The following is an 85768-nucleotide window of genomic DNA, read 5'->3' as shown; positions in this document are numbered from 1 at the left end:
TTCGAGCTGGGATCGGAGAACAACGAGGTCTCGGCGGAGATCAATGGCACCTCGAGCAATGCGACCTCGATCGAGGTGGTGGTCAGTGGCGAAGGTGTGGACGAAACGTTCACGGTGACGCCGGGCGATAACGGTGACTGGTCGGTGTCGGACGAGGATCTGGACGGTCTGGACTTCCAGGACGGCGAGACCTACGAGGTGACGGCGACCGCGTCGGATGGTGACGGCAACACGGCGGAGGCGACGGCCACGGGTGCGTTCGATCTGCCAAGCGTTGACCAGCTCGAGGTGGATCTGAGCGACTTCGGCGGCCTTCAGACTTTCGATTCGGGCACCATCGGCGAAGGATCGAGCAAGGCCGAAGCGAATCTTTCGGAATACGTCACGGCTTCTGGGTCGGTGGGCTCTGAATCGTTGACCCCCTCATTGAGCTACGCGCTGAAGGCCGAAGAAGGCGTTTCCGGCCTTACAAGTGGCGGTGAGTCGGTTTATCTGTCCGTCCAGGACGGTGTCGTGACCGGTCAACTCTCGGACGAAACGGTCGTATTCGAGATCCGAATCGACGGTGGCACTCTGGAGATGGAGCAGTTCCTGCCGATTGACCATCCGGATACGGATAATCCGGACGATATCGTCTCGTTGTCCGGTCTGATCGACCTTGCAGTGACCGCGACGGTGGAAGATGGATCGGGGAATACCGCGACCGCATCCACGACCGAGGCACTCGGCCAACTGCTTGAGATTGTCGATGATGGTCCGAGTGACTTCGCCCCGGATCAGGCTGCCCTTGAAGATGGGCATACGGGCTCTCTGAATTTCGCCGAAAACGCCGGAGGAGATAGCGTCGGAGATGTTGTGTTTTCCTTTGACGACGGTGAGCTGGCCAAGGATCGGGACGGAAACCAGTTGTATGTCGGTGGTGAAGCATTGTCGCTTTACAAGGGTGACGATCCGACCTCTATGGAAGCGCGTACAGAGGAAGGGACAGTCGGATTCCGTATCGACCTCGATGCCGAGAACGACCAGTACACCATTAGTGATGTGAATGATGTCTATACGTTGAACCTCTTTGGGGTGGACCTGGTCGGCTTTAACGGAGGAAACGATCCGCTGTACTCGTTGAGTTCGACCACCGAGGGCGCCTCTGAAGGCGTTCTGATTTCGACGGAGAGCGGGTCGAATCTGAACACTAGTGGGTCTCAGGATCGGGGTCTTGGCGTTAATAGTGCAAATAGTTTTGAAGCGGGCGAAATGGCTCGGTTCAACTTTGTCGACGGTCTCGAGCAGACGGATGACTCGGCTGATTGGGACCGTAACCTGTCTGTGACTGAATTTACCCAGACTATTAGTACCAGCCAAGGGAATAATGGTACGCACCATCTCGAGATTCGTGCCTTCTCCAATGTGAGCAACCTCTCTGATAAGGGGGAAGGTGATCTGATCGGCCACGGTGAACCCGTGGCTCTTGAGCCCTCCGATGTCGAGATCAGGGATGCAGATGGTGAGTCGGTCGACTTCACGACAGACGGTTCCAGCACGGTTGATGTTGATGTGAGTGCCGATGGATATTCTCTCTTCATCACCGGACTGGAAGATGGGTGGACATACTCGATCAACTCGAGTGAATCGTTCCAGGCGCTCGAGATCGAGGCTGCTGAAGGGACGGACAATTTCAATCTCAACGGATTTGAGTTCAGCAGTATCGAGCAGGCGACTGGCAGCGGGATTCACTTGCCGATCGAAGGTGTTGACGGGGATGGTGATGGTATCGAGAGCGCCCTAACCGCCTGGTTTATGTCCACAGACGGTAGCGGCGAGATCGTGGTCGCGGATTCCGAGGGAGAGACGATTGCCGCATCCGACTCGGAGGATAGCGAGCTGGTAGGCACTGACGGAAATGACATCCTCATCGGCGGGCTTGGCGATGACCTGCTGGACGGTGGCGCCGGAGATGACATGCTCATCGGGGGTGGCGGAAACAACATGCTTACTGGCGGCGATGGCAACGATACGTTTATCTGGGTCGATGGATATCAGGGGGATGCGGGTTCACCGACAGAAGACGTGGTAACGGACTTCAGCAATGGTGAGAATGTGCTCGACCTGAGGGACCTTCTGCAGGATGAGGAGGGGAGCGAAACCAATATTGCCGATTACGTGATCGCTCAGGAAGATGCGGAAAACACCGATAACACCGTGTTGTACATCAACTCGCAAGGTGAGCTCGATGGCAGCTCTGATAATGCGGATCAGATCATCGTGCTGGAAGGTGTACAGCACAGTGATGACTTGATCAGCAACATGCTCGAGCAAGGGCAGCTGAAAATCGACCAGTAAGCGGTCGTGTTGGGAGCCCCGCCGGTCTGGATCGGCGGGGCTTTTTCGTGTCTGGGGGTGTAGTCTGGGAAGCGGAGTCGAAAACGGCCGGAGGGGCCGCGCATGTATGTGAGACGGGATACGGAAGGCAGGATCGACCAGGTGAGCCGCGAGGCGAATGCCGCTTGCACGGAGTTCGTGGCAGCGGATGCGCCGGAGATGGTGGCGTTTCTCGGCGGGGATGTCGGCGAGCCCGCGCCGGCCGCGTTGCAGGCCTCCGACCTGGAGCTGATTCGCGTGCTGGAGGACCTGGTCGAGGTGCTCACGGACAAGGGCGTGATCCGGTTTACGGATCTCCCGGAGGCGGCACAGAAGAAGCTGTTGGGGCGCAAGGATCTTCGTGCCTCGGCGCAACGTCTGAACCTGGTGGAAGACGATGAGGGCTTGCTTTAGACCGGCCGGGAAGTAGATGGGGCGCGATAGAGTCGAGTGTGTCCGTGGTGGCACAATCGGGTGATCCGCGACAGCTGGATTGAAAAGTTACAGGTGAGCGTTCGTATGGGCCGGTCTGCAGGATTGGCGTAGGAGGGGGAGAATGGCTGTGAATGCTGTGGTAGCTACTGTTCAGGCGTTGACCGGGACGGTGATAGCCCGGGACGCCGAGGGCAACTCGAGAGTGCTTGGCGTGGGCGATCCGGTGTATGCGGGCGAAGAAGTGATCCCGCTGCGCGGCGCGTCGGTGGAACTGGAAGGGATGGACGGTGCCGGCGTTTCTCTCAGCGAGGGCCAGCAGGCCCTGATGGGCGAGGCCCTGGCGGAGAGCGGGCGGGCCGATAATCCGGAGATCCCGACGGCGGAAGAAGTGATTGCCGCCCTCGACCGCGGTGAGTCACTGGACGCGCTGATCGCACCTCCCGCAGCCGGCCTGGAGGGCGGTGAGGGCGAGGGGGCCGGGTTTGTACGCGTCGCGCGCATTAGCGAGCCTGTGGAGCCGATTAACTACACCTTCCCGGTGAACGCTTTCGATCGGCCGGATGCCTTGGGCGAGACGGTAGCCGTCCCCGGGGGCGAAGCGGTCGAGACGGGCATTCCGCCCGGTACGCCACCGACCGATCCATCGGTAGATCCCCCTCCGGTGGAACCGCCGCCTGTCGACCCGCCGCCCGTGGATCCGCCCCCTGTTGCGAACCCGACGCTTGCGGTATCCGTTTCGGTGACAGCGGGGTACGGCTACGAAGATGCGAATGACGCCGCTGCGGGTGACGTGGTTTTCGATGTGTCACACGTCCTGAATCTGGACGGGTTGGACCCATCACTGGCCGGGGCGATCGCCTACAGCATCGTGGGTGGGGATACAGCCTACCTGGCGCTGGCCCAGGACGGATCGGGTAACTGGGTGGTGGTTCTGACCGAGGCCGGAGCCGCTGCGATTCGCGCCGGCCTGGTGGATGGCAATCAGCTGAATGTAACGATCGAGGGCACGGTGGTCCTGTCCGGGATGGACGATCTCGTGGATACCGGTAGTGGCGTGGCTCCCGTGCCCGAGCCGAGTGGCGAAGAGCCGCCGGAACCGGTTCCGGATCTGCTGGCTTCTGCCCACACGGTTGGCGGCAGTGACGTTCAGGGCACGATGGCGAATGCGAACAACCTGAAGGAGACCGGCTCGCAGAGTGCAGCCGTCTCGCATCAGGATGGATTTTTCGCGATCGACCATCAGGGGGCTTCGGATGACCCCAACGCGATCGAGTTCGGCGAGGCCCTGCTCTTTACGCTGGTCAGCCCGGCCGATACGGCCGTGTTCCAGATCCAGGGCGCCATTAACGGCGGTTCCTATCACCTGTACGACGCCGAGGGTGTCCGGATCGGTGATGCCCGTGATCTGGCAAGCGATGTGAACGAGAACGGCTTCCTGGAGCTCGGTGGCGAGACGTTCTCCTTTATTGCATTCCAGGGTGGGAGCACGGGTCCTGGAGCCAGTGGGGACGAAAGCGCGTTCGCGGTGAAGCCAGTCGACCTTTCGGTGCAGGTGGGTCAGGGCGAGGATGCGGAGTTCTATCCCGCGGGTGGCGAAGAGGCGCTTGCCGCGGAAGTGGTCGATGCCCTCGGTGAAGCCGATGACTTCGGGGCGAATTTCCTGACGGTCGATTCGGATCAGGAGATCTTTGTCGTGTCGCAGGGTGGTGAAGGCAGCATGGAGGATCCAGCACGCTTCGTGATCCAGGGCTTCAGCCTGGAGAGCAACGATCCCGGTGCCCAGATCACGCTCGGTGAGCTCCTGTCCAGCGCGAGCCAGGAGACGATCGACCAGTACCTGATGGCGGAAGCGCAGGGCGAGGATACCGTGCTGCACATCAGCTCGGGCGGCATGCTGGGGAGTGACACGGGCGGTGCCGATTACGCCATCACGCTGGAAGGGATCAGCATGAATGGCTTCGACTCGTCGTACGACTTTATCCAAACCCTGATCGAAAACGGGCATCTCTCCATCGATCAGTAGCGGTCCCTACCATCGGGATCAAGGGCCCGGCGCCGCGATGCGGCCCGGGCCTTTTTCTTTTCCGGAATGGAATCTCCGAGCAAGTGAAGTCCGGATTAGAAACGAGGATCAGCCAGTGGCGGGGCTCATTCGGGGACGTGCATGGACCGTTCCGGGCCACTTTGAGTCAGGCCTTCTTGGGAATGTCACCCTCCTGAGGCCCCTTACCCCTGCACAGTCATCCCGGCCGGAGCGAAGCGAAGAGCCGGGATCTCCCCCGTCGGGGCAACCCCAAGCGCGGAGATCCCGGATAACCGCTACGCGGTTTCCGGGATGACGAAACAGGGGGCCGCTGGAGACGCGAGCTCGACCCTGGCCCGCACGGTCCTTGGGCCTAGCTGACTCTCGTTGCTAATCGGGAGGAGGGTTCGTGCTGGGCGAGTAGCGGACAGTCGTTCCGGCCTGGGGCCGGTCGGACAGTTGGCTCCGTGCACGGGTGACCATGCAGACGCCTGCGATCCGGCACGATGCCCTAACGCGTCGGCTCCCGGACCGCGCTACCCGTGATGGCATCGATGCCGGCATCCATCAGTGGATCGATGTCGTCGCTGCTGTCACAGCCTTCGGCGATCACAAGGATCCCGATGGAGTGCGCCAGGGTGCAAAGCCCGCGTATGAGGGCCTGGGTCTCGCTGGAGCGATGCACGCCGTGGGTCAGGGAAGCCTGCAGTTTGACGTAATGGAGGCCAAAGGTGGTCAGGTCGTGCGCCTGAAAGGCTTCCGGTCCCGCGTGCTCGAGCCCCACGGTGAACCCCGTCAGGCGCGCGATGCGGCAGAGATCGCGCAGTTCCGCAGGGTGTGCGAGTGCACCACGAGCCGGGAACTCGACCCACAGGCGTCCCGCCGCTCGGGGGTCCAGTTGCAACCGGGCCTCGAGGGCCTGACGGAAGTGGGTGTCACGCAGGCTGTCCACCGAGAGGTTGATGGCCAGGCGTTCGTCGGGCGATTGCAGCCGGGACAAGGCCCGTTCCAGGACGGCGTCGTCGAGCCGGCGGATCAGATCGAGGCGCACCGCCCAGGGCATGAAATAGCCCGCGGGTCGCAGTTCGCCGTCGAGTAACAGGCGCATCGGCGCTTCGTGATGCATCAGCTGTTGGTCGGCATCGATCACTGGAAACCGACCCAGCTCCACCCCGTGCTGGTCAAGCGCGTCGGTGATGGCCGCCCGCCATTGATGCTGATCCGAATAGGGAAGGGCGGCATGGGGCTCGTGGGCGACTGCATCGCCGGGCTCCAGTTCCGCCCGCGCCAAAGCGAGATCCGCTCGCGCAAGAACCTCCCCGGTGGTGTCTTCGGGATGGTAGAGCGTCGCGGCAACATGAAGCGTCAGGGCGTCGGGTGCGTCGTCGCCGAGCGTATCCCGAACGCCGCCCAGAAGGGACTGCGCGAAGCGGTGACTGTCCGCGATACTGTCACCAAAGACCGCGATGTCGGAGCCGTTGAGCCGTCCGGCGGCACCATACTCGGTATGGGCGACGGCCTGTTCCATGACCTTCGCGATTCGCGCGAGCAGCGCATCGAGGTTCTGGTGGCCGACGATCTGGTTGATCGTGGCCAGGTCGTGGATGCGGAGCACCACGAGGCTGCCGGAGGAGCCGGCATGTCGGTTATCCAGCGTGGCCTGCAGGCGGGCGAGAAAGGGCTCCCGGGCCAGCAGGCCCGTCACGTCATCGTGCTGCAGTCGGGTCTTCAGGCGTTCCAGTCGTCTCGACTCTTCAACGAGCATGGCGCGGACATGCTCGGTCAGTTGGTTCATCGCGCGTACCAGGGCGCGGAATTCCCATGTGCGCGGTTCCGGGGTGGTGATGAAGCGGCGTGCACCTACCGCTTCGGCCTGCTCCACGACTTGCCGGAGGGGCTGGATGAGTCGTCCGAGCAGGAACGACCCCAGTAGACCGATGACCAGGAGCCCCACCGTGAAGATTGCAGTCAATCGAAGGGTGCCGGCCCAGAGTTCTTCGTATGCGTAATTGGTCTGGCTCTCGACGATCAGCGTGCCAAAGGACGACCAGCCGTCGGACACCTGTGCCACTCCGGGGCGGACATCGAAGTTCAGGGTGTCGATGAACCACATCGGGACACCCCGAGGCGCTTCGGGATTGCGTCGTTCCAGCATGAGATCGCCCGTGGGATCCTCGAGCCGGATATGGCGGTAGTGGCCGGTATCGAACTGGGAGGCAATCTGCAATTCAACGGTCGTATCGTCCTTGGGCAGCTGGGACAGCGACAGTGCCAGCGAGGCTGCATTGTCGATGTTCTTGGTCAGGAGCTGCTGGGCCAGGTAGTTGCGCGCCGAAAGGGTGCTCGCCACGATGCTTACCAGCAGTGCGAGCAACATGATGATTGCGATGGCAACCCAGAGTTGTTTTCTCAGTGTCATGGCTGCGCCCTTGTTTATGGGGTCGGGGTGATCGGTTGGTTGAGGTCCAGGCCATACTCATCCAGTTGGTCCAGGACTCGGCGCCACCTGGACAGGCGGGCGGTGGGGTCGCCTGCGGACTGGGTGGTTCCATCGGGCCACAGGCCCTGGCTATTGAACGAGAAAATAGGCGTGAGATCGTCGCGCTGCGAGGCGCGTTCGACGCGGGTGATCAGGTTGTCTAGCACTTCGGGCTCGCCGCGGGGGTCCGTGAAGTACCCGAGCACCATGTGCGCCTGACTGATGTTGCTGCCCGGCCCACCCATACGCGCCCGCACGTAGAAAAGGCGAAGGCGCTCATCCGGAATTCCCAGTTTGCGCAGACTCACGTACTTGGCAATGCTGAAGTCTTCGCAGTCGGCGGCGCCCTTGTCCATGGCTTCCAGCGGGGTCGCCCAGAAATCCTCCTGGCCCCAGGTGATCTGGTCATCCTGGTAGCGAAGCATGCGATTGAAAAACTCGTTCACCCGCGCGACTTGCACCCGTTCGTCTTCGCCGGCTAATTCCTCGAGCAGGTTGCGCCACTGCCGGACCCGTTCGGCGGCCTCGGGACCGTAGCGGATGGCCGCGACCTCTTCGAGTTGCGCCAGGTCATCAAGCCCCGCTTGTGGGGTGCCCAAGACCCATGCCGACATCGCCAGAACCAGAGCAAAGGCCAGGTGCTTGATTACGAGCGGCGAATTGCGGGCACGAGAGCGGAGCACGTTGGCGTGCCCTCCGGTGGCTGAGAATGGCGCTGTTAGGCAAATGATGGGCCACGTAAGCCGGGAAAGCCAGAAACAGACGGGCTACACGAGTTGAAGGTGGTGGTCCGCGGGGCTTTCAGGCGTTTGCCAAGCGTTAGGTGGGATCTTTGCTTCTGTTTGCGCAGCGAAAGAGCAGCCCATAGCCTGAAGACTTTTTTGCAAGTAGTTTGTTCGAGTAGTGAAGCGCGTTTGCCCGCGAACCAATGGGTGAACTTTCAAGTGACATGTGGGGGGGACACATCATGGTGAATGGATTTGGGTTTACGGCCGGCAAGGGAACCTTGCTGGCACTGACAGCAGCCGTAGCGATGGTCGTCGGCGGGACAGCACAGGCCGAGCCGCCAGAACCGCTGCGGGACGCCGCGATGGAAGCGGTGCTTTCCAACCCGGACGTACAGTCACGCTGGCACGCATTTCGTGCGGCGGGCGAGGAGCAGACCGGGGCGCGTGGCCGGTTTATGCCCGAGATCGATCTGAACGCCCGTGCTGGGTACCAGAGCCAGCGGTCCAATAACGACAACTTCAACAACTTCTCGCGCAACCCGCGCGGGGTAGACATCACGCTGACGCAGATGCTGTATGACGGCTTCGAAACGGCCAGCGAGGTTGGGCGTCTGGGCGAGATCCAGCGCGTGCGCTACTTCGAGCTGCGTGAATCGACCGAGGAGACCGCGCTGGAAGCGGTGCGGGCCTTTGCGGATGTGCAACGCCAGCGCGCCCTGGTTGAGCTTGCGCAGGAAAACTACGACGCCCACAAGGACGTCTACGATCAAATCGTGGATCAGACCGATCGGGGTGTTGGCCGGGGTGTGGATCTCGAACAGGCCTCTGGCCGTTTGGCCCTGGCGGAGTCGAATCTGCTGACCGAGCGGCAAAACCTTCACGACGTCAACGCGCGTTACTACCGCGTGGTCGGGCAGATGCCTGCAGACGAACGTGTGGATCTCGTGGGGACGTTCTCCGACGAGCCGATTCCAGCCACGGCGCAGGAGGCCCTGACCGAGGCGATCACCAACAACCCGGCGATGTTCGCCTCGCTGCGCAACATGGAGGCCGCCCAGCAGCAGCGCAATGTCGCACGCTCTGCGTTCCATCCGCGGGTCGATCTTCAGCTGCGTCACGCCTATGAAAACGACATCCTGGAGCGCGATGATACCCGTATTCGCGACACTTCCGCGTTGGTCGTGATGTCCTTTAACCTCTTCCGCGGCGGGGCGGATCAGGCGCGTGTTCGCCAGTTCACCGAAGAATTCAATCAGGCGCGCGATCAGCAGGAAGGGGTGTGCCGCAATGTGCGCCAGACGGTTTCCGTGGCGTATAACGATATCCGTTCGCTCGAGAGTCAGCTGCGTTTTCTGCGTCAGCATCGGGACTCTTCCGATCGTGTTCGCACGGCATATCGTCAGCAGTTCGGCATCGGGCAGCGAAGCCTGCTGGATCTGCTGGATACCGAGAACGAATACTTCGAGGCGAGTCGTGCTCACGTAAATGCGCAGCATGACATGGAGATCGCCAAGGCTCGTGCCCTGAACGGGCTGGGTCGCCTGCTGGAGTACCTGGATGTGTCACGTGGCGACATGCCGACTGCGGAGGACCTCGGCCTCGTGGACGAGGCTGCGCGGATCGATCCAGAAGCGGTCTGTCCGGCCGACGCCCCGCAGATGACGGAAACGCGTCATGAGAGCATCTTCCGCTAGGAGGCGGATGGTCTCGCGGGTTTGAAGAAAGGGTCAGTCTTCGGGCTGGCCCTTTTTAATGGTGGCGTCTGGACCTAGCAGCACGTTGAACCGCCCCGGGTGTCGCGGAGAGCTCTTGTCATGCGTGGACCTGATCCGGGGAAGTCAAAGGCCGGGCAGCCAGAACGCTAACAGCTTGATGTGTGCCAGCGGGGCTCATTCACGGAGTCTGATTAACTAACTGAAAAAATGGAGCCGGCGACAGGAGTCGAACCTGCGACCCTCTGATTACAAATCAGATGCTCTACCAACTGAGCTACACCGGCCTGGTGCCAGGGGCGCATCATTGGATGCTTCCCTGGGGTTTGGGCCTGGCGGCAGGCCCGAGAAAATTTGGTGCCGGGAGCGAGAATCGAACTCGCACTCTGTTGCCAGAACCGGATTTTGAATCCGGCGCGTCTACCAGTTCCGCCATCCCGGCTTGTGGGGCCGTAGTGTAGCGCAGGTTCTCTGCGGCACAAACGGGGCAGAGCGATCTTCCGCACTCCGCGCCGCGTCGAGTGGTGCGTGGTAGGATCGCGCGCCATGCGTGTTGCCGATTTCGATTACGAGCTCCCGCCGGAGCTGATTGCACAGTATCCGCTACCGGACCGGGCGGGTTCGCGTCTGTTGGTCCTGGAGGAAGAGCGCCCGCGGGACGCGCGCTTTGCAGAGATCGAGGATCTTCTGCGGCCGGGTGACCTGCTGGTGCTGAACGATACCCGGGTGATTCCGGCGCGTGTCTTCGGGCGCAAGGAGAGCGGGGGACAGGTGGAGGTTCTGGTCGAACGAATCGAGTCGCCCGGCCAAGTGCTGGCGATGGTCCGCGCCAGCCGGGCGCCGAAGGTCGGGGCCCGGCTACGCCTGGCGGATGCCTTTACCGTCGAAGTGACCGGCCGCGAGGGCCCGTTCTTCCGCCTGGCCCTGGTTGATGCCGACGATGTGCTCGCGTTGTTGCGCGAGCATGGACACATCCCCCTGCCGCCCTATATCGAGCGCGCCGACGAGGCGCATGATGCCGATCGCTACCAGACCGTGTTCGCGGCGCGCGAGGGTGCGGTTGCTGCCCCCACGGCAGGCCTGCATTTCGATGATGCCCTGCTGGGGCGCCTGCGCTCGGCGGGGGTGGAGACCGCGACGGTGACCCTGCACGTCGGGGCGGGGACCTTCCAGCCGGTGAAGGTCGAGGACACTTCGGCGCATGAGATGCATGCGGAGTGGTTGGAGGTGTCCCCCGAGGCCTGCGCGGCGGTAGCGGCCTGCAAGGCGCGTGGCGGGCGTGTGGTCGCGGTCGGTACGACCTGCGTGCGCTCGCTGGAGACCGCGGCCGCTGGGGGGGAACTGGCGCCGTTCCAGGGCGAGACGCGGCTATTCATCCAGCCGGGGGATCGATTTCGGGTGGTGGACCGGATGGTGACCAATTTTCATTTGCCGCAGAGCACGCTGTTGATGCTGGTGGCGGCATTTGCCGGCTATCGCCGGATCCTGGATGCGTATGCCCACGCGGTGGCGCAGCGCTACCGGTTTTTCAGTTACGGCGACGCGATGTGGCTGGCGCCGGGGCAGGGCGATGATCTGCCCCCGAGTATGACCACCGCCGCGGGAGAGTCCGATGGAGTTTGAGAATCTGGCCGCCGATGGCGCGGCGCGCCGCGGCCGTCTGCACTTCCCGCGCGGGACGGTGGAGACCCCGGCCTTCATGCCGGTGGGAACCTACGGCACGGTCAAGGCGATGACGCCGGAGGAGCTGCGTGAGCTGGGCGCAGAGATCATTCTCGGTAACACCTTCCACCTGATGCTGCGCCCGGGCACGGAGGTGATCCGGGCGCATGGCGATCTGCACGATTTCATGCACTGGGAGGGCCCGATCCTGACCGATTCCGGCGGATTCCAGGTCTTCTCGCTTGCGGAGATGCGCAAGATCAGCGAGGAAGGTGTGCGTTTCCAGTCACCGGTGGATGGCTCGAAGGTGCTGATGACGCCGGAGTCCTCGATGCAGGTGCAGCGCGAGCTGGGCTCGGACATCGTGATGATCTTTGACGAGTGCACGCCATACCCGGCCACCGCGGACGAGGCGCGCCAGTCGATGGAGCTGTCACTGCGCTGGGCAGCACGTTCGCGCACGGCACACGGTGACAACCCGGCGGCGTTGTTCGGCATCGTGCAGGGCGGGATGTACCCGGACCTGCGGCGGGAGTCGGCCGAGGGGCTACAGGCGATCGGCTTTGACGGTTACGCGATCGGCGGGCTGTCGGTGGGCGAACCGGAGGACGAGCGCCTGCAGACGCTGGATGCCACCCTGCCGCTGCTGCCGCAGGATCGTCCGCGTTACTTGATGGGGGTGGGCCGGCCGGAGGACATCGTCGAGGCCGTGCGACGCGGCGTGGACATGTTCGACTGCGTGATGCCGACCCGCAACGCCCGCAACGGGTTCCTCTATACCCGCGAGGGCGTGCTGCGCATTCGCAATGCGCGCTTCCGCGACGATGTCGGCCCGGTCGATCCGGAATGCGGGTGCTACACCTGTCGTCACTATTCGCGGGCGTATCTGAAGCACCTGGACAAGTGCAACGAGATCCTCGGTTCGCGCCTGGCGACGACCCACAACCTCCATTACTACCAGGATTTGATGCGCGGATTGCGCGAGGCGATCGCGGCCGGCGCGCTGAGCGAGTTCGTGGCCGATTTCTACGGCCGACGCGGCATGGCGATCCCGCCTGTGCCATAATCCGCGCGGTATTTTTTTCGCTCGCCGGGTGTGGCCCGAGCTCCCCGGTGGCGTCCGAATCTGAACCGAAGACGGAGTGTTTCGATGGACTTTCTGATTTCTGCAGCGCATGCCCAGGAAGGTGGAGCGGCCGGCGGCGGCATGATCGAGTTCCTGATCATGATCGTTATTTTCTTTGCGATCATGTACTTCCTGATCATCCGCCCGCAGAGCAAGCGCGCCAAGGAGCACCGCTCCATGGTCGAGGCCCTGTCCAAGGGCGACGAGATCGTCACCAACGGCGGTGTGGCCGGCAAGATTACCGAAGTCAGCGACGACTTCATCAAGGTCGACATTGCCGACGGCGTGAACGTGGCGGTACAGAAGCAGTCGGTCGCCTCCGTGATGCCCAAGGGCACGCTGAAAGATCTCTAAACGCCCTCCAGGGTTTTTGATATGCGCAATTCCTATCCGGCGTGGCTGTACGCCCTGATCGTCGTGGTCGTTCTGGGCGCGGGGCTGTATGCCGCGCCCAACCTGTTCCCGGAAGACCCGTCGGTGCAGATCGGCAATCCGGTCACCGGCGAGATCGACGGGAACATCCGTGACCTGATGGGCACCATCCTGGGTGCCCAGGGCGTGACGCCGAAACAGGTGGAGGAGCAGGACGACGGGCAGCTACTCCTGCGCTTCGAGACCAGCGACGAGCAGTCGCTCGCCGCGGAGATCCTGCGCAATGCCCTGGATGACAACCACACCGTCGCCCTGAATCTGGCCCCGGCGACGCCGAACTGGCTGCGCGCGATCAACGGTCAGCCGATGGCACTGGGTCTGGACCTGCGCGGCGGGGTGCACTTCCTGATGGAGGTGGATCTGGATGCCGTGATCGGAACGGCGATGGAACGCTACTCCAACGAGCTGCGCGGCAGGATGCGCGACGAGCGTCTGACGTTCGACACGATCGAGCGCAGTTCCAGTGACCTGACCGTCATGTTCGCGGACGAGGAAAACCTCGCGGCAGCCGAGAGCTGGCTGACCCGTGAATATCGCGGCGAGCTGGAATGGGAGATCCGCGGTAGCGGCGACACCACCCGCATGGTGGGCACCCTGAGCGATGACCACCTGACCGAGCTGCGCCGTCAGGCCCTGCAGCAGAACATCTCTACCCTGCGCTCGCGCGTGGATGAGCTGGGCGTGGCCGAGCCGATCATTGCCCAGCAGGGCGAGCACCGGATCGTGGTTCAGCTCCCCGGCGTGCAGGACACTGCGCGGGCCAAGGAAGTGCTCGGCGCGACCGCCACGCTGGAGTTCCGCCTGGTCTCCGAGGCCGGTGACCCGATGGAGGCCGCTGAATCTGGCCGCGCACCGTCCGGGACGCGTCTGTACCGCGAGCGTGACGGGACCCCGGTGCTGCTGCAGCGCCAGGTGATGCTCACCGGTGACTATATTACCGACGCCTCTTCCGGGATTGCCCAGGATAGTGGCGGCCCGGCCGTGTTCATCAATCTCGATGGCCAGGGGGCGCGCATCTTCTCGCGGGTGACCTCGGATAACGTGGGCCGCCTGATGGCGTCGGTGTTCATCGAGACGACCACCGAGACGGTGGAGGAAGACGGCGAGCAGGTCATGCGTACCTCGCGCAGCGAGGAGGTCATCAACGTTGCGCGCATCAACGAGCCGCTGGGCCGACGCTTCCAGATCTCGGGTCTGGATACCACGCGTGAGGCGCGCAACCTCGCGCTGCTGCTGCGCGCCGGTGCGCTGGCCGCGCCGATGTCGATTGTCGAGGAACGCACGGTGGGTCCGAGCCTGGGCCAGGAGAACATCGATCGCGGCATGCAGTCGGTGGTGATCGGATTCATCCTCGTGATGATCTTCATGATCCTCTACTACCGCGCCTTTGGACTGATCGCGAACGTGGCGCTGGCACTGAACCTGATCTTCATCGTCTCGGTTTTGTCGATGCTGCAGGCGACCCTGACCCTGCCGGGGATTGCGGGGATCGTGCTGACCGTCGGCATGGCGGTGGACGCCAACGTGCTGATCTTTGAGCGCATACGCGAGGAGATCCGCAACGGACTGTCACCCCAGGCGGCCATTTCGTCGGGCTATGACCGAGCGTTCACCACCATCGCGGATGCCAACGTGACCACGCTGATCGCGGCGCTGGTGCTGTTCCTGTTCGGTACCGGGCCGATCAAGGGCTTTGCCATCACGTTGTCGATCGGGATCATCGCGTCGATGTTCACCGCGATCATCGTGACCCGCGCAATCGTCAATCTGACCTACGGGCGCCAGCGTCGGCTGACGCGCCTGGCCATCTGAGCGCGGAGAAAACTATGCTTCCGCATCTGAATTTCGCTGAATCGAACATCGATTTCCTCGGCAAGCGCAAGATCACGATCGCGATCTCGCTGGTCCTGATCATTATCTCGGTGGCGCTGCTGGCCACCCGCGGGCTGAACTTCGGGATCGACTTCACCGGGGGGACCCTGGTGGAAGTGGGCTACCCCGAAGCGGTGGAGCTGGATACGATCCGCGAGACCCTGTCGGCGGGCGGCTATGCGGGGGCGCAGGTGCAGACCTTCGGCACCTCGCGCGATGTCCTGATTCGCCTGCCGCCAAGCGAAGACGACGACAACCCGGCGATGTTGTCCAACCGGGTGTTGAATGCTCTTCGGGATGGCGGGCCGGACGATCCGGATCTTCGTCGGGTGGAGTTCGTCGGTCCGGCCGTCGGCGAGGAGCTGCGCGAGCAGGGCGGTCTGGCGATGATCTATGCGCTGGCCGGCATCCTGATCTATGTGGCAGTGCGTTTCGAGTGGCGCTTCTCCATTGGATCGGTGCTGGCGCTGGTGCACGACGTGCTGATCACGCTGGGGATCTTCTCGCTGCTGCAGATGGAGTTCGACCTGGGGGTGCTCGCCGCCGTGCTGGCGGTGATTGGCTACTCGCTGAATGACACCATCGTGGTGTACGACCGAATACGCGAGAACTTCCGTGTGCTGCGCAAGCAGAGCACGGAACAGGTGATGAACAATGCGGTGAACAAGACCCTGGCGCGGACCATCGTGACCAGCATGACCACCCTGCTGGTGTTGCTCTCGCTCGCCTTCCTGGGTGGGGCGGCCCTGCAGAACTTCTCGATTGCGCTGATCATCGGGGTGGTCGTGGGGACGTACTCGTCCATCTTCATCGCGGCGACCGCGGCGTTGATGCTGGGTGTCGACCGTCAGGTCCTGCTGCCGGTGAAGAAGGAAGGGGCGGAAGAGGATCAGACGCCCTGACCCGGTTCACGCCTGTCCGAATCACCCTGTCCTAGCCATGTAGGACAGGGGGCATAAAAATGCCCGGGGCCGCAAGGCTGCCGGGCATTTTTCGTTGCGACAATGGTCCCTGGGATCAGAAGGCGAGGGCTTCCTTGATGATGCGCTCGACCAGTTCGTTCACGGCGCGCAGGCTTTCCTTCGAGTCCGTGTCGCCGACCTCGGGAACCGGCGTGTAGCCCATGTAGATTGTGCCCGGTTCCTCGGAGAGCTCGTAGACCGTGATGATGTAGGGGCAGAAGAGCATGTTGTGCGGATCGGCCTCCATGGTCGCGCGCGAGTAGGTGGCGCTGCAGAAGTCGACCGATTGCCCGTTGAGGTAGATGCCTTCGCCGCTTTCCTGTCCACCGGTGCGGTCCAGCATGTTGGCGATGTAGCCGACGTTGTTGATGACCAGGCCTTCAGCGGCGATGGCCTCTTCGACCATCTCGAAGTAGAAGTCGTATTCGCCTTCGGTCGTGAAGATGACGCGTTCGTCGGTCTCCATGAACGTCTCATAGGCGCTGGCGGTGCCGCCAACGGCGAGACCGAGGCCCAGGCCGATCGCCAGGGCGGAGTGGCGCAGGGTGCGCGAAATACCGGTGAGTGTTTTCATGGTTCCTTCCTCTATTGTGATTCCAGGCCTGGCCAGGATGGGGTTGTATGCGCGCCGTCAGCGGTGGATCCGGCGACGACGGGCGTGCTCTGATCGCGGTCAGTTGAAGAAATGACCGGCAAAGCGGGTTCGGGGCGCCCAGTACGGGTTGTCCAGATGCTCGATGCGAACCTGACCCCGTGCGCTGGGCGCATGCACGAAGCGGCCGTCTCCCACGTAGACCCCGACGTGGTCGATTTGATTCCCGTTAATGGCGAAGAACACCACGTCACCCGGGGTGGGCGGTCCCTCGCGCCGGGTCGCGGCGCGGGCCTGGTCGCGTGTCGTGCGCGGGACGGCGCGCCCGGCCTCGCGGTAGGCCCGCTGGACGAGGGCCGAGCAGTCCAGCCCGGTGGCATCGGTGCCCGCCGTACTGGTACGGGGTATCGAGGTGACCGAGGGCGGTCAGCACGACTTCGGAGCGTTCCAGGCCAGCCTCGGGCGTGGGGCTCATTGGGCCGTCCGCAAGGCCTTCGGGTGTGGCAACGGGCGCGGTGTCCCCTCCGCGGGGTTCGGGGCCCGCACTGCAGGCCGCAAGCAGCAGAAGCCCGGGGCCGGCCAGGGCAAGCGGCAGCCGTCGGCGCCAGGTGTCAGAAAAGATCGCGTTCGGCATAGCTGTCGGGGACGCTGAAGAGTGCGGCGCTGAGGGCGTCGGTGGAGATGCCGGCAAGCCGCGTGGTCACGCCGCCCTTTTCGCTGACCTGCAGCGGGATGCCGTCGACGCGCGGCAGCAAGGAGGCACCCATCTGCGAGGCCATCGGCCCGCCGGCCTCAAGGGCGCTCAGGGACAGCTCGTACAGGCGATCCATCAAGGCGCCCAGGGTCGCGAAATCCGCGCTGCCCAGACCCAGGGTATCCGGCTCCGTTACGCAGACCGTGCTTTGCACCTGGCCGTCGATCAGCACCTCGTAATCGTCGCAGACGAAGTCCCCGATTTCGCGTTGTTCGCCGGTGGCGCGGGTGTCGATCTCGGCATCGAAACCTTCCGCCCCGATGCCCAGCTGCTCCTCGAGCTGCTGGCGCACCTCGGGCGGGAGCTGCTCCATTTGCCGGCGCAGGTCGCTGACCATGTCGGTCATGGCGCGCATCTGCTGGTCCATCACCTCGCGAGTCAGCGGGGTGTAGGTCTGTTCCGTGTCGTCCACGACCGTCAGCTGATCGGTTCTGGCGTCGAAGAGCATGTAGCCGGAGGTGCCGCTGATGGATTCGTTGAGCTCCATGCGCACGATGTCGCCGCGCACCAGGATCTGGCTCTCCAGTCCTTCGTCGTCGACGTAGTGCAGCAGGGCATCGGCCTGGGCGGTGGAGCCGATGGCCAGCAATCCGCCGACAGCAATGGGCGTGAGGGTGCGGCGGATTCGGTCGAGCGCACCGGGGCGGTGATGATGCATGGGGGCTCCTGCGGTTTCCTGGTCGGGTTCCGGGCTCGAGGGCGAGCGTGCCAGTTCCTGTGTCTCGAAGTTGACGGAGTATCCGGGGTCTGTCTATCGCTGATTGTACGCGGTCGCTCAGCTTGCGACGGGTTGCAGCAATTGGCGGGCGAGCGCGTCCGGATCCAGCGGTGCCTCCGGGGCCACCTCGATGCGGCCCTCCTCGGGGGCGGGCCATTCCTGCTGCGGCTGTTGCTGTTCCATCACCTCGACGCCGGCATCTGAGGCATCACGGCCCGCACGGGTGCGGGCCTCGAGTCGTTCGCGCAGCACTTCGTCCCGGGCGCGACAGGCAACCACCGCAAAGCCGGCCGCCTGCTCCAGTGCCAGACGCTGGAACGGGGCGCGCTGGTCCTGGGTCAGGAAGGTGGCGTCGACCACCACGGTCAGGCCGAGCGCTAGCAGGCGTTGGGCGCGCTCGCGCAGATGGCCGTAGATCTGGGCCCGGGCGTCGGCACTGTAGGAGACGGCGTCGGACAGGCGTTTGCGTTCGATATCCGAGCGCAGGCGCACGGCGCCCAGGGCTTCGATGATCTGTGTGCTGATCACGGTCTTGCCGCTGCCGGAGACGCCATGCATCAGGATCAGGCGGGGGGATCCAGGTTCGGTCAGGCGCTCCGCGAGCGCTAGATAGCGGCCCATCTCCGCCTGGTGGGCCGCCTGTTCGTCGGAAGGGAGCTGCGCCTCGGCCCCGTGAATGCCCTGGACCTTGGCCCGGATCAGCGCACGGTAGACCTGGTACAACGGCAGGAGCGCGAGACCGTCGAAGTCTTCGCGCCCGTCCAGGTAGGCATTGAGTAGCCGCCAGGCGTGGGCGCGCGACTGACGGGCCAGAAGATCCATGGTGGTAAAGGCGATCTCGGAGATCACGTCGATCCAGCGCAGGGCGGGGTCAAACTCGATCGCGTCAAAGGCGACCGGCACTTCCTCGCCGTTCTCGTCATCGACATAAACCAGGTTGCCCAGGTGCAGGTCGCCATGGCCATGGCGCACGAAGCCCTCGTCATGCCGAGCTTCAAGTGTAGCCTTCAATCGACTGATTTCCGATCGCGTCCACTGTTCCAGCCGTTCCAGGCGTGCCCGGTCCGACGCACCACGAACGGTCTCGTTCAGGGCCGGAAAGTTGTCCAGCATCGGTTGGGTGGCGGCCTCTGCGGTGCCGTACTCGGACTGCGCATCGGTGCGTTCGGTGCGTTCGTGGAAGGCGGCGATGTAGTGCCCCAGTGCATCCATGGCGGCGGCGGGCAGTTGGCCCTTGTCCAGAAGGTGGTCCAGCTGCCGTTTGCGGTCGAACCGGCGCATATGCACGGCGTAGTCGAGGATGGGGCCCTCGCCGTTGATGACGGGGTGGGCATCGTCGCCATTGAGGGTGGCAACCTCCAGGTAGATCTGGGGTGCCAGACGGCGATTGACCTCCAGCTCGGTCTCGCAGTAGTGCTGGCGAGCATCGAGGGTGGAAAAGTCGAGGAAACCGAGGTTCAGCGGCTTCTTGAACTTGTAGGCGTCCTCACCCGCGAGGATGACCGTGGAGATGTGGGTTTCGATGGTGCGCACGGTGTTGGCATCCGGCACCGGGGCGGGAAATCCGCGGTCCGCGACCAGTTGGTGCAGGCGCTTGTGGTGCTGTTCCAGTTCGGTCATCGGGGCTCCGCAGTAGGCCATGGGGGTGTTGGGCATCGGGAGCCGGGTCTTTTTCCCGGAATCGCCGGCCATGCACCCGTTTTCGCTTACGCATCAGGTTACCATTGCTGCCGTTTCGGTCACCTCGCCCATCACACGCCATGCCGCGAAAAGCCACTACACGTTCCCGCAAGCGAAGCGCGCCCCGAAGGGGCCGACTCCGGCGCCTGTTCGGTGCGGGCAGCTGGACCCTGGCGGGGCTGCTGCTCGCCGGCCTTACGGTGGGTGGCATCTATGTGCATCAACTGGACCGCGAGATTCGTGAACGGTTCGAGGGGCAGCGTTGGGCGCTGCCGGCGCGGGTGTATGCGCGGCCCCTGGAGCTCTATGCGGGGCGGCCGTTGACCACGGATGCGCTGGAGACCGAGCTGCGCACCCTGAATTATCGCCAGACCCCGGATGGCGCCGGGCCCGGCGAGTTCCGCATCGAAGGCAGTAGCGCGCGCCTGACCACCCGGCCGTTCACCTTTGGCGACGGTCGGGAGCCGGCGCATTCGGTGCGGGTGCGCCTGTCCGAGGGCCGCGTGGAGTCGGTCGCCGAGCAGTCCAGTGGGCGCAATGTGGACCTGATGCGAGTGGAGCCGCTGCTGATCGGGAGTATCTATCCGACCCACGGGGAGGACCGTATCCTGGTCGATATCGACGAGGTCCCGCGCGAGCTGATCGGGGCCTTGCTGGCGATCGAGGACCGCCGCTTCATGTCCCATCGGGGGGTGGACCCGGTCGGCATCGGGCGGGCCGCGGTCGCGAACCTGCGGGCCGGACGCACGGTGCAGGGTGGCAGCACCCTGACCCAGCAGCTGGTGAAGAATTTCTACCTGACCCGTGACCAGACGCTGACCCGCAAGCTGAACGAAGCGGTGATGGCTCTGCTGCTGGAGCACCGGTATGACAAGCGGGAGATCCTCGAGGCCTACCTGAACGAGGTCTTCCTGGGGCAGACCGGTGAGCGGGCGATCCACGGCTTCGGTCAGGCTGCGCAGTTCTACTATCAGCGCCCGTTGAACGAGTTGCGGCTGGACCAGCTGGCGCTGCTCGTGGGGCTGGCGCGCGGGGCCAGTTACTACGACCCCCGACGTTATCCGCAGCGTGCCACGCAACGCCGGGACCGGGTGCTGGAGGCGATGGCCGAGACCGGGCTGGCCGAACGCGACCGGGTGGACCGGGCGCTGGCGACGGCGCTGGATGTTTCCCCGGTCATGCCGGAAGGACGCAGCCGCTTTCCGGCGTTCCTGGATCTGGTGCGCCGGGAGCTGCGTACGGATTACGCGGACGAGGACCTGCGCAGCGAGGGCCTGCGGATCTTCACCACCATGGACCCGGTCGTCCAGATGCGCCTCGAGGAACGGCTGGTACGCGGCGTGGACGACCTGGTCCGGCGTCGCGGGGGCGGGACCGTCCTGGACGATTTGCAGGCCGCGGCCGTCGTGACCGACCCGCAGGCTGGGGAGGTGCTGGCGGTGGTCGGGGATCGGAACCCGCGTTATCCCGGCTATAACCGGGCGGTGGAGGCCCAGCGGCAGGTCGGTTCGGTGATCAAGCCGTTCGTGTACCTCGCGGCCCTGACCAACCCGAACCGATACACCCTGGCGACGCTCCTCGACGACAGCCCGCTGACCCTGCAGCTGCCGCATGGCGAGCCCTGGACACCGCGCAACTTCGACCGCGAACACCGGGGGCCGGTGACCGCGTGGGAGGCCCTGGTGCAGTCCTACAACATCGCTACGGTGCGTCTGGCCGAAGATATTGGGATCTCGCAAGTGGTCAGCTTGCTGCAGACGCTGGGTCTGCAGCGCACGCCGGCCCCGTTGCCGTCGCTGGCGCTGGGTGCGATCGAGCTCTCGCCACTGGAGGTGGCCGGGCTCTATCAGGCCCTGGCGAACGGTGGCTATGCGACCGAAACCCGGGTGATCCGCGACGTGCTGGATCAGGACGACGAGATGCTCTCGCACTACGGGCTGTCCCTGCAGGGCGCGGTGTCGGATGGTGCGGTGCGTTTGCTGACCCACGCGCTGCATGACGTGACCCGGGAAGGTACTGGGAGCCGGATCAATGCGCGCCTGAACGGTGAGGTCGTGGCCGGGAAGACCGGGACCACCAACAACTTTCGCGACAGCTGGTTTGCGGGTTTTGATGATCGCCACGTGGCGGTGGTCTGGCTGGGTATGGACGATAACCGTCCTACCGGTCTGACCGGTGGCGTGTCCGCCGCGCCGGTGTGGGCGGAGATCATGGCGGGGATCGGGGTGCAATCCCTGCGCCTGGAGGGCCACCCCGGCATCGACTATCAGGGGGTCGATCTTGCCTCCGGGTTGCGTGTGGAAAGCGATGACCACGCCTGCGAGTCGGTGAAGAGGCTGCCGTTCTGGCAGAATTCGAGCCCCGAGACACGCGCCGAGTGTGATCTGCGCAGTGATTCCAGCCCGCAAGGCTGGTTCGAGAGGCTATTCCGGTGAAGATGTTCAGTACCGCACGATCCCCGTTTCGCGTCGCGCTGCCCGCCGGTTCGGCATGGCGCCCGGCGCAGTGGCTGGGTGCTGTTGCGCTGGCCGCGCTGCTCGCCGCCTGTGCGACGCCGGCGCCCCGGGATGCGAGTGCCCCGGTGCCCGACGACGGGGATATCACCGGCGAGGATGCAGCGCCCAGCGAAGATCGGGCCGAACCCCGTGAGCCGGAACGCGCGGCGACACCCGCCGCGGCCCTGAACCTGGCCCAGCAGGCCGAGTCCGCGCGCCAGGCCGGGGACACCGCGCGCGCGGAGCAGCGTCTGGAGCGCGCCTTGCGGATTGCGCCGCGGGATGCCGGGCTGTGGCACCAGATGGCCGCGCTGCGCATGGAACAGGGGCGCTATCAGCAGGCCGAGCGGCTGGCCGGTCGTTCGTTGCAGATGGTGGACGGTGCGGACCGCGAACTGGCCCTGCAGAATTGGCGACTGATCCTGAAGGCCCGCGAAGCGCAGGGCGACGCGGCCGGGGCCGACGAGGCCCGCGAGGCGATCCGCCGCCTGGAAGCCGACATTGTCTGACTCGTCGAACGCGGTAACGGTGGAGTCGGCGGCGGTACGGGCCCTGAGCCCGGGCGGGGACCTGGCCACTGCGGTCGCAGGCTTCCGTCCGCGCGAGCCGCAGCAACGCATGGCCGTGGCGGTCGAAGAGGCGCTGGCGACTGCGCCCACCGCCCTGCTGGTCGAGGCGGCGACCGGCGTCGGCAAGACCTTCGCATATCTCGTGCCGATCCTGCAGTCGCGTCGGCGTGCCCTGATCTCCACCGGAACCAAGACCCTGCAGGATCAGCTCTTCGATCGCGACCTGCCGGTGGTCTGCGAGGCCCTGGGATACCGCCCGCGGGCTGCGCTGCTGAAGGGCCGCGCCAACTATCTGTGCCACTACCGCCTGGAACTGGCCGCGGCCGAGGCCGGGGGTGCGACCGGCAGCCCCGTGCGCCGCGAGCAGTTGCCGGTCATCGAGGCCCTGCAGCGGTTTGCGCGTACAAGCCCTACCGGCGACCTGGGGCAGGCCGGGATCCTCGCGGAGGACTCCAGGTTGTGGCCGCAGGTCACCTCGACCGTGGACAACTGCCTGGGAGGGGAATGCCCGAGCTACAACGACTGCTTCGTGGTGCAGGCCCGCAAACGGGCACAGGAGGCCGACGTGGTGGTGGTCAATCATCACCTGCTGCTCGCGGATATGGCCCTGAAAGAAGAGGGCTTCGGCGAACTCCTGCCGGAGGTCGACGCGGTGATTGTCGACGAGGCTCATCAGCTGCCGGATATCGCCGGGTCGTTTTTTGGCATTGCGGTCGGCACGCGCGCGTTGCGCGAACTGGCACGGGACACCCGGCGCGAGCAGGAACAGCATGCCCCGGAGATGCTGGATATCCGCCAGCGCATCGCGGAGCTGGAGGCGAGTGTGGCCGAGCTGCTGGATGCCTCGCGCACCTGGGAGGGCCGCTCCAGCTGGGATACGGTCAGTCCCGGCGGCGAGCTCGATCCGTTGCTGGATCGGCTGGATACGAATCTCGGTTTTGTCGGCGACGCGCTGGAGGCCGCGGCCGCACGGGCACCAGGCCTGGAGCAGCTGCGCGGGCGCAGCGCCCTGTTGCTGGAACGCCTGCGCGACTGGCGCGAGGAGACCCCGGACACGGTGGCCTGGGCGGAGCGTTTCAGCCAGAGCCTGATCCTGCACCGGACACCGCTGGATGCGGCACGGCCGCTGGCACAGCGGCGCGCCGCGCGGCCGGCGGCGTGGATTTTTACCTCGGCCACCCTGGCGGTGGGCGAGGACTTCGGCCATGCGGCGCGCCGACTCGGCCTGCCGGCCGATGTCGTAAGCGAACGCCTGGACAGCCCGTTCGATTTCCCCAATCAGGCCTGCCTGGTCCACCCACAGCCGCCGCTGCCCAATCCGAACGACCCGGGCTATACCCGTACCTGCATCGCCTGGGCCTGGCCGCTGCTGCGCGACAACCCGGGCGGCGGATTCTTCCTGTTTACCAGCCATCGCGCATTGCAGGAAGCGGCGGCGATCCTGCGTGCAGAGTTGCCGGCTGATCGCGAACTGCTGGTGCAGGGCGAGCAGCCGCGGGGCGACCTGCTGGCGCGTTTTCGCGAGTCGGGCAATGCGTGGCTGCTGGGGGCGCACAGTTTCTGGGAAGGCGTCGACATCCGCGGCGAGGCACTGTCGGTGGTGATCATTGATCGTTTGCCGTTTGCCGCGCCCAATGACCCGGTGCTGCAGGCGCGCGCGTCCGCGCTGGAGGCGGAGGGGCGTTCCCCGTTCATGGAATTCACCCTGCCGCAGGCCGTGCTGGCGCTGAAACAGGGCGCGGGGCGGCTGATTCGGGACGCCGAGGATGCGGGCATCCTCGCCTTGTGTGATCCGCGGCTAACCGGGAAATCCTACGGCCGGCGCTTTCTGGCCAGCCTGCCGGCGTTTCACCGTACGCGGGAGCCGGCCGCCGCGCTGCGTTTTCTCGAGCAGGCCCGGGGACGCAACACATGCGCTTGATCGCACTGGAGACCGCTTCCGAACAGTGTTCGGCAGCCCTTTATCTTGATGGCGAGATCCATTGTGTGCGCGAGCGCGCGGCGCGCCGGCATGGCGAGCTGATCCTGGGGCAGATCGAGCAATTGCTGCGCGAGGCGGACGTGCCGCGCAGCAGTCTGGATGGCGTGGCCGTCGGACGGGGGCCGGGGGCGTTTACCGGTGTACGCCTGGGGCTGGGCGTGGCGCAAGGGATTGCCTTCGCCCTGGACCGTCCGGTGGTTCCGGTCTCCACGTTGCAGGCGCTGGCCCAACAGGCGCTGCGCGATGATCGCCGGCCGGCGGCCGTGCTTGCGGCGCTGGATGCTCGCATGGGGGAGGTGTACTGGAGCCTTTGTCCGGTTCAGGGCGAGCGCGTGGGCCTTGGGCCGGAGCAGGTGGCCGCACCGGAGAGCCTGGTCGTGGCCTGGCCGGTGGGCGAGCGCTATGGTCTGGGGTCGGCCTTCGCCACCTTCCCCGATCTGGCCGCCGCGCAGGGGCTGGCGAGCGAGGCGGTGGACGCCGACGCGTTGCCCGATGCGCAAGAGGTTGCGCTGCTGGCAGTGGATGCCTGGGAGCGTGGCGAGGCGGTGGCGCCTGAAGACGCGCAGCCGGTCTATGTGCGTGACGATGTTGCCCGGCCGGCATCCCCCCGATGAGTCAGGAGCCCGAGATGAACGCGACACCCTACCCCTGGCACCCGCCCCTGACCGCGATGATCAAGGCATGCCCGGAAGATTTCCGGGTTGAGGAATTGCCGGCAACGACGCCCGAAGATGAGGGGGAACATGTCTGGCTGGAGATCGAGAAGCGCCTGCTGAACAGCGAGGACGTGGCGGTCTGGTTGGCGCGCGAGTCGGGTGCAGGCCGGGGCAAGGTCAGCTACGCCGGGCGCAAGGACCGCCAGGCGGTGACGCGCCAGTGGTTCAGCGTGCAATGCCCGCCGGAGTCCGAGCCGGATTGGACGGCCCGGGCCGAGGCCTGGAATGCCGCCCAGGAAGGCGGGGAGGCGGCGGGCCGGATGCGGGTGCTGCAGATCGCCCGCCATGCGCGCAAGTTGCGTACTGGGCACCTGGCGGGCAATCGCTTCGAGATCCGTCTGGGTGATGTGCAGGGCGATCGCGCGGCCGCGGAACAGATCCTCGAGGCGATCCGTAGCGGGGGGATTCCCAACTACTTCGGGGCGCAACGCTTTGGCCGCGACAACCTGGCCAAGGCGCGCGCCTGGCTGGGGGGCGGTCGCGCGCCGCGCAGCCGCAACCAGCGCAGTCTGCTCTTGTCCGCCGCCCGTTCCGCGATCTTCAACGCGGTACTGGCCGAGCGGGTCCGCCGCGGCGACTGGGACCGGTTGCTGCCGGGCGACGTGGCCAATCTCGAAGGCTCGGGCAGCGTGTTTCCGGTGGCGGAGGTGGATGCCGAGCTGGAGGCGCGCGCTGCCCGGCTGGATCTTCATCCGACGGGGCCGCTGTGGGGCAAGGGTGCGATGCAGACGGAAGGCGAGGTTGAGGCACTGGAGACAGCGATGGCCGCTGGCGAGCCGGCGTTGGCGGAAGGACTGGCCAAGGCGGACGTGAAGGCGGCGCGGCGCGCGCTGCGCATGGTGCCAGGCGCCGTGGAGTGGCGCTGGGAGGGGCATGACCTGTGGCTGACGCTGGAGCTGGGGGCCGGGGAGTATGCGACCGGTGTGCTTGAGGCGATCTGCGTCCCGCGGGCGGCGGATCGCGCCTGAGTCGGCGTCAGGCGGAGTTCTTGAGCTTGCGTTCGGCGCGTTCGGCGCGCTGCTCGGCTTCCACGCGGTCGGTGATGTCTTTCTGGATACCGATGTAGTAGGTGAGTCGGTCTTCGTCGTTGAACACCGGGGTCAGCGACAGCTCGTTCCAGAACAGGCTGCCGTCCTTGCGGTAGTTGCGCAGGGTCACACGGCAGGGCCGGTTTTCGTCGATGGCCGCACGAATCTCCTGGCGCACGCCCTGGTCGGTATCCTCCCCCTGCAGGAAGCGGCAGTCGCGGTAGAGGATCTCCTCGGAGCGATAGCCGGTCAGTTCCTCGAAGGCACGATTCACGTAGATCAGGATATTGTCGTCGCCCTCGCGCTCGGCGATCACGATGCCGTCATTGGAGGCATCCACGGCGAGGGCAAGCAGTTCGGCATCTATGGTTCGCGTCATATATGGCGTTTCGGTCGGGTCTGGGGGTCGTGCGCGCGGAGGGGCGTTTTGCTCGCGCCCCTCTCGGCTTTCATGGCACGAAAATAGCACGTTCCGGTGCGGTTGTGCTCAAGGATGGAGGCTGTGGTGGGCGCCCCGGCATGGTCCCGGCCACAAAAAAGGCCGCCCGGGGGCGGCCTCTTCCGATGGGCCCGGGACTCGGGCCCGATGGTCCCGGAATGCCTACATTTCCTGGGTCACGGTGAAGGCGCCGCGCACGTCACCCTCGCGGAAGCCGGTCGCCTGGTCGTCGGGGTAGAGACGTTCCAGCGCGTGCTTGACGTCGCCACTGACGTCGGAGCCGTGGCAGGTCAGGCAGGCGCCGCCGGTCGGGATGGCCGCCATGAAGCGGAATTTCGGGTCACCATCATCGGATTCGACCACGCCAAAGCGCGGCGGCAGATCCGTGGCTGGAGTGCCAGCCGCATGCTGGGCCTCGAAACCCTGCAGGGTCAGGCGTTCCCAGCGGTCGGGGGCGTTGTCCTGGTTGCGCAGCTTCAGGCTGGTTCTCCCGATCTCGATGCCGGTTTCCGCCGAGATGTCACGCGCAATGGCGGGGGCGCGCTCGTTGCACACCTGGATCGCCTCGGTGGGGCCGCCGGACTGCATGGCGGACATCAGTTCGCCCTGGAGCGTGCTGGCAAATTTCTGAATGGCGTCACGATTGGCAGCGATGCGCTCTTGCAGGTCGTCCTGAGAGAGCTGCGGCATGCTGTCTGCGCCCGCTTGGCCGCTGGCGGCAGAGAAGGCGATCAGGCCGAGGGCCAGGGGGGCAAGCTTCCAGTTCTTCATGGCAAATACCTCGTAGTGCAGAGTCCGTTGCGTCCTGTGTCTGTACAAGACCTGTACAAAGCATGGACCGATCGTGGATAAAGTGCAAGGTCGGTGTTCACCAAATGATAGATGAATCCGGGTCAGGATTCCGGGGTCCGCCTTGCGGGTCTGGATCCAGTCTAAGCATCCAAATCGCAAAATGCGAATATATCGAAAGGCGTATGTGAGGGCGCCGTTTGTCGCGTGGAAGATGGTCTCTGGATGCGGGTTTCAGCGGCCGGGATCCGGGCTCCGGGAGCGCTTGAGGAGGACATAGACGGCACCGGTGCCGCCGTCGGTCGGCCGCGCGGAGCAGAACGCAAGGACATCGTCGCGCTGGCGCAGCCAGTGGTCGGTCAGCCCTTTGAGTACCGGGCCCTTGTGGCGTGAGCGCAGGCCCTTGCCGTGCACGATGCGTACGCACAGCGCGCCGCCCCGGCGGGCATCGTCAAGGAACAGGCCAATGGCGCGGCGCGCCTCGTCGGCGAACAGGCCGTGCAGGTCGATCTCGTCCTGTACGCGGTAGTGTCCGCCCCGCAGCTTGCGGAAGACGCGCGGGCTGATGCCGGGGCGGGCAAAGCGGAGTTCATCGCCCGGTTGCAGATCGGCGGCGTTAAGCGGATCGCTGAGCCAGTCGGCATGAGCGCGCGCCTCGTCGGCCTCTCGCTGGCGTGCCCGGGCTGCGGGAGGCGGGGGACGGACATCGGCCTGATCACTGTGCAGCCGTCGCACGTTGCCAACGGCCTGCAGGAATTCGTCGAAATCGTTGGGATCATCCCCGGAGTTCATGGCAGGATACTCGCACTTTTCGGGGGGCGGGCGCGATCGAGTCGATTCGAGAGCGTCTCCCTGGACGGTTTCCAGTATATTGAACGCCCTCCCAACGGCCCTGTTCCTGCATGCGCATTCTGGTTAGCAACGACGATGGAATTCACGCCCCGGGCATCCAGTGCCTGGCGACGCATCTGCGGCGGATTGCCGAGGTGCACGTGGTGGCCCCGGACCGGGATCGCAGCGGTGCCAGCAACAGCCTGACGCTGGTGCGGCCGCTGCGGGCGCGTCACCTCCAGAGCGGTGATGTACAGGTCGACGGGACCCCGACGGACTGCGTGCACCTGGCGATCACGGGGTTGTTGCAGCAGGAGCCGGATGTGGTCATCTCCGGCATCAATGCCGGTGCGAACATGGGCGACGACGTGCTGTATTCCGGCACGGTGGCAGCTGCGATGGAAGGACGCTTTCTGGGGCTTCCGTCGATTGCGGTGTCGCTGGTGGGTCCGGATCTGCAGCACTACGACGCTGCGGCAAGCGTAGTGGTTGAATTGCTGGACCGCATCAACCGCGTGCCGCTGCCGGCGGCCACCATCCTGAATGTGAATGTGCCCGATCTGCCGCGCTCTGAGATCCGTGGTGTGCAGGCCACGCGCCTGGGGCATCGCCATCGGGCGGAGCCGATGATCGCGGACGAGGACCCCCGCGGGCGCCCGATCTACTGGGTCGGGCCGGCCGGGTCGGAACAGGATGCCGGCCCGGGTACCGACTTCCACGCGGTGCGCGAGGGCTACGTCTCGGTGACGCCGATCCAGGTGGACCTCACGCGCTTTGACGCCATCGACACGGTGGGACGCTGGCTGGACGACTCGCTCCCGGAGGCTGGACATGGTTCCTGACGCCACCGGCGCCGGTTTGACCTCGCAGCGTGCCCGTGACCGACTGGTCCGGTTGCTGGAGGGGCAGGGCATCCGCGACCCGCGAGTACTGGAGGCGATCCGTTCGATTCCGCGCCACCTGTTTGTTGAGGAGGCGCTGAGCCATCGCGCCTACGAAAACACGGCGTTGCCGATCGGACATCGCCAGACCATCTCCCAGCCCTTTATCGTCGCGCGCATGACCGAGGCACTGCTCGAGGGCGAGCGCCCCCGGACGGTCCTGGAGATCGGGACCGGCTCCGGCTATCAGGCGGCGGTCCTGGCGCAGATCGTGGATCGGGTGTTCTCGGTGGAGCGCATTCAGGCGCTCAGCCGGAACGCCCGTGAACTGTTGAGCCGTCTGGGCATCAACAACGTCAATCTTCGGCACAGTGACGGGGCCGACGGCTGGCCGGACAAGGCGCCGTTCGACGGCATCATCCTGACCGCAGCGCCGAAGGAGGTCCCCGAGGCATTGCTGACCCAGCTGGCGCTGGGCGGGCGCCTGGTCGCGCCGGTGGAAGGCCCGGATGGGCGTCAGCAGCTGGTGCGCTATACCCGGACGGAAGAGGCCTATGTGCGCGATATCCTGGATGCGGTGATGTTCGTGCCGATGCTTCCGGGGGCCGAGCAATGACGGCGGACCGTGCAGGTCGAGGCATTTGTGGCTGAACTGGTCGCGGTGGTACGGCATCGATGAAGCTCTTCGAGCCGCTCTACGACCGGGTGATGGCCTGGTCCCGCCATCGTCATGCGCCGCGTTACCTGGCTGGGCTCTCGTTTGCCGAGTCTTCGTTCTTTCCCATCCCTCCGGACGTGATGCTTGCGCCGATGGCGGCGGCGCAGCCGCGTTCCGCCTGGCGGCTGGCCGCGCTGACCACCCTGTTTTCCGCGCTTGGCGGTTTGCTCGGGTACCTGATCGGGTGGCTGGCGTTCGAGTGGATCGGGCCCTGGCTGCATCAGGTCGGGTACGGCGAGGAGTTAAGCCAGGCCGAGGCCTGGTTTGACACCTGGGGAGTCTGGGTCGTCCTGGTCGCCGGCTTTTCACCGATCCCCTACAAGCTGTTCACCGTGACCGCCGGGGCGCTTTCGATGGCCCTGTTGCCGTTCTTGATCGCGTCGCTGGTGGGGCGCGGGCTGCGTTTCTTCCTGGTCGCGTTGTTCATGGCCTGGGCCGGGCCGCGTGCGGAGCGCCATCTGCGACCGTATATGGAGCGTCTGGGCTGGGCGGCCATTATCCTGCTGGCCGTGGCCATGGCGATCTATCTGGTAATGGACTGACATGCGCCGGCGCCTGGTTCAGGGATTGGTGACGGGGTTGGTGCTGGTCCTGGTTACGAGTGTCCTGGCCGGTTGTGCGGCGCGTGCGCCCAGCGGGGCCTCAATGCCGGACACCCACGTGGTGCAGCGCAACGAGACGCTGTATCGCATTGCCCAGCGCTACGGCTTGGAATGGCGCGATCTGGCCCGACGCAATGCCATCGGTGCCCCTTATGTCATCCATCCCGGTCAGCGCCTGCGGCTGCGAGGTGCGGCGCGCTCGTCGCCGCCCAGCGCGCCACAGGCCTCTTCAGCGCCGAGCACGCGGCAACCATCCTCGGGCGCCTCTGGCCGCGACAGCGGTGGCGGAACCTCGTCCGGCTCTACCTCAAGCTCGTCGACTTCGAGTCCGCCGCCCTCCGATCCGGGTGGCTGGCAATGGCCAGCGGCGGGCGAGGTGCTGCGCGGATTCTCCAGCAGCGGCACGCGCCGAGGGCTTGCGATCGGCGGCGAACGGGGGGATCACGTACGGGCAACGCGGGCCGGGGAAGTGGTCTATGCAGGTGGAGGCCTGGTGGGGTATGGTCGATTGATCATCCTCAAGCACGACGCGCGGTTCCTCAGTGCCTACGGGCACAACGATGAATTGCTGGTGAGCGAGGGTGACCAGGTGCAGGCGGGCGACACCATCGCGCGTCTGGGGTCATCGGGGGCCGAGCGCCCGATGTTGCACTTCGAGATCCGGGTGGACGGGACGCCGGTAGACCCGGCGCGATACCTCCCGGACCGCTGACTCGATCGAGAGCAGGACACTACATGGCCAAGACCCGGCAACCGGCCGCTCCGGAACTGCACAACGACAACCAGACCCACGATCCGGATCCGGAGGAGGCGACCCAGGTGCCCGAGGATCTGGCCCATCCGGTCGAAAAGATCGAGGAATCCGAAGATCCGGAAGACGTCTCGGAGGCGGTGCTACCCGACGTCACCGCCGGCTTGAAACCGGAAGAAGGCGCTCCGGTCCGGCCGAAAACCCTGCGCGACGCCCGTCCCGCGGAACTGGATGCGATCCAGATCTACCTGCGCGATATCGAATACCGCCCGCTGCTGACCCCCGAGGAAGAGCGCAAGTACGCGCGTCTGGCGCGCGAGGGAGATGAGAGTGGCCGCCGGCGCATGATCGAGTGCAATCTTCGGTTGGTGGTCAAGATCGCCCGTCGCTACCTGAACCGGGGTCTGCCGCTGCTTGACCTGATCGAGGAGGGCAATCTCGGCCTCATGCACTCGGTGGAAAAATTCGACCCGGAGCGCGGCTTTCGTTTTTCCACCTACGCCACCTGGTGGATCCGCCAGACCATCGAACGGGCCCTGATGAATCAGGGGCGGACCATCCGCATTCCGGTGCATGTGAGCAAGGAGTTGCGCATGCACGCGCGGATTGCGCGCAACCTGACGCAGGAACTGGGCCGCGACCCCACCGAGGAAGAGCTGGCGGAGCGCCTGGGCCGGCCGGTGGCGGAGATCCAGAAGCTGCGCGCGATGTCCGAACCCTCCACCTCGATGGATTTGCCGTCGGGCCCGGACGGCGATCGCTCGCTGGCCGATATCCTTGCCGACGTGAATGCGCCCGAGCCCTCCACTTTGCTGGAGGATCAGGATCTTCATCATCTGGTGGATGCCTGGCTGGAAGAACTGGACTACAAACAGCGCGAGGTGCTGGTGCGCCGGTTCGGGCTGCACGGTTTCGAGCGCTCGACCCTGGAGCAGGTCGGGGCGGAGATCGGCGTGACCCGGGAGCGGGTGCGGCAGATTCAGATGGATGCGCTGAAGCGGCTGCGGAAGCTGCTGGAGTCGCGTGGAATGAAGGGTGACGAGGTCCTGCCGAGTTCCTGAGAGGGTTGCCGGGGCGGGTCGCTTATCCGTTGATGATCAGGGCAGCGGCGACGTCGCGGCCCTCGGCCATGATCAGGTTGTACGTGCGGCAGGCGGCCGCGGTGTCCATGATCTCCACCCCCAGGCCCTGCGAGCGCAGATGACGCCAGACCGCGCGGTCCGGGAATTGCTGGACCGTACCGGTGCCGATTAGCAGGACCTCGGGCGGCGCGTCCAGTATTGCTTGCAGGTGATCCACGCCCAGTTGTTCGACCGAGTCGACTGGCCAGTCGGTGCGCAGTTCGTGCGGGCGCACGATCAGGCTGCGGCTGTGCGCAATCTGGTTGATTCCGACGCGCCCCGACTCATAGCCGGTCACGATGTAGGAGTCTTCGCTGGTGACTTCGGAAAACAGCATCCCTTTACGCTACTCCGAGCCCGCGAAAGGCTCAAGATTCCATCCCCGTCCGGCGGGGTGTCCGAACCTCGGTTCGTTGACAGCCGGGGGCCCGGGTTATACTTTGGCGCGCTTTCCGGTGCGGCATCCGGAGGGGCCGTTTTGGCCCTGCAAAGCGATCCCCAAGGCCCCAACCAGGACCCAGAATCCGTGACCGACGTCTTTCCCCGTATCGAGCGCCTCCCGCCCTACGTCTTCAACATCGTGAACCAGTTGAAGGCCGAGGCCCGCGCCCGCGGCGAGGACATCATCGACTTCGGCATGGGCAACCCGGACCAGCCGACGCCGCAGCACATCGTGGACAAGCTGTGCGAGGCGGCGCAACGCGGCGATACCCACCGCTATTCCGTATCCAAGGGCATCCCGCGGCTGCGCCGCGCGATCACGCGCTGGTACAAGACCCGGTTCGACGTCGATCTGGACCCGGAGACCGAGGCGATCGTGACCATTGGTTCCAAGGAAGGCCTGGCGCACCTTGCGCTGGCGACCCTGGGGCCGGGCGATGCGGTGCTGGTGCCGAATCCGGCCTATCCGATTCATCCCTATGGTTGTGTGATTGCCGGCGCGGATGTGCGCCATGTGCCGTTGACGCCGGATGTCGACTTCTTCGCCGAGCTGGAGCGGGCGATCCAGGACTCCTGGCCGAAGCCGAAGATGCTGATCCTCAACTTCCCGGCGAATCCGACCACCCAGTGCGTGGATCGGGAGTTCTTCGAGCGGGTCGTGGCGATCTGCAAGGAACATGGCATCTGGATCGTGCACGACCTGGCCTATGCCGAGATCAGTTTTGACGGCTACAAGGCGCCTTCGATCTTCGAGGTGCCGGGGGCGAAGGACATTGCGGTGGAGTTCTACACCCTGTCCAAGACCTACAACATGCCGGGCTGGCGCGTCGGCTTCATGTGCGGTAACCCGACCCTGGTCGCGGCGCTGGCGCGGATCAAGTCGTACCTCGACTACGGCACCTTCACCCCCATCCAGGTCGCCGCGATCGCTGCGCTGGAAGGCCCGCAGGACTGCGTGGAGGAGATTCGCGAGCTCTACCGGGTGCGCCGTGATGTCCTCTGCGAGGGGCTGAACAAGCTCGGCTGGCAGGTCGAGAAGCCGAAGGCAACCATGTTCGTCTGGGCGCCGATCCCCGAGCCCTACCGCGAGATGGGCTCGCTGGAGTTTGCCAAGAAAATGCTGAGCGACGCCAAGGTGGCGGTCTCGCCGGGGGTGGGTTTCGGTAACTACGGAGACGACCACGTGCGCTTCAGCCTGATCGAGAACGAACAGCGTACGCGTCAGGCCCTGCGCGGGATCAAGGCGATGTTCCGCGCGGACTCCATCCTGGCCGACGCCTCCGAGGAAAATCCGGGTTCGGGCAGCTAGTTCGAGCGCCGCAGACCCTCAACGCAATGAACACGGGGCGCCGCTGGCGCCCGACGTCAAGGACAGCAAGGCTATGACGCCGGTAAAGATCGGAATTCTGGGACTGGGAACCGTCGGCTGCGGGACGATCAACGTGCTCGCGCGCAACGGCACCGAGATCGCCCGCCGCGCGGGTCGCGACATTCAGGTCGTGGCGGCTGCCGCGCGCGACATCCAGCGCGAGCGCGAATGCGATTGCTCGCAGATCCGCCTGACCACCGATCCGGCCGAGGTCGTCAACGATCCGGAGGTCGAGGTTGTCGTCGAACTGATGGGCGGGACGGATCTCGCCCTGAGCCTGGTACTGGCCGCGATTGACGCGGGCAAGCACGTGGTCACCGCCAACAAGGCCCTGATCGCGCTGCATGGCAACGCGATCTTCGAGCGCGCCCAGGAGAAGGGCGTGATGGTGGCCTTCGAGGCGGCAGTCGCCGGTGGCATTCCGATTATCAAGGCGATCCGCGAGGGTCTCGCCGGCAACCAGATCGAGTGGCTGGCCGGGATCATCAACGGTACCGGAAACTTCATCCTCAGCGAGATGCGCGACAAGGGTCGCGACTTCGAGGACGTGCTGGCCGAGGCCCAGGCACTGGGCTACGCCGAGGCCGATCCGACCTTTGACGTGGAGGGGATCGACGCCGCGCACAAACTGGCTATCCTGGCCTCGATCGCCTTCGGCATCCCGCTCCAGTTCGACCGCGTCGCGGTGGAGGGGATCAGCGATATCACCCGCGAGGATGTCGGCTTCGCCGCGGAACTGGGCTATCGCATCAAGCACCTCGGGATCGCCCGGAGGACGCTGAAGGGCTACGAGCTGCGGGTGCATCCGACGCTGATCCCGGAGCGCCGGCTGATCGCGAACGTCGACGGCGTGATGAACGCCGTGCTGGTGCATGCCGACGCCGTCGGCCCGACGCTTTATTACGGCGCCGGGGCCGGGGCCGAGGCGACCGCCTCCGCAGTGGTCGCCGATCTGGTCGACGTTGTGCGCGCCCTGACCACCGATCCGGAGAACCGCGTGCCGCATCTGGCGTTCCAGCCGGATGCCCTGTCGGACAAGCCGGTGCTGGATCTTGCCGAGGTGGAGACCTCCTTCTACCTGCGCCTGCGCACCCAGGACCGCCCCGGCGTACTGGCCGACATTACCCGGATCCTGGGCGAGCACGGCATCAGCATCGAGGCGATCCTGCAGCGCGAGCCGGACCCGGAGCGCGGCGAGGCCACGATCATCATGCTGACGCACAAGGTCCGCGAGGGTGCGATGAACGAGGCGATTGCCGCGATCGAGGCCCTGGATCATCTGTTGACCCCGATTACCCGTATCCGCATGGAAGGACTGGCGCGCTAGTTGGCGCTCTATCCCTTTCGCAACGACGAAGAGAACACCATGGCCTTTGGACATCGCTATACCGGACTGATCGAGCGCTACCGTGACCGCCTGCCGGTACACGACGACACGCGCATCATCTCGCTGGGCGAGGGCAACACGCCCTTGATCCGTCTGAACAACATCCCGCGCGAGCTCACGCGCGAGGTCGAGATCTACGTCAAGTTCGAGGGGCTGAACCCGACCGGGTCGTTCAAGGACCGGGGGATGACCATGGCCGTGACCAAGGCCATCGAGGAGGGCTCGCGGGCGATTGTCTGCGCCTCCACCGGCAACACCTCGGCGGCCGCCGCTGCGTATGCGGCGCGTGCGGGCATTACCGCGTTCGTGGTGATCCCGGACGGCAAGATCGCCCTGGGCAAGCTCGCCCAGGCGATGATGCACGGCGCCACGGTGATCCAGATCGAGGGCAACTTCGACGACGGCATGCGTCTGGTCAAGGAGGTTGCCTCCAATACGCCGGTGACGCTGGTGAACTCGGTGAACCCGTATCGCCTGCAGGGCCAGAAGACGGCCGCCTTCGAGATCGTCGAGGAACTGGGCCGTGCCCCGGACTACCACTGCCTGCCGGTGGGCAACGCGGGGAACATCACCGCGCACTGGATCGGGTACAGCGAGATGGCGGCCAAGAGCAGCGACGACGTGACCGAAGCCTGTTCCTATTGCAAGGGCCACTGCAAGTATGCCGGTGGCGGCATGGTGGGTAACCGTCCGCACATGGTCGGCTATCAGGCGGCGGGATCCGCACCCTTCATGCGGGGGGCGATGGTCGATAACCCGGACACCGTGGCGACCGCGATCCGTATCGGCCATCCGCAGTCCTGGGACATGGCGTGGAAGGTCCGCGAGGAATCCGGCGGTTGGTTCGACGAGTGCCAGGACGACGAGATTCTGGCTGCGCAGAAGCTCCTGGCGGAAAAGGAAGGCGTGTTCTGCGAGCCGGCTTCTGCCGCGTCGCTGGCGGGTGCGCTACGCGACATCCGCGAGGGCAAGATCCAGGAAGGCTCCACTGTGGTGTGCACCCTCACGGGCAACGGCCTGAAGGACCCGGATACGGCCATCGCCCAGAGCGTGATTCAGCCAGCCAAGGTCCCGGCGGAGCTGGACGCGGTCTCCCGCGCGATCCGCGACAACCTGGTTTGAGGCACCCCGCCATCGCGCGTGACGCGATGGCGAAGAGCGAATCTGGGTCGGGTCAGGGCTTGCTGCGCAGGTCCAGGTCGAAGAGGGTGTCGCCGCCGAGGCGGAAGATACGGCAAGGCGGGCGCAACGCCTGATCCAGCGAATCGATCTCCGGCAGGGTTACACCCGGACGCCCAGAGCCGATCAGCATGGGTGCGATGGTCAGGTGCAGCCGGTCCAGAGTGTCGGCCTCGAGAAAGCGCGAGACCGTCTGGCCGCCGCCTTCGACCAGCAGGCGATGCAGGCCCATCTCCGCGAGTTGGCCGCGGATCCTGGCGGGGTCGAAGCGGTCGTCGGCCCCGGTGGGCATCTCCAGGCATTCGACATGCTCGGGCAGGCCGCAGGGTCCATACCCGGCTGCGTGCAGGACAATGGTCCGGACCTCGGCATTGCGAAAGACATGGGCATCAGCGGGAATGCGGCCATCGGGGTCCAGGATCACGCGGACCGGGTTGGGGCCCTCGGTCTTGCGCACGGTCAGGCGAGGGTCGTCGGCCACGACCGTGCCGGCGCCGACGATCACGGCATCGACCAGGGCCCGCAGGCGATGCAGGCGCTCGATATCCTCGGGGCCGGTGACGTAGTGCGACTTGCCGCTCGCGGTGGCAATGCGCCCGTCCAGGCTCTGGCCGAGCTGGGCCACGGTGATGCTGGGGGCCTCGACGATCGGGCCGTAGAGATCCAGCAGCTCGTGGGCACCCGGTGCCAGGGGGCCGGGCAGGGGGCAGCACCCGGGATCGGCCCGCTGTGCCAGCAGCCAGCGCCAGGCCTGCTCCTCGGTTACCGGATAGGCCGTCATGCCGCAATCCCCGGGGTTACGGGACCGCAAGTAGCGAGTTGGGGTAGGCTAACGCCGTCTTCGACCTGCCTGGCCAAGCCGGGAGCCGCCTCCGGGGAATTCGCGGTTTGCGGGCTGGTCATAAACAAAACTCCGTATGGAAGCACCCGATGCACAACGCCGATCGCGGGATCTTTGATCTTCGCCGGGGCCATCCGGTCCTGGTGAGTGGTTCGCAGTCGAGTGTACTCGTTGCGGCCGTCGAGGGGCTGACCCCTGTGTTGCTGGATCGCCTGACCCACATGACCGGGTCCGCGCCTCGACTGATTCTAACCGCGCACCGCGCCTCTGCAATGGGCTGGTCCCAGCCGCTGCAGGAAGGCTGGGAAGGTGTCGCCCTGGAATTCGCTCCGAATACCGATCCCGAGGCCCTGTTTACACTGGCCAGCGCCCCGGAGGCCTCGAACGAGACCACCCACCCGTACGCCGCGATTGGGCAGCCCACGGTGGTTCGTGCGCTTCCCGCAGAGGTCGCGGCCCTGGAGCTTGTGCGTGCGGGGCGTCTGTTGCCGGCGGTGGTGGCCGCGCCGGTCCCCGAGCCGGTGCCGGAGGCCATTCGCACGGCGCTGGCGGACGGCATGTTCCTCGACGTCGACGAGCAGGAGGCGCGCGCGGTGGCCAAGCACCCGCGCCTGGAACTGGCCTATGTCAGCGAGGCCCCGGTGCCGCTGGCGGATGCGCCGGTCACCCGATTCATGCTGTTCCGCGAGGGCAACGGGATCCTGGAGCACGTCGCGGTACTGATAGGGGAGCCCCGTGACTGGCCGGATGCGGTTCCGGTCCGGCTGCACTCGGCCTGTCTGACCGGGGATCTGTTCGGCAGCCTCCGCTGCGACTGCGGTGATCAGCTGCGCCAGGGCGTGAAAACCATCAATGACTCGGGCGGCGGCGTCCTGTTGTATCTCGCGCAGGAGGGTCGTGGTATTGGACTCGCCAACAAGTTGCGCGCCTATACCATGCAGACGGCCGGACTGGATACCATCGATTCCGATTGCCAGCTGGGTTTCGAGGCCGATGGCCGGCGCTACGACGCGGCGGTGGAGATGCTGGAGTTCCTCGGCATCGACAGCGTGCGGCTATTGACCAACAATCCCGGAAAAATGGATGCCCTGCGTGCCGGTGGCATCGACGTGGTGGCACGCGAGCCGGTGCATGGCAAGCTGAATCCGCACAACTTGCGCTACCTCAGCACCAAGGCCGACCGTGGCGGCCACTGGCTCCAGGAGCTGCTGGCCTCGGAGGCCGAGCGCGGCTGACGCACCTCGCTCCCTCTCAGGGCGCGAGATGCATCAGGTCGAACCGCGCGGCGTCGCGGATCGTCGCGGCCAGGGTGCGAGCGTAGTGCTCCACTAATTGCTGTCCCAACTCGGCGGTTGCGCCGCGGGCATCCCCGACGACACCGGTCGGGTGGAGGTCACCCGCCATCCAGGCGAAGGCGGCGCGCCCTTCGGGTTCCAGGACTTCCAGCTTTTCTGCTAGCGCCGCGCCCAGTGAAGGCGCGTCCAGGGCCGATTCCATGCGCACGTGCTCCGGAGCGAGGAACCGCATCATCGCGGTCTCGATCAAGCCGCCGTGCAGGCCGTGGCGAAGCTCGTCGGGCGCGATGCGGGACGCGTCCGGCGGGGGCTGGGTGAAGTAGTGATGCTTGACCACAAGCATGCCGTGGGCGCGGCGCAACTCCAGGGCCGCGAGGTCGCAGATCGCGGTATTGCCGCCATGACTGTTGACGAGCAGCAGGCGCCGCAGGCCGCTGCGGGACACGCTGTCGCCGATGTCCCGCAGGGTGGCCAATGCGGTTTCGGGCTGCAGGCTCAGGGTGCCCGGGAAGCCGGTATGTTCGGTACTGGTGGCGATCGCCACCGGCGGCAGGACCGCGAGCGGAAGGTCCTCCGGAATGGTCTCGCAGGCGGCCTGCAGCAGGCCCAGCCCGATGCGGTAGTCGGTATCCAGCGGCAGGTGGGGGCCGTGTTGTTCGATGGCCGAGAGGGGCAGGATCGCGACCGCATCGCGGGCGGCGAGCGCGGCGATCCCGTCGCTCGTGTGGTGTTGCCACCAGGGGAGGTTGTCGGCGTTCATAGGCTCAGCCTTGCCGCTCGCACTGGTTCCGTCAAGGCGCCCCCATCAAGCATCGTGTCGGCGGGCGTACAGGTCGCCCGAACCCAGGTTTTCGCCGTGTCGCTCCAGCCAGGCAAGGATCGCTGCGGCGGATTGCCAGTCGGCGAAGTGATACTGGCGGCGTTCGCCGCGGATCAGGTTGTATTCGTACGTGCCCAGTTCCGCCAGCTGGTCGAGGCAGTCGCGGGTGACGTCCAGCGCGCCGGCCACGAACTCGAAGGACAGGGCGGAGATGGGGTGGCTCAGGCCGCGCAGAACCTCGGCCTCCATGCCCTCCACATCGATCTTGCAGAATGCTGGAGGCCCGTATTCGGCGATGAGCTGGTCGAGGGTGACCATGGGCACCGCGATCTCTTCGTCCCAGCGTACGTGTTCAAAGCTGCGGTTGCGGGTGCGCAGTGATCGCACCCAGGGACGCGAGGCGGAGGAGACGGTCGGGTGGCGTCGGCTGACCTGCAGCTGTGCGGTACCAGGACGTGGCCCGGCCACCTCGCGCCGAATCGAGATGCCCGGGCGCCCGCGCACCGCGCGGCGCAGCCAGGGCAGGAGCTGCGGTTGCGGTTCCAGTGCGACGACACGCGCGCCAAGATCGGCGAAGGCGCGGGTGCGGTCGCCGACATGGGCTCCGATGTCGAACACCAGATCCCCGGACTGAATAAACGGGGCATACATATGCTGTAGTCCGCGCTGGCGTCCGGGGCGGCGATAGATGATCAGAGATCGCAGGACACCGATGGTCTGATCCAGCCAGGCCAGGTGGCGTGGGTTTTGCGGGGGTGTGCTCATCCTTTCAGGCTAACCGAGCGGAGGTCTCGGGGGAACGCTGGAGGCGCCGCAGGGTCTTCTGGATAGTTTGGCCGTGCCGGTACCCGGTCTCCGGGTTCGTGGAAGAGTGGGCGTTGGAAAATGGTCCCGCGCGTAGTGGGTTCGCAACGAGGAGTACTGCATGCAGGCGGGTTTTCGGGTGGGGACATGGGTGGGCGCGGTTGGCCTGCTGGCGACCTTGTTGGCGGGTACCGTGAAGGCGGGCAGTGATTGTCCGGCTCCGGGGGCGTGGTCCACGCCGGCGGGCGAGCCGCTGGATGCCGCCGAGCTGTATGCCGACCTTGCCACCCGCGAGGTGGTGTTGCTGGGCGAGCGCCACGACCGGATGGATCATCATCGCTGGCAGTTGGGCACGCTTTCTGCGCTGCATGGTCAGCGCCCGGACATGGTGATCGGGCTGGAGATGCTGCCCCGCTCCAGGCAGCCGGTGCTGGATGCCTGGGTCGCGGGCGAGCTGGACCCGGAGGCATTCCTGGAGAAGAGCGGTTGGTACGAGCACTGGGGTTTCGACCCGGAGTTGTACTGGCCGATCCTGCACTTTGCCCGGATTCATGACGTGCCGCTGCTGGCGCTGAACCTGGAACGGGAGTATATCCAGCGTCTGGGTCACGAGGGCTGGGATACCGTGGATGCCGATACGCGCGATGGGGTGTCGGCCCCGGCCGCGGCGAGCCAGGGCTACCGTGACTATCTTGAGGCCGTGCTGGAACGTCACCCAGCGGGCATGGGACCGGATTCGGAACGGTTTATCGCGACGCAGTTGGCGTGGGATCGGATGATGGCCGGCGGGATTGCGGCGCGCATCAAGGCGGGCGGCGATACGCCGCCACTGGTGGTCGCGATCATTGGCTCCGGGCACCTGGAATACGGCTATGGGGTGCCGCATCAACTTGCGGATCTGGGCGTGACCGAGGCCGCGGTGTTGTTGCCGCGCGAGCCCGGCGGTTGTGCGGACAGCGATCCGGCGCTTGCGGACGCCGTCTTCGGTGTGCCACACGACGAGCGTTTTGAACGTTCGAGTTTGATGCTGGGCGTGCACCTGGAGTCCGATGACGCGCCGGGGATTCGCATCCTGCGCGTGCAGGAGGGGTCAGTCGGTGAGGCGGCCGGCCTGGAGGCTGGAGATCGGGTTTTGCGGGCAGGCGAACAGACCATCCGCGCCGCTGGCGATCTGCAACGCGTGGTGCAAGCGACGCCACCGGGCATGTGGCTGCCACTGCAGATCGAGCGTGAGGGCAAGCGGCTAGAGCGCGTGGCACGCTTTCCGCGCGAGGACTGACGCATGCGCCCGGGGTTGTGGGTGTGCAGTGTTGCCTTGTGGCTGGCCAGTGGAGCGGCTTCGGCCGACACGCCATACGATGGTGTGACACTGGAGGTGGAACTGGATCCCAGCCAGGCGCGGCTGGAGGGGCGGTTCGAGGCGGATCCGGCCCGGATCGATCCGGCCTCGCTGCGCCGGTTCCGACTGGATCCGGGCATTGCCGTGGATGCGGTGACGCTTGGCGGGCAGGTAGTCGAGTTCGACCGCAGCGAGGATGGTTGGCTGGAACTGGCGCGCGAGCCGGGTGCGGATGACGGGCCTTTGGCGATCCGCTATGGGGCGCGTCTTGCGGCACCGGACCAGGCACGTCCCGGGAGCGGATATCTGGGCCCGGACGGCGGGTATCTGCCGCCGGGCGCCGACTGGTATCCGCGCCGTCCCGATGCCGAGCCCCACGCTGTGCGGATCGAATTGAAGAGCCTTGGTGGCCATCTCGGGGTGGCTTCCGGCTCCCGCGTGGCCGAGGAGCGCCGGGGGGACGAATACCATGCCACGTTCGAGCACCCCGCTGGTCGCGCCCTGGCGATCGCTACCGGCCCCTGGGAGTCGGCCGAGCGACGGGTTGGAGATGTGGAGGTACGCACCCTGTTTCCGGTCGGCCTCGAGGAGCGATTCGGGGAGACCTATCGCGAGCAGGCGGCCAAATACCTGCAGCGCTTCAATGACGAGATCGGCCCGTACCCGTTTGCGACCTTCACGATCGCCGCGAGTCCGCAGCCCGTGGGGCTGGCGTTTTCCGGCTTTACGTTGTTGGGGGAGCGTGTGATTCCGCTGCCATTCATTCCGCACACCTCGCTGGGCCACGAGGTCCTGCACGCCTGGTGGGGAACCGGGGTGTACGTGGATTATTCCGCAGGCAACTGGTCGGAAGGGCTGACGACCTACATGGCCGACTATCAGTTCAAGCGTGACCGCGGCGAAGGGCGGGACGAACGGGGCCAGTGGCTGCGAGATTACGCGGCCTTGCCGGCCGGGGAAGATCGCGCGCACGGGAGCTTCCGGGGTGGAAATTCCGGGGCGGCTCGCATCGCCGGCTATCACCGCGGCGCGATGCTGTGGCGAATGCTGGAGGATCGAATCGGGCGCGAGGCGCTGCTGTCGGGTGCGCGGGCCATGTACGACGAATGGCGCTTTCGTGAGGCGGACTGGGACGCCGTGATCGGGGCGTTCGACGGAACGACGGATGAAGACCTGCGGCCCTTCTTTTCCCAGTGGGTAGAGCGCGCTGGCGCGCCTGCGCTGGAACTGACGGGACTGCGCCGCGAGGCGCGGGGAGAGGGCTGGCGAGTACAGGGCCGGCTGCAACAACGCGACGAGCAGGCCCCTTGGGAGCTGTATGTGCCGCTGGAGCTGGAAACCGAGAACGGCCGCGAGACGCATTGGGTCGAGCTGAATGCGGCAGAGAAGGGGATTTCGCTGGAGACCTCCAGCCGACCCCTGGCCATTGCCATCGACCCTGACTGGCGAATGTTCCGCCATCTGGCAGCGGACGAGTCGCCCGCCATCCTGCGTCAGGGGGCGCTGGACCCGGAAGCCCGGGTGGTGGCGCTGGAGGATGCGGAACCCTCCGAGGTCGCCCCCTGGCTGGGTCGAGTGCCGGGCTCCGCGGACGACGCAGGAGGCATGCGGATCGTGCTGGGCTCGCATTCCTCCGTGGCCGGCTGGCTGGGGCGGCATGACTTGCCGAGCGACCCGGTAGCACTGGCGAATGCAGGCGAGATCGGTCCGGGTGCGCGGGCCTGGGCCGTACCGGATTCCCGGTTGGTTGTGATCAGTGGGGCGGACGCGGATACACGGCGCGAGGTATTGGCCGCATTGCGGCATCGATCCCACTACAGTTACCTGTTGCCCGGCGCGAACGGCGAATGGCAGACCGGCCTCTGGTCCCAGCCGGGAATATGGCAGGAGTTTGATGATGACGAATGAATTTCTGCTGGATCCACGCCTGGAGGCCGATACCTGGGCTGTGGCCGAGTGGCCACTCTCGCGGCTGCGGTTGATGGATCATCACGACTATGCCTGGTTCATCCTGGTGCCGCGTCGCGCCGATGTGCGCGAACTGCATCAACTGGCCCCCGAGGATGCCATCCAGCTGGCTCGCGAGTCCGGTGCATTGGCGCGGGCGATGGAGCAGGCCTTCGCTCCGAAGGCGCTGAACGTGGCCAAGCTTGGCAATATCGTGGAGCAGCTGCACCTGCATCATGTAGCGCGCCGCGAGGGGGACCCGGCGTGGCCCGGCCCCGTGTGGGGTGCCCCGAAATCGCGCGGGCTGGAAACGCAAGAGGCCGAGGACCGCATTGCGCGGGTCCTCGGCCTCGTCGGAGACGTCGGCGGCTAGGCCGGCGTCAGACGGTCGTGGCTAGCCTCAGAAGCGGTAGCCGACGTTCATCCCGAAGGTCCAGGGATCGATCTTGACCGTGCCCAGGTCGGCGGTGCCCAGCGACACGTCGGTTTCGATGTCGATCCAGCGAACCTCGGCGTTGACGAACCAGTTTTCGTCCACGGCGAAGTCGATCCCGGCCTGCACCGCGGCTCCCCAGGAATCATCCAGGTCGATGTCCTGCCCCGTCACGTCAGCCGTATCTTCGTCGAAGAAGTGGGTGTAGTTAATGCCGGCGCCGACGTAGGGTCGAACGGCCGTTCCGGTGTTGAAGTGGTACTGGAGGCTCAGGGTCGGCGGCAGGTGGCGTGTGGAGCCAACGTTGCCCAACCCGTCAATCGAAATGTCATGCTTGAACGGGATGGCAACCAGCAGCTCCAGCCCGAGGTTGTCGGTCATCATGTAGGTGATGTTGCCGGAGGGACGGGTGTTGGAGCCGACGTCTACAGAAGCATTGCCCAAGCCAGGAAGATTGCCGTTGTCGGACTTGGGGGCCACGTGGGTCAGGCCGCCGCGCAGCAGCCAGTCGCCAGCGGAGACATCGGCGTTGGCAGCGGTCGCGTGGGCCGGGATCATGGCCGCGGGGGCCAGCAGTCCGGCCAGGGTCAGAGCGCGCAGGGTGGTGGAACGTTGCATGTCGAGCCTCCGAATCGGTGTATGTTCGCAGGCACTATCCCGCCATCGGTATTAGCGGTTGTTGATGCAGATCATGGTTGTGGCGGGTGAGCGGTCAGAAAGGCAGGCGCTGGCCTTCGAAGTCGTGGAAGCTGCCGGACTGGTCGGCCCCCAGATGGTCCAGGACACCGAGCAGACGTTCGCTTGCGTATTCGGGGCTGAGGACCTCCGGGGCGCGTGACCGGTACGGCTCCGACAGACGGGTGTCGCAGGTGCCAGGCTGAAGTGCAATCACCAGCGCATGGCGATGGCTGAAGCGTAGTTCCAGGGCCGTGGTCCGCACGATCTGGTTGAGCGCGGCCTTGGAGGCGCGATAACTCACCCAGCCGCCCAGGTGGTTGTCCTCAATGGAGCCGACCCGGGCCGAGAGGGTGGCCAGGATGCCCTTGCGGCCCCGCGGGAGCAGGGATGCCAGGTGCTTGAACAGTAATGCCGGGCCAATGGCGTTGATGGCGAAGGCATGGGCCATGATCGTCGGGTCGAGATCGCGCAGGCGCTTCTCCGGCCCGTGGCCGTCGATGGTCAGGATCCCGGTGGCGTCGAGGATCATGTCCCACTCGGGTGCCTGGTCTCGCAGCCAGGCGGCGGCGTGTTCGATGCTGGCCTCGTCGAGCAGGTCCACGGGCGGGGTGCTTTGGCGTCCGAGGCCGACCACGCGTTCGCAGTTCGGGTCGTTCTCCAGGTGATCGACAAACGCGGCACCGAGGCCGCCCGTGGCGCCGATGACCACAGCGCGATAGGGTATCTGCAGGGATTCCATGCAGCGTAGGACCATTACGCTTGCGATTGATTCCGGGGCGGCGCCTCGGTTAGGGAGCGCATGAATTTTCTCCACACCCTGGGTCATGCGGCACGCAACCTCGCTCCGATCGTGATCGTGGTGGCGGTGTTCCAGGCGCTGGTGCTGCGCACGGTGCCGGATGGCCTGCTGTCGATGGTGGTGGGCCTGGCCATCGTGGTGTTCGGCGTGGCCTTGTTCCTGCAGGGCCTGGAGATGGGGATCTTCCCCATCGGCAAGAACCTGTCCAACGCACTGGCGCGGCGTGGATCGTTGCTGTTGCTGATGGCCTTCGGCTTTACGCTCGGGTTTGCGACGGTGATCGCGGAGCCGGCACTGATCGCGGTGGCGGAGCAGGCGGAGGTGATCAGCGAGGGCCGTATCGAGGGCATGGTGCTGCGGCTGATTGTCGCGCTTTCGGTAGGGGCCGTGGTGGCGCTGGGGATCCTGCGCACGGTGCTCGGACATCCGCTGCACTGGTACATTCTGACCGGCTATGTGCTGGTGGTGCTGGTGACCTTCTTCGCCCCCGAGGAGATCGTGGGCCTGGCTTACGACTCGGGCGGGGTGACCACGAACATCGTGACGGTGCCGCTCGTGGCGGCACTGGGCCTGGGGCTGGCGGCCTCCATAAGCGGGCGTAACCCACTGCGCGACGGCTTCGGGCTGGTGGCGCTGGCGGTGATGGTGCCGATGATCACGGTGCAGATCTACGGGATCATCGTGTTCACGGGAGCGGAGATCGCGGCTCCAACCGGCGCCGAGACAGCGGCCATGGATCCGGGAACCGATCTGCCAGGCGCAGGCGAGCGGCACTGGCTGTCCGCGATGGGCATGGACCTGTTGCTGATGCTGCGTGACGTGGCACCGATCATCGCGGTAATCGTGGTGTTCCAGTATTTCGTGCTGCGCAAGCGCATCCCGTATCTGCCGCGGGTGATGTTCGGTTTCGTGTTGGTGGTGCTGGGGCTTTATGCCTTCGTGGTAGGGCTGAAGCTGGGCCTGTTCCCGATCGGCGAGAGCATGGCCGAGCAGTTGATTACCAACGAACTGTTCGTGTGGGTTTATTTGTTCGCCTTTTCCATCGGGTTCGCGACCACCATGGCGGAACCGGCGCTGATCGCGATTGGCCAGAAGGCCGAAGAGGCGGCTCGCGGTTCGTTGCGCGGCAACGTAATCCGCATCCTGGTGGCGCTGGGCGTGGCCATTGGCATCACCATCGGAGTGCACCGCATCCTGGCGGGGGACTCCATCCACCACTACATCATGGGCGGCTACCTGCTGGTGATCGTGCTCACGATCCTGGCGCCCAAGCAGATCGTGGCACTGGCCTTCGATCTCGGTGGGGTGACCACCTCCGAGGTGACTGTGCCCCTGGTGACGGCTCTGGGGATCGGCCTGGCGACGCACCTGGAGGATCGCAACGTACTGATCGACGGCTTCGGTCTGATCGCGTTCGCGTCGATATTTCCCATCGTCACGGTGATGCTATACGCGATCGCCGTGGATCTTTACGAACGCTGGTCCGCTCGCGACGAGCGGCAGGAGGAGTGAGCAATGCGATTTTCTGCACTGGTGGCCGTCCTCTCGGATGATCTGGAGGAACAGGCGATTGCCACGGCCAAGGAAGCGGGCGCTGGTGGCGTAACCATCATGGATGCGCGCGGGATTGGCGCCGAGGCCCGCAGGACGTTTCTCGGCATGACCTACGAGGGCAGTCAGTCGGTCCTCTTGTGGGTGCTGGAGAAGAAGGTGGCCCTGGACGTGCTCAAGTGCATCTCGAAGGAGCTGGACCTGGCCAATGACCCGCGGGGAGTGGCCTTTACGGTGGATGTGGCCCATCTCGCCGGTATCGGGCGCAAGCAGATCGAGCAGTTCCAGGAACAGGTCAAGGAAGAACTCTGACGGAGAGCAACATGCTGGTAAGCGAAATTCTAAGACCCAATGTCGTCACTGTGTCTCCCCTGGCACCGCTGCGCGAGGCGATGCAGCTGATGCGCAAGCATGGCGTCAAGTCGCTGGTGGTGGAGAAGCAGCACGCCCACGATGCCTACGGCATCATCACCTATACGACCATCCTCAAGACGATCGTGGCGGAAGAGGGCGATATCGACCTCTCGAATGTCTATGATGTCTGCACGAAACCGGTGATCACGGTGCCCGCCGAGATGGATGTGAAATACGTCGCGCGGCTGATGGTGAGCCAGGGGATCCGGCGGCTGGTGGTGCTGAAGGGCAACGAGCTGGAAGGGATCGTGACGACCAGCGACATTGTCGGGTCGATCCTCGAGATGGCGGACATGGACTGAACCGCGCCGCCCCAAGCGGGTCGGATTTCAGTGACCTCGCGCATGACCCCGTGTCGTGCGTTCATTTTTGCAGAAGGCCCGATATGGCGTCCGTGTCGATCATCGAGGGGTTCGAGAAACTCCGACTGCTGGATGCCGCTATCGAGCAATCGTACAACTCGGTCGTCATTACCGACGCCGATCTGGACGGCGGTCCGCGGATCGTTTACGTCAATGCCGGTTTCGAGCGCATGACCGGGTATTCGCGGGAGGAAGCCCTGGGGAAAACCCCGCGTATCCTTCAGGGCCCGGCAACCTCGCGCGCCGTTCTGGACAGGTTGCGCGGGGCGCTCGTCAGTGGCGAGTATTTCGAGGGCGAAACGGTCAACTACCGCAAGGATGGCTCCGCGTACGAGGTTCGCTGGCACATCTCGCCCGTATACGCCAGGGATAACGACCGTGACATCACCCACTTCGTCTCGGTGCAGAAGGACGTTACCGATGAGCGGCGGCGGGATGACGAGCTGCGGCTGCTGTCGACCGCGCTAGAGGTGTCGGTAGACCCCGTGCTGATCACCGACCCGGAAGGCACGATCACCTATGTGAACGCGGCCTTCGAGGAGCAGACCGGGTACAGCCGGAACGAAGCCGTTGGGCAGAACCCGCGGATCCTCCAGTCGGGTCAGCAAGAGGCCGGGTTCTATCGCGAGATGTGGGAAACGCTCGCCCGCGGTGAAGCCTTCCGTGGCGAGTTCGTGAACCGGCGCCGCGATGGTTCCCTGATGAACATGGAACAGAGCATCAGTCCGGTGACCGATGCCCATGGCCGGGTGACGCACTATGTGTCCATCAGCAAGGATGTGACCGATCGCGTGCGCATGGAGGACGAGATCCGGCGCCTCGCCCACACCGATTGGCTGACGGGCCTGGCCAACCGCCTTAGCCTGGGCAACACGCTGGAGGCGGAGATGGAGCGCAGCCGCCGCTACGGCCGGCCCCTGTCCCTGATCATGTTTGACATCGATCGTTTCAAGGGCTTCAACGACGACTACGGCCATGAGACCGGAGACGACGTCCTCAAACGGCTGGCCGACACGGTTCAGGGCGCGCTGCGCGAGGCCGACGCCCTTGGGCGCTGGGGCGGGGAGGAGTTCATGGTCGTCGTGCCGGAGACCCCTGGCGCGGGCGCCGAGGCCATGGCCGAAAAGCTGCGCAAGGCAGTGGCGGCGATGGAAACGACGTGCCCGGTGTCCGTCACGGCGAGCTTCGGGGTGACGGAGATGCGCCCGGGGGACACGCCAAAGACCTTCGCCCGCCGAGTGGACGAGGCGATGTATCAGGCCAAGGAGGCGGGTCGTAACCGTGTCGTCTTGCTCTGAGGCCTTGGTGCCGGTGGGGCGTCGGCGGCCCTAACGAAAACGGGCCGACCCCGAAAGGGCCGGCCCGTCCTGTCGGGGTTGCACGCCCCCCGATGTTGGTGGTGCCCGGACTACGCGCGGCGGCGCAGCACCCAGATCTCCAGCAGGGCCCAGTCTTCGCCCGGATAGTTCTCCTGCTCCAGCGGCGACAGGCGGCGATGGCGGCTGGCGGTGCTGCCGACGAATTCCAGGTGTTCCAGCAGCAGGCGCTTGGTCGCGTCGGCCTTTTCCAGGGCGAAGGGGTTCAGGAAGTTGACCAGCATGTAGCCCTCGCGCGGTGTCTCGGCGAAGGAGCGGATCAGCTTCTCGATTGCCGGCGGGTCCAGATAGACCAGCGATGCGGTGGAGATCACGATGTCCGCGTCGGCCATGGCCTTTTCGATCGCGGCCTGGGTCTCCGGTGCGGGCTGGTTCAGGTCGGCCTCGAAGGTTTCGTCGAACAGCCCGGCGCTCTTGCCATAGGCCAGCGCGTTGCCCGAGATGTCGATGCCGGTGGTCTTCATCGGCAGACGGCGCGGGGCGGCGACGGTCTTGCAGGCCTCTTCGTTGGCCCAGTTGGCGCGGATCGCTTCGACATCCATATTGTGGATGGCGGCCATGGTGGTGTTGCCAAAGCAGCAGCACAGGTCCACGTAGTTCAGGGTCTTGCCGGCGGCGGCCTGCTTCTCGGCCCAGGGAAGAATCAGCCGGTCGAAAGTTTGCCGGTTGAAGTCGTCGGAGATGTAGTCGAGCGCGTCGATAATGCGCTCCTTGAACGGCACCGGGGTCTCGGCAACGTAGATATCGTCGAAATGCTGTTTCTTCTCCTCGGTCTTCACTTGCGGCTCACTCATCGGCTTTTCCTCATTGTATAAACCCACCATGATCGGGGGTATGCGCGCAAAGCGTCAAGTAACGGCACTCACGCCAGTGATGCTGGTATGGCCTCGCGGAGCCCTTTGGCTATGTATCATGAGGGTATACGCAGCGGAGTTCCGTCCGATGCGGGAATCGAATGATGCCGGTAAGGGGCGTGCATGAAGATCGACTGTTTCAAGGCCTACGACATACGTGGCCGGGTGCCGGACCAGCTCAATCCGGAGGTGGTGCGAGCGATCGGGCGGGCCTTCGCCGAGGAGATCCGGCCGGGACGCACGGTCGTCGGGCACGATATCCGCCTTTCCAGCCCGGAACTGGCGCGGGCGCTCACCGAAGGCCTTACGGCGGGCGGGAGTGACGTTGCCGATATCGGCATGTGTGGCACCGAAGAGGTGTATTTCGCCACCGCCCACTACGGGGCCGGTGGCGGGATCATGGTGACGGCCAGCCACAATCCGCTGGACTACAATGGGCTGAAGCTCGTGCGCAGCGACGCGCGCCCGATCAGCGGGGATTCCGGGCTGCAGGCGATTCGCGCTCGCGCCGAGCGTGGTGACTTCCGGCCCATGCCCCACGGGCAGGTCCGGCACCTGGATCATCGGGCGGACTATATCTCCCGGCTGCTGGCCTCGGTCGACCGCGATACCTTGCCGAAACTCAAGGTGGTCGTGAACCCCGGTAACGGGGGGGCGGGGCCGGTGCTGGAGGCCCTGGAGCCGCACCTGCCGTTTGAGTTGATCCGCGTCAACTTCGAACCGGATGGGCATTTTCCCAATGGCATTCCCAATCCATTGCTGCCGGAGAACCGCGCGGCCACGGCAGAGGCGGTGCGCAAGCACGGCGCCGACCTGGGTGTGGCCTGGGACGGCGACTTCGATCGCTGCTTCCTATTCGACGGCCAAGGCAACTTCATCGAGGGGTATTACATCGTGGGCCTGCTGGCCGAGGCATGCCTGGAGGGGCACGCCGGGGAGCGCATCATCCACGACCCGCGCCTGACCTGGAACACCATTGAGATGGTGTGTGCCGCGGGGGGCGAACCCATCCAGTCCAAGACCGGACACGCCTTCATGAAGGAGCGGCTGCGCCACGAGGATGGAATCTACGGGGGCGAGATGAGTGCTCACCACTACTTCCGGGACTTCTACTACTGCGATACCGGGATGTTGCCCTGGTTGCGAGTGGCCGAGCTCATGGGCCGACGCGGCCAGGCGTTGGGCGAGATGGTGGCCGAGCGCATGGCGCGCTTCCCCTGCAGTGGCGAGCTGAACTTCGAGGTCGAGGACGCCGCCGCCGCCACCGATCGGGTGATGCAGGCCTACGCGTCGGAAGCCGTGGGGCTGGATCATACGGATGGCGTCAGCCTGGAATTCGCGGACTGGCGCTTCAACCTGCGCAGTTCCAATACCGAGCCGCTGCTACGGTTGAATGTGGAGACCCGCGCCGATCCGGCCCTGCTGGAACGCCGCGTGGACGAGATTTCACGCCTGATACGGGGGTAAGGCCGATGGAACCTACGCAAAGCCGGACGGAACTGCAGCCGGTGATCCTGGCCGGCGGATCGGGGACTCGGCTGTGGCCGGTATCGCGCAGTCACTACCCCAAGCAGTTCCTGCCCCTGACCGGGGAGCAGACGTTGCTGCAGCAGACGGCCGAGCGGCTCGACGGCCTGGGCGCGTCGGCGCCCCTGGTGCTGGCCAACGTCGAGCATCGCTTCCTGGCGGCCGAGCAGTTGCGGGCGGCAGGTGTGGAGCATGCCCGCATCGTGCTGGAGCCGGAGGGGCGCAATACCGCCCCGGCGATCGCCCTGGCGGCATTGCAGGCGCAGGCGGAAGGGCGCGACCCGTTGTTGCTGATCTTGGCGGCGGACCACCACATCGGTGATCCCGAGGCCTTCCAGGCCGCCGTGGCGCGAGCCATGACGCTGGCGGAGGCGGGCCACCTGGTGACCTTCGGGATCGTACCTACTGCTGCGGAGACCGGTTATGGCTACATCCACCAGGGTGAGTCCCTGGGGGAGGCCGGGGCGCGAGTGGCGCGTTTCGTCGAGAAGCCGGATGCCGCCACCGCGCGCGAGTACGTCGACAGTGGCGATTACCTCTGGAACAGCGGCATGTTCGTGTTCCGCGCCTCGCTGTACATGCAGGAGTTGCAGCGTTTCGAACCGGGCATCGTCGAGGCTTGTCGCGCCGCGCTGGAGGGCGCCCGCGAGGACCTCGACTTCCTGCGGGTGGACCCGGAGGCCTTCGCCGCGGCCCCGAACATCTCGGTGGACTACGCCGTGATGGAGCGCACCGAGCACGCCGCCGTCACACCGCTGGCCGCCGGTTGGAGCGACATCGGCTCGTGGTCCGCTCTGGCGGGCGTGCGTGGCATGGATGAGCAGGGCAACACCCTGCGCGGGGACTGCCTGCTGGAAGATAGCGAGGGCTGCGTGGTGGATGCCGACGGCTTGCTGGTCGCCGGCATTGGCCTGCGCAACCTGGCCGTGGTCGCCACCCGCGACGCCGTACTGGTTGCCGACCGCGACCGCGTCCAGGACGTCAAACTCATCGTGGAGCGCCTGAAAGCCGACAACCGCAGCGAGCACGTCAATCACACAGCGGTTTATCGTCCCTGGGGGTGCTACGAATCCATCGATACCGGGGCGCGCTATCAGGTCAAGCGCATCACCGTGAACCCCGGTGCGCGTCTTTCCCTGCAGATGCACCATCATCGGGCCGAACATTGGGTAGTAGTCAGCGGCACCGCGCGGGTGACCAATGGCGAGCAGAACTACCTGGTCACCGAGAACGAATCGACCTTCATCCCGATTGGCCAGGTTCACTGCCTGGAGAACCCCGGCGCGCTCCCGCTGGAATTGATCGAGGTGCAATCCGGCAGCTACCTCGGCGAGGATGACATTGTCCGTCTGGAGGACGTGTACGGCCGCGCGTGACCGGGCATCGGGTGGTTCCGGGAATGCTATGATCCGCCCTTTTGGGCGGCGCGCGGACGGGGCGTGGCCTGCGAGCGGGAGTTGGCATGGCCAAAGTGGCATTGATCACCGGGATTACCGGGCAGGACGGGGCCTACCTGGCCGAGTTTTTGCTGGACAAGGGCTACGAGGTGCACGGCATCAAGCGCCGCTCCTCTCTGTTTAATACCGATCGTATCGACCACCTGTATCAGGATCCGCACGAGAGTGATCGCCGGTTCATCCTGCATCACGGGGATCTGACCGATTCGACCTGCCTGATCCGCATCATTCAGCAGGTGCAGCCGGACGAGATCTACAATCTCGCCGCGCAGTCGCATGTCGCGGTCTCGTTTGAGGAGCCGGAGTACACCGCCAACTCCGATGCCCTGGGCACGCTCCGCGTGCTGGAGGCGATCCGCATCCTCGGTATGGAGCAGACCACACGCTTCTATCAGGCCAGCACCTCGGAGCTCTACGGGAAGGTTCAGGCCACCCCGCAGGACGAGACCACCCCGTTCTATCCGCGCAGCCCGTATGCGGTGGCCAAGCTGTATGCCTACTGGATCGTGGTGAATTACCGCGAGGCCTACGGGATGTATGCCTGCAACGGCATCCTGTTCAACCATGAATCGCCGGTACGTGGCGAAACCTTCGTCACCCGCAAGATTACGCGCGCCCTGGCCCGCATCAAGCTGGGGCTGCAGGAACGGCTCTATCTGGGCAACCTGGATGCCAAACGGGACTGGGGACATGCCCGTGACTACGTCGAGATGCAGTGGCTGATGCTGCAGCAGGAAACCCCGGACGACTACGTGATCGCCACCGGCGAACAGCACAGCGTGCGCGACTTCGTGGATGCCGCGGCGCGCGAGCTGGGCATGAGTATCGAATGGCGCGGCGAGGGCGTGGACGAACAGGGATTCGACGAAAAGGGCCGCTGCATCGTGTCGGTGGACCCGCGCTATTTTCGTCCCACCGAGGTCGAGACCCTGTTGGGGGATGCCAGCAAGGCCAAGCGCGAGCTGGGCTGGGAACCGCGCATTCGCTTTGACGAACTGGTGGCCGAGATGGTGCGCGAGGACCTCAGGAGCGCCGAGCGGGACGAGCTGGTGCGCGACCACGGCTACCGGACCCTGAGCCGCCATGAGTAAATCGCAACGCGTCTTCGTCGCCGGACACCGCGGGATGGTGGGCAGCGCGATCTGTCGCCAGCTAGAGGACTGGCCGGGGGTGGAACTGCTGACCCGCAGCCATGCGGAGCTGGACCTGACCGATCAGGCGGCGGTCGAGGCCTTCATGCGCGTGGAGCGTCCAGATCGGGTCTACCTCGCGGCGGCGAAGGTCGGGGGCATCCATGCCAACAACACCTATCCGGCCGAGTTCATCCGCGACAACCTCGCGATCCAGACGAACGTGATCCATGGCGCGCACATCGCGGGCGTGCGGCGGCTGCTCTTTCTCGGGTCCAGCTGCATCTATCCGCGCGAGGCGCCGCAGCCGATCCCCGAGGAGGCCCTGCTGACCGGGCCGCTGGAGCCGACCAACGAGCCCTACGCGATTGCCAAGATCGCCGGCATCAAGCTGTGCGAGAGCTACAACCGGCAGTACGGAACGGATTACCGCTCGGTGATGCCGACCAACCTCTACGGCCCGGGTGACAACTATCACCCGGAGAACAGCCACGTGATTCCCGGGCTGATTCGGCGCTTTCACGAGGCGAAGCGGGCCGGAGCCGGGCATGTGACCGTTTGGGGGAGTGGCACCCCGCGCCGGGAGTTCCTCCACGTGGATGACATGGCGGCGGCCTGTGTACACGTGATGAACCTCGATCACGTGACCTACGCAGAACACACGCAACCGATGTTGAGCCATATCAACGTCGGCACCGGCGAGGATCTTGCGATCGCCGACCTGGCGCGGCTGGTGGCGCGGGTGGTCGGCTTTGCCGGCGAACTGCGTTTTGACACCTCGCGCCCGGACGGGACGCCGCGCAAGCTGCTGGATGTCTCGCGACTCGCGGCGCTGGGATGGAAGGCCCGAATCGAACTTGAAGAGGGGCTCTCCGGGGCCTATGCCGAGTTCCTGGAACGCGGCGGGGATCGGCCGTGACCGAGCCCGCCTCGCGTCCGATTCGGGTCAAGTTTCTCTCGACCATGCGCGAGGGTATCTGGCGCCACCAGTTGCCGGACGGCGAGGCGCGCTGGGGTCGCTGCGAGTTCGTTTTCGACCCCGCGGTAACGGACTACGACTGGCTGGTGGTCTACGACGAATTCCCTTCCAACACCGGGCGCAACCGGCACTACAGCGAACAGCTGACCTGTGGGGCCGAGCGCACGCTCCTGGTAACCATGGAGCCGCCGTCCATCAAGTCCTACGGCCGGCGTTTTACCCGGCAGTTCGGGCGCGTGCTGACCTCGCACCCGGAATGGGCCCTCAAGCACCGGCGGCGCATCCATTCCCAGCAGGGGATGCTCTGGTACTACGGTTTCGGCAGTCAGGGCGAGCGGGCGTACAACGAGATGCACGCGAAGCCGCCGCTGGAGAAGACCCGCGAGATCGCCACCATGTGTTCGGCGAAACGCCAGCGCCACACCCTGCACCGGCGGCGCTATGACTTCACCTGGGCGCTGAAGGCCGAGCTGCCGGAACTGGAGATCTTCGGCAAGGGGGTGCAGCCGCTGGATGACAAGGCCGAGTGCCTGGACGCGTACCGGTACCATCTGGCGGTGGAGAATTACGTGGGCGCGCACCACTGGACCGAGAAGCTGGCGGACGCCTTTCTCGGCGCGACGCTCCCGTTTTACTACGGTGCGCCCAATGCGGCGGACTATTTTCCGCCGGAAAGCTTCATCGCGATTGATATCGAAGACGTGGAAGGAACGGCGGAACGCATTCGCCGCGCCATCCGCGACAACGAATACGAACAGCGTCTGCCACACATCCTCGAGGCCCGGCGCCGGGTGCTGGAGGAGTACAACCAGTTCGCCGTGGTCTCGCGGATTATCGAGGCCGCACACGACACCGAGCCGGCTGGGCCCACGGGGCAGTGGATCCATTCTCGTCGCGCCCTGCGGCGCCGCGATCCGCTGGCCGCTCTGGAGGGCGCCTGGGAGAAGGTCAGCCAGCGCATCGGCCACCTCGCCGGACGTACCTGAACTGGCCGCTTTGCGGTTCAGCCGAAGTCGCGGGAGTGGGTGGCGAGTTCGCCGAGCCAGGTGCTGCGGTCGATCAGGCGCTGCACGATCAGGTGGCCAACGCCGTCGCTGTGCTGCCACTCGCCGTGGGCCTCCAGCAGGCGGCCGTGCAGGACCTCGGCGCGAAAGCGTTCCACCCGATCCGGCCAGACGATCAGGTTCAACGTACCGGTCTCGTCTTCCAGGGTCAGGAATACCGTGCCGTTGGCCGAGCCGGGGCGCTGGCGGGTGATCACCAGTCCGGCGTAGCGGGCCCCGCTGTAGCCGGGTTGTTCGAGTAGCCGGGCGGCGGTGGCCAGGCGGTGCTGTTCCAGGAACGGGCGCATCAGCGCCAGCGGGTGCGGGCCCAGGCTCAGGCCCTGGGTGGCGTAGTCCTGCACCAGGTCGTCCACCGCATCCGGGCGGGGCAGCAACGGGGTCACGTCGGCCTCGCGCACGGTCTCGCCCGGTCCTTCGGCGAACAGTGGCAGGGGTTCTTCCACCGCCTCGGTCGCCCAGCGCGCCTGGTGGCGGTTGCCGGCCAGGCCCTTGAGCGCGTCGGCGCGGGCCAGGCGATTGGCCTGGGCGCGGGTGAGGGCGGCGCGGGCCACCAGGTCCGGGACGTCCGCGAAGGCCCGTTCAACGCGGGCGGCCACCACGCGCTCGGCGACGTCGCGCGCCAGCCCGCCGACGCGGTTCAGGCCCAGGCGCAGGGCCAGCGCGTCGCTCCCGGCCAGCGGTTCCACCGTGCACTCCCAGTCGCTGTGGCGCACGTCCACCGGGCGGACCTCCACGCCGTGGCGGCGGGCGTCGGCGACGATCTGCGCCGGGGCGTAGAAGCCCATCGGCTGGCTGTTCAGCAGGGCGCAGGCGAAGGTCGCGGGCTCGTGGCACTTTAGCCAGGACGAGACATAGGTGATCAGCGCAAAGCTCGCCGAGTGCGACTCGGGGAAGCCGTATTCGCCAAAACCGAGGATCTGCTTGTACAGCTGCTCGGCGAATTTCTCCGGATAGCCGCGTTCGCGCATGCCGTCCATCAGGCGTTCGCGGTAACGCGCGAGCTGGCCGGTGCGGCGCCAGGCGCCGATCGCGCGGCGCAGCCCGTCCGCCTCGCCGGCGGAGAAACCGGCCGCGACCATCGCCAGCTCGATTACCTGCTCCTGGAAGATCGGCACGCCCAGCGTGCGTCCGAGCACGCGTTTTACCTCTGCGTTCGGATAGCGCACCCGCTCCGGGTGGGCGCGGCGCTTGAGATAGGGGTGCACCATCTCGCCCTGGATCGGGCCGGGGCGCACGATGGCGATCTCGATCACCAGGTCGTAGAAGTTCGCGGGCTTCAGGCGCGGCAGCATGCTCATCTGCGCACGCGACTCGATCTGGAACACGCCCAGGGTGTCGGCCTTCTGCAGCATGCGATAGACGGCCGGATCCTCGGCGGGGATGTCGGCCAGGCCCCAGTCGCGGCCCCGGTGATGCGCCATCAGCTCCAGCGCGCGGCGCACGCAGGAAAGCATCCCCAGCGCCAGCACGTCGATCTTCAGCAGGCCCACCGCGTCCAGGTCGTCCTTGTCCCACTGGATCACCGAGCGTTCCGGCATGGCCGCGTTCTCGATGGGGACCAGCTCGTCCAGCCGGCCGTCGGCGATCACGAAGCCGCCGGTGTGCTGCGACAGGTGGCGCGGGAAGCCGAGCAGCTCGGCGGTCAGGGTCTGCCACTGGCGGGCCAGGGCGCCGTCCGGGTCCAGCCCGACCTCGCGCAGGCGCTCGGCGGGGATGCCGTCGTCCCACCAGGCGAGGTTGGCGGTCAGCGCATCCAGCCGCGCGCGCGAGATGCCCAGCGCGCGGCCGACGTCGCGCAGGGCGCTGCGGCGACGGTAGCGGATTACCGTGCAGGCCAGCGCGGCGCGCTCGCGGCCGTAGCGCCGGTAGATGTACTGGATCACCTCCTCGCGGCGTTCGTGCTCGAAGTCGACGTCGATGTCCGGCGGCTCGCCGCGCTCGGCGGAGATGAAGCGCTCGAACAGCATGCTGGAGCGCGAGGGATCGACCGCGGTGATGCCGAGTGCGTAACAAACCGCCGAGTTCGCGGCCGAGCCGCGCCCCTGGCACAGGATCCCGCGGCTGCGGGCAAAGCACACGATGTCGTAGACGGTCAGGAAGTACGGCTCGTAGCCCAGCTCGCGGATGATGCCCAGTTCACGTTCGATCTGTTCCTGCACGTTCGGCGGGATGCCGTCGGGCCAGCGTTTGAGCGCGCCCTTGAGGGTCTCCTCGCGCAGGTAGGCGGACGGGGTCAAGGTCGTCGGCAACGGGTCGGTGGGGTAGCGGTAGGTGACCGCGTCCAGCGAGAAGTCGCAGTCCCGCGCGATGGCTACACTGGCCTCAAGCCAGGCGGTGGGATACAGCGCGGCCAGCTCGGCCCGTGGGCGCAGGCAGCGTTCCCCATTGGGGAAGCGTTCATGCGCCACCTCCGCGACCGTCGAACGCAGGCGCAGGGCAGTAAGCACGTCCTGCAGGGCGCGCCGGCCGCGCCGGTGCATGTGCACGTCGCCGCAGGCGACGAGCGGGAGTCCAGTGGCGGTTCCCAGCGCCCGGGCGCGGGCCGTCAGGGTGGCATCTTCGGGGGTACGCAACTGGCTCACGGCCAGGTGGCCCTGACCTGGGGCGGCCCATCCGGACAGCCAGTGGGCCGCTTCGGCGAGCGATGCCCCTGGGCTGTCGGCCTCGACCCGCAGCAGGCTGTGCCAGCCGGTGCGGCTCTCGGCGGGCAGGGTATCCAGGTCGGCGCGCGTCAGGTGGTAGTGTCCCTTGTCCGCCGCGCCGCGGGCCCGAGTGATCAATCGACACAGGGCGGCGTATCCCGTGGGATTGCGCACCAGAAGCGTCAGGGTGGGGCCATCGGCCAGCCGGAAGGTCGCCCCCAGGATCAGGTGTAACCCACATTCCTTTGCTGCCGAGTGTGCTCGTACTACACCCGCCAGCGAGGCGATATCGGTCAGCGCCAGCGCGCGATAGCCCAGTGCCTGCGCCTGCTCGACCAGTTCCTCCGGGTGCGAAGCCCCGCGCAGGAACGAGAAGTTGCTGAGCGTCGTCAGTTCGGCATAGGCCGGGGGGGCGCCGGCATGCTTGCGGGTGGGGGGATGGGCTGCGGATTCCATATACTGTCTATATATACAGTATATGGAATCCGTCCCACAATGACCGGGGGGATCACCAACCCATTACGCTTCAACGCGGTGCCGGGATAACAGGCCACCTGACGAACCTTCGCCGGTTTTTGTAACCGGCTGTGTACACTGAGCCAAAATCCTCATGTATTCGCTGCGTGCCTGGAGACCCCATGCGCTACGTCCTGCTCCCGGTGGTGCTGATTGCCCTGATCTTTGCGCTGGGGAATGTGGTGCTGTTCAATGCGTTGCCGAAACCGGACCGGCTGAAAGAGCCGCTGGCGCTGGAGTACGGGACTTCGTCGGAGCAGTTCCGGCGGGACATGGGCCTGCTCCTGCAGCAGCCGATCATGAGCGGCAACCGCATTGACCTGTTACAGGACGGCGAGGCCATCTACGCGGCCAAGATCGAGGCGATCGAAAACGCCGAGCATTCGGTCACCTTCGAGGTGTACGAGTACTGGGGCGAGCAGGCGGCGATTTTCTCCGAGGTCCTGGCGCGTGCGGCGGAACGCGGGGTTCGGGTGCATGCCATGCTGGATTTCCTTGGTTCGCGCGATGCTGACCCGGAGATGTTCGAGCGCATGGAAGAGGCCGGGGTGGAGCTGGTGCGCTGGCGCGAGCCGTCCTGGTACCAGTTGTCGCGCTTCAATCACCGCACGCACCGCAAGCTATTGGTGGTGGACGGTCATACCGGTTTCATCGGGGGAGCCAACGTGGCCGATCCCTGGGTTGACGGTGACGACCGCGATGGCTATCGCGACAATCACTTCCGCATCCAGGGCCCGGTGGTCGGCAATCTGCAGGCGGTGTTCCTGGAGACCTGGCTGGACGCCACGGGGCGGATGCCCACCGGCGAGGCGTATTTCCCCGAGCTGTCCGAAATGGGGGATCGCGACGCCCAGATGGTTAACAGTGCCCCGCGCGAGGGGCGTCACCGGGTGCGCCTGATGTTTCTGCATGCCATCGCCGCGGCGGAAGAGCACATCACGATCGGTACGGCCTATTTCTATCCCGATCCGCGGTTCCTGGAGGTACTGGAGGAGGCGGCCGACCGGGGCGTCCGTATTCGCGTGCTCGTCCCGGGCGACAGCATGAACTTCGGTTTCTTCCGTCATGCATCGGTTAATCGCTGGCGGCCGATGCTCGAATCCGGGGTGGAACTGTACGAGTATCATCCGCGCATGTACCACTCCAAGCTGATGGCGATCGACGACCGCTGGGCCAGTATCGGCTCCGCGAATCTGCACAACCGGTCGTTTCGTCTGAACGACGAGGCCAACCTGAACATCTGGGACGAAGGCTTCGCCCGCGAGATCCGCGAACTGATCGAGGTGGACAAGGCCGATGCCGAGCGCCTGACCATCGAGGACTGGGAGAACCGGCCGCTGCGGCGCCGCCTGGCGGGGTGGATCACGCACCTGATTGGTCCCTACCTTTGATTCATTACCACCATATTTCCGCAGGAAAGCACCGTGACACTGACGACCATCCATTCGGCAGACACGCTTGAAATCGGCACGATCCACCTGCTGGAGGGTGGCGCGATCGGTATGACCCGTTGCCCTGGCAAGCGTCGGGATCGCGAGGTCTGCGAGGCGCGGGATGTACAGGCGGATCTGGTGGCCCTGTCTGGCTGGGGCGCAACTGCGGTCGTGACCCTGAACCAGGAGGGTGAGCTGGAAAGCCTTGGCGTACGCGATCTGGGGAAGGCCGTGCAGGCTGCGGGCATGCGCTGGCTGCATTTGCCGATCGGTGACATGGCGGCCCCCGATCGACCCTGGGAAGAGGGCTGGAAGGACATCGGACCACGGGTCCACCAGTGGTTACAGGCCGGGGAGCGCGTGGTTTTCCACTGCGGAGGGGGGCAGGGCCGAGCCAGGACCATTGCCGCCCTGACCCTCATCGAACGCGGATTGGCGTCGGAAGACGCCATTCGAGAGGTGCGATTGGCCCGCCCCGGCGCGATCGAAAGCATCGATCAAGAGCGCTACCTGCTGAATCATCCGCGCCCGACCTGATCGGACTGCCTGGCGCTACAAGCCGTTGCGGGCGAGCAGTGCGGGGATCTTGCGCTTGAAGCGGAAGAACCCGTGGGTTGCATGGGGCCAAGCGAGATCGTCCCACGTCCGGCGCAGGGGGATGATCTCGATTCCGTCTTCCGCCAACTCGTGCGCAAGAGTATCGAGGGCGTCGGCCAAGGGCCCGACGGGCGCCTCGGGTGTGGCAATGGTGGTCACGCTGGCGGCGACGCACTGCACGCGGAGGGCATCAGCGTGTAGCCGCGGGAGCACGGATGCGGGCTTTTGCAGGGCCTCGCCCGCGTGCTGCACCGCGTCCTTGGCCAGTGCGTCGACCCAGGTGGCGGCCTTGGGACCAAACGGCCAGGGCATGTCGGGGTGACCACGCGGAGTGACGGCGACCGCGGCCACGTTGGTTCCTTTCGGCAGCAATTCATGGCCATTGAAGTCGTCTCCGTGAAGCAGGAGCAGCACGCGCCGGTCCCGCGGTAGAGCTCGCGGTGCGGGCAGCGCTCCGGGCGGAGGTGGGGCCTCGTCGCGGATCGCGGGTGCCTGGGGCGCCAGGCCGGTGGGGCGGAATCGGTTGTCGGTAAAGCGCGCGATGTTGTCGGCACTGGCCTGGTAGGTCTTGCCCGGCGTTTGGATGCCGGCGATCCAACGCCAGCCTAGGGTGTTCGAGGCTGGGTCGGCATCAAGCAGGTGACGCATGAAGAAGTCCGCCCCAAGGGTCCATGGAAGCCTCAACGTGAAAATCCAGATGGAGGCGAACCACATGCGGGCGTGATTGTGCAGATAGCCGGTTTCGACCAGTTCGCGGGCCCAGTGATCGAACCCCTCCACCCCGCTGCGTCCAGCCTCGGCGGCAGCGACCGCCTCGCGCAACCCGTTGTCCCTGGCGAGGCGCGCCTGTTCGATGTCGCGCTCGTCTAGGAATGACCGCCAGACCTGGGGGCGCATCTGCAGCCACCCCTTCCAGTAGGTGCGCCAGAAGACCTCCTGGACAAATTTCTCGGCCGCCTTGGGTGAATGGTGGGCGAGCACCTTTGCGATCACCTCGTGTTCGGTAATGGCCCGATGGCGGATGTAGGGCGAGAGCAGGGATACGTTGTCGCGTTCACCTGGACCGGGGTCGCGGTTTCGCTGAGCCGCGTAGTGACGACCCGCGAGGGGGGCGAAGTCCGAGAGCCGTTCCAGGGCGGCTGCCCGCGTCGTGGGGAAGAAGGCGGTGTGACCATCCGGCGCCTGGCCGGTGGACTTGAAGGGGCTGGTCACTGGGCGTGCCGGTCCGGCGCCGGAAGGGCTTGAAGGACCGTGTCGGCCAGTGCTTCGCCGCTGTCGAATGCAGCTTCTACCCGCGGCCCCAGGGCCCAGTCGCCGCAGGCGCCGAGCCGTTGCTCCGCGTCCCAGAGACAGGACTGGTCGGCGGCCTGTTCGACCCGTGCGTATAGCCATCTATGGACCTGATGCTGGAGGAGGCGGGCTGAGCCGAGCAGGGGCCGGAGGGCCGTCAGCAGCGGTTGCGCTAGCTGATCGGGGTCTTTCTGGATGTGCTCACGGGACCAGTCTGGGCATGCGTGGGCCACGAGCGTCTCCGGTTTTGCGTTGCGGCCGGGTTTGGTGTTGTTGCGGGCTACCCAGGCGAGCGGTTGCCCGGAGAGTTCCTGCGATGGTCGGTCCATTGTGATCTGGCCTTCGAAAGCTGCCAACAGCGCAATGCAGGGTGCGTAGCGAACCCCGTCGAGCTCCGGAAAGCCCATTCCGGCGGTAACCGCCAGTTCGGCGGCCTGGGGTGCTGGAAGCGCAAGCAATACTGCGTCGAATGGTCCGTCCAAGTCGGCGTTCTCCGACGGCCTCTCAACTCGTAGATGCCAGCCATCGACTGACCGTAGAAGCGTCTCGACGCGGGAATTGAGCCGCACGTTTAGAGGGGTGGCCAGGGCGTCGGCCGGGGCTGTCATGCCAGGGCAGCCCACCAGCCGGCCGTCTCCCCAGGTCGCTACGACACCTTGCTGCTGCCAAGCCTGGACCTGTCGCGCAAAGCGTGCGCCGCGGGCCGTGAAAAACTGGGCACCGTGATCGAAAGTCAGGTGATTAGCGCGCCGGGTCGCCATGCGCCCGCCAAGGCCCCGGCTCTTCTCCAGCACAAGGCATTCATGTCCGGCATCATGCAGGCGCCGGGCGGCAGTGAGCCCGGAGATACCGGCGCCAATGATCGCTATGCGTGCCAAACCCCGTTAGCCGCCCGCTTGCACCAGAGGTCGTACACGGGAGAAACCGCCATCCACTGACAGGATCTGTCCGGTTACCCATTCGGCTTCGTCGGACAAGAGCCATGCGGCGGCCCGCGCGAGATCCTCCGCCTGCCCGTAGCGTTGCAGCGGATACTGCGCCGTGATCTGTTGCTCGGCACGCGGTGACGCAAACAGGCGTTCGGTAGCTCCCGTCCGGGTCAGACCCGGGGCGATGCCGTTGATGCGGATGCCGTGACCGGCGTAGGTCGCGGCAGCGGCGGGGACCAGGCTGGCGATGGCACCTTTGGCCATGGCGATTGCCTCGTGATTGGAGACCCCGATCTGAGCGACGACGGAGCTGAACAGGACGGCACTGCCGGAGGGTTCGTTGGCTTGTAGCCGGGCCTTCACCCAGGCTCGAAGGGTGTAGAAGGCGCTGTCCTGGTTGGCGGCAATGCAGGCGCGGTACTGCGCCTCCGTCGTGCGGTGCAAGGGCGCCAGAAGCGCGTTGCCCGCGCAGTGGGCGAGTTGCGTGGGGGACTCTCCGAGATGTTCGGAGGCCTGGGCCACAGCCCGATCCGCGCCTTCCGCGGTGCTGACATCCGCGACGATTGTGTATGCCTGGAGGCTCTCTGGCAGGTGGGCACACAGGGTTTCCAGTCCGTCGGCGTCGCGCGAGATCAGGGCGATCCGGTCCCATGCGGGATCGAGTGCCTGCAACAGCGCTCCCGCCACGCCGCCGGTGGCGCCGGTCACCAGTAACGTACGTCCGCTCATCGGGCGTGGCTCCTGTCGGATGGTTCCTCGGGGCAAGACAAAGCGTTCGTCCTGTGCCGGACGAGCAAGTTCAATGTCTGGTTTCGTGCAGCCATTGGGCTGGGGCTCGAGCGAACCTGGCGGCATGCTGGGGAGTCTGCACTGGGAAAGGCTGGGCCGGCGCCTTCGATGCAGGCCGGTTCAGGCCCCGTCTTCCGGAGTCCGTACCGAATATCCGAGCCCGTCCACCTCGTATGGTTCAAGCGCGATCTGCGCGTCGATGATCACGCCCCGCTCCATCACGCCGCACAAGCGGGGCCCATACTGCCGCTGTACATCGTGGCACCGGGTTACTGGGAGCTCTCGGACACCAGCCGGCGTCACTGGGATTTCGTCCGCGCAAGCCTACTGGAACTGGACCAGGCCGTGTCCGAACGGGGTCGACCTCTCGTCGTGCGTGAGGGCGATGCGGTGGAGGTGCTCGAACAACTGCGCGAAGAGATCCCTGTGGTCTCGGTGTACAGCCACCAGGAAACCGGAAATCGCTGGACCGATGACCGTGATGGCGCGGTCGCGCACCTGCTTCGCCATCGCGGCATCCCATGGCGGGAGTATCGCCAGCATGGGGTAGTCCGAGGTCTGCGTAACCGCGATGGCTGGGTGTCCCAGTGGGAGGAATTGATGCGCGAGTCCGCGTTTGTACCGCCCGGGGCCCTGGCCGCCGGACCCGCCGTGGCGGGTGGCGTGGAGCGCCTGCCGCGCTGCCCGAAGGGTGTGGTGGCAGATGCCGTGACCGAACTGCAGGAACCGGGCTCGGAGGCAGGACGCGGGGTTATGCGCGATTTGCTGCGGGAACGCGGGCAGCGTTAGGCCGGCGGTATCAGCAGCCCCGGCCGTGCCTGGACGGCAAGTTCCCGCCTGAGTCCGCATCTGGCCTATGGCACGGTTTCGTTACGCCGCGTGCTGCAGGCCTTGCGTGACCGCCAGATTCAGTTACGGGCACCAAGCGGCCAGGATCGCCGGCAGGCCGCGTGGTGAAAGTCGCTGCGCCAGTTCGAAGAACGGCTGCACTGGCACTGCCACTTCCTGCAGAAGCTGGAAGATGCCCCGGACATCGAATTCCACAACCTGCACCGTGCGTGTGATGGCCTGCGCGAAGACGCCTTTGATGAGCACCGATTTTGTGCCTGGAAGGATGGCCTCACAGGATACTCGCTGGTCGATGCGTGCATGCGCGCGATGGTCGTCGCGTTCGCCTCGTATCGCCTCTGGCTCCACTGGCTCCACTGGCGGCGACCGGCGCTGCATCTGGCTCGCATGTTCACGGGCTACGAGCCGGGCATCCACTACAGCCAGATGCAGATGCAGTCCGGCACGACAGGCTTTAACGCACTGCGAATCTACAACCCCGTGAAGCAGTCACTGGAGCAGGAGCCGGAAGGCCAATTTATTCGTCAGTGGGTGCCTGAACTGGCAAGGGTGCCGGGCGACTGGATTCATCAGCCATGGAAGATGCCGGAAAGCCTGCAGCGCCAATCCAGTTGCCGCATCGGACACGATTATCCGGCGCCCTTGGTGGATCATAAAGAGGCTGCGAGGAGGGCACGTGAACGCTTCAAGGCGGTGCGGGGAAACGGTGCTTTCCGCCAGCAGAATGCTGGCATCCATCGGCGTCATGGCAGCCGGCGTCGACTCTCGGCGCGTATCCAGGGCCGGGCGGGGTAGGGGCGTGCGCGGGATCAACTGGATCTCTTTCCGGACCCGGATCCATGAGTGGCTTCCGGACCTGTCGATTTGGCGCTTCCGGGTGGTCCGATCATCGTGCCCCGTCATGCGGTAGGGTGGCGCATCGCGGTCGGCGCGCTTGCACGGCCCCGCCGCGACAACCCTCCCCTGTACCTGGCGAAACGTTCCATGCGAAGCGCAATCTATGATTTTCTGATTCTCCGGCTGACGGCGCGCTGGTACGCAGCCGCACTGGATCGGATGCCCGAGGGGGCCCGGGTGCTGGACGTTGGCATCGGCACGGGCGGGGCGTTGCTGGCGAATGCTGGGGACGTGAGGCGTAAGCGGTTGCGCCTGACCGGGATCGATATCGATGGTGACTATGTCCGGCGGGCTCGGCGGCGTCTGGCGGGATCGCCGCTTGTGGACAGCGTCGAGGTGTGGAAGGAATCCGTGTATGACCACGTGGCTGGGCCCTACGACGTGGTGTATTTCTCTGCGAGCTTCATGCTGCTGCCCGATCCGGAGCGGGCCCTGCGCCACTGCAAGGGTCTGCTGGCAACCGGTGGCCGGTTCGTGTTCACGCAGACGATTCAACGGCGCACTGTGCGCTGGATGGAGACGCTGAAGCCCTTGCTACGGCGGATCACGACCATCGATTTTGGGCATGTGACCTACGAGGCCGATCTCCGCGCGCAGCTCGCCGCCGCGGATCTGGTGGTGGAGGAATGGAGCGTGCTGGCCACCCATGGGTCGCGCGCTTCCTGCCTTGTGGTGGCGTGTCCGGCGAGCGAAGACGCCGGATTAGGCAGGGGGCTTGCGCGCCAGGATCATGTAGTTAACGCTCATGGATCGTGACAACCACATCCGGCGGTTGAGCGGATTTACCTTGACCCCTGTCTGCGCCGCGGGTTCCAGGCCGTCCCGGGCGAGCAGCTCCCGTGTTTCCCGCGGCGTCACAAAGCGCTTCCATTGATGGGTGCCCCGGGGCAGGATGCGGAACAGGTACTCGGCGCCGACAATCGCCACCACGAATGAGACCGGATTGCGGTTGATCGTGGCCACGAAGGTGTGACCGCCGCGGCGGAGCATGCGATTGACGCTCCCCATGAACGCCGGCAGGTCCGCGACGTGTTCGACCACCTCCATGTTGAGGATCACATCGAAGTCTTCTCCGCGCTCCGCGAGGGCCTCCGCCGTGTTGACCTCGTACTGGATATCGAGGCCTTGCTCGTCGGCGTGATGCCGGGCCGCGGCGATGTTGCGGTCCACCACGTCCACGCCCAGCACGTCCGCACCGAGGCGGGCCATGGCCTCGCTCAACAGGCCTCCGCCGCAGCCGATGTCCAGCATGCGCAGGCCGGCCAGGGGGCGGTCGGCTTCCGGGTCCCGTCCGAGCGAGTGGCAGAGCTGATCCCGGATGTAGTCGGTGCGCAGGCGATTCAGCACGTGCAGGGGCCAGAGTCTGCCATCCGGTTGCCACCACATCTCGGCCAGGGCGCGGTAGCGCTCCACCTCGTTCGGATCGACGGTTCGGTCGCGTTCCACATCCGGAGAATTCATTGGCTGCGCGGCTCACCATGTATGTGAAGGTTACTTTCGGACCACGCGATCCCGTTTTTGATCGCACCCGGCCAGGATCGATGCGATGGTGGCCCTTCGTCAGAAGCGGGCCGAGGTAGATCGAATGGGGCAGACGATCATCGGGGTGGACCTGTCCGGTCCCGGGAGTGCCGCGCATACCTCCGTCGCCGTGTTCCGTGAACAGGGTGGGGCGCTCGATCTGTTGGAGCTGGTGGCGGGGGCCAATGACCAGGCGATCCTCGACCGTGTACCCGCGGGCGCGATTGTGGGGCTGGATGCGCCCTTGTCGTATTCGCCCATCGGAGGCAGCCGCACATCCGACCAGTCCCTGCGACGCGTGGCGGTCGAACACGGATTGCCGGCCGGAACCGTCATGGCACCTTCCGCACCGCGCATGGCCTACCTGACGCTGCGGGGCGTGGCGGTCAGCCGCATGCTCCGCAGCGAGCGCCCGGACGCCCGGGTGGTGGAGGTACACCCCACCGTGGCGATGGTCCTGAGGGACGCCTCGGTGGCGACATTGAAGGCCATGAAGCATGATTCAGAGGCGCGCCGCGAGCTGCTGGTCTGGCTGGAGGGGCAGGGGCTCCACGGGGTGTGCGATCTCGATCAGGTCAGCGATCACTCGGTGGCCGCCTGTGCCGCGGCCGTGGCGGCCTGGTGGTGGAGCCAGGGCAGCCCCGCCTGGATCCACCCGGCCGAGCCGCCGCTGCATCCGTTCGACTTCGCCTGCTGACGGGCTGCTTCGATCAGAGGTGACGGCGCATCTGCCCGACCAGTACGGCCTGGATGCGGAGTCGGTCCGGGGCGACGAAGAGGGGCGCATAGGTCCGAGTCTCCGCGTGCAGCAGGACGACATTCGGGGGCTGCTCGATACGCTTGAGGGTGGCTTCTTCGCCATTGATCAGGACCACGAGGATCTCGCCGTTGCGGGCATGGTTGCGCGATTCGATCACCACCCAGTCGGGTTCTACCCCATTTCTGCGGACGGTTTGGAAAGGGCTGAAAACTTCAGATCCTGAACGGCGATGCGGCGCCGCATCCTTGGATTGTGGAACCGCTCAATGTAGCCAAACAGATCGTCGCGTACCACGAGTCGGGGCATGCCCTTCTGGCGTATTTGTTACCCAAGGCTGATGCTCTCGAAAAGGCGACCGTGATCCCGCGCGGGCACGCCCTTGCGGTAACGGCGCAGGTGCCCGAGGAGGAGCGCTACAATTTCGGCGAGTCCTACTTGCGCGACAAGATCGCGGTGATGTTCGGGCGGGCGTCTGGCCGAATCTCTGGTATTCAACGAGGCTCGCGCTCGGGAGACACTGGAAAAACACCGCGAAGCATTCGAAACCCTTGCCCAGGCCCTGGCGGAACAGGAAACCCTGGAGGTGGAAGCAATCCGCGAGATCCTGAAGGATCAGGCGATGGAAGGGCAGGCGTGACGCTCTTCCGCCGCGGGCTTGACTACACCCGTCATGAAAACCCCTGCATGGAGGAAGCACCATGAGCCTTGCCGACAAGCATGTCGCCATCCTCGCAGAAGATAATTACCAGGAGCTGGAGCTGCACTATCCACGGCTGCGCATGCTGGAAGCCGGGATGCGGGTTTCCGTTGTGGGCGCCGGCAAGCCGGAATACGCCAGCGCCAAGGGCTATACGGTGAAGGCGGACGTCAGTGCCGTCGGGGTCGATGCGAACGACCTTGATGCGCTGATCATCCCGGGCGGCATGGCACCCGACAAGATGCGGAGGCATCGGGCAATGGTCGATCTGGTGTGCGCCGTGGACCAGCGTGGCGGGCTGGTGGCCTGGATCTGTCACGGTGGCTGGATGGCCGTATCGGCCAACATACTGGCCGGGCGGCGGGTGACCTCGTTCCATTCGATCCGTGACGATATGGTCAACGCAGGTGCCGACTGGTTCGACGAGGAAGTCGTGCAGGATGGCAACCTGATCAGTAGCCGCACGCCGGATGACTTGCCTGCATTTTGTCGGGTGTTGCTCGAAAAACTGGGCTGATTCCCCCGCACATACAGCAGAGGGCTTTAGTTCGAGCCAGCAGGCCCTAGTCCCGGTCCAATGCTTCCGCTAACGGATGTATTGGGGCGTGTTCAGGGCGCAGCTTTATATGCTGCGGATCCTTGGTTCGCAGCGGACCCATGCAATTCACGAAGAACAAGGATACGGACGAGATGAGTGATCGCGAACAATACGTCGAGAAGATGAAAGCAAAAATTGACGAATGGAACCACGACCTGGGAAAGCTGGAGGCGAAGGCCAAGCAGGCGGATGCGGATCTGCGCGCCAAGTACGAAGAGCAAATCCAGGAACTGCGTAAACGGCGCGACGAGGCCGAGGAACGGCTACGCCAGGTGCGCGAGGCGAGCGAGGATTCGTGGAAGGAGTTGCGGGAAGGAATGGAGTCCGCCTGGGATGACATGGCAAAGGCACTTCGGAACGCTTCGGATCGCTTCCGGTAAGAACGAGGCCTGGCGAAATGGAAACGGTCGCGCGAGCCGCGTCGCCGCCCCGGTCGCCTTTTCTTGCTCCCCGGCCCAGTGCCTGGCATTGCCAGAGGCATGGCCGCGAGTCCGTCCCGGGGGGTGGTGCGTCCCCGGTGGAGGGAGGTCGCTTCGGTGGGTTCAGCCCAGCGTGGTGTGGCCCGCGCCTGCTGGTTCGCGAATAACCGCCATACTCGTGGGCGACCGCCCTCGGCGTGGTGTTTCCGAGTGTGGAACGGGTCCGCACCGCAGTAAGCGGTGTCTGGTGCGGATCAGAAAGAAGACAGCCCGGTTGCCTCCATCATCCGGTAGCGCCAGTAGCGCAGCCGGGAGTCGTCGGCATATTCCTGGTAGGGGAGGCTGTGAACCCGGCCCGGCTCGTTGTGCCAGCGGGTATCGAAGAATTGGGCGGCATCGGCGATAACCGGAGTCCCGGCCTCGGCCTGAATCTGCACGTTGGTCTCCAGGTTGAAATTGTCCAGGTTGCGCCGGGTGAAGTTCGCGGAGCCCGCAAGCAGCGTGGCATCTCCATCGCGAGGACGATGCAGGAGCATCTTCGCGTGGCACTGCTCGCCCTGGGTGTTGCACCAGCGCACCGAGACGCCCCCGGCGTTCAGTTCCAGCGCCACTTGCCGGTTGGGTAGTCCCTGCTTTTTCCGGCCGAATGCATCACGGTTCGGATCGAGAAGCACCCGCAGGTCGACGCCGCGCTGCTGCGCGGCCAGAAGGGCCTTCACGATGGCCCGGTGCGAGAGGTAAAACATCCACAGGTCCAGCTGGTCCCCGGGATCCGAGGCGTCAATCATCTCCAGGGCGGCGTCGCGGATCCGTGACTCGGTCAGGACTCGGATCCCGACGGGCGAATCGACGGCTCCGTTCGCTTCCACGCGATCCGGAAGGGCCGTTCGGGTTCCATTCGAGAACTCTGCGACCGCGCGCTCGGTGTGCAGCAGGTCGATGGCCGCGGCGCCCCGGAAACGCACGGCGATGTTGTCGTGCCGGCTGCTGGCGTCATGCGGATTCCCCGAGGTCACCAGTCCGGTCCAGCCGTCCGGCCCATCCGTGACCAGCGTCTTGCGGTGGTTCGCCTTGAAGTTTAGAAGCGCAAGGTACGTGCGCAGGGTGACGGGTGTATCGCCCACCGGGTTCGGGAGCCAACCACCATGCGAACTGTTGCCGAACCACTGACAACAGATGCGCCAGGTGGCCGACCACAGGGGGTTGGGATCGCGCAGGGCCCGCAGATTCGTTTCGATCACGGGGATCCCCTGCGCCTCCAGCCGGGAGAGCAGGGGCTGCTTGATGCCGCCGTAGAGGGTGTTGAAGGGATCGGTGATCAGCAGCGCCTCGACCCCGTGGCGTTGTGCGTGCCACTCCGCCAGTCCGAGGACGAACTCGCTTGAGAGTGGACGATGCGCAGCCTCGGACGTCGCCGCAAACTGGTTCACCAGAAAGAAATCCGCGACGACCAGCGACTGCGCCTGTCCGATCATCTCCAGGGCGGCATCGAATATCTCCTGCTCTGTGTGCTGATTGCCCTGCGTGTCCGTCCACGTGGCATCCGCGAGGAACTCGACCCCCTCGGCGGGATGGTAGGGCGTGACGACATCGAGCCCTTCGGGAAGCGGCTTGTACAGGTGGTAGGCGCCGGTCGAGAGGTAGACAGCCAGCAACCCAAGCAGGAACCAGCGCCCGCGCCTCATGCGCAGCCCGAAGCGCCGGCGGCCAGGGACGAACGCGGCGGCGTTCCGGTCCTGGCACCATCGCCGATCAGGCCGTGATCCTCGATCGGCACATAGCCGTCCAGAGGTGACGGGGGCATCTCAGTGACGTTCAACGGGACCCCTCCGATGGTGGGCTACACTGATGTCAGGGAACCCGCCCGGCTGCGGTGGCGGGTGGCCCCTGAAGCGCAACTGCTTGTCCGGGCCGTAGGACCGCGTAGCGTCTGCCTAGAGACTGGGGTTTGGTGGCGAAGTCTGTCAATGCGCAGGCGGGTCCCTGGACGCCAGTGCCGGACAAGTGGTCTCGCGATCCCGGCTTCGGCGAGAGCATCGCCGCGAACGGTGTGATGCTGGAAAAGGCCCGGGACGCCGGTGTGGAGACCGGCCTCGGCGGTCGGGCCCCGAACGACTACCCGGAGTTCGCCGCGTTTCGGGTGGAGCAGGGGATCGAACGCATCCTGGTGAGTGTCCGGACAGCTTCATGGTGAAGCGGAGGGTCGCGCAGGCCGAATGCACAGAGGAACTCGCAGCCGATGAGTGGGGCGCTACGCCGATACCCGGATTCGGTACTTGAGAACATCCGCGCGCAAGCACCGGAGGAAATACGATGCAACCGATCGTCACGCTCACGATGAATCCCGCACTCGACGTCAGCACGTCGGTGGAGGAGGTGGTCAGCAAACACAAGCTGCGCTGCTCGGGCGGCCGTTTCGACCCCGGTGGCGGTGGCGTCAATGTCGCCCGCGTGATCGAGCGTCTGGGAGGCGAGGCGACGGCGCTCTACGCCGTGGGCGGCCCGATGGGCGACGTGTACCGCGGGTTGCTGGAAGCCGAGTTGGATGGGGCACAGCCGATCGAAATCGAGGGCAGCACCCGCCAGAGCTTTAACGTGACCGAGGACTCGACCGGAAAGGAATATCGCTTTGTTCTGGAGGGTCCGGAGTGGCAGGAGAAGGAGTGGCGCGGGGCGCTGGACCGTGTGGAGGAGGTGCTTTCGGACGGTGGCTATCTGGTGGTGAGCGGCAGCCTGCCGGAAGGGGTCCCGGACGATTTCACGGCCCGGGTGGCACGGCTGGCAAAGCAGGCAGGGACCCGCTGTGTTGTCGATGCTTCCGGCGCCTCCCTGGAGGCTGCGCTGGATGAAGGGGTCTTCCTGGTCAAGCCCAACAAACAGGAATTGCGCCAGCTAACCGGGGCCGATCTGGATTCGCGGGAAGAGCAGGAGGCCGCGCTGCAGAAGATCCTCGACGCCGGCGGCTCGGAGATCGTCGCGCTGAGCCTTGGCGGGGAAGGGGCGCTGCTTGCCTCGTCCGAGGGTGTCTTCCATCTCCCCTCGCCAGAGGTTGAAGCCCGCAGCGCGGTGGGTGCGGGTGACAGCTTCGTGGCTGCTCTCGTACTCGGGCTGGCTGGTGGAAAGTCACTCGGGGGTGCGGCCCGGTATGCCGTCGCCGCGGGTGCCGCCGCGCTGTTGAGCGAGGGTACCGTGATGTGCCGTGCCGAGGATGTCGAGCGGTTGTTTCGGGAGACTCGTGGTGAAGACAACGATCGGTCCGGTCCGGACGATCTCCCATAACCGGTAGAAGTCCGCTTGAAAGATGGCCTGGAAACAGGCGATCCTCGTTGAAACACCCGCGCCTTGGGGCGACCCAGGCCCGGGGCGTGTGCCCTGATCTCCGGGCCGGGGATGATGATCAGCCGCTTGGCGAACTCGATTGGCTAATCACTCTGAAAAACCCCGTTCAGCACGACAGTCGGGGTGCTCATTATCTGCGCGAGGGTGATATCCGTGCCGCGTGGCGGCGGCAGGGTTTCATCGAAGATCAGGGTTTCTTGGCGAAATCTTTCCATGCGTATGATGAGAGTGGGGGTTGCCTGCAGGCGCCGCCATTCGACCGAGGGATTTCATGCAGCGGGAGGCCCGCATGAAGGATCAGGCGGAACGAGGGGCAAACACCAGGGCCGTGCTGTTCGATATGGACGGGGTGGTGACGGATACGGCACGCGCCCACGCCGCGGCCTGGAAGCGCCTGTTCGACGAGTTCCTCGAGGCGCGCGCCGAGCGTTTCGGAGAGACGTTCGAGCCCTTCGACGCCGATGCGGAGTATCGCCGGTATGTGGACGGGCGCCCTCGTGCCGAGGGCATCCGCACGTTTCTTGACGCGCGCGGCATCGAACTGCCGGCCGGCAGCGACGAGGATGGCCCGGAGGCGGAGGCGGAGACGGTCGCGGGCCTGGGCCGGCGCAAGAACCGGTATTTCCATGCCTGGCTGGAGGCAAACCGGGTGCAGCCGCTCCCGGGCACCCTGCGACTGCTTGATGTACTGCGCCGCGGTGGCATCCCGACCGCGGTGTTCTCTTCCAGTCGCAATGTGGAGGCCGTCCTGCGCAGCGCCGGCTTGCTCGACGCCTTCGACGTACGGGTGGATGGCAACGAGCTGGCGCGGCTGGATATCCCCGGCAAGCCGGATCCGGCGATGCTGCTGGAGGCGGCGCGGCGACTGGGCGTAGCGCCGCAGGAATGCGCGGTCCTCGAGGATGCGGGCAGTGGTGTCGAGGCGGCGGTGCGCGGACGCTTTCGGCCCGTGATCGGCATGGCCGGTCCCGACCGTGCCGATGCCTTGCTCGAGCTCGGCGCCGACCTGGTGGTCCGCGATGCCGCCGAGCTTCGCTACAGTCGTGCCGCCGGACTGACCCGACGCACGCTCGTCGATCTGCCCCGTGCCCGGGATCGCGAGAGCGAGATGTTCGCGCGCCTGCAGGCCGCGCGTCCGGTGGTGTTTCTGGATTACGACGGCACCCTGACGCCGATCATCGAGGATCACACGCAGGCATGGCTGGCCGGCGACATGCGCGCGACGGTGGCGGCGCTGGCCCGGCACTGCAGTGTGGTCATTGTGAGCGGTCGCGATCTGATGAAGCTTCGGGAGCTGGTCGCCCTCGACTCCGTGTGGCTCGCGGGCAGCCACGGCTTCGAGATCGCCGGTCCGAAGGACGACGACCGAAGTCTGGAGAAGGGCGATGAGTTCCTCCCCGAACTGGATGCGGCGGAACAGGAACTAACGCAGCGGCTGGCAGGGATCGAGGGCCACATGGTGGAGCGCAAGCGCTTTTCCATTGCCGTGCATTACCGGCGTGTCGCCACCGCGGAGGTGGATCGGGTCGGCGCGATCGTCCGCGAGGTGCTGGAGGTACACCCGAAACTGCGTCTCGGCCACGGCAAGAAGGTGCTGGATATCGGTCCGGGCATCCACTGGAACAAGGGCGAGGCCGTGCGCTGGATTCTTGGCGAGGTGGACGGCCCGGGCGAGAAGTTCGTGCCGGTGTATGTCGGCGACGACCTGACCGACGAGGACGCCTTCCGCGCGCTTGCGGGGGAGGGCATTTGCGTCGCGGTGCGACATGACGAAACCCGGGCGACCGCTGCCGACTGCGTGGTGGATGACGTCCTCGGCGTGAAACGTCTGCTCCAGTCCCTGACCGGGATTCTGGCGGCGCGCGTCTCCGATGCCGCGGCGGCGGATACACGGGACAAGGGAGGCTGGGTGTTGCGCTACTCCGGCTACCGTCCCTGGCAGGAGCGTCTGCGCGAGGCGCTGTGCACGCTGGGCAACGGGTATTTCGCGATGCGGGGTGCCGCGCCGGACGCGTGGGCGGATGACGTGCATTACCCGGGCACCTATCTCGCCGGCGGCTACAACCGCCTGATCAGCGAGGTGGCCGGTAGGAAGGTCGAGAACGAGGACCTAGTCAACCTACCCAACGCCTTGCCGCTGACCTTCCGCGTGGATGACGGCGACTGGTTCCGGCTTGACGACACGGAGATCCTGTCGTTTGCACAGGAACTCGATGTTGACCGCGGCCTGTTGCTGCGCAGCCTGCGTTTCCGCGATCCGGCGGGCCGTACCACGCAGTGGCGCGAGCGTCGGTTGGTCAGCATGGATAACCCGCACCTCGCGGCCCTGTGCGTGGAGCTGACCGCGGAGGACTGGTCGGGACGGGTCACCCTGCATTCCGCGCTCGACGGCGGGGTGGTCAATGATGGCGTGGCGCGCTACCGGGGGCTCGAGAACCGCCATCTCGAGATTCTCGAGGCGGACCACCGGGGCGACGACACCCTCTTTCTTCGGGCCCGGACCAACCAGTCCCGGCTCGACATTGCGCAGGCCGCCCGCACCCGTGTGTACCACGAAGGCGTGGAGGCCGGGGTCGAGCGCCAAACGCTGCGGGAGGCGCAGGGCGTGGCGCAGGAGATCATCCTCGATCTGCCGGAACGCGCGAACCTCCGGATTGAGAAGGTCCTCGCGCTGTACTCGTCGCGTGATGCCGCGATCGCCGAACCCGGCATAGAGGCCCTCCGAACCCTCGGCCGTGCCGGTGATTTCGACGCCCTTCGGGCCCGCCACGAGATGGCCTGGCGCCACCTGTGGGGGGAATGCGACATTGCGCTCGAGGATGACGCGGCGCCGGATACCGAACTCAAGCTGCGGATCCACATCTTTCACCTGCTGCAGACCACCTCGAAGCACTCGGTCGATCTCGATACCGGCATCCCCGCGCGGGGCTGGCACGGCGAGGCCTACCGCGGACATGTCTTCTGGGACGAGTTGTTCATCTTCCCCTTCCTGAACCTGCGTATTCCGATGCTGACCCGGGCGCTGCTCCGCTACCGCTATCGCCGCCTCGGGGAGGCCCGGCAGGCGGCGCTTGAGGCCGGCTATCGGGGCGCGATGTATCCCTGGCAGAGCGGCAGCGACGGACGCGAGGAGACGCAGCGACTGCATTTGAACCCGACTTCGGGGCGGTGGCTCCCGGATACCTCCCACCGGCAGCGGCACATCAACTCCGCGATCGCCTACAACCTGTGGCAGTACTTCCAGGCCACCGGTGACCAGGAGTTCATGAACTTCTACGGGGCGGAGATGCTGTTGGAGATCGCCCGGTTCTGGGCCAGTGCATCGGTCTATAACCCGAACCTGGAGCGCTACGAGATCAAGGGTGTGATGGGGCCGGACGAGTATCACACCGCGTATCCGGACGCCGACCCCGAGGCCCAGGGCGGGGTGGACAACAATGCCTACACCAACGTGATGGCGGCCTGGGTACTGACCCGCGCGCGGGACGTCATCGACCTGCTTCCGGAGATCCGCTGGCGGGAGCTGCGGGAACGTGTCGGCCTGGACGACGCGGAACTCGATCTCTGGGACGAGATCAGCCGCAAGCTGCGCGTGCCGATGGACGCGGACGGGATCATCTGTCAGTTCGAGGGCTATGAACAGCTCGCAGAGTTCGACTGGCAGGAGTACCGGGAACGCTACGGTGATATCCAGCGCCTGGACCGGATCCTGGAGGCCGAGGGCGATTCGTCAAATCGCTACAAGGTCTCAAAGCAGGCCGACGTCCTGATGATGTTCTATCTGTTCTCGGCGGAGGAGCTGGCGATGCTGTTCGAACAGCTCGGCTATCCGTTCGATCCGTCGATGATCCCGCGCAACGTCGATTACTACCTGGCCCGCACCTCGCACGGCTCGACCCTGAGCCACGTGCCGCATTCCTGGGTGATGGCGCGGTCTGACCGCTCCCATTCCTGGGATCTCTTTCAGCGCGTCCTGGACAGTGACCTCGAGGACATCCAGGGCGGTACGACGCCCGAGGGCATCCATGTCGGCGCGATGGCCGGGAGCGTCGATCTGGTTCAGCGTTGCTACCTGGGGATCGACATGCGGGGTAACGTGCTCCACTTCGATCCGGTGTTCCCCCCGGAACTGCACTGCGTGAAGGTGCGATTGCATTACCGCAACCAAACGCTGGAGGTGGAGGCCACCCGCGAGTTGCTGGAGATCCGCAGCGGTGCCTATACCACCCACTCGATCATGGTGGCTTACCGCGGTCATTACCGGGAGTTGGCGCCCGGCGACGACTGCCGCTTCCGGCTGCTGAAGCCGGAGGAACGCGTTCGCGACGAGAATCGCACCGGCGGGGTCGAGCCCGACCCGGCACATTGATCCGTGTTTCCCTGGAGGTTTCCGACATGAATGCCCAGACCGTCGACGAACTCTTCGCCTCGCAGTCGCCGGAGGAGGGGCAGGTGGCGGTGGTCGCCATGACCCGCGATGGCCTCGAAACCACTTCGCGGGCGGATCTGCTCGAGCGAGCCGGGCGTCTGGCGGCCGGACTCCGGGAGGCCGGCCTGGAACGCGGAGACCGGGTGGGGCTGTTCGCCCCGAACAGCCCGGAGTGGGTCATCGCCGCGCTGGGGGTGATGACCGCGGGGGGCACTGTGGTTCCCCTGGACACGCAGATGCCCTCCGAGGATCTGCAGCACGCCCTGTCCGATTCGCGGCCGCGCTTCATCTTCACTACCTCGAGGCTGAAACAGCGCCTCCCGGCTGATTTGGGTGAGGTGCGCACCTGCCTCTTTGATGCCGAGCCGGAGGCTTCCAAGGCGTGGGAGGGGCTTCTGAAGCAGGATGCGGCATCGTCGGTTGCGCGACACGACGATGTCGCGGCGGTCTTCTACACCTCCGGTACCACCGGACCGCCGAAGGGCGTGCCGCTGACCCACCGGAACCTGACGAGCAATGTCGGCGCGCTCTGTGCGGAGGAAATCGCGGACCATCGCGACCGGGTCCTGGTCCCTCTGCCGTTCCATCATGTCTATCCGTTCACCGTCGGCATCCTGGTCCCCCTGACCCTCGGGGCGCCCATCATCGTGCCGTTCTCCCTGGTAGGGCCGCAGATCGTGCGCGGCCTGCGCGATGGCGAGGCAACGGTGATGCTGGGGGTGCCGCGCCTCTACGAGGCCGTGTGGAAGGCCCTGGAGGACCGGGTTGCGGGGCGTGGGCGGATCGCGGCGCTGTTGTTCCGGCAGATGCTGCGGCTGTCGAAACTGGCGCGCCAGCGATTCGGGCTGCGCCTGGGTCGCCGGCTGTTCAAGGGCCTGCACCAGCGGCTCGCCCCGCGCCTGCGCCTGGTAGTCGCCGGGGGTGCCGCGCTCGACCCCAACCTCGGGCGCGACCTGCAGGCGTTGGGCTGGGAGGTGGGTACCGGCTACGGTCTCAGCGAGACCGCGCCGATTCTCACTTACAACCCGCCGGACCGGTTGCGACTGGAGGCCGCGGGGCTGCCCCTGCCGGGCGTCGAGCTGGCCATCGACGACACTGATTCCCGCGACGGGCGCGGCGAGGTGATGGCACGCGGCCCGAACATCTTTGCCGGCTACCTGAATCTTCCGGAAAAGACCGAGGAGGTCCTCGACGAGGACGGATGGTTCCGCACTGGGGACACGGGCGAGATCGACGACGATGGCTACCTGCACCTGCACGGTCGCGAGTCCTCGATGATCCTGCTCTCCGGGGGCGAGAACGTCGACCCGGAACGGGTAGAGGGCGCCCTGCAAGGCATTGACGAGATCCGCGAGGCCGGCGTGCTGGCGCATGACGATCGCCTGGCGGCGGTCGTGGTTCCGGAGTCGGGGCTGTTGCGCGAGGTCACCGGCGAGGACCTGGAGAAACGGGTGAAGGATGCGGTCAAGCGCGCGGCAGAGGAACTGCCGAGTCATCACCGCCCGGGTGTGGTGCGCATTGCGCTCGATCCCCTTCCGCGCACGCGCCTGGGCAAGCTGCGCCGGCACAAGCTCGAAGAGCTCTTCGAGGAATTGGGCAAGGAAGATGCCGTTTCCGAGGCGCGACCGGAGCCGGTCTCTCCGGAGTCGATGGCCCCCGAGGACCAGCAGCTGCTCTCGGACCCGGGCGCCGAACGTACCTGGAACTACCTCGCCGAGCGCTTTCATGATATCCGCGTTACGCCCGACAGTAGCCTCGCCGAGGAGCTCGGGATCGATTCGCTCAGCTGGGTCGACCTCACGCTTGCGCTGCAGGACCGCGCCGGGATCGATCTGGATGATTCGGCGATCGAACGCGTCGAAACCGTCCGGGACCTCCTGCAGGAGGCGGCCGGGGCCTCCGAAGCCAAGGAGGGCCGGGGCGAACTGAAGGCGCAACTCGAAGATCCGGAAGCGCTGCTCGCCGAAGACCAGAAAAAGGACCTGGAGCCCCCCGGCACGACCCGCCGCGTGGTCGGCGGCCTGCTGCTGGTTTTTGCGCGGCTGCTCTCGCGGTTGCTGATGCGCGTCGAGGTGCAGGGCAGTCTTCCGGCCGACGGTCCTTACCTGCTCGCACCCCGCCATCTGAGTTTCGTCGACCCCCTGGCGTTGCTGCCCGCCCTGAGCAGGCGGGATCTCGAGTCGCTGTACTGGGCCGGTCTGGAGGACTATTTCTTCTCCAATCGGTTATATGGGGCGCTCAGCCGCACTGCGCGCGTCCTGCCGGTCGACCCCGGATCCGCGCCGCGTAGGAGCCTCGCTCTGGCTGCGGCCAGTGTGAAGCGGGGACACAGCCTGATCTGGTTTCCGGAAGGCCAGCGCTCCCCGGAAGGCACGCTCCAGAGACTGCGGCCCGGTATCGGGCTCGTGCTCGCGGCACAACCCGTCCCGGTGGTGCCCGTGTGGATTGAAGGCACGCGCGAGGTGCTGCCGCCGGGCAAGCATTTCCCGCGTTTCGGCGGAAGGGTGCGTGTCGTCATCGGGGAGCCGGTTCTGCCGGAGCAATACGGCACCGACGAGCGAGAGATCGTCCGCACCCTGCAGTCCGCTCTGGAGGAACTGGGCGCTGCGGCAGAACACGGCAGGTGACCACTACGTTGACCGATAGGGGAGTGTCTGGCGTCAACTACGCTGGCTGGCGGTCAGGGGTGCGGCGTGGTATGCCGTCGCCACGGGTGTCGCCGCCCTGTTATGGAGACGCTGATTGAGTTGCGCGCTCGCGCTCGCGCTCGAGTCGCTTTTGCGTGCGAACAAGGCGCGGTGACTGCCGTGCAGTCATTCTGCACAAGGGAACCGCAACGCCGTGCGCGCGCACGTTTTCGTCAACAACGGGCGGCCGAGCCCCTGCATTCAATGGCTTGTGGGGTTGGTGCCCCCTGTTCCCCGAGCCTGTGTTGCGCCGCTTTCGGGTAGAATCACTACCCGCTGCACGCCGCGCCTTGTCTCGGAAAACAGGGGGCACCAACGCGAGCGCGTGATTCAATCAGCGTCTCCTTAAGCGAAGGAACCGTGATGTGCCGTGCCGAGGATGTCGAGCGGTAGTTTCGGAACGCTCGTGCTGAAGACAACGGTCGGCCCGGCCTGGACGATCTCCCGTAACCGGTGGACGTCAGCATGAAAGACGGCCTGGAAAGAGGCGATCCTTGTTGAAGCCTTGAGCCTTGAGCCTTGGGGCGACCCAGCCCCTGTGTGTCCTGATCTCCGGGCCGTGGATGATGATCAGCCGCTTCGCGAACTCGATTGGCGGATCACGCTGACAAACTCCTCTCACCACGACAGTCGGTGCGGCCCCCGAGCTTGCTATCTGGTAGGCACCATCTAATCTCGGGGTAATGCCCTCATGTGACAGGGCGAGCGTTTTGGCCAGCCCGGCTCTGTACTACCTGCACTTGGTCTGGTGCAGGCCAAGGCGATTGTGTTCTGTATCACTTCGCCGTGGAGGATTTTAAATGGCCAAGAATATTTTCATCGTCGGGGCCGACCCGTTTAACATGAAGAAGGTCAGGGCGGTCGACATCGGCATCGACTACAGACTCCATGAGCTATTGACTTTTGATGAAGTAAAAGCCAAAGGGTTTTATCCTGTCGAAGAATGCCTTGGAAAGGCACGAGAACGTCTACAGGAGTTCGACGGTTCGATCGACGGAATTCTCGGTTATTGGGATTTTCCAGTGACCACGATGGTGGCGATCCTCTGCCGCGAATATGGACTTTCCTCGCCCTCGCTCGAGAGTGTCCTCCGCTGCGAGCACAAATACTGGAGTCGGCTGGAACAGCACAAAGTTATCCCGGGCATGGTCCCGCGATTCGATGTCCTGGATCCGTTCGATGATGCCGCCATCGACGCTATGGACGTTCCCTTTCCCTTCTGGATCAAGCCAGTTAAGGGGATGGACTCGCTTCTTGCATTCAGGGTAGGCAACCGGCGCCAGCTGGGCCATGCCATTGGCCAGTTCCGCGCGCGCATCGATCGGATCGCCGGACCCTTCGACCAGATCCTTTCGTATGCAGATCTCCCTGAGGAGATTGCCGCCATCGGCGGCCGGAACTGTATCGTTGAACAGGCTGTTGGCGGGCGCCAGTGCACGATAGAGGGTTACGTGTTTGCCGGCAAGCCGCAGCATTACGGGATCATCGATTCGATCAATTATCCCAACCGTTCGTCGTTTCTTCGCTATCAATACCCGTCTAGCCTTCCGAAGCGGGTGAAGAACAGGATCAGTGAGGCGACCAACAAAGTATTGCTACACTTTGGCTACGACAATGCGACCTACAACGTGGAGTTTTTTTACCGGACAAAGTCCGAGGAGCTCACGTTGCTGGAAGTCAATCCGCGATTGTCACAATCACATAGCGATATGTTTGAAAAAGTGGATGGGGCTTCCAATTTCCAGATCATGCTTGAACTGGCATTGGGAAGGGCACCGGATTTACCGTTACGACACGGCCGTTATGGGTGTGCCGCGAAGTTTCACGTGCGCGTGTTCGAGGACGGAATCGCCACGCATGTTCCCAGCGCAGGCGATATCGAGCGTATCCAGGAGGAATTTCCGGATACCCTGATCGAGCTGAAGGTCGAGCAGGGGACGCGGCTCTCGAGCCTGCTGGAGCAGGATAGCTACAGCTACGATATCGCTCATGTCCATACGGGCGCAGAGGATCGCAAGGCATTGCTGGAAAAATACAACCGTATTCTGCAGGCCCTGCACTTCGAGTTCGGGTCTGTTCCAGAGATATCAGGCGAGGCCCCGGAGGTGCAGAATGCTGTGTCCTGAGATGCGGCCTTCGCTACGGGATTGGAATCCGAAATGGCCCCGGGGTGTGCGAGGGTGCGCGACCGGGGTTTCCGCTTTGCACGGGATACGGCTTGCGCGCATGGTCTGAAGGGCGATCATGTTCCAAAAAGCAGTGTTCGGTCGTCCCGGGGCATATGAGCGGATCAATCAGTCGCGTTTGCGGACCTGCGCGGAGGCGGTCTAATGAGGTAGCCCGGCACCGGTGGGCTGCTTGCCGACGGAGCGGCGCAGCCCTGGCCTGGCCGTACATCTTCTGGGTACGGGCTGTGATGTGGGGTGGCTTATCCCGTCGCAGGTCTTTTTGGTGGCGGATCGTTCATGCACAACGGCGGAAGGCGGGTGAACGAGGGGACCGGATCTGGAGGAGAACGGACCATTGCGAATTTGGATCTAGCTCATAACTCTGCCTAAAGTGGAGGGATTTATCGCGGCTGGAAACCGGCCGTCCGATTCTTGCAAGGAGCACGAGCATGTCAGCAAGCCAACAAGTCACGGACCTATTGCTCAGCGCTGACATCGAGGTTGGTGGCGAGCGGCCCTGGGATGTTCAGGTCCACGACGAGCGGCTGTATCGGCGGATTCTGGCCGAGGGGTCGCTCGGCACCGGCGAGGCCTACATGGACGGCTGGTGGGACGTCGAGCGGCTGGACGAGTTGTTCTTCCGGATCCTCCGGGGACGCCTGGAGCGCAAGGTGCGCAGCCCCGCGGTACTCGGCCGGGTGCTGCTGAGCTGGCTCGCCAACGAGCAGAGTCGCCGGCGCTCGCGGCGGGTCGCGGAGCAGCACTACGACCTCTCGAACCGGCTCTACGAGGCCATGCTCGGGCCGACCATGCAATACACCTGCGCCTATTACGGCCCCGACGGGGCCGACGCGACCCTGGACGAAGCCCAGCGCGCGAAGCTGGACCTGATCGCGCGCAAGCTGCACCTGGAGCCGGGTATGCGCGTGCTCGAACTGGGCGGCGGGTTCGGCGAGCTGGCCCGGTTTCTGGCCGCGGAGCACGGATGCGAGGTGGACAGCTACAACATCAGCAGTCAGCAGGTGGAGTACGCGAGAGGGCTTTGCGAGGGCCTGCCGGTCGACGTTCGGCAGCAGGACTACCGCGAGGCGGCCAATGAATCCCGGCAATACGACCGTGTCCTGAGTGTCGGTCTGATGGAGCACGTCGGGCCGAAGAACTTTCGCGCCTTCTTCGATCTGGCCCGGGCCCGCCTGAAGCCCGGCGGCCTGGCGCTGGTCCACACCATCGGCGGCAACATTAGCCGTGGCGGCACCGACCCCTGGATCGCGAAATACATCTTCCCCGGTGGCGTGATCCCATCCGAGGCGCAGCTCACCCGGGCCAAGGAGGGGCTGTTCGTGCTCGAGGACTGGCACAACTTCGGCCCGGACTATGACCGCACCCTGATGGCCTGGGACGACAATTTCGTCGCCGCCTGGCCGGAGCTGAAACAAAGCGAAGGCCTGGATGAACGCTTCTACCGGATGTGGCGCTATTACCTGCTGAGCTGTGCCGGCGCCTTCCGGGCGCGCCAGCTGAATCTCTGGCAGCTCGTGCTCAGCCACGGGGATCTGCCGCGTTACGAGCCGGTCCGATGAGCAGCGCCGCCTGGGCCGCCCACCGCAATCGTGTGGAGGCGATGGCCGCGGCGCTGGCCGGGTCGGACGGACCGGTGCGCCTGAGAAAGTCCACCAGCAACCTGTTCAGGCCGCGCCAGGAGGCCCGCCGGACCGAGATCGACGTGGCTTCGCTCAACCACGTGATCGAGATCGACGCCGAGGCCGGCGTTGCCGAGGTGGAGGGCATGACGACCTATGCCGACGTGGTCGACGCAACCCTGCCGCACGGCCTGGCACCGGCCATCGTGCCGGAACTCAGGAGCATCACGGTCGGCGGCGCGACCACCGGGATCGGCATCGAGTCGGGCGCGTTCCGCTACGGCCTGGTGCACGACACGGTGGACGAGCTCGACGTCATGGTCGCCGACGGCCGCGTGTTGACCTGTTCGCGCGAGCAGCGCCCGGAACTGTTCTACGGCTTTCCGAACTCCTACGGCAGCCTCGGTTACGCCACCCGGGTCCGGCTGCGGCTGATTCGGGTGGGGCCTTATGTGCGGCTCGAGCACACCCGCTTCCGCGACCCCGAAGAACTGTTCGCCGCGATCGCCGAGGAATGCGCGCACCCGACCTGTGCGTTTCTCGATGGCGTGTACTTCGCACCCGGCGATTACGTGCTGACCCGCGCGCATTGCGTGGAATCGCTGCCGGCGGGCACCGAGGCCAGCGACTACACCTGGATGCGCCAGTACTGGGAGAGCCTGCGCGAACGGCGCGAGGATTATCTGAGCATCCACGACTACCTCTGGCGCTGGGACACCGACTGGTTCTGGTGCAGCAGGAATGTCGGCGCCCACCTCAAGCCGGTGCGGCTGCTTCTCGGGCGCAAACGCCTGTCGAGCGTGACCTACCAGAAGATCATGCGCGCCAGCCGCCGCTGGCCGCTGAGCCTGCTCCACGCGGTTCGCCCGCGCAGCGAGGCGGTGATCCAGGACGTCGACATCCCGATCGCCAGCGCCGCGGCGTTTCTGGCCGATTTCGAGGCCGAAATCGGGATCCGTCCGGTGTGGATCTGCCCATTTGTCGTGCCCGAGGCCGGGTTCTCGTTGTTCCAGCTGCGTACCGATACCGCGTACATCAACTTCGGCTTCTGGGACATGGTCCGCTCCAGCG

Annotated in this window: 73 protein-coding genes, 2 tRNA genes and 2 pseudogenes; 51 read left to right on the top strand and 26 right to left on the bottom strand. The window is 65.5% G+C overall.

The window, feature by feature from the left end:
• The 3 genes from F618_RS15180 to F618_RS0108910 all read left to right on the top strand — a co-directional run.
• The coding region (locus tag F618_RS15180) for a type I secretion C-terminal target domain-containing protein (protein ID WP_019568352.1) at positions 1 to 2337 on the top strand (2337 nt) is incomplete at its 5' end.
• A gap of 102 nt (positions 2338 to 2439) precedes the next feature.
• Positions 2440 to 2769, top strand: a complete 330-nt coding sequence (locus tag F618_RS0108915; RefSeq protein ID WP_019568351.1) for a hypothetical protein — start codon at positions 2440 to 2442, stop codon at positions 2767 to 2769.
• A 142-nt stretch (positions 2770 to 2911) separates the two neighbouring features.
• Positions 2912 to 4813: a retention module-containing protein gene (locus tag F618_RS0108910; RefSeq protein WP_026331204.1), complete on the top strand. Its 1902-nt coding sequence runs from the start codon at positions 2912 to 2914 to the stop codon at positions 4811 to 4813.
• A 511-nt stretch (positions 4814 to 5324) separates the two neighbouring features.
• On the opposite strand, the gene F618_RS0108905 is transcribed toward F618_RS0108910, so the two are convergent.
• Positions 5325 to 7232, bottom strand: coding sequence for a LapD/MoxY N-terminal periplasmic domain-containing protein (locus F618_RS0108905; protein WP_026331203.1), 1908 nt, complete (start codon positions 7230 to 7232; stop codon positions 5325 to 5327).
• Positions 7233 to 7246: 14 nt separating this feature from the next.
• A complete protein-coding gene (locus tag F618_RS0108900; protein ID WP_231362672.1) occupies positions 7247 to 7906 on the bottom strand; it encodes a transglutaminase-like cysteine peptidase in 660 nt (219 codons plus the stop codon).
• A gap of 419 nt (positions 7907 to 8325) precedes the next feature.
• Here F618_RS0108900 and F618_RS0108895 point away from each other — a divergent pair, with 419 nt between their 5' ends.
• On the top strand, positions 8326 to 9714 hold the full coding sequence (locus tag F618_RS0108895; protein WP_019568348.1) for a TolC family outer membrane protein: 1389 nt from the start codon (positions 8326 to 8328) through the stop codon (positions 9712 to 9714).
• Between the two features lie 229 nt (positions 9715 to 9943).
• On the opposite strand, the gene F618_RS0108890 is transcribed toward F618_RS0108895, so the two are convergent.
• Together F618_RS0108890 and F618_RS0108885 are read right to left on the bottom strand one after the other, a co-directional pair.
• Positions 9944 to 10019 (bottom strand) — tRNA-Thr (locus F618_RS0108890).
• A 68-nt stretch (positions 10020 to 10087) separates the two neighbouring features.
• Positions 10088 to 10174 (bottom strand) — tRNA-Leu (locus tag F618_RS0108885).
• 104 nt (positions 10175 to 10278) lie between these two features.
• Between F618_RS0108885 and queA the strand changes: the two genes are divergently transcribed.
• The 5 genes from queA (at position 10279) to secF (ending at position 15726) form a co-directional block, all read left to right on the top strand.
• Entirely contained in the window at positions 10279 to 11355 is a 1077-nt protein-coding gene (queA, locus tag F618_RS0108880) for a tRNA preQ1(34) S-adenosylmethionine ribosyltransferase-isomerase QueA (protein ID WP_018650223.1), read from the top strand.
• Positions 11345 to 12460, top strand: coding sequence for a tRNA guanosine(34) transglycosylase Tgt (gene tgt / locus F618_RS0108875; RefSeq protein WP_018937724.1), 1116 nt, complete (start codon positions 11345 to 11347; stop codon positions 12458 to 12460). Before queA ends, tgt begins: the two co-directional genes overlap by 11 nt.
• An 84-nt stretch (positions 12461 to 12544) precedes the next feature.
• Positions 12545 to 12874: a preprotein translocase subunit YajC gene (gene yajC / locus F618_RS0108870; RefSeq protein WP_018145833.1), complete on the top strand. Its 330-nt coding sequence runs from the start codon at positions 12545 to 12547 to the stop codon at positions 12872 to 12874.
• Between the two features lie 21 nt (positions 12875 to 12895).
• Complete coding sequence (gene secD / locus F618_RS0108865) at positions 12896 to 14764, top strand: protein translocase subunit SecD (protein ID WP_018937723.1); 1869 nt, start codon at positions 12896 to 12898, stop codon at positions 14762 to 14764.
• Positions 14765 to 14778: 14 nt separating this feature from the next.
• Complete coding sequence (gene secF, locus F618_RS0108860) at positions 14779 to 15726, top strand: protein translocase subunit SecF (RefSeq protein WP_018951730.1); 948 nt, start codon at positions 14779 to 14781, stop codon at positions 15724 to 15726.
• A gap of 115 nt (positions 15727 to 15841) precedes the next feature.
• On the opposite strand, the gene F618_RS0108855 is transcribed toward secF, so the two are convergent.
• The 4 genes and pseudogenes from F618_RS0108855 to F618_RS0108840 all read right to left on the bottom strand — a co-directional run bounded on the left by F618_RS0108855 (position 15842) and on the right by F618_RS0108840 (position 19470).
• Positions 15842 to 16360 (bottom strand): DUF302 domain-containing protein, encoded by a 519-nt coding sequence (locus F618_RS0108855; RefSeq protein ID WP_019568347.1) that lies wholly within the window; start codon positions 16358 to 16360, stop codon positions 15842 to 15844.
• Between the two features lie 99 nt (positions 16361 to 16459).
• A pseudogene (locus tag F618_RS14810) lies at positions 16460 to 16853 on the bottom strand (C40 family peptidase).
• 136 nt (positions 16854 to 16989) lie between these two features.
• Positions 16990 to 17790: a hypothetical protein gene (locus F618_RS0108845; protein ID WP_019568345.1), complete on the bottom strand. Its 801-nt coding sequence runs from the start codon at positions 17788 to 17790 to the stop codon at positions 16990 to 16992.
• Positions 17791 to 17907: 117 nt separating this feature from the next.
• Positions 17908 to 19470, bottom strand: coding sequence for a bifunctional aminoglycoside phosphotransferase/ATP-binding protein (locus tag F618_RS0108840; RefSeq protein ID WP_026331202.1), 1563 nt, complete (start codon positions 19468 to 19470; stop codon positions 17908 to 17910).
• Between the two features lie 140 nt (positions 19471 to 19610).
• Between F618_RS0108840 and mrcB the strand changes: the two genes are divergently transcribed.
• From mrcB to truD, 5 genes are read left to right on the top strand one after another with little or no spacing between them, the layout of a single operon-like run.
• Positions 19611 to 21965, top strand: coding sequence for a penicillin-binding protein 1B (gene mrcB, locus F618_RS0108835; protein ID WP_155997996.1), 2355 nt, complete (start codon positions 19611 to 19613; stop codon positions 21963 to 21965).
• The gene (locus tag F618_RS0108830; protein ID WP_019568342.1) at positions 21962 to 22534 is read left to right on the top strand and encodes a tetratricopeptide repeat protein; all 573 of its coding nucleotides are present in this window, start codon (positions 21962 to 21964) and stop codon (positions 22532 to 22534) included. The genes mrcB and F618_RS0108830 overlap by 4 nt, the downstream gene beginning before the upstream one ends.
• Positions 22535 to 22553: 19 nt before the next feature.
• Positions 22554 to 24515, top strand: coding sequence for an ATP-dependent DNA helicase (locus F618_RS0108825; RefSeq protein ID WP_019568341.1), 1962 nt, complete (start codon positions 22554 to 22556; stop codon positions 24513 to 24515).
• Positions 24506 to 25189 (top strand): tRNA (adenosine(37)-N6)-threonylcarbamoyltransferase complex dimerization subunit type 1 TsaB, encoded by a 684-nt coding sequence (tsaB, locus tag F618_RS0108820; protein ID WP_018169639.1) that lies wholly within the window; start codon positions 24506 to 24508, stop codon positions 25187 to 25189. Before F618_RS0108825 ends, tsaB begins: the two co-directional genes overlap by 10 nt.
• A gap of 14 nt (positions 25190 to 25203) precedes the next feature.
• Positions 25204 to 26259 carry a tRNA pseudouridine(13) synthase TruD gene (gene truD, locus F618_RS0108815; RefSeq protein ID WP_019568340.1) on the top strand — a complete coding sequence of 352 codons (1056 nt, stop codon included), beginning with the start codon at positions 25204 to 25206 and terminating at the stop codon, positions 26257 to 26259.
• A 7-nt stretch (positions 26260 to 26266) separates the two neighbouring features.
• On the opposite strand, the gene F618_RS0108810 is transcribed toward truD, so the two are convergent.
• The 3 genes from F618_RS0108810 to F618_RS0108800 all read right to left on the bottom strand — a co-directional run bounded on the left by F618_RS0108810 (position 26267) and on the right by F618_RS0108800 (position 28339).
• Positions 26267 to 26698, bottom strand: a complete 432-nt coding sequence (locus F618_RS0108810; RefSeq protein WP_018650214.1) for a PAS sensor domain-containing protein — start codon at positions 26696 to 26698, stop codon at positions 26267 to 26269.
• Positions 26699 to 26920: 222 nt separating this feature from the next.
• Positions 26921 to 27529 carry a DUF3365 domain-containing protein gene (locus F618_RS0108805; RefSeq protein ID WP_018650213.1) on the bottom strand — a complete coding sequence of 203 codons (609 nt, stop codon included), beginning with the start codon at positions 27527 to 27529 and terminating at the stop codon, positions 26921 to 26923.
• A gap of 252 nt (positions 27530 to 27781) precedes the next feature.
• On the bottom strand, positions 27782 to 28339 hold the full coding sequence (locus F618_RS0108800) for a Smr/MutS family protein (RefSeq protein WP_018650212.1): 558 nt from the start codon (positions 28337 to 28339) through the stop codon (positions 27782 to 27784).
• 110 nt (positions 28340 to 28449) lie between these two features.
• Between F618_RS0108800 and surE the strand changes: the two genes are divergently transcribed.
• The 5 genes from surE to rpoS are packed head-to-tail and all read left to right on the top strand — an operon-like array spanning position 28450 to position 32391.
• Positions 28450 to 29220, top strand: coding sequence for a 5'/3'-nucleotidase SurE (gene surE / locus F618_RS0108795; protein WP_018145818.1), 771 nt, complete (start codon positions 28450 to 28452; stop codon positions 29218 to 29220).
• Positions 29210 to 29875 carry a protein-L-isoaspartate(D-aspartate) O-methyltransferase gene (locus F618_RS0108790; RefSeq protein WP_018169643.1) on the top strand — a complete coding sequence of 222 codons (666 nt, stop codon included), beginning with the start codon at positions 29210 to 29212 and terminating at the stop codon, positions 29873 to 29875. Before surE ends, F618_RS0108790 begins: the two co-directional genes overlap by 11 nt.
• A 59-nt stretch (positions 29876 to 29934) precedes the next feature.
• Complete coding sequence (locus F618_RS0108785) at positions 29935 to 30519, top strand: YqaA family protein (protein WP_018145816.1); 585 nt, start codon at positions 29935 to 29937, stop codon at positions 30517 to 30519.
• Between the two features lies 1 nt (position 30520).
• Positions 30521 to 31291 carry a peptidoglycan DD-metalloendopeptidase family protein gene (locus F618_RS0108780; protein ID WP_019568339.1) on the top strand — a complete coding sequence of 257 codons (771 nt, stop codon included), beginning with the start codon at positions 30521 to 30523 and terminating at the stop codon, positions 31289 to 31291.
• Between the two features lie 23 nt (positions 31292 to 31314).
• Positions 31315 to 32391, top strand: coding sequence for an RNA polymerase sigma factor RpoS (gene rpoS / locus F618_RS0108775; RefSeq protein WP_019568338.1), 1077 nt, complete (start codon positions 31315 to 31317; stop codon positions 32389 to 32391).
• 22 nt (positions 32392 to 32413) lie between these two features.
• Here rpoS and F618_RS0108770 read toward each other — a convergent pair whose 3' ends face one another.
• Entirely contained in the window at positions 32414 to 32788 is a 375-nt protein-coding gene (locus tag F618_RS0108770; protein ID WP_018145813.1) for an Mth938-like domain-containing protein, read from the bottom strand.
• A 189-nt stretch (positions 32789 to 32977) separates the two neighbouring features.
• On the opposite strand from F618_RS0108770, the gene alaC reads away from it, so the two are divergent.
• The 3 genes from alaC (at position 32978) to thrC (ending at position 36770) form a co-directional block, all read left to right on the top strand.
• The gene (alaC, locus tag F618_RS0108765) at positions 32978 to 34201 is read left to right on the top strand and encodes an alanine transaminase (RefSeq protein ID WP_019563739.1); all 1224 of its coding nucleotides are present in this window, start codon (positions 32978 to 32980) and stop codon (positions 34199 to 34201) included.
• A gap of 73 nt (positions 34202 to 34274) precedes the next feature.
• Complete coding sequence (locus tag F618_RS0108760) at positions 34275 to 35588, top strand: homoserine dehydrogenase (protein WP_019568337.1); 1314 nt, start codon at positions 34275 to 34277, stop codon at positions 35586 to 35588.
• A 39-nt stretch (positions 35589 to 35627) separates the two neighbouring features.
• Entirely contained in the window at positions 35628 to 36770 is a 1143-nt protein-coding gene (gene thrC / locus F618_RS0108755; RefSeq protein ID WP_026289478.1) for a threonine synthase, read from the top strand.
• Between the two features lie 52 nt (positions 36771 to 36822).
• Here the strand turns inward: thrC and F618_RS0108750 are convergent, their stop codons facing one another.
• Complete coding sequence (locus F618_RS0108750; RefSeq protein WP_018145809.1) at positions 36823 to 37608, bottom strand: RibD family protein; 786 nt, start codon at positions 37606 to 37608, stop codon at positions 36823 to 36825.
• Positions 37609 to 37757: 149 nt separating this feature from the next.
• Between F618_RS0108750 and ribA the strand changes: the two genes are divergently transcribed.
• A complete protein-coding gene (ribA, locus tag F618_RS0108745; RefSeq protein ID WP_019568336.1) occupies positions 37758 to 38903 on the top strand; it encodes a GTP cyclohydrolase II RibA in 1146 nt (381 codons plus the stop codon).
• Positions 38904 to 38919: 16 nt separating this feature from the next.
• Here the strand turns inward: ribA and F618_RS0108740 are convergent, their stop codons facing one another.
• Positions 38920 to 39723 carry a creatininase family protein gene (locus F618_RS0108740; protein WP_019568335.1) on the bottom strand — a complete coding sequence of 268 codons (804 nt, stop codon included), beginning with the start codon at positions 39721 to 39723 and terminating at the stop codon, positions 38920 to 38922.
• Positions 39724 to 39768: 45 nt separating this feature from the next.
• Positions 39769 to 40548 carry an FkbM family methyltransferase gene (locus F618_RS0108735; protein ID WP_019568334.1) on the bottom strand — a complete coding sequence of 260 codons (780 nt, stop codon included), beginning with the start codon at positions 40546 to 40548 and terminating at the stop codon, positions 39769 to 39771.
• 160 nt (positions 40549 to 40708) lie between these two features.
• Between F618_RS0108735 and F618_RS0108730 the strand changes: the two genes are divergently transcribed.
• From F618_RS0108730 to F618_RS0108720, 3 genes are read left to right on the top strand one after another with little or no spacing between them, the layout of a single operon-like run.
• Complete coding sequence (locus F618_RS0108730) at positions 40709 to 41866, top strand: ChaN family lipoprotein (protein WP_019568333.1); 1158 nt, start codon at positions 40709 to 40711, stop codon at positions 41864 to 41866.
• Between the two features lie 3 nt (positions 41867 to 41869).
• Complete coding sequence (locus F618_RS0108725; RefSeq protein WP_026331201.1) at positions 41870 to 43834, top strand: M1 family metallopeptidase; 1965 nt, start codon at positions 41870 to 41872, stop codon at positions 43832 to 43834.
• The gene (locus tag F618_RS0108720) at positions 43824 to 44246 is read left to right on the top strand and encodes an HIT domain-containing protein (protein ID WP_019568331.1); all 423 of its coding nucleotides are present in this window, start codon (positions 43824 to 43826) and stop codon (positions 44244 to 44246) included. The genes F618_RS0108725 and F618_RS0108720 overlap by 11 nt, the downstream gene beginning before the upstream one ends.
• Positions 44247 to 44273: 27 nt before the next feature.
• On the opposite strand, the gene F618_RS0108715 is transcribed toward F618_RS0108720, so the two are convergent.
• Positions 44274 to 44924, bottom strand: coding sequence for an OmpW family protein (locus F618_RS0108715; protein WP_018951715.1), 651 nt, complete (start codon positions 44922 to 44924; stop codon positions 44274 to 44276).
• A gap of 94 nt (positions 44925 to 45018) precedes the next feature.
• Positions 45019 to 45723 carry an SDR family NAD(P)-dependent oxidoreductase gene (locus F618_RS0108710; RefSeq protein WP_019568330.1) on the bottom strand — a complete coding sequence of 235 codons (705 nt, stop codon included), beginning with the start codon at positions 45721 to 45723 and terminating at the stop codon, positions 45019 to 45021.
• A gap of 60 nt (positions 45724 to 45783) precedes the next feature.
• On the opposite strand from F618_RS0108710, the gene F618_RS0108705 reads away from it, so the two are divergent.
• The 4 genes from F618_RS0108705 to F618_RS0108690 all read left to right on the top strand — a co-directional run bounded on the left by F618_RS0108705 (position 45784) and on the right by F618_RS0108690 (position 49408).
• Positions 45784 to 47295, top strand: a complete 1512-nt coding sequence (locus F618_RS0108705) for a DUF1538 domain-containing protein (protein ID WP_018169656.1) — start codon at positions 45784 to 45786, stop codon at positions 47293 to 47295.
• Positions 47296 to 47298: 3 nt separating this feature from the next.
• Positions 47299 to 47646 carry a hypothetical protein gene (locus tag F618_RS0108700; protein ID WP_018169657.1) on the top strand — a complete coding sequence of 116 codons (348 nt, stop codon included), beginning with the start codon at positions 47299 to 47301 and terminating at the stop codon, positions 47644 to 47646.
• An 11-nt stretch (positions 47647 to 47657) separates the two neighbouring features.
• The gene (locus F618_RS0108695; RefSeq protein WP_018145798.1) at positions 47658 to 48050 is read left to right on the top strand and encodes a CBS domain-containing protein; all 393 of its coding nucleotides are present in this window, start codon (positions 47658 to 47660) and stop codon (positions 48048 to 48050) included.
• 83 nt (positions 48051 to 48133) lie between these two features.
• Positions 48134 to 49408 (top strand): diguanylate cyclase, encoded by a 1275-nt coding sequence (locus F618_RS0108690; RefSeq protein WP_019568329.1) that lies wholly within the window; start codon positions 48134 to 48136, stop codon positions 49406 to 49408.
• 110 nt (positions 49409 to 49518) lie between these two features.
• Here the strand turns inward: F618_RS0108690 and F618_RS0108685 are convergent, their stop codons facing one another.
• Positions 49519 to 50280 (bottom strand): class I SAM-dependent methyltransferase, encoded by a 762-nt coding sequence (locus tag F618_RS0108685; RefSeq protein WP_019568328.1) that lies wholly within the window; start codon positions 50278 to 50280, stop codon positions 49519 to 49521.
• A 183-nt stretch (positions 50281 to 50463) separates the two neighbouring features.
• Between F618_RS0108685 and F618_RS0108680 the strand changes: the two genes are divergently transcribed.
• The 5 genes from F618_RS0108680 (at position 50464) to F618_RS0108660 (ending at position 56419) form a co-directional block, all read left to right on the top strand.
• Entirely contained in the window at positions 50464 to 51807 is a 1344-nt protein-coding gene (locus F618_RS0108680; protein WP_019568327.1) for a phosphomannomutase/phosphoglucomutase, read from the top strand.
• A gap of 5 nt (positions 51808 to 51812) precedes the next feature.
• Complete coding sequence (locus tag F618_RS0108675; protein WP_026331200.1) at positions 51813 to 53243, top strand: mannose-1-phosphate guanylyltransferase/mannose-6-phosphate isomerase; 1431 nt, start codon at positions 51813 to 51815, stop codon at positions 53241 to 53243.
• A gap of 86 nt (positions 53244 to 53329) precedes the next feature.
• The gene (gene gmd / locus F618_RS0108670; protein WP_019568325.1) at positions 53330 to 54415 is read left to right on the top strand and encodes a GDP-mannose 4,6-dehydratase; all 1086 of its coding nucleotides are present in this window, start codon (positions 53330 to 53332) and stop codon (positions 54413 to 54415) included.
• Complete coding sequence (locus tag F618_RS0108665; RefSeq protein ID WP_018937701.1) at positions 54408 to 55373, top strand: GDP-L-fucose synthase; 966 nt, start codon at positions 54408 to 54410, stop codon at positions 55371 to 55373. Before gmd ends, F618_RS0108665 begins: the two co-directional genes overlap by 8 nt.
• Complete coding sequence (locus tag F618_RS0108660) at positions 55370 to 56419, top strand: glycosyltransferase family 10 domain-containing protein (RefSeq protein ID WP_019568324.1); 1050 nt, start codon at positions 55370 to 55372, stop codon at positions 56417 to 56419. The genes F618_RS0108665 and F618_RS0108660 overlap by 4 nt, the downstream gene beginning before the upstream one ends.
• A 17-nt stretch (positions 56420 to 56436) precedes the next feature.
• On the opposite strand, the gene F618_RS0108655 is transcribed toward F618_RS0108660, so the two are convergent.
• On the bottom strand, positions 56437 to 59595 hold the full coding sequence (locus F618_RS0108655; RefSeq protein WP_019568323.1) for an error-prone DNA polymerase: 3159 nt from the start codon (positions 59593 to 59595) through the stop codon (positions 56437 to 56439).
• 182 nt (positions 59596 to 59777) lie between these two features.
• On the opposite strand from F618_RS0108655, the gene F618_RS0108650 reads away from it, so the two are divergent.
• Positions 59778 to 61046, top strand: a complete 1269-nt coding sequence (locus F618_RS0108650; protein ID WP_018169663.1) for a phosphatidylserine/phosphatidylglycerophosphate/cardiolipin synthase family protein — start codon at positions 59778 to 59780, stop codon at positions 61044 to 61046.
• 33 nt (positions 61047 to 61079) lie between these two features.
• Positions 61080 to 61625, top strand: coding sequence for a cyclin-dependent kinase inhibitor 3 family protein (locus tag F618_RS0108645; RefSeq protein ID WP_019568322.1), 546 nt, complete (start codon positions 61080 to 61082; stop codon positions 61623 to 61625).
• A 15-nt stretch (positions 61626 to 61640) separates the two neighbouring features.
• Here F618_RS0108645 and F618_RS0108640 read toward each other — a convergent pair whose 3' ends face one another.
• From F618_RS0108640 to F618_RS0108630, 3 genes are read right to left on the bottom strand one after another with little or no spacing between them, the layout of a single operon-like run.
• Positions 61641 to 62897, bottom strand: coding sequence for an FAD-binding domain-containing protein (locus F618_RS0108640; RefSeq protein ID WP_019568321.1), 1257 nt, complete (start codon positions 62895 to 62897; stop codon positions 61641 to 61643).
• The gene (locus tag F618_RS0108635; protein WP_026331199.1) at positions 62894 to 63853 is read right to left on the bottom strand and encodes an NAD(P)/FAD-dependent oxidoreductase; all 960 of its coding nucleotides are present in this window, start codon (positions 63851 to 63853) and stop codon (positions 62894 to 62896) included. The genes F618_RS0108640 and F618_RS0108635 overlap by 4 nt, the downstream gene beginning before the upstream one ends.
• A 6-nt stretch (positions 63854 to 63859) precedes the next feature.
• The gene (locus F618_RS0108630; protein ID WP_019568319.1) at positions 63860 to 64633 is read right to left on the bottom strand and encodes an SDR family NAD(P)-dependent oxidoreductase; all 774 of its coding nucleotides are present in this window, start codon (positions 64631 to 64633) and stop codon (positions 63860 to 63862) included.
• A 168-nt stretch (positions 64634 to 64801) separates the two neighbouring features.
• Between F618_RS0108630 and F618_RS16345 the strand changes: the two genes are divergently transcribed.
• Entirely contained in the window at positions 64802 to 65482 is a 681-nt protein-coding gene (locus tag F618_RS16345) for a deoxyribodipyrimidine photo-lyase (RefSeq protein ID WP_019568318.1), read from the top strand.
• Between the two features lie 123 nt (positions 65483 to 65605).
• On the opposite strand, the gene F618_RS16340 is transcribed toward F618_RS16345, so the two are convergent.
• On the bottom strand, positions 65606 to 65788 hold the full coding sequence (locus F618_RS16340; RefSeq protein WP_019568317.1) for a hypothetical protein: 183 nt from the start codon (positions 65786 to 65788) through the stop codon (positions 65606 to 65608).
• Here F618_RS16340 and F618_RS16335 point away from each other — a divergent pair.
• Positions 65708 to 66337 carry an FAD-binding domain-containing protein gene (locus F618_RS16335; RefSeq protein WP_369772994.1) on the top strand — a complete coding sequence of 210 codons (630 nt, stop codon included), beginning with the start codon at positions 65708 to 65710 and terminating at the stop codon, positions 66335 to 66337. The two genes, F618_RS16340 and F618_RS16335, sit on opposite strands and share 81 nt — an antisense overlap.
• A gap of 189 nt (positions 66338 to 66526) precedes the next feature.
• Positions 66527 to 67195: a bifunctional 2-polyprenyl-6-hydroxyphenol methylase/3-demethylubiquinol 3-O-methyltransferase UbiG gene (locus F618_RS0108610; RefSeq protein ID WP_019568315.1), complete on the top strand. Its 669-nt coding sequence runs from the start codon at positions 66527 to 66529 to the stop codon at positions 67193 to 67195.
• On the opposite strand, the gene ubiG is transcribed toward F618_RS0108610, so the two are convergent.
• Positions 67142 to 67900 carry a bifunctional 2-polyprenyl-6-hydroxyphenol methylase/3-demethylubiquinol 3-O-methyltransferase UbiG gene (gene ubiG / locus F618_RS0108605; protein ID WP_038071466.1) on the bottom strand — a complete coding sequence of 253 codons (759 nt, stop codon included), beginning with the start codon at positions 67898 to 67900 and terminating at the stop codon, positions 67142 to 67144. The genes F618_RS0108610 and ubiG overlap by 54 nt on opposite strands.
• An 85-nt stretch (positions 67901 to 67985) precedes the next feature.
• On the opposite strand from ubiG, the gene F618_RS0108600 reads away from it, so the two are divergent.
• Positions 67986 to 68657 carry a DUF429 domain-containing protein gene (locus F618_RS0108600; RefSeq protein WP_018169668.1) on the top strand — a complete coding sequence of 224 codons (672 nt, stop codon included), beginning with the start codon at positions 67986 to 67988 and terminating at the stop codon, positions 68655 to 68657.
• 13 nt (positions 68658 to 68670) lie between these two features.
• Here F618_RS0108600 and F618_RS0108595 read toward each other — a convergent pair whose 3' ends face one another.
• Positions 68671 to 68877, bottom strand: coding sequence for a LexA family transcriptional regulator (locus F618_RS0108595; protein WP_018169669.1), 207 nt, complete (start codon positions 68875 to 68877; stop codon positions 68671 to 68673).
• A 116-nt stretch (positions 68878 to 68993) separates the two neighbouring features.
• Between F618_RS0108595 and F618_RS15515 the strand changes: the two are divergent.
• From F618_RS15515 to F618_RS0108585, 3 genes and pseudogenes are all read left to right on the top strand, one after another.
• Positions 68994 to 69357, top strand: a pseudogene (locus F618_RS15515) (hypothetical protein); the annotation flags it as partial.
• Between the two features lie 61 nt (positions 69358 to 69418).
• A complete protein-coding gene (locus F618_RS0108590) occupies positions 69419 to 69934 on the top strand; it encodes a type 1 glutamine amidotransferase domain-containing protein (RefSeq protein WP_018176857.1) in 516 nt (171 codons plus the stop codon).
• Positions 69935 to 70074: 140 nt separating this feature from the next.
• Positions 70075 to 70395 (top strand): hypothetical protein, encoded by a 321-nt coding sequence (locus F618_RS0108585; RefSeq protein WP_018145781.1) that lies wholly within the window; start codon positions 70075 to 70077, stop codon positions 70393 to 70395.
• A 293-nt stretch (positions 70396 to 70688) separates the two neighbouring features.
• Here the strand turns inward: F618_RS0108585 and F618_RS0108580 are convergent, their stop codons facing one another.
• The gene (locus tag F618_RS0108580) at positions 70689 to 72119 is read right to left on the bottom strand and encodes a phospholipase D-like domain-containing protein (RefSeq protein WP_018937686.1); all 1431 of its coding nucleotides are present in this window, start codon (positions 72117 to 72119) and stop codon (positions 70689 to 70691) included.
• 266 nt (positions 72120 to 72385) lie between these two features.
• On the opposite strand from F618_RS0108580, the gene F618_RS0108575 reads away from it, so the two are divergent.
• The 7 genes from F618_RS0108575 to F618_RS0108540 form a co-directional block, all read left to right on the top strand.
• Positions 72386 to 72628, top strand: coding sequence for a hypothetical protein (locus tag F618_RS0108575; RefSeq protein ID WP_231362670.1), 243 nt, complete (start codon positions 72386 to 72388; stop codon positions 72626 to 72628).
• A 119-nt stretch (positions 72629 to 72747) separates the two neighbouring features.
• Positions 72748 to 73713: a 1-phosphofructokinase family hexose kinase gene (locus F618_RS0108570; protein ID WP_019568313.1), complete on the top strand. Its 966-nt coding sequence runs from the start codon at positions 72748 to 72750 to the stop codon at positions 73711 to 73713.
• A gap of 331 nt (positions 73714 to 74044) precedes the next feature.
• Positions 74045 to 78142: a trehalose-phosphatase gene (otsB, locus tag F618_RS0108560; RefSeq protein WP_019568312.1), complete on the top strand. Its 4098-nt coding sequence runs from the start codon at positions 74045 to 74047 to the stop codon at positions 78140 to 78142.
• A 26-nt stretch (positions 78143 to 78168) separates the two neighbouring features.
• Entirely contained in the window at positions 78169 to 80829 is a 2661-nt protein-coding gene (locus F618_RS0108555; protein WP_019568311.1) for an AMP-binding protein, read from the top strand.
• 860 nt (positions 80830 to 81689) lie between these two features.
• Complete coding sequence (locus F618_RS0108550) at positions 81690 to 83015, top strand: acetyl-CoA carboxylase biotin carboxylase subunit family protein (protein WP_019568310.1); 1326 nt, start codon at positions 81690 to 81692, stop codon at positions 83013 to 83015.
• Positions 83016 to 83506: 491 nt separating this feature from the next.
• Positions 83507 to 84637: a cyclopropane fatty acyl phospholipid synthase gene (gene cfa, locus F618_RS0108545; RefSeq protein WP_038071463.1), complete on the top strand. Its 1131-nt coding sequence runs from the start codon at positions 83507 to 83509 to the stop codon at positions 84635 to 84637.
• A partial coding sequence (locus F618_RS0108540) for an FAD-binding oxidoreductase (protein ID WP_019568308.1) occupies positions 84634 to 85768 on the top strand: 1135 nt, incomplete at its 3' end. The genes cfa and F618_RS0108540, both read left to right, overlap by 4 nt.

The sequence above is a fragment of the Thioalkalivibrio sp. ALMg13-2 genome, from assembly GCF_000381185.1.
Taxonomy (GTDB): Bacteria; Pseudomonadota; Gammaproteobacteria; order Ectothiorhodospirales; family Ectothiorhodospiraceae; genus Thioalkalivibrio; species Thioalkalivibrio versutus.
This window is presented reverse-complemented; position numbering and strand designations above follow the sequence as displayed.

Bases quoted from the DNA above. Each gene is read 5' to 3' on its own strand.
- F618_RS0108915 (WP_019568351.1), top strand. From the start codon at position 2,440: ATGTATGTGAGACGGGATACGGAAGGCAGGATCGACCAGGTGAGCCGC.
- F618_RS0108910 (WP_026331204.1), top strand. From the start codon at position 2,912: ATGGCTGTGAATGCTGTGGTAGCTACTGTTCAGGCGTTGACCGGGACG.
- F618_RS0108905 (WP_026331203.1), bottom strand. From the start codon at position 7,232: ATGACACTGAGAAAACAACTCTGGGTTGCCATCGCAATCATCATGTTG.
- F618_RS0108900 (WP_231362672.1), bottom strand. From the start codon at position 7,906: ATGTCGGCATGGGTCTTGGGCACCCCACAAGCGGGGCTTGATGACCTG.
- F618_RS0108895 (WP_019568348.1), top strand. From the start codon at position 8,326: ATGGTCGTCGGCGGGACAGCACAGGCCGAGCCGCCAGAACCGCTGCGG.
- queA (WP_018650223.1), top strand. From the start codon at position 10,279: ATGCGTGTTGCCGATTTCGATTACGAGCTCCCGCCGGAGCTGATTGCA.
- tgt (WP_018937724.1), top strand. From the start codon at position 11,345: ATGGAGTTTGAGAATCTGGCCGCCGATGGCGCGGCGCGCCGCGGCCGT.
- yajC (WP_018145833.1), top strand. From the start codon at position 12,545: ATGGACTTTCTGATTTCTGCAGCGCATGCCCAGGAAGGTGGAGCGGCC.
- secD (WP_018937723.1), top strand. From the start codon at position 12,896: ATGCGCAATTCCTATCCGGCGTGGCTGTACGCCCTGATCGTCGTGGTC.
- secF (WP_018951730.1), top strand. From the start codon at position 14,779: ATGCTTCCGCATCTGAATTTCGCTGAATCGAACATCGATTTCCTCGGC.
- F618_RS0108855 (WP_019568347.1), bottom strand. From the start codon at position 16,360: ATGAAAACACTCACCGGTATTTCGCGCACCCTGCGCCACTCCGCCCTG.
- F618_RS0108845 (WP_019568345.1), bottom strand. From the start codon at position 17,790: ATGCATCATCACCGCCCCGGTGCGCTCGACCGAATCCGCCGCACCCTC.
- F618_RS0108840 (WP_026331202.1), bottom strand. From the start codon at position 19,470: ATGACCGAACTGGAACAGCACCACAAGCGCCTGCACCAACTGGTCGCG.
- mrcB (WP_155997996.1), top strand. From the start codon at position 19,611: ATGCCGCGAAAAGCCACTACACGTTCCCGCAAGCGAAGCGCGCCCCGA.
- tsaB (WP_018169639.1), top strand. From the start codon at position 24,506: ATGCGCTTGATCGCACTGGAGACCGCTTCCGAACAGTGTTCGGCAGCC.
- truD (WP_019568340.1), top strand. From the start codon at position 25,204: ATGAACGCGACACCCTACCCCTGGCACCCGCCCCTGACCGCGATGATC.
- F618_RS0108810 (WP_018650214.1), bottom strand. From the start codon at position 26,698: ATGACGCGAACCATAGATGCCGAACTGCTTGCCCTCGCCGTGGATGCC.
- F618_RS0108805 (WP_018650213.1), bottom strand. From the start codon at position 27,529: ATGAAGAACTGGAAGCTTGCCCCCCTGGCCCTCGGCCTGATCGCCTTC.
- F618_RS0108800 (WP_018650212.1), bottom strand. From the start codon at position 28,339: ATGAACTCCGGGGATGATCCCAACGATTTCGACGAATTCCTGCAGGCC.
- surE (WP_018145818.1), top strand. From the start codon at position 28,450: ATGCGCATTCTGGTTAGCAACGACGATGGAATTCACGCCCCGGGCATC.
- F618_RS0108790 (WP_018169643.1), top strand. From the start codon at position 29,210: ATGGTTCCTGACGCCACCGGCGCCGGTTTGACCTCGCAGCGTGCCCGT.
- F618_RS0108785 (WP_018145816.1), top strand. From the start codon at position 29,935: ATGAAGCTCTTCGAGCCGCTCTACGACCGGGTGATGGCCTGGTCCCGC.
- F618_RS0108780 (WP_019568339.1), top strand. From the start codon at position 30,521: ATGCGCCGGCGCCTGGTTCAGGGATTGGTGACGGGGTTGGTGCTGGTC.
- rpoS (WP_019568338.1), top strand. From the start codon at position 31,315: ATGGCCAAGACCCGGCAACCGGCCGCTCCGGAACTGCACAACGACAAC.
- F618_RS0108770 (WP_018145813.1), bottom strand. From the start codon at position 32,788: ATGCTGTTTTCCGAAGTCACCAGCGAAGACTCCTACATCGTGACCGGC.
- F618_RS0108760 (WP_019568337.1), top strand. From the start codon at position 34,275: ATGACGCCGGTAAAGATCGGAATTCTGGGACTGGGAACCGTCGGCTGC.
- thrC (WP_026289478.1), top strand. From the start codon at position 35,628: ATGGCCTTTGGACATCGCTATACCGGACTGATCGAGCGCTACCGTGAC.
- F618_RS0108750 (WP_018145809.1), bottom strand. From the start codon at position 37,608: ATGACGGCCTATCCGGTAACCGAGGAGCAGGCCTGGCGCTGGCTGCTG.
- ribA (WP_019568336.1), top strand. From the start codon at position 37,758: ATGCACAACGCCGATCGCGGGATCTTTGATCTTCGCCGGGGCCATCCG.
- F618_RS0108740 (WP_019568335.1), bottom strand. From the start codon at position 39,723: ATGAACGCCGACAACCTCCCCTGGTGGCAACACCACACGAGCGACGGG.
- F618_RS0108735 (WP_019568334.1), bottom strand. From the start codon at position 40,548: ATGAGCACACCCCCGCAAAACCCACGCCACCTGGCCTGGCTGGATCAG.
- F618_RS0108730 (WP_019568333.1), top strand. From the start codon at position 40,709: ATGCAGGCGGGTTTTCGGGTGGGGACATGGGTGGGCGCGGTTGGCCTG.
- F618_RS0108725 (WP_026331201.1), top strand. From the start codon at position 41,870: ATGCGCCCGGGGTTGTGGGTGTGCAGTGTTGCCTTGTGGCTGGCCAGT.
- F618_RS0108720 (WP_019568331.1), top strand. From the start codon at position 43,824: ATGACGAATGAATTTCTGCTGGATCCACGCCTGGAGGCCGATACCTGG.
- F618_RS0108715 (WP_018951715.1), bottom strand. From the start codon at position 44,924: ATGCAACGTTCCACCACCCTGCGCGCTCTGACCCTGGCCGGACTGCTG.
- F618_RS0108710 (WP_019568330.1), bottom strand. From the start codon at position 45,723: ATGGAATCCCTGCAGATACCCTATCGCGCTGTGGTCATCGGCGCCACG.
- F618_RS0108705 (WP_018169656.1), top strand. From the start codon at position 45,784: ATGAATTTTCTCCACACCCTGGGTCATGCGGCACGCAACCTCGCTCCG.
- F618_RS0108700 (WP_018169657.1), top strand. From the start codon at position 47,299: ATGCGATTTTCTGCACTGGTGGCCGTCCTCTCGGATGATCTGGAGGAA.
- F618_RS0108695 (WP_018145798.1), top strand. From the start codon at position 47,658: ATGCTGGTAAGCGAAATTCTAAGACCCAATGTCGTCACTGTGTCTCCC.
- F618_RS0108690 (WP_019568329.1), top strand. From the start codon at position 48,134: ATGGCGTCCGTGTCGATCATCGAGGGGTTCGAGAAACTCCGACTGCTG.
- F618_RS0108685 (WP_019568328.1), bottom strand. From the start codon at position 50,280: ATGAGTGAGCCGCAAGTGAAGACCGAGGAGAAGAAACAGCATTTCGAC.
- F618_RS0108680 (WP_019568327.1), top strand. From the start codon at position 50,464: ATGAAGATCGACTGTTTCAAGGCCTACGACATACGTGGCCGGGTGCCG.
- F618_RS0108675 (WP_026331200.1), top strand. From the start codon at position 51,813: ATGGAACCTACGCAAAGCCGGACGGAACTGCAGCCGGTGATCCTGGCC.
- gmd (WP_019568325.1), top strand. From the start codon at position 53,330: ATGGCCAAAGTGGCATTGATCACCGGGATTACCGGGCAGGACGGGGCC.
- F618_RS0108665 (WP_018937701.1), top strand. From the start codon at position 54,408: ATGAGTAAATCGCAACGCGTCTTCGTCGCCGGACACCGCGGGATGGTG.
- F618_RS0108655 (WP_019568323.1), bottom strand. From the start codon at position 59,595: ATGGAATCCGCAGCCCATCCCCCCACCCGCAAGCATGCCGGCGCCCCC.
- F618_RS0108650 (WP_018169663.1), top strand. From the start codon at position 59,778: ATGCGCTACGTCCTGCTCCCGGTGGTGCTGATTGCCCTGATCTTTGCG.
- F618_RS0108630 (WP_019568319.1), bottom strand. From the start codon at position 64,633: ATGAGCGGACGTACGTTACTGGTGACCGGCGCCACCGGCGGCGTGGCG.
- F618_RS16345 (WP_019568318.1), top strand. From the start codon at position 64,802: ATGCAGGCCGGTTCAGGCCCCGTCTTCCGGAGTCCGTACCGAATATCC.
- F618_RS0108610 (WP_019568315.1), top strand. From the start codon at position 66,527: ATGCGAAGCGCAATCTATGATTTTCTGATTCTCCGGCTGACGGCGCGC.
- ubiG (WP_038071466.1), bottom strand. From the start codon at position 67,900: ATGAATTCTCCGGATGTGGAACGCGACCGAACCGTCGATCCGAACGAG.
- F618_RS0108600 (WP_018169668.1), top strand. From the start codon at position 67,986: ATGGTGGCCCTTCGTCAGAAGCGGGCCGAGGTAGATCGAATGGGGCAG.
- F618_RS0108590 (WP_018176857.1), top strand. From the start codon at position 69,419: ATGAGCCTTGCCGACAAGCATGTCGCCATCCTCGCAGAAGATAATTAC.
- F618_RS0108585 (WP_018145781.1), top strand. From the start codon at position 70,075: ATGCAATTCACGAAGAACAAGGATACGGACGAGATGAGTGATCGCGAA.
- F618_RS0108580 (WP_018937686.1), bottom strand. From the start codon at position 72,119: ATGAGGCGCGGGCGCTGGTTCCTGCTTGGGTTGCTGGCTGTCTACCTC.
- F618_RS0108570 (WP_019568313.1), top strand. From the start codon at position 72,748: ATGCAACCGATCGTCACGCTCACGATGAATCCCGCACTCGACGTCAGC.
- otsB (WP_019568312.1), top strand. From the start codon at position 74,045: ATGCAGCGGGAGGCCCGCATGAAGGATCAGGCGGAACGAGGGGCAAAC.
- F618_RS0108555 (WP_019568311.1), top strand. From the start codon at position 78,169: ATGAATGCCCAGACCGTCGACGAACTCTTCGCCTCGCAGTCGCCGGAG.
- F618_RS0108550 (WP_019568310.1), top strand. From the start codon at position 81,690: ATGGCCAAGAATATTTTCATCGTCGGGGCCGACCCGTTTAACATGAAG.
- cfa (WP_038071463.1), top strand. From the start codon at position 83,507: ATGTCAGCAAGCCAACAAGTCACGGACCTATTGCTCAGCGCTGACATC.